Below are 115,343 nucleotides of genomic sequence, written 5' to 3'. Positions count from 1 at the left end.
ACTTTCAAAGCCTTTTTCAACAACGAAAAATCAGGAGGATTACTTCTTTTGTTTGTTACGATCATCTCTTTATACTTAGCAAACTCTTCATTTCAGACAGAATATATCGCTTTTTGGGAAAAAGATTTAGGCGGACATTCGGTTACTCATTGGATCAATGACGGTTTAATGACTATTTTCTTTTTATTGATTGGTTTAGAATTAGAACGCGAAATTTATCACGGTGAATTATCGAACATCAAAAATGCATCTTTACCCATTATGGCTGCTCTTGGCGGAATGTTGGTTCCGGCAGCTATTTTCCTGGCTTTAAATTTTGGTACTGCAACTCAAAACGGAGCAGGAATCCCGATGGCAACTGATATTGCTTTTGCTATTGGAATATTATCTCTTTTAGGAAAAAAAGTTCCGTCATCGTTAAAAGTATTCCTGACTGCCCTGGCCGTTATCGATGATTTAGGCGCCATCATTGTTATTGCCATTTTTTATACTACTTCTATCTCTTTTGTAAATCTTGCAATCGCTTTAGGAATCTGGGGATTCTTATTTATTTTGAACCGAATGAAAATTCAGAACCTCATTCCTTATTTAATTGGAGGCGTGATAATGTGGTACTTTATGCTCAACTCGGGCGTTCACGCTACAATCACGGGAGTCATACTGGCTTTTGTAATTCCGTTTGGAGATGGTGGAGAAAAATCTTCGTCTTATAAATTGCAGCACTTTTTACACAAACCTGTTGCTTTCCTGATTTTACCTCTGTTTGCCATTGCAAATACTTGTATTGCGATTCAATCAGACTGGCACGAAGGCTTAAGTCATACTAACACTATCGGAATTATTCTGGGTCTTGTTGTTGGAAAACCATTGGGAATCGTTCTTTTCTCTTCTATTGGGGTCAGTGCCGGATTATGTTCTTTGCCTAAAAGCCTGAAATGGGCACATATTCTAGGTGCCGGAATGTTGGGCGGAATTGGTTTTACAATGTCTATCTTTATTACAATTTTAGCCTTTAAAGATCCTGAAACGATTGTTTTTTCTAAAATTGCAATTTTAATCGCCTCTATACTTTCCGGTGTTTTTGGATTAATTTATCTAAAATATACTTTGACAAGAAAGAAAACGGCATAATTTTCAACAAATTCAATCTGTAAAAAAGCATCCTAAAGATTATGAAATCAGCTGACAAACATTTCTTTGCCTTTTTTATGATGATATTGCTTTTGGCCTGCAACAATAAACCAAAACCTGTAAGTCAGGAAAAGAATCCTGAAACGATCGCGACTAATTCTACAAACAAAAATGAAGAATCTATTGCAGGTTTTTACGAAACACAACCGGACCCAAACAATACTGGTGAATGTAAAATTTCTGTTGAAATCAAAAAAGAGAAAAACGGTTATACTTATTTCCTAAAAACAAAACTCAGAAAACTAAAAGGCATTGCCACTTTTACCACAAACGAATCCGGTGAAAAATACCTTCTTCTGGAAGGTATAAAATGGGATGATTACGAGGGAGACCTTGGCAATGAAGATGAAAATGATTCAATTACAGAATCAGAATCTCCAGCATTAGAAATCCCTGTTGGAATTGATGCAAGTTATACTAAAGACACACTTACAATTCAGAATTATGGAAATTCGATGAACTCTTATACTAAGATTGCAGAATGTGACAGGAAGTATATACAGCTGATTAAAAAATAAATTCCAAACCCAACAAAATTGGAATTTGGAATTTTAAAATATTGTAATTTAATACGACCTAACCTTTTATTTGTTTCAAAGAGGTCTTAATTCCTTTGATTAATGAAGAACTGAAACCATTGTGCTCCATTTCGTTCAGACCTACAATTGTACAGCCCTGAGGCGTCGTTACACGGTCGATTAATTGTTCCGGATGCACTTTTTCCTCTAGTAACATTTTTGCAGCTCCTTTCACCGTTTGTGCGGCGATTGCCAAAGCAGTTTGTGAATCAAAACCTATTTCGATTCCGGCTTGCATTGAGGCACGAATGTATCTTAGCGCATAAGCTGTTCCGCATGCACCAAGAACTGTGGCAGCATCCATTAGTTTCTCATCGATTACAGGAGCAGTTCCCAGATCCTGAAACAAGTCAACAATTGGCAATGCTTTCTCTCTGTCTTTTTCAGGGAAAGAAATACAAGTTGCCGATTCACCAAACTGAGCCGCGATATTTGGCATGATTCGGATAACCGGATATTCATTATTTGTTTTTTCCTGAAGCATATCCAAAGACAAACCACTCACCGCCGAAGCAATCGTTTTTCCTTTGATTGCAGGCAAAATTTCAGCTAAAACTATATCAACCTGATACGGTTTTATCGTTAGAATTACCACATCGGCTTCCTGAATATTATGTTTATTATCTGATGAAACCGTGATGCCATACTCTGATAAATATTGAATACTGGCTGTATTTCTTCTCGTAACAGTAACCTGATTGTTTTTTGAGAACTTCGCAATTCCCAAGGCAATAGAAACCCCAAGATTTCCTCCTCCTATGATATGTACTTTCATTCTGGTTGGTTTTTTGATTTGTTTTTCCGGTAGGTTAATAGCAGATTTTTCGACGTGTAAATTACGCAGATTTTATAGATTTTAAATCACTGCAATGTATCAATTTGTGGCAAAAATCTAAAAGCCAGGAATCATTCCGGCTAGTACAAAAGCATTAGTTATTGTAATATTAACCGATTCTATTCTTACAGCAACTTTCCTTTCAACAATAAAGAAGCTATCGTAAAATAGATTACCAATCCTGTTACATCTACTAAAGTAGCGACAAACGGTGCTGATGAAGTTGCGGGATCGAGTTTAAGTCTTTTCAGTAAAAAGGGTATCATAGATCCTGAAAGTGTTCCCCACAAAACAATAAATACTAACGATAGCGAAACGGTCATCCCGATGGCTACCCAGTGTTCTCCATATTCATAAAGTCCGGTTTCCTGCCAGATAAAAATCCTTACAAACCCCACAATTCCCAAAATGGCACCTAGTAAAAATCCTGATGCAATTTCTTTTTTCATTACATACCACCAATCTTTTAGCGTAAGCTCTTTCAATGCCATGGCACGAATGATAAGTGTTGCTGCCTGTGAACCGGAATTTCCTCCACTCGAAATAATAAGCGGAACAAATAAGGCCAGAACGACTGCTTTTTCTATTTCACCTTCAAAGAATCCCATTGCCGAAGCCGTAAACATTTCTCCGATAAACAAAACAACAAGCCATGTAGCTCTCTTTTTGACCATCTCGCCCAAACGCGTTTGAACGTATGGCAATTCTAAGGCTTCAAGTCCCCCAAATTTCTGAATGTCTTCAGTATCTCTTTTCTCTATTTCGTCTTTTATGACATCGATAATATCATCAATTGTAATGCGGCCTACCAAACGTCCTAGTTCATCTACAACAGGAATCGCTTCGAGGTCGTATTTATCCATTATTCTGGCGACTTCAACATCAGGAGTTTCAACGTTTACATGATACAGTTTTCGGATATAGATATCAGAAATTTGTGTTTTGGTCGATGTTGTCAATAAATCTTTAAGCGATAATCTGCCTTTAAGCCTGTTTTCATCGTCTACCACATAAATAGAATGCACTCTTGAAACATTTTCAGCCTGAATACGCATTTCTTTTACACAAGTAAGTACGTTCCAGTTTTCGTTGACTTTCACCAACTCTTTGTGCATGATACCTCCGGCAGTATCTTCGCCGTAACGCAATAAATCAACGATTCCTTTAGCGTGTTCGACATCCTGAAGCTCAGAAATTACCTCTGCTTTTCTGTCTTTAGAAAGTTCTCCAATAATATCTGCCGCATCATTGGTTTCCAGCTCATCCAGCTCTTCTGCGATTTCTTTAGGCGAAAGTCGGTTTAAGATCTGTTCACGCAAATCATCTTCTAATTCAAGAAGAATTTCGGCTGTTTTTTCGCTGTCTAGTACTTTAAATATATATGTGGCTTCATCAATGTCAATTTCATCGAGGATTTCAGCGAAATCGGCATGGTGCATGTCATTTAATAAGATCTCGAGCTCTTTGTTGTTTTTAGCTTGAATGAGTTGAGCTATTTCTTTAATTAGCTCTTTGCTGATTTTAAACTCCATCGGCTTCTATTTTTTGAGTCAAAACAATAAATTCCTCCACGCTTAATTGCTCTGGACGCTTATCAAAGATAGTGTCTAATCGCAATTCATCTGATAAATTTAATGTTTTCAAACTGTTACGTAATGTTTTTCGTCTTTGCTGAAAAGCGGTTTTTACCACTGTAAAAAACAACTTTTCACCGCATGGAAGACTATAATCTTCCTTTCGGGTCATTTTCATCACACCCGACTTGACCTTGGGCGGAGGAATAAAAACGTTTTCATCTACCGTAAACAGATACTCAGTATCATAGAAAGCCTGTGCTAATACAGATAAGATTCCGTACGCTTTTGAGCCTTTTTTCTCGCATATCCTTTCAGCCACTTCTTTTTGAAACATCCCCGAAAATTCCGGAATCTGATGTTTGTACTCTAAAGTTCTAAAAACGATCTGCGTAGAAATGTTATAGGGAAAATTCCCAATAATAGCGAATTGTTTATTTTCATAAACCTCGTTTATATTGTATTTCAGGAAATCCTGAGAGATAATTTTATCTTTTAGTTTTGGATAATTTTCACCCAAATACACCACAGATTCCGTATCAATCTCGATCACGTGTGTATTTATTGGTTTGTCAAGCAAATACTTAGTCAACACACCCATCCCCGGTCCTATTTCTAAAACCTCATCGTATCCTTTTAAACTTAAAGTATCTGCAATTGCTTTGGCGATACTTTCGTCTTTCAGGAAATGTTGTCCTAAATGTTTTTTGGCTTTTACTTTTTCCATTTTCTTTTTTTAGATTCTTGGATTGTTAGACTTCTTAGATTGTTAGATTTTCAGTAAGTCTAAAAATCTAAGAAGTCTAATCATCTAAAATGTCTTTTAATGTTCCGAAATCACTTCTAATTCAGTTCTGAAAGAAAGCATCTTATCAGCAAATAAAGACAAAGCTTCCTGATGAAAAGCCGGCTCATCTTCTATATAATACTGATCTAAAGTTGCTTTGCTGTCCGTAACATATTGAACTGAATACGTAATTCCGCCCATTTCTTCTTCAATCATAACCCTTACAATTCGTGCCGAAGAAAACTTTTGTGTCGCCAGAATTTCAGGTATGTGTTTTTCCTGCATCCATTTTAACCATTGGTCATGAACGCTTTCGTGTATATTAGTAGTAACGTTGTAAATAATCATTTTTCTCTAAATTTTAGACTTCTTAGACACTAGTCTACTTAGATTTCAGAAAAGTCTAATAATCTAAGTAGTCTAATAATCTAACGATCTATTTTTATAAATTCTTGTCTCCTCTTAACTCTCTGTATTTTTTTCTCGCATCAACAAAATAAATACTATCCTGATGGTTAAAAATTACTTTTTCATATAAAGGCTTTGCCTTTTCTGTATCGTGCAATTCGTCGTTGTAAATTTCTGCCGAAAAAAACAGCGCTTCATCTACATAAATTCCGTCGCTATGATTGTCAATGATCTGCTGGTATTGGCTTAAAGCCAAATTATACTCTTTTTGACTTTCATAAACTTTACCTAAACGCAACAATGTTACAGCTTCTATTTCTTGTCCTTTAAAGGCTTTTAAAATACCCTGAAACTGAGCAATTGCTTCCGGTTTTTTATTCTGATAAATTAAAAAATCGCCTTTTGCAAATTGTTTCAATGCCGTTTGTGTCGAATCAGCAACCGTATTATCATTAATCAGTAAAAAATATTCAAGAGCGTCATTGGCAATTAACTGTGTGTTTGCCGCTTTCAACTCTTTGAATTGTTTCAGAGCCCATTCAAAATCACCTTTGTAATAACTTGTTTTTGCCGCTTTTAAACTGGCTTCGTGCGCCATGACATCATTCTTTAAATCCAATTGAATCTGGGAATAATAAATCAGTGCCTGATTGAATTTTTCTTCTAAAAGCAAGATGTCCGCCAACTCCATCTTTGCATCTGCTTTTTGATAATCATTCAAATTTAACTCTAAAGCCTTTTTTATAATTGTCTTGGCTTCTTCAGTCTTTTTGAGATTAAAAGCCAGGAAATGTGCCTGAATTATTTGCAAAGATAAGGTAAAAGGAGTTATTTCATAGGTTACAAGCAATTGTTGTAGCTCATTATTGATAATTGGATACTCTTTTTCCTGAGCTTTATCGATTTTAATTTGCATTAAATACGAATTGGTCTGAACCAATAAATCTAAATCTTTGGTATTTAGAAGTATAAAATTCAAAATCTCAGTTGCGGTATCAGTATCATCTTCGTTCAACGCAAACTGGCTTAAATTGACGATACTCGAAAGCGATTCAGGTTCACGCTTGTAAATTGCTTTTTCCTGAATAAAGGCTTTCCCAAATTCCTTTTGCTGCACATAAAACCAGCTTAAATAATGATTCCAGAATACATCCTGATCTTTTTGAGTTCTTAGGATCAAAGATTTGCGCATTGCATCTTTAAAAGCGGTATTATCTGTCTCACCATTCATGAAACGGGATAATTGCGTCTGGATCAAATTGGCATTTTGCGGATTATTGTAGGATTCAGTCAATAAAAGATCAATCATCTGATCGGTCTTTCCTAACTGACCGTACAGCATTCCGATCTGGAAATTAAAATTGTAATTGGGCTGGATCTGCATTGCCGTTTGATAAGCTTTCAAAGCATATTCCAGCAATACTTTTTTCTCGAACGAGTTCCCAATTCCGTAAACATCATTCGGACTTGTTTTTATTCTCTCGATCGCTTGATCGTAGTAATTTTTGGCTTTGGCATCATTTTTCTGCAGTTGAAAATTATATCCCAATTCAACTAAAAAAACACCTTGTTTATATCTGTTGTAACGATCCTGAATGGTTTTTTCGGCCAAATCAAATTGCTGCAATTGCTGATAACAATCGATCGTTTTTAAAAAATACTGCGTGTTGGATGGTGAACCTTTTAAAAGTTCTTCGTAACTGATTTTAGCTTTTTCAAAATCACCTTTATCATAGTAATACTGAGCCAATTGCTCATTTTGCGCTAATGCAAGAGTCGACCATAATAAAACGATATAAATAAAGATATTTTTCATACTTCAGTCTTTTTCAGTTTTCACTCGCATTTTTCCGTTTTTGCTTTCAGTATTTTGTATTCAGTGCAATTCACTGTAAACTGTGACTGCTACTGTAAACTATACTTTCTTCGATTTCCAAATCATCAAAGCTATTCCAATCACAATAAAAGGAATACTCAATATTTGTCCCATATTAATAATCATATCATTTTCGAACGCTTCCTGATTTTCCTTAAAGAATTCAATTATAAATCGGGCTACAAACATTAAAGTTAAGAAACATCCAAAGATAAACCCGTCTGCTTTTTTAAACCTTTCTGATTTATAAAGATAAAGAACAATTACGAAAATCAGCAAATACGCAAATGCTTCGTACAATTGTGTTGGATGCCTTGGGATCCTATCATCTCTCTCAAAAACCACTCCCCAGTTTCCATTCGTAGGTTTTCCGTAGATTTCAGAATTCATAAAATTCCCAAACCTGATAAAAGCTCCCGTAACCGGAACTCCAATGGCCATTTTATCTAAAATCCACAAGAACTTGACTTTATACTTTCGACAATATAAAATCATTGCGATCAAAACGCCTATTGATCCTCCGTGACTGGCTAAACCCTGATAACCAACAAACTTATATACTCCGGCTACCTTCTGAATTGGTAAAAGTATTTCTATTGGGTGCTGAAGAAAATAAGAAGGTTCATAGAAAAAACAATGCCCTAATCTGGCTCCCAAAATGGTGCCTACAATTACATAAACCAATAAACTATCCAGATTATCTAATGAAAGATGTTCTTTTTGGTAAATTCTTCTTACGATATAATAACCCAATAAAAGTCCACAGGCAAAAAGAGCGCCATAATATTTTAATGGAAAACTATCTGTGATCATGAAAATAACAGGATCAACATTCCAATTTAAAATTCCATTCATCTTGCTTTATTTTTGCTTTAGTACTTACTATAAATTAAGAAAACCTAACAGGTTTTAGAAGCCTGTTAGGTTTAATCCTAAGTACTGTAAAATTAATTTATAATATCAAATCCGCAGTAAGGTCGTAAAACTTCTGGAATTACGATTCCTTCCGGAGTTTGGTAATTCTCTAATATTCCGGCCAAAACTCTTGGCAAAGCCAATGAACTTCCGTTTAATGTGTGCGCCAATTGGTTTTTTCCGTCTTTGTCTTTGAAACGCAATTTCAAACGATTGGCCTGAAAAGTTTCGAAGTTAGAAACTGAACTGATCTCTAACCAACGATCCTGCGCTGTAGAGAAAACTTCAAAATCATACGTCAAAGCCGATGTGAAACCCATATCGCCTCCGCATAAGCGTAAAACTCTGTATGGCAATTTCAATTCTTTCAAAATATCTTTTACATGTTCTACCATTCCGTCCAATGCTGCATAAGAATTATCAGGATGTTCAACACGTACAATTTCTACTTTGTCAAATTGGTGCAAACGGTTTAATCCGCGCACGTGTGCTCCGTAAGAACCTGCTTCACGACGGAAACATGGCGTATATGCTGTATATAAAACCGGTAATTCAGTTTCAGCTAAAAGAACATCGCGGAACAAATTCGTAACCGGAACCTCAGCAGTTGGAATCAAATATAAATCATCAATAGTTGAGTGATACATTTGCCCTTCTTTGTCCGGCAATTGCCCGGTTCCGTAACCTGAAGCTTCGTTTACCAAATGCGGAACCTGAACTTCATTATATCCTGCAGCCGTATTTTTATCTAAAAAGTAATTGATTAAAGCACGTTGCAAACGAGCTCCTTTTCCTTTATAAACAGGAAAACCAGCACCGGCAATTTTTACACCCAATTCGAAATCTATGATATCGTATTTCTTTACCAATTCCCAGTGCGGTTGAGCACCTTCGTGTAAAACCGGAATATCGCCTTCTTCAAAAACATTTAAGTTATCGTCCGGAGTTTTTCCTTCAGGAACAATATCAGCAGGAAGGTTTGGTAAAGTGTATAATAAATTAGTTAATTCAGTTGCCAAAGCTTCTGCTTTTTCGCCTAATTCTTTACTTTTTTCTTTTAATGAAACCGTTTTTTCTTTTAAGATTGCCGCTTTAGACTTCTCTCCCGCTTTCATTAATTCTCCAATATCTTTGGACAATTTATTAGATTCAGATAAAGTGTTGTCTAATTCTACTTGTGTTGCGCGACGGTTTTCGTCTAGTTGCACCACTTCTTCAACAACGCTTTTAGCATCGATATTTCGTTTTGCTAAAGCCTTGATTACTTTCTCCTGATTCTCTCTAATAAATGCGATCTGTAACATAGCTTGATTTTTATAACTATTGTATTTTTTTATAACGGAAGCAAATTTAAGGAAATGTTTTATAAGATCACGACAAAGTTGATTCTAAAGTTATTTCGGGGGTTATTACGAAGAGAGGTTCCGCAGAGATGCACGAAGATTTTATTATTTTTTTATGAATGGATTAAAATCCATCCCTACAATATATAACGAGCCGAAGGCTCTCTTGCCGAAGTTCGGGAGAAACGTTTTATTTTGTAGCAACGTCCCGAGCCCGAAACGTCGGGACTGGACTAATCCGTTCAAAACAGTATTTTTTTTTAAAAATATTCCTTCGCGAAACTCTGTGAAAAACTTTGTGAATCTCTGCGAAACTCTCCATCTTCGAAAATAAAAAATAAGTAAATTGCAATTAAAAATTACAATGATGCATATTGACCATTTTATAGAAAATTTCTCTGCAACTTTTAACAATCTTCCTCAATCCGAACCTTGGAATATTACGAATGACCTTAAAACTATAATCGAAAAAATGATTTTGAATCTGGGTGATGATTATACCATTCAGGATAATATTGCCATTCACAAATCAGCCACTATCGAAAATAATGTAACCATAAAAAGCCCTGCAATTATTGGTAAAAACTGCTACATTGGCGCAAACGCTTATTTTAGGGAAGGTGTTTATTTAGACCACTCAGTAAAAATTGGTCCGGGTTGCGAAATCAAAAACAGCATTATTTGCTCTAATACCGCAATTGCCCATTTTAATTATATCGGAAACAGCATCATCGGAAGAAACATCAATTTTGAAGCAGGTTCGATTGCTGCAAATCATTATAACGAAAGAGCCAATAAAAAAATCTCCGTTCTTTATAATTCCGAGATTATCGAAACAAATTCAGATAAATTTGGTTCTTTGGTGGGAGATAATTCCCGAATTGGAGCAAATGCCGTTTTATCCCCAGGAACTATATTAACTAAAAACTCGATCGTAAAAAGATTAGAATTAATTGAGCAAGTGATTCCGGAATAAGGTGATTCCACAAAGATGCACTAAGGTCACACAGAGATACTCAAAGATTTTAATCACAATAATTCTTTATTCTATTCTCTTTACTCTCTAATCACCTTAAACGTTTCTACTGCATCTTCAAGAGTGACTTTCAGGATATAAAATCCGGCATCTAAGGCAATAACGTTTATGGTTCCGTCTGTGGTTTTACCTTTTAAAACGCTTTTGGATTCAAAATCAAAAAACTCAAAATCGAAGTTGCTTGTTTTTAAATTTTCAATAGAGACTACCGTTGTCGCCGGATTTGGGTAAACGAAAGGTTTTTTGTACTCTGTAACTTCGGGCTGAGTATTATTGCAGGCACTTTCTAATAACGATGGCAAATCTGCTTCGTCATACGCCAAGGTATAATGAAGCTCGTCTGCTCTTTGGAACAACTCACAGGCTTTTTTGTATTTATGCTGATCGAGATAAATAATTCCCAGGTTTTTCATCGCATACGAATTGTTTTTATCCATTTCTAAAGCCTCTTTCAAATCAGCAATTCCTTTATCTGATTCGCCCAGCTTGTGATAAATTAAACCCCTTGTCGTTCTTAAATCCCGTCCGCCATAAGCAGCAGTTCGCTCTATAATTGCTTTTTCAGATTTAAAAGCTTCCGTGACGTTTTCCATTGCTTTTTGATACTCGCCTAAATCACTGTATAATCTTGCGAGCGCCCATCTTGCATGTGCATGATTGGGCTTTTTGGCGATGATTTTTTCTAAATAAAAACGTGCCAGATCATTTGATTTTCGCTGTTGCAGTAAAGACGCAAAATTGTATAAAATGCGCAAATCATCCGGAGCATTTTTTATGGCTTTATGGTAATAATTAAAAGCAAAACTTTCCATTTCCAGTGACGCATAAATACTTGCTAACCGGTCGTAGAGTTTGCTCCTGAATTCATTTTTCTTTTTCTCCAGAGAATCAGACAGAACGATATCCTTATTTTTAGGATCTCTGTCAACTGAATATTCTACTTTTTTTAAATCTTCAAGTGCCAAAGTGGTGTTGCCAAGACTAATACGTAAAACACCTCGATTGTATAAATCATTAACTTTAGTTGGATTGTAATTGGTTTTGACATTGATTTCGGTCAATAATTTAAGTGCTTTTTTGACGGTTTCTTCCCTGTCTTTATTAAAAGGCAGTTTATGATCTGTTCTGCTGACTAATTTTCCGTGAGAAAAATTCCAGGTCACCAGTTTCTCTCCTTGTTTGTTGTACTGAAAAGCATTTGAATCCTTAAGGCCTTTATCATCATAATAAAAAATCTCGTTGAGTTTTCCGTTAGAATAATATGTTTTCGTGCTGTCCGGTTTTTTATCCGGTCCATACCAAATCTCTATAGAAACCACATGATCATCATAAAAATAACGGGAGACATTATCAGACGCACTATTACTTTTTACCTGAGCAGATAAAAAGAGAGGCAAAAACAATAAGGCAAACACGATTTTTTTATTCATTATAATGTTCTGTCAAAAGTGTAGGATGAACCAGGAAATCAAATTTCGGCAAAATTACTTATGTTCTACCAATAATTCTTTCAATTCATTGGTTTTTAAATAAGCTGCAAAACGTCCGGAAAGCAACAAGATTTCTCTTTCTTCCGGTGTAATCCTCAGTTTGGTTTCAACATGCGAGGCATATTCATATAACAGCAAAACTTGTCGGGCAGACAAATCTTTAAATTTTTCTTTACTTAAAGTGGCAACGATTATTTCGCCATCTTTATCTTTTTTAAACGAATCTTCTCCAAATTTAGCGATTAAACCTTGCTTAAAAGTAGCAAACAATTTTACCCAACTACTCGATTCGTCATTTGTGTTTTTCAACTCAAAAACTAAATCTTCATAAGCATAATCTTTTTCCATCTTCATCAAATAATCCTTAATAGTGGTAAAACCAATAATCTGATAATTGGTAATAGGTATTTTATAACGCTCAAAAGTATTCTCGACATCTTTATCAAAAGTCATGTAGCGGGTTTGAACGGTGTATAAAGAAGCCGTTTCAAACAACGAAATCAGCCTGATTTTGGCATCATTGATATAAGGTTCTTTTTTTCCTTGTCCGAGACAATCAATAAAAAGTGCTTTTTTATTTTTGTCATTTACCCTTGTATCATTATGAAGCAGTTCGACTAGAGTTTTATATCCCATATTATCAGACGCGCCGCCATCGACAATACACAGAATTTTATCCTGATTTTTGACTCCAAATTTTACTTTTGGCAAAACGCCCGGAAAAGCAGAACTCGCCGTGATCGCATACGTAACGGGAAAATTATAACCATCATTGACTTTATTTTCGTTTAAAGCAATGGCGGCTTTATTGGGCGCAAGAGACGAGTTCAGGTTTAAACCCCGAATAATATGTGGCATAAACGGAATGCGTTCTCCGTTATTAAAAGCAGTTCCGTTCGCCACAAACATGGGTAAAGACGGAATTGACTTGCTGTCTTTGGGAATAAAAAAATCCGACAATAACATTTGGGTTCCAAATTTATTGACATTGTCAGGATTTGTGCCGTCGTATTGTAAAATATCCGAATCGATTCGCTGCGTCATGGATATTTTATCGCCTTTTTCGTTTCGGCTGTTGTTCAGTAAAGACAGAATATTAGCCGATTTATCTACGTAATCTTTATAAGCATCGGCTTTAGAAAAATAAAATTCGTTGAAGGAACAATTGTCATAAAACAATTTGTTCTTGAGAATCGTCAGATAATATCCTGCCGAAAAACAGCCTCCGGAAACGGTAGAAAAGTAGTCGATCTCGTTCAGGAAATTACGTTGAGAATTGCCTTCCTGAATTTCTTCTAATCCCAAAAGTACGCCCATACTAAAAAACTGCGCACGGGAACCTCCGCCCGAAATCCCGATTCCCAAAGCAATATTAGGATTCTGAAATTTTCGATCCCGCTCCTGAACTGATTTATAATCGCTTAACGAAACCGAAGGAATTGAACTGTAATTGATTTCTGAAAAAAGATTGATTTTGTTTTGAGAAAACCCTATTTGAAGAAAAAGAAAAAGCAATATCAGGCTGTATTTACATCTCATTTTTAACTTTTTTAAATCGCTAAATCATTAAAAGCAAATTTACAAGAAACTAAACGAAGTTAAATGTCCAATATTGAAATCTTTAACATTCAAAAAACAAAATTCTCTAATTTACAGTAATACTTCTTGTTGGCGACGATGTACAAGATGCACCTCCTTTTTGAACGGTAATATCTGCTCTTACTGTATAATTACCCGCGGCGCTATAAATATGCGAAATAGAAACTGTAGTTCCCGTTGCCGTAACTGTCTCTGCAGGTGTACCATCACCAAAATTCCATTTTACAGATTGTAAAGTGTTTGTTCCGGAATATTCAACTGCAAAATCGACTTTTTTAGGGTTTGTGGGATCTGTAGTATTCTTTACTTTCTCGAATAAAGACTCTCCAACACAATCTACTCCTTTTTCTATATCAGATTTACTGCAGGAAATACTTAAAAAAAATAATGCGGCAATCATCAAAATTGGGGATTTGCTTTTCATAATAGTACTTTTTTAGTGGTTTGTTTTAGAATGTTATTTCCACAAATATAATCAATATTCGAGATTATTTTTTTGATAATTATCATCAAAAAGCATTATTCTATTAGAATTTAAAGAAATTTTAATAACTCGCGCAAAGACACAAAGTCGCCAAGAAAATAAAACTTTGGGCCTTTGCGTCTTTACGCGAAATTTTATAGCCATTCAAACAAAAATTTTGTGAATCTCTGTGGTAAAAAAACTTACGCCCTCTTAATTTCATGCCCAACAAATTCCTCTAAAGTTGCAAACATATCGTCTACAGAAAGTACTTCGAAATCAGGATGGTTCTTCAGGAAATCAGCATTGAGCGTAATCAGGTTTTCTTCAAGTTCAAAGAAAGTATCGTTATTCAAAGAATCACGAACCGGATTTACACCTTCCAGTTTTCCACTTACGAATTTATTCAGCTTTACGCTGCTCATTAGTTTTACTTTTTTGCTTTGTTGCTGAAATAATTCCAGGTGTTTTTCGGCGCCAATCAATGCCAGACCTTCTTCGATAAGTTCGTTCAGTTCCTTATTCCAACCTGATTTGTAGACAAACTGAGAAAAATTCCCTTCAGCATATTGCGAGTAATAATAATCGAGATAATAACTCATCAAGGCATCTTCGTGAATAAATTCGTCATCGACACCTTCTTCACGCATTAGATTGATTACCGAAATATTTGAGTGAATCACATCCTGAAGATTTTCACTATTCATTGCCGTTTCAGAAACTAATATTCTACCGAATTCCTCCATTTTGATTTTTTTAAAGATTGATTTGCAAATTTCAGTTAAATTAAAACAGAAAAGAAATACAATCTGATTTATATGACATCAGATTCATCAGTATTCTTTTTTTCGTTCATTTTTGCTACCAAAGCTTTCAAGCGTAAAGCATGTGCTTTTTTCTCTTCTTGAATTTTGGCTTTTTTCTTATTGAGTAATTTGGTATGCAAAGCCTTGTTTTTGGTATTTTTTTCGGGTCCTTTTGCCATGGTTTGCTGTTCTTTGGTTTGCGTTTACAAAGATAGGAAATTGAATGAGAATTATTATTTGGGCGTTTCCGCAGCAGCAGACCGGGCTTTCGGCTCAATCTTTTGCATCGCTTCGCTTGCAAAAGGATACCGCCTCTATCCCTAACGCGATTTTGTTTTCAAAAGAAGATTTTGTTTTGTGAGATTATTTTGAAGTAAAAAAGATTATTTTAGCAAAAAGAAGAAAAAATAACATTGCCAACACTATACAAAATCCACCATGTCACAAATCCACCACCTCAACTGTGTAAAAATTGTTTCACCTGTTAACGACAATGTTTGCGGACATTGCTTATTGATTCAGGAAAACGACAAACTCATTTTAGTCGATACCGGAATTGGGCTTTTAGACATTCAAAACCCGGAAGAACGAATCGGTCAACAACTGATTGACATGGTTGGCTATCGTTTTGATGAAAATCAGACCGCCATAAGACAAATCGAAAAACTGGGACTTGATCCCGCAAAAATTACTGATTGTGTTATTTCGCATCTGGATAATGATCATATTGGCGGTTTGGCAGATTTTCCCAACGCAACAGTTCATGTTGGATTGGAAGAATGTGATAACTACATTTCCGGTAATCCAAGGTATTTAAAAACGCCTTTGTCACATCAGCCAACAATAAAAACCTACGAAAAATTAGATTTGAACTGGTTTGGATTCGAAGCCAGAAAAGTCGACATCGATACTGAAACAGAAATTTACCTAATTCCGCTTTTCGGACATACATTAGGACATTGCGGTGTTGCTTTAAAAACAGAAAAAGGATGGATATTTTATGTCGCAGACGCTTATTATATGAGAATTGAACTTACTGACAGCAATCATCCGGTAAACCAATTGGCAAGAATGAGGGCTGAAGACAACGACTTAAGATTAAGTACATTAGATAAAATCAGAAATTTAATCAACGAACATCCTGAAATTGACGTTTTTGGATATCATGATATCGAAGAATTTAATTTTTATCAGAACTAAACAAATTCCGCTTAAAAAAGTACAAATTGAACATAATAACAAATTCAGATTTTGACGAAACTTTTTCTTCCTTAAAAAGAATGGGAGAAAGATTGCTGCGTGCAAAAAATGCTTTCGAATTATTAAAGAAATTAAACAAGGAAACTACAAATCCGGAATCGGATATTTTAATTTCTGAAATCGATAAAATTCAATATCAATCGAATACAAATAGTTATTTTTACTTTTATTTTCCAATCGTGAGTCATGTTTTGTACTACAAACCGCAATACGAAAAAGACATTTTAAAATATTTAATAGGTCCAAACTTCGCCAACGGAACATCTGAAGTTGATGAAATGATTGCGATGATCAAAGGCGCAATGAATTTTAAGCTTCAGGAAAACAAATTGTACCTGACCAAAGAAAGTCAGTTTTGGTTTTTGAATGAACTTCCGAAACTTGAAAAAGAAATTCAACGAGAAATAGACGTTTGTTGGAAAGAACTTGACGAATAAAAAACACATAATTAAACACTATTATGAAAGTAAAAATCATATTTATTTCGTTCGTTTTATTACTCACATCTTGTCATAAAAAAGAAAACTTAAACATAAAGTTCAAATATTTCGATTTTACTTTTAACAATACTTTCGAAACATGTTTTTCTATAAAGTTTACTCCAAACGATAGTGTTTATATTAGAGAACATTGGAACGAAAATGAAGATACTGCAAAGATTCCAAAAAGCAAAACAAACTATATCGCTTTAATAAGTAAAAAAGATAAAGAAATACTATCTGATTTAATCTCTAAAACACAACTAAAAAATTACAAAGAGAGTTATAATGAAGATTATAGCGATGGCAAATATTACACCGTTTATATTGACAAAGATTCAATCAAAAAATTAATTGCAATACACAGCCATAAAGATGATGTTCCAAAAGATCTGGATTCTTTAGCTAAATGGATTTATAGTTGGAAAAAGAAAGTGAAATTAATTGAAACCGATAAAAAATTAACTTTCTTCAGCTCAGAATCTGTTTTACCACCTCCTCCTCCTCCATTAAAACGTGAAAATAAATGAACCTAACCTTCTTCCCAACCCAAGAACAATTCAGAGCATGGCTGGAAAAGCATCACCAAACAGAAACCGAACTTTTAGTGGGTTTCTATAAGGTGAATAGCAAAAAACCAACAATGTCGTGGTCAGAATCCGTAGATCAGGCACTTTGTTTTGGCTGGATCGATGGCGTTCGCAGATCTGTTGACGAAGAAAGTTATTCGATCAGGTTTACACCAAGGAAGAAATCCAGTATTTGGAGCGCGATCAACATCAAAAAAATCGAAGCACTCACAAAAGCCGGATTGATGAAAGAAGCAGGAATAAAAGCCTTCGAATTCAGATCTGAAGAAAGATCTAAAATTTACTCGCACGAAAATGAAGCATATGTTCTCGATCCTGAGTTCGAAAAACAATTTAAAGCCAATGAAGTAGCCTGGGAATATTTCAACAATCAGGCACCATCGTACAAAAAAGTAATAATTCACGTAATTATGAGCGCCAAACAAGAAAAAACAAAACTTGCCAGACTTGAAAAAGCAATACATTTTAGCTTTGAACAAAAACGAATGTTGTAAAAGAAATTCAAATGATTATAACTTAGATCAAATGACAATCAGTAACTTTATTCTATCGAAAAAATATTTAACACATAGAAACATAGGTTAATACTAAATTAAGGAGACAAAAAAGAAACACATTTCTCCAAAATAGTCACCTATATGCATTTTAGTTAAGTGAAACGCCTTTTTTCAAGCAAATAAAAGCTATGTTTCTATGTGTTAAAACAATTACGCCCAACACGATATATGAACTTACATCACTTATATGGTAAAAAAAACAACTATAATAATGAAAGATAGAACCGCATTAGAATACTATGTTTTAGATGTATTCTCTAACAAAAGTTACAAAGGAAATCCGTTGTCTGTTGTTTTTACCAATGGCAATTTAGCATTAGAGACTTATTCTAATATTGCAAAGGAATTTGGCTATTCTGAAACTTCGTTTGTTTATTACTCTACAGCACAAAAAGCCCTGAATGTTCGTTCGTTTACCCCAACAGGTTTTGAGGTCGATGGTGCCGGACATAATTTATTAGGAGCAGTTTGTGCGGCATTATTCAAAAAAATCTCCATTTTTGAGGAGCAAAACGAAACCAATCGTTTTGTCATCATGAAAGACAGTCCAATACGATTAACCACAAGTTTTGATCCCGTTACCGAATATCCCATTGTACAAATGCATCAAAAACCGGCTGTGGCACTAAAAGAAGTTCCGGCTTCGCTAATAGCAAAAGCACTTGGTTTGGCTATTGATGATTTGACCGTTGACGAACTCCTTCCTACGATCGTTCAGACCGAAGTGGCGCATATCATGGTTCCCATCAAAAACAGACGATTCCTGCACGATTGCATTCCTGATAATAAAAGATTAATCGAAATTTCGAAAGAATACGGATTTGAAGGGTTTTATTGTTTCACACTTTCTGACGAAGATCCAAATAATATAGCCGAAGCCAGATTTTTTAATCCGTTAATCGGTATTGATGAAGACGCCGCTACAGGAACGGCCGCCGGACCTTTAATAGGTTTTTTGACTAAAACGAAATACACAAAACCCAATACCGAATATAAAATCCTGCAAGGCGTAAAACTAAATCAGCCTTCGTTGATTGAAGTCATGGCCAGAGAAAATGATATTTTGGTGGGTGGTTCTGCGGTTATTACGATGAAAGGCGAAATTTATATATAAACAAAAAGCTGCATGATGCAGCTTTTTTTATAATACCCAGAAAATAGAATTTCTTAGTTTGTTTTCATTGGCGGTAAATCGAATGCGATAGAATCGTGTTCGAAGTTATTACGGTGTCCTCCGTCGCAGAAAGGTTTGTTTGCAGATAATCCGCAACGGCAAAGTCCTAATGCAGCTCTTCCTTGTAGTCCGTAAACAGTTCCTTCTGAATCCATGATTTCAAAATCACCTTCGATTTTGATAGATCCGTTTTTATTGATGATTAATTTTGTCTTGCTCATAACTTGTTTTTGTTTTTTTTCAGGGCAAAGATTGCAAAATAAATTTTTAAGATTTTAGTTTGGAAGCTAGTTTAAACTGGTTCTATTTTATTGTTATTTCACAGAGTTGCACAGAGATTCACTAAGTTTTTTTTTAAAGAAATGAGAATTAATCTCGTAAAGTCTCGAAGTCGCAAAGTTTTTGTTTCACGCAGATTCCGCAGATTGAGCAGATTTAATTAAAAAACTTTGCGCCTCTGCGCCTTTGCGAGATTAAAAAACTTTCGTGAATCTTTGCGAAAACCTTCGTGAATCTCTGCGAAACTTAGAATTCTCAATTCTATTGCTTATTTTTGCACTCAATAAAATTGAGTTATGATACAAAATCCAAAGAGATATACTATTACGGCGGCATTGCCTTACACCAACGGACCTATACATATTGGGCATTTGGCGGGGGTTTACGTGCCTGCAGATATTTATTCGAGATATTTACGTTTGCAAGGAAAAGACGTTGCGTTTATTTGCGGAAGCGATGAACACGGGGTTGCAATTTCGATGAAAGCAAAAAAAGAAGGAGTTTCGCCACAAGAAATTATTGATAAATACGACGGAATCATCAGAAAATCATTTGCTGATTTCGGAATTTCGTTTGATAATTATTCTCGTACTTCGGCTAAGATTCATCATGATACGGCTCAGGATTTTTTCAGAAAACTGTATGATAAAGGCGATTTTATTGAAGAAACAACAGAACAATTGTACGATGCAAAAGCAGATCAGTTTTTAGCAGATCGTTTTGTAGTGGGAACTTGCCCTAAATGCGGTAACGAGGAAGCTTACGGAGATCAGTGTGAAAAATGCGGATCGACTTTGAATGCGACAGATTTAATAAACCCAAAATCGACCATTACAGGAGAAACTCCAATTTTAAAATCAACAAAACACTGGTTTTTGCCTTTGGACAGATATACTGATTTCCTAACGGAATGGATTCTGGTTGGACATAAAAACGACTGGAAACCGAATGTTTACGGACAAGTAAAATCATGGGTTGATGGCGGACTTGAGCCTCGTGCCGTTACGCGTGACCTTGATTGGGGAATTGATGTTCCGGTTGAAGGTGCCGAAGGAAAAAAATTATACGTTTGGTTTGATGCGCCTATCGGATATATTTCATCAACAAAAGAATGGGCGGCGCGTGAAGGAAAAGACTGGGAACCCTACTGGAAAGATGAAGACACAAAACTGGTACACTTTATTGGGAAAGACAATATCGTTTTTCACTGTATCATTTTCCCGGCGATGCTTAAAGCCGAAGGAAGCTATATTTTGCCGGATAATGTTCCTGCAAATGAGTTTTTGAATCTGGAAGGAAATAAACTTTCGACTTCTAAAAACTGGGCAGTTTGGCTGCACGAATATTTAGAAGAATTTCCGGAGAAACAAGACGTTTTGCGTTATGCATTAACATCAAACGCTCCAGAAACTAAGGATAATGATTTTACATGGAAAGATTTTCAGGCGAGAAATAACAACGAATTGGTTGCCATTTTTGGTAATTTTATTAATCGTGTTGTAGTTCTAACGAACAAATATTACGACGGATTTATCCCAACGCCAAATGAATTATCTGAAGTTGACGAAAATACTTTGGCAGAATTAAAAGCGTATCCGGCTGTGATCTCAAGTTCAGTGGAGCGTTACAGATTCCGTGAAGCTTTGGGAGAATTAATGAATGTGGCCCGTTTAGGAAATAAATATCTTGCCGATGAAGAGCCTTGGAAAGTAATGAAAGACAATCCGGAACGTGTAAAAACTCAAATGTATGTCGCACTTCAAATTGCTGCTGCGTTGAGCATTCTTGCTGAACCGTTCTTGCCTTTTACTGCAGCTAAATTGTCAAGAATCCTTAAAAACGAAGGCAAACTGAAATGGAATGATGTTACGGAAAATTCAGAATTGATTCCGGAAGGTCACCAAATTGGTGAAGCTGAATTATTATTCGCAAAAATTGAAGACGAAGAAATACAAAAACAAATAGACAAATTGGAAGCTACAAAAACCGCTAATCTTGCCGAAAGCAAACAACCGGAACCTCAAAAAGATTTGATTCAGTATGAGGATTTCGCCAAAATGGATTTACGCGTAGGAACAATTATCGAAGCGGAGAAAATGCCAAAAGCAAACAAACTTTTGGTTCTAAAAATTGATACCGGAATCGACGTTCGCACGATAGTTTCGGGAATTGCCGAAAGCTTTTCGCCAGAAGAAATCATTGGTAAACGTGTTACAGTTTTGGCCAACTTAGCGCCAAGAGTTTTACGCGGTGTTGAAAGCCAGGGAATGATCTTAATGACAACAAATGCAGAAGGTAAATTAGTATTCGTAAATCCTGATACTGATGCGCCAAATGGTGAAACGATAAATTAAGGTTTTTAGTTAAATAATAAATAAGAGAAAGTTATCCGCCTAAAACATCTGGCAGATAACTTTCTTTATTTAAATACGTTTATATAAATAATCATACTCAACTTACACAATCTGAGAATAAATCTTTAATTTTGAATATCTAAAGAAACATTATGGACTTGACTGCACAAATAAAAAAGAATTTAATATCCAGAATCAAAGATTCTAAGGATTTGAATTTTCTAAATGCACTTCAAACTATTTTTGATTCATCTGAACATGAACTTTATGAATTGTCTAATGACCAAAAAACGGCAATTGAGAGTAGTCGTACAGAGATCAAAAATGGAAATTTTCATAAAAATGAAGAAGTAATTTCAGAAATGAGAGAATGGCTAAAAAAGAAATAGTTTGGTCTTCTTTGGCCAAACTTCAACTACAAAATGTTCTTGAGTATTATTTTATTAGAAATGAAAGTCCAACTTATAGCTTAAAACTTCTAAACGAGGTCGAAGATTTATTAGAAACACTTTCGAATTCAGAACTGATTGGAAGACTTACTTCCAATAAAATCACTCGTGTTGTTTCTATGAAAGTCTATCTAATATTCTATGAAATAAACGGAAATCAAATTGAAATAGTATCTTTTTGGGACAACCGCCAGGATGTTAAAAACAGAAAAGTAAAATAACCTTTTTTTGTGAAAGGTTAAATGCAAAATGTAAAAAAAATAAGTAATTTCTTGCTTTATTTTTTTTTACCTGAATTTATAATTGTAAGTTTGTTTTGCAAAAATACAGTAAGGAGTAATCCTTGAAACATTAAAGTTAACATAAGCGATTCCCTCGCCACGATGTTCCTGCGGAAACAATGGAAATTCTATCCTTACGGGTATTTTTGCACATCTAAAGCGAGGGTTTCGTGCGTTTAATATTTTTCGAATATGCAAAAAGAAAATGAAAAAACATCAGAAACTGCTGTAATGACAGCAATGGCAAAATTTCTTTCGGACATTTGGTTCGTAGATGAAATTAGAGATCAACCAGAACATTTAGCCAAGATTTTCGACGCTATTCTGGTAACAGAAACGGGAGATCATCAAGATCTCCGCATTAAAATGATAAGCTGCATTAGAACCATCAAAACTTTGGTGAAAGCGCTTGAACCCTTTTCTGATATTGAAATTAAAACTGCCTATCAGAAAATGATGAATGCCTAATACCACACAAAAACAAATTCAATCCTTATATTTTATATTTTTCAAAAAAGCGCGAACCGATTAAGATTTTTAATAGATTCGCGCTTTTTGCTTTCAAAGTATTCACTTTGTAAAGTATCTTTGAAAAATAATACACGAATATATAATGAAACTCACCAAACCAAGATTAGCTTTAATCTGCGGAATACTTTGTATTTCGATATTCCCAATATTGGTTAAACTAAAATTAGCATCGGGATTAATCTCGGCTTTTTACCGCATGGCTATTGCTCTGGCGTTGCTTTTGCCTTATGTACTTATTACTAAAAATTTTAAACTTCCAAAAACAAAAATAATTCTATTGGCAGTACTTTGCGGCATTTTATTTGCCTCAGATGTTGCTGTCTGGAATATTGCCATTCAGGATTCCAGCGCTACTCAGGCTTCTTTACTGACGAATTTATCTCCGGTTTGGGTAGGAATTGGGTCTTTTTTCTTTTTGAAGGTACGTCCTGCAACTAATTTCTGGATTGGAACTCTGGTTTCATTATTCGGAATGATCACTTTGGTGGGTTTTAGCTTTTTTCTGGAATTAAATTTTAATCAGGCTTTTTTGTTTGCTGTTTTATCCGGGATCCTTTATTCCATTTATCTTTTGGTGAGTAAAAAAGTACTTTCAGAAATTGATGTTTTATCATTTATGACAATTAATCTAATCGCTTCAAGTATTTATTTAGGAATCCTTTGTTATGCCTTAAACGAACCTTTTACTGGGTTCTCAGATACGGGCTGGTTTGTATTTGTCCTTCAGGCCGTAATGTGTCAATTGTGCGCCTGGCTTTCGATTAGTTATGCCACGCAGCATATGCGCGCGACCAGAGTTTCGTTAAGTTTATTGAGCCAGGCGGTAATTACATCCATATTAGCTTGGTTGTTTTTAGAAGAACAGATAACTTTACAAATGGTTTTTGGCGGAATTATTTTGCTATGCGGAATCAGAATTACTTTTTATGACAAAACTATTTCATTAAAAAAGCTGTTTTCTAAGAATTAAGATTGAGAAATGGCACGCGGATTTTACTGATTAAAGGGGTTTACGCTGATTGTTTATATAATAATTCGTGAATTGCTTCGCCTGTTCGCTATCGCTCGGGTCGTGGCGAAAAAAACCTGAAACCTGAAACAAATCTGCATCCAGCAGAAAACCTGAAACTAAAAAAACAACATCTTTATGTTACATAGAAACAAAATACCCAACCTAAAAGTAATCGCATTTGATGCTGATGATACTTTATTTGTGAATGAACCTTACTTCGAGGAAACGGAGCATAAATTCTGTGCTTTGATGGAAGATTATCTTTCGCATCAGGGCATTTCGCAGGAATTGTTTAAAATCGAAATTGCTAATTTGCCTTTATACGGATACGGAATCAAAGGATATATTCTTTCGATGATTGAAGCAGCGATGAATATTTCGAACAATACAATTCCGATTGAAGTTGTCGCAAAAATCATTCAATACGGAAAAGAATTACTGGAGAAACCTATTGAACTTCTTGATGGAGTCGAAGAAACATTGCAGGCTTTGCACGGAAAATACAAATTGGTTGTGGCCACAAAAGGCGATCTAAAAGACCAACACAGTAAATTACACCGCTCCGGTCTGGGCCATTATTTTCACCATATCGAAGTAATGTCAGACAAACAAGAAATCGATTATGAAAAACTATTAGGCCGTTTAGACATTCAGGCAAACGAGTTTCTGATGATCGGGAATTCATTAAAATCTGATGTTCTACCCGTTTTAGGACTTGGAGGTTATGCCGTTCATATTCCGTTTCACACCACTTGGGAACACGAAAAAATTAATCACAAAGTCGAACACGAACATTTTAGTTCATTCGAAAAAATTACCGAAGTTCTACAGAACTTATCATAATGAAAACACTTTTAGATTTAGAAAACTGGAATAGAAAAGAGCATTTCGAACATTTCAGCAAAATGGAAGAACCTTTTTTTGGCGCCACCGTAGAAATTGATTGTACAAAAGGATATCAAACTGCAAAAAGCCTTAACGCTTCTTTCTTCATTTATTATCTGCACAAAACATTAGTTGCAGTAAATGCGATCGAGAATTTTAAATACAGAATTGCCGATGGCAAGATCTATATTAATGATCGTATTGACGCATCTGCCACAATAGGACGCGGAGATGGCACTTTCGGATTCTCATTAATCGAATATAATCCCGATTTTAAAATATTCGAACAAAATGCTTTAGCCGAGATAGAACGCATTCAAAACACAACCGGACTTTTTACAAGATCGTTTGATGATGATAATCTGATTCATTTTTCGGCAATTCCGTGGTTGAATTTCACGTCACTTTCACATGCTCGTAGTTACACATTTCCAGACAGTTGTCCTAAAATTTCTTTTGGCAAAATGATCACTTCTCAAACCGGAAAAAGAACTATTGCTATGTCCGTTCATGTTCATCATGCATTAATGGACGGCCTTCATTTAGGAAAATTTGTTGATTACTTTCAGGAATTGATGGATGACACACCCCACATTTAACCCTATTCTGTTATTTTTATGACTTTTATCGGATGACAATTCTTACAAAATATCGTTGGTTTGAGGCAAATTAAAACTCAATAATAATGAAAAAAATTGTAATGACTCTCGCATGTGCATTAGCGTTAGTAAATGTAAATGCACAAACCGAAAAGAAGACGACAAATAGCTTTAATAAATGGTCTATCGAATTAGGAGCAGGATTAACTAAACCTCAAAGACCATTTTCAGCTGGATACTCAACCGATACACCAAGTCCTTGGGTTGGTGAAATAGGAGTTCGTTATATGTTTAACAACAAATTTGGTTTAAAAATTGATTACGGATACAACAGCTTCACCGATGGTGATGATTCTATGAAATTTGATTCAAAATACCAAAGATTAGATTTACAAGGAGTTGCAAACTTAGGTCGTATCATGAATTTCGAAACATGGACTAATACTTTTGGTTTATTAGGACATGCAGGTTTTGGAGTAGGACAATTAAAAAGTGATAATTTTACCGGAAAAGACTGGACAGGTAACTTTATTGCAGGTGTAACCGGACAGATAAGATTGTCTAACAGAATTGCTTTAACCGGGGATTTCTCTACTATTCTAAACGCATCGCAAGATCATACTTTTGATGGTGCTGCTGTAGACAATAGAGGATTTTCAGGTCTTATGTTTAACGGAACAGTTGGATTACAGGTTTATTTAGGTAAAAATGCAAAACATGCTGACTGGGTTGTTGTTTCGAATGAAACTGATCTTTCTGCATTAGAAAACAAATTAGCTGAATTACAAAATACAATAAATAATATTCCTCCAACAAAAGAGGTGATTGTAGAAAAAGCAGTAATCAATCCTCCAGTGACTGATAAAGATATTGTTAGAGATATGATCAATGACAGATACTACAGTGTTTATTTTGACTTTAACAAATCAACCCCTATTGAGAACTCTACTGGTGCCATAGATGTTGTTCTAACTTATCTAAGAAAAAACCCATCGGCTAATATTGATATTATTGGTCATGCTGATCAGGTTGGTAAATCAGAATACAATGAGAAATTATCAAATGCAAGAGCTAATAGTGTTAAAACTATTTTAGAAAAAGCGGGTATTGCATCTTCCAGATTAAATGTTGTCGCTAACGGAGCTGATACATCTATTCAAAAAGATTCCGAAGAAGCAAGAAGATTAGCAAGAAGAGTTACTTTCAAGGTAAAATAATTCAACTTTAAATAAGTCAGGGCCCAAAAAGAAATCTTTTTGGGCTTTTTTTATTTTACCCAATTACCATTTTACTTTTATCCATTAAATTTAATTAAATTTGAACTAATATTTGTGTCTCTAAACTCATGAAAAAACTTCTTCTTTTTTTTCTTTTAGCCTCTCCATCAGTATTGTTAAGTCAGACAATCTTAAATTCTTATCCGTTAAATCTAACAAAAATTGATGAGAACGGCCAGATCTTAAATGCCCAGGATGTAAAAAATCAGGATGTATATGTTTTTGCAGCAGATTCTAAAAACATCAACATTCTAAAATACAGCAAATCTTTTTTCCTGACCAAACAATTTACTGATTCTATACGAGACGCAGAAAACCGTTCTTTATTGGGTAGCAGTATAAGCGACGACGGAAATCCAACGCTTTACTGGAGCTCTAGAGAATCTCAAAATATTAGAATTATAAAATATTATCTGGACAATAATACTTCAAGGACTTTAAATTTTAATATTCCTGAAAACAATGAATATATAATAATGACATTTCAAAAAAATAATAATTTCTATATTCTTGGAAAAGAAAAAGACAGCCAGCATCTTCTTCTTTATGAAATGAAAAATGGAAAATGTGAAATAAAAATGTTTGATTTTTCGGCTGCCCGTTTTCAAAATGAAAGAGGCCAAAATCTTACTTTCAGTTCACTGATCCGCTATTTTCCAATTCAGAAAATGGAATCAGAGGATTTTAATCCTTTAAATAAAACTGTACATATAAATAAACTGTACGTTCTCAATGACCGTATTATTTTGACATTTGATTACAACCAAAAAAAGACACAGGTTTTCGATCTTAATATGGAAACGGCAGAGATGACGGAGAAAAACTTTACTCAGCCGGATTCTAAAACTATATCTAAAACCTCCAATTCTTTTTTTAGCGAAAACAAATTATTTCAGGTCAAAGCCAGCAAAGACGAATTTTTGTTTGCTGTAAAAGATTTTGATTCTGAAAAGACGATTAAAAGTATTTCGGTTTCAAAAAAAGACACTATTCTTTTCAAAAACTCGCATTTATTCCTTCAGATAAACGATAATAAACCCAAAGAACTAAAAACTACCACTAAATTCCTTAGTCAGTTATCAGATTTGAGCGTGGGTCTTTCGGTTTTAAAAAACAATAAAAACAGCTATATCACATTTGGCGGGTATTTAGAATATATTGTTTCTGACTTTAACTACGGCCGAAGCAATTCTTTTGACAGTTTTGAAAATCAGGTACAGTATCGCCAAAGCAAGATGGTGTATTTTGATTCGGTGTTAAATGCTAATTTAGATTTCGTAACAGACGATAAATCAGAACCTTTAGCTATTGATAACATCTTTTATTATCTGGGAACGAATAAAAATGCTGCACTTCAAAATATCCTTAAATTAAAAGATTATTATATTTTAAGTTATTATGACACTGTTTTAAAACAATATACTATTCGCAAATTTACAGATGGTGTTATAAGAGAAGACAGCGGAAATCCGATCAGTAACAAAGCCATTTTTTCGCAATCCTTGCCTCTTAAAAAATCTTAAATTATTGAGAATTAATTCAAATGTCACGTGTTTTTGAATTTCAAAAAACGGTTTGAATTATTTTTTCCTAACTTTACAAAAAAGTCATTATTATGTTATCAAAAAATATTGAGTCAGCTTTAAATAAGCAAATTCGCATAGAGGCAGAATCATCACAAACTTACCTTTCTATGGCTTGTTGGGCTGAAGTACACGGATTAGAAGGAATCGCACAATTTATGTACACACAATCAGACGAAGAGCGTGCACATATGCTTAAGTTAGTTAAGTATGTAAACGAACGTGGAGGTCACGCGCAGATTACTGATCTAAAAGCGCCTAAAACATCATATTCTACTTTTAAAGAAATGTTTGAAACTCTTTATAACCATGAAATTTATGTCTCAGAATCTATTAATGAGTTAGTACACATTACTTTCTCTGAGAAAGATTATGCAACTCATAATTTCTTGCAATGGTATGTAGCAGAACAAATCGAGGAAGAAGCAACAGCTAAATCTATTCTGGATAAAATTAACTTAATTGGTGATGACAAAGGCGGACTATATTTGTTCGACCGTGATATTCAGCAATTAACGGTTACAAGTTCTATTGCAATCAACCCAAAATAAAAAATAGTTAAAGTTTATTTAGAATACTTAAAAATAACTATTTTCTTTTATATTTGCTTCTGTTTTTAAATACGGAGGAAAATTGAGCAAGAAAGAAAAAGATAAGGACAAGAAAAAGGATAAAAAGAAAAAGAAGAAAGCAGCTATCCTTGACAAGATTAAAAAGTTGGAAAACTGTAAATCTTCGTGCTGTGAGAAATACAAGAAAAGCGAAAAGAAACGCTGCTCTCGTTGTCCTATGTTTGATTTATTCAAAAAAACTGCTTAACTACATATACACAAAACCCACCAAAAAATTGGTGGGTTTTTAGTTACATCACAATCGAGCTCCGATTTTAAAAAGATTTTAAATTTTAATTATGGAAAACATTATCATCCCCAAATCCAGTCTTGATTTTTTGACCCAACTCAAAGAAAACAATAACAAACCCTGGTTTGATGCCAATAAACCTGCTTACCTCAAAGAACTAAATCATATTGAAACATTTGCCGGTGCATTGCTTCACGAACTGTCAAAAACCGATGTTTTAGAAACTGCTTCTGGCAAAAAAAGTGTTTACAGAATTTACCGTGATATTCGCTTTTCTAAAGACAAAACACCTTTTAAAACCTTTTGGGGAGGAAGTTTTACCCGCGCAACAAGTCAGAGACGAGGCGGTTATTATTTTCATCTGGAAAAAGGAAACAGTTTTTTTGCCGGCGGTTTCTGGGGCCCAAATGCGGGAGATCTAAAACGCATAAGAAGCGAATTTGCTCACGATTCTGAACCCATGAAAAAGATATTGAATTCAAAATCTTTTGTCAAAACTTTTGGGGCTTTACAAGGCGAGCAGCTCAAAACTTCTCCCAAAGGTTTCGATGTAAATCATGAAGCCATCGATTTACTGCGTTACAAACAATTTTTGATCATTAAACGTTTTACGGATGATGAAGTATTAAGTCCGCTATTTTTAGAACAAGCCCTGGATACATGCAAAAACATGCGACCTTTTTTTGACTATATGAGCGAAATACTTACTACTGACATCAACGGCGCTTCTGTTTTGTAATTACATTCAACACAAAATTAAACCCGACAGGTTTTAAAAACCTGTCGGGTTTACAATCAAACCTGGTAAAACGTTATTTACTAAGCAACAGAATTTCATTGACCACAACTTCGGTGATGTATTTCTTTTCACCGTTTTTATCATCGTAACTTCTGTGAGTCAGTTTTCCTTCAATGGCAACCTCTTTTCCTTTCACAACATATTTCTCGATAATTTCTGCCGTTTTCCCCCAGGCTGTAACACGATGCCATTCTGTTTGTTCGACTTTTTCACCTTTATCATTGGTGTATTTGTCGTTTGTTGCGATCGTTAGATGAGCAAGTTTTTTTCCGTTTTCTAATGTTTTAATTTCCGGGTCGTTTCCTACGTTACCAATTAATTGTACTCTGTTTTTCATTGCATTCATGGCGTATAATATTTAAATGTTCGTATATAATGAATTCGATTATCAAATTCAACATTGCAAAGATGCGTCGAACTGCAAAAGTTATTCGGTTATCAACTACTTACTTTCGGTTGTAATTATTTGTAAACGTTTGTAAATGGATTTTTTTTTTGTATTTTTAACACAAATCATACTACAATGCAAACAAAAATTAATAAAGTTGAATTACGAAATCTAGAAATTGAAGATTACAAACAATTGAAAAACTCAATGATTGAGTCGTATCCGGAAATGGCCAATTCATATTGGAAAGAAAAAGATATCGAAAAATTACTTTCTATATTTCCCGAAGGCCAATTGGTGATTTTAGTAGATGAAAAAGTTGTAGGATCTGCTCTGTCTCTGATAGTAGATGAAAAATTAGTTGACAAAAGACATAATTACAAACAAATTATTGGCGATTATACTTTCTCAACCCACAATCCAAATGGAGAAATATTATACGGTATCGATGTTTTTATTCATCCCAATTATCGCGGTTTACGTTTGGGACGTCGTTTGTATGATGCCCGAAAAGAATTATGCGAACAATTGAACTTAAAAGCTATTGTTTTCGCAGGAAGAATTCCAAATTACAACCAGCATTCTAAAAAGCTCACACCAAAGAATTACATAGATAAAGTAAAACATAAAGAATTACATGATCCTGTACTGTCGTTTCAGCTGAGTAATGATTTTCACGTTTTAAGGATCATCAAAAACTATCTTGAAGGCGATGAGGAATCAAAGGAATTCGCTGTTCTCTTAGAATGGAATAATGTTTATTATGACGAAAGCCCCAAACTTATTAATCTCGAAAAAAGTGTTATTCGCTTGGGATTGGTTCAATGGCAAATGCGTCAGTTAAACAATCTGGAAGAGTTTTTTGAGCAGGCAGAATTTTTTATAGATGTTGTTTCAGGTTATGGAAGTGATTTTGCCTTGTTTCCCGAGCTTTTTATTGCGCCGTTAATGGCAGATTACAATCATTTATCTGAAGCCGAAGCCATTCGTGAGCTTGCCCGATATTCTGATCCTATCAGAAAGCGTTTTCAGGAATTTGCTATTTCATACAACATCAATATTATTACCGGAAGTATGCCGCTTTTAGACAATGGCAATCTGTATAATGTTGGTTTTTTATGCAAAAGAGACGGAACTTCAGAAATGTATACCAAAATTCACGTTACTCCAAACGAAGTACAGCATTGGGGTATGAAAGGCGGATCTCAGTTTAAGACGTTTGATACGGATTGCGGTAAAATTGGGATTTTAATTTGTTATGATGTCGAATTTCCGGAACTCTCCAGAATAATGTCTGACGAAGGAATGAATATTTTGTTTGTACCGTTTCTAACAGATACACAAAATGCTTATACGCGTGTCAAACACTGTTCACAGGCACGCGCCATCGAAAATGAATGTTATGTAGCCATAGCAGGTTGTGTTGGTAATTTGCCAAAAGTGAATAATATGGACATTCAGTATGCACAAGCTTCTGTATTTACGCCTTCAGACTTTGCTTTTCCAAGTAATGGTATAAAAGCGGAGGCAACTCCAAATACCGAAATGACGTTAATCGTTGATGTCGATCTTAATTTACTAAAAGAACTTCACGAGCATGGAAGTGTTCGCATCTTAAAAGACAGACGAAATGATCTCTATGAAATTAAAAAACTGGAACCATGAAAACATGCCTCGAATGCTCCGAAAAAATAGTAGGCAGAGAAGACAAAAAGTTTTGTTCAGACAGCTGTCGAAATGCCTACAATAACAAAATAAACAAGGATAGTACTAATTTCATGCGCAATGTAAACAACAAATTAAGAAAAAATTACCGTATTTTGTCTGAACTTAACATGGATGGAAAATCTAAAGCAACCCGGGAAAAAATGATAAACAAAGGCTTTGATTTCGATTTCTTTACCAATATCTTGCAGACCAAAACAGGAAATACCTACTATTTTCTGTATGATCAAGGATATCGCTCTTTGGACAATGATTATTTTATGCTTGTTAAAAAAGAAATATAGTACGCACAAATCATGAAAAAAAATCCCACCTCAATTCTAGCCGTAGTATGCATTTTAGCAATTCTTGGTATTATTTATGCCTCGATGATGCCCCAATGGATTTCGAAAGATGAAGAAGCGCTTGCAGAATTTTCTACAGAAAGAGCCCTAAATCAAGTCGAAATTATTGCTCAAAAACCGCATTATGTCGGCTCAACCAATCATGAACTTGTAGCCAATTATCTTAAACTGGAACTCAATCGAATTGGATTAGAAACTTCTATTCAGGAAGGTTTTACTCTTAATGACAAAGGACTTTTAGTAAAATCTAAAAATATTCTGGCCCGTATAAAAGGGACCAATAATACAAAAGCGTTATTATTATTGTCGCATTATGATAGTGCGCCGCATTCGTTTTCTAAAGGTGCAAGTGATGACGCCTCAGGAGTAGCGACTATTCTGGAAGGAATTCGCGCTTTTTTATACGCCAAGCAGCCGCATAAAAACGATATTATCATTCTTTTTTCTGATGCCGAAGAATTAGGTCTAAATGGTGCTGCTCTTTTTGTCAACGAGCATCCCTGGGCAAAAGACGTTGGTTTGGTCATTAACTTTGAAGCAAGAGGTTCATCAGGACCAAGTTATATGCTGATGGAAACCAATAAAGGAAACGAAGCGCTTGTAAAAGAATTTGCCAATGCAAAAGCTAAATATCCGGTTTCGAATTCGTTAATGTACAGTATTTACAAAATGCTTCCCAACGATACCGATCTTACAGTTTTTAGAGAACAAGGCAAGATTCAGGGATTTAATTTTGCGTTTATAGACGGGCATTACAATTACCACACCCAGCAAGACGATGTACAGCATTTAAGCAAAACCACACTGGCACATCAGGGAACGTACCTGATGCCTTTATTAAAATACTTTTCGAATGCTGATTTAACTTCAACAGATTCAACTGAAGACCATGTTTATTTCAGTGTTCCGTTTTCCTTCATCAGCTATCCTTTTTCTTGGGTTATACCAATGACTATAGTTGCTTTGGGTTTATTGATTCTTTTTGTTTTTATAGGAAAAGCGAAGCGTGTCATTACGTTCAGGGAAATTTTCAGAGGATTTGTTCCGCTTTTGGGATCACTTGTTGTTTCAGGGTTAGTTACTTTTTTAGGCTGGAAAATCCTGCTGCAAATCTATCCGCAATATTCAGATCTTCTTAATGGCTTTACTTATAATGGTCACGCCTACATTGGCGCCTTTGTAACATTAAGTATTGCAATCTCTTTTGCTTTTTACCACCATTTTTCAGAAGCAAAGATCACAATGAACCATTTTGTAGCTCCATTGCTGCTTTGGATTATCATAAACGCGTTTCTGGCAAATAGCCTGACTGGCGCCGGTTTCCTGATCATTCCGGTTTATTTTGGAGTGCTTCTTTTTGGAATTTTTGTCATCACACAACACTATAGCTTAGGCTTAAACCTTTTATTTTGCATTCCTGCCCTAGCCATTATAGCCCCTTTTATCTTAATGTTCCCTATTGGACTAGGATTAAAAATTCTCTTTGGAAGTGCAATTCTAACCGTTTTACTTTTTGGATTATTACTTCCCGTATTTGGGGATTTCTTCAAAAAAGGAGTCTGGACTATGTTCTTTTTTGCAGTATCTATTGGATTTTTTATTTACGCAGGTTATCATTCGGGATACCAAAAAGGAGAAGCCAAATCAAACAGTTTATTATATGTGTATAACGCCAATACAAATTCTGCCGTCTGGACTACTTATGACGTTAATTTAGACGAGTGGACGAAAAGTTATTTAGGAGAAAAAAATCAAAAAGCTGTTGGCTTAAATGCGCTTCCATTGACGAGTAAATACAATTCAGGCTTTACCTATAGTGCAATTGCACCTGTCGTTGAGCTTGCAAAACCAACTATTGCATTTTTGAAAGACAGTACTGTTGGTAATAACCGATATCTGAAAATTAAAATAACGCCTAACCGAAAGGTAAACCGTTATGATATTTATGCCAATCCTAAAATGACTTTTTTCAATTTTAAAGCTAATGGTGTTTCCACTTCCGATCAAAAAGGAAATCGTCTGGAACGGGATGGCTCAAAAATCCTGTGTTATTATGTCGTTGCCAACGAACCTCTTGTCATGGATTTTTACATCAATAAATCATCTATTTTTGATATGGATCTAATTGAAAGTTCTTTTGACTTAATGACAAATCCCTTACTAAAAATAAAACCAAGAAGCGACTGGATGATGCCAACTCCTTTTGTTTTAAACGATGCTGTATTAATTCAGCAAAAGATAAAAAGATACACGGCACCTGTAGCTGTTCCGGCAGCCGCAACAGTAGTAAAAGACAGCACGCTGATTGCAAAAGACAGTTTAAAACAAGTTGTCAGACCTGAATAATTAACATTTCTTAAATAACCCGATTCTAACCAAACCATTATGAAGAAATTATTCCTGCTTTTTGCCCTTGTAGGCTGTTACAATGCAAATAGTCAAACTTTAGAAGAAAAAATAGCGGCGAAAGCGTGTAGCTGCTTACAGAAAAGTAAAGAAATAAACGAAGAGATATATAGAAACTGTCTGACTAATTCTATGTCAGAAGTGGTATTGAATGATAAAGATGCTAAAGTAAGAGAAGGAATCAGTACTGTAGAAGGAATCAAGAGCCTTCTACAGAAATCGGATGCCACTATTGGTAAAACCTGCCCTGATTTAGTACCAAAAGCCTCTGAAAACAAGTCGGATATTTATTATAGCGACTCTAAAAACAAAGAAGCACAAAACGCGTATCAGACTGCAAAAGGTTTTATGCGCAACAAAAATTACAAATCAGCCATTGAAAATTTTCAAATTGCCTTAAAACAAGATCCGAATTTTGTTTTGGCGCTCGATGACATGGCAGTTTGTTACAGACAATTAGAGGATTATGACAATGCGGTTAAATATTATAAAAAGTCACTGGACATTTATCCTGAAGGCGAATTTGCTTTAATGAACATTGGTGTGGCTTATACTTTAAAATCTGATTTTAACAGCGCTGTATCGTATTATGAAAAACTAATACACTATCAGCCTGATAATGCTGAAGGGTATTTTGGAGCCGGAAAAAGCTATTTTGCCCTAAATAATGATGAAAAAGCGCTAAATGATATTTTTATTGCCCACAGAATCTATACTGCTGACAAATCAGACTATACAAAAGATACCGAAATAATAATGAGCGCTATTTATCAAAAAATGGTAAAAGAAAACAAGGAAGATATCTTTAAAAAAATTGCAGCCGAAAATAATATTGCAATCGAATAAATGGAATCAAAGGGCAAAAGCTATTCTAAAGTTTGCCCTTTTTGTTTAACAGGCACATTCAGTCTTCAAACCTGCTTTTATTCCGTTTGTTCCTTCAGTGGCATAACCGTCGAACTTCCACCACTCGATTCCGCCCATTAATTCTTTTACTTTAAATCCTAATTTTGCCATATTCAATGCTCCTCTTGTCGAAGCATTACAACCAATTCCGTCGCAATACGTTACATACAAAACCGCTGTATCCAGGTGTTTTGTACTGTCAATCGTCATTTCACGATGCGGTATATTAATTGCGGTCGGGATATGCTCAGCTTCAAAACCAAAAGCTTTTCTGGCGTCAATAACGACTATTTTTTCTCCGTTATTCAAAGCATCAAACAAATCAGAAGGATCCATTTCGAATGCCAATTTATTTTCGTAATATTTAATTTGTGCTTCCATTTTATACTTTTTATATTTTTAGTTTTTCAAAAGTAATGCAACAGCCTTTTCTATAAAAACGAAAAGAATTCATCTGTTTGATTACTTTTTTTCATAGAAAAACCATTCTAAAATTTTGTTCCTTTGCATCTAAACTCCCAAGAAATGGAAATACGTCATTTACGATTAATAAAAGCAATTGTCGAAGAAGGAAGTATCACCAAAGCAATTGACAAATTGCATTTGACGCAATCAGCCTTGAGCCACCAGCTCAAAGAAGCCGAATACCAATTGGGAACTGCCATTTTCCTGCGAACAAACAAAAAGCTGGTTTTGACTAAGGCTGGCGAAAAAATATACGAACTCGCAAATGAGATTCTGGATAAACTCTCAGCAACTGAATCTCAAATCAAGCAAATGGTATATGGCGAACATGGCGAAATCAGAATTAGTACTGAATGTTTTTCGAGTTATCACTGGCTTCCCCCGGTTTTAAAACAATTCCACCTTTTGTATCCTAATGTAGACTTAAAAATTGTTACAGAAGCAACCCATATTCCACTGCAAAAACTATTAGAAAATGTAATTGATATTGCGATTATCAGCGATCAGATCAAAGACAACAACATCAAATATATTGAGCTTTTTCAGGACGAAGTTGTGATGGCCGTTTCTGAAAATCATGCCTGGGGGAACAAAAAATACGTTGTTGCCGAAGATTTTATCAACGAACATTTATTGATTCACTCCCTCCCGATGGAAACGGTGACCATTCATCAGTTTATTTTAGCTCCGGCAAAAGTTACTCCAAAAAAAGTCACTCCGTTGCCATTGACCGAAGCTTCTCTCGAAATGGTTAAAGCAGATATGGGCGTAATGTCGATGGCAAAATGGGCATTGTTGCCACATTTAAAAAACAATCCAATTAAGGCCATTAAAATTGGAAAAAACGGATTGAAAAGGAAACACTTTATTGCCATTCGCGAAAATCAGAAATACCCGGATTACTTTTATCACTTTATTACCTTTTTACAAAACGAAATCAATCTGCAATGGAATATTCAATAAGATTTTCTTTTGATATACGAATTAATCTCGCAAAGTCGCGAAGACGCAAAGCTTAAATGAATAGTAAATTTGAATAGTTTCCAGCTAAAGCTGAAGGCAATTCAAAAAACACTTTGAACCTTTGTAACTTTGCGCCTCTGAACCTTTGAACCTCAAAAAAAATGAAAAAAATAAGCATTTTAGGCTGCGGCTGGCTGGGTTTACCTTTAGCGAAAACCCTTATCAAAAAAGGACATTCAGTAAACGGATCTACAACTTCTGAAAACAAACTTTCGATTTTAGAAAATATTGGAATAAATCCTTTTTTGGTAACACTTGAAAGCGAAAGAGCTTCAGAAAGTATAATTGATTTCCTTAATAATAGCGAAATCCTAATCATTGATATTCCGCCAAAATTGCGAGGAAATAATGCTGATTTATCTGATCCTTCACGAAAGATATTTGTGGAGAAGATTCAGAATTTAATTCCATTTATAGAAAAATCAACGATAAAAAAAGTACTTTTTGTAAGTTCAACTTCAGTTTACGGAGATGAAAACGAATTAATTACTGAAGAAACGATTCCGAATCCGGAAACTGAAAGCGGCAAACAATTGCTTTTAGCAGAAGCCGTTTTACAAAACAATCAAAACTTCGAAACCACTATTTTGCGCTTTGGCGGATTAATTGGTGAAGACCGTCATCCTGTAAAATTCCTGGCCGGAAAAGAAAACCTCGAAAACCCGGATGCTCCCGTAAACTTAATTCATCAAAATGATTGTATTTCAATCATCGAAGAAATCATCAATCAATCAAAATGGAATGACGTTTTTAATGCTGTTGCTCCTTTTCATCCCACAAGACAAGAATATTACACGCAAAAAGCAATAGATCATAATTTGAGTTTGCCAAAATTCAACAATGAAGAGTCAAATATCAAGAAGGTTATTTCAAGTAAAAAAATTGAAAACAGTTTAGGTTATCAATTTAGTTTAGAAAATTACTAAAATTCTACAATGTCAGGCTGAGCGAAGTCGAAGCCCATCAAAATTCATAAGCCTTAGACTTCGTTCAGGGTGACAATCAGTCAAAAGAAAAATCTCTGTGATAAAAACCAAAACTTAAATTTACTTATATAACTTACATGGTTTAAAAAACTTTGCGAACTTTACGTAAACCCTTTGCATCTTTGCGGTTAAATTAAAAACTATGGAAACAGTCTATATCAATTCGCCTTTAGGAATCACCAAAATTGTTGGAGATAAAGAGGGTGTTGCTGTAATTTCAGTTTCAGATGTCGGTACAAGTGACGTTTCTACAGAAATTCCGGAAGTCTTAAAAGATGCTGTTTCGCAGCTTCAGGAGTATTTTGATAAAAAGAGAACCCATTTCGATTTTAAACTAAATCCAAAAGGAACTGAATTTCAGCAAAAAGTATGGAAATCACTTCTGGAAATTCCATACGGAAAAACCATAAGTTATATGGACCAGACTAAAAAACTGGGCGATATAAAAGCAATTCGTGCCGTAGCATCGGCAAATGGCAAAAATCCGTTATGGATTGTAGTTCCCTGTCATCGCGTTATTGGTACAAATGGTTCCTTAACAGGTTACGCTGGTGGTTTATCCCGTAAAAAATGGCTAATCGAACACGAAAATCCAACTACACAACAGAGTTTGTTTTAAAAACACAAATTTTACAGATTTGTACCAATTAAAATTATAGCTTTATATTTACAAAAAGTAAGTATGTGTAATTGTTTTATTCAAAGTAATCTGTACCAATTCGTGTAATTCGTGTTAAACCAAACAACTATGATTGAAAAAATAAACCTTAATAACATTCTGTTTCTGGATATAGAAACGGTTCCGGAAGAAGAGAACTTTAATTCGCTTGACGCAGAAATGCAGTCGCTTTGGGATCATAAAACGCAATACCAAAGAAAAGAGGAGTTTACGCCGGAAGAATTTTATGATCGTGCCGGAATTTGGGCTGAATTTGGAAAAATTGTCTGCATTTCGGTTGGATACTTTACTATCAAAGGTGACATCAGGAATTTCAGGGTAACATCGTTTTTTGGCGATGAAAAAAAGATTCTAAAAGACTTTAATAATTTATTAAACAATCACTTCAATCAGCCTCAACATCTTTTGTGTGGTCATAATGCTAAGGAATTTGATATTCCGTTTATTGCGCGACGTATGATTATCAATCAGATTGCGATTCCGGACAAACTGAACTTATTTGGGAAAAAACCCTGGGAAATTGCACATTTAGATACTTTAGAATTATGGAAATTTGGTGATTACAAACATTTTACTTCTTTAAAATTACTGACTAAAATTCTTGGCGTTCCCTCTCCAAAAGGAGATATTGACGGAAGTCAGGTTGGTCATGTTTTTTATGTTGAGAAAGATATTGACCGAATTGTAACTTATTGTGAAAAAGATACTATTGCTGTAGCGCAGATTTTCCTGCGTTTACGCCGTGAAGATCTATTGATTGATGAAGAGATTATTCATGTTTAATTATTAGGTACAAAGCTGCAAAGGAACAAAGCTGCAAAGCTTACATAAAGACTAAAATGTTTTACTAAATGACACATCAGGAAATATCTCATTATCGTCTTGTTTCTCAAAAGTTATACAAAACAAGTAAAAGTTCTCCACAGGAAATTGTGCATCATCTTGGTGCCATGCAGGCTCAGGATTATGCAATGGCAAAATGGGCGATTGGTTCAAGATGTGACGCTACTGAAGCGGCAATCGAAGAAACCATTAATTCTGCGAAAATCATTCGGACGCATATTCTTAGACCCACCTGGCATTTTGTTTCTGCAGATGATATTTACTGGATGTTGGATCTTTCTGCACCACAAGTCAAAAGATTTACTGCTTCTGCCGCTAAAAAATATGGTTATGATGCCAAAAAATTAGATCAGACTAATATGGCTATCGAAAAATTGTTATCAGGAAACAATCATCTCACACGCGATGAAATCATGCAGGAACTCAATATCAAAAAAACGTCGAGTGATGATTTTTTAAGTGCCGCCATAATGATGAATGCAGAATTGGACGGGCTGGTTTGTAATGGAAAAATGAAGGGCAAACAAATTACTTATTCCTTACTTGAGGAAAGAGTTGCTAAACCCAAAAACAAATTAACAAAAGAAGAAGCACTTGCAAAATTAGCCAAACGTTACTTCGAAAGCCACGGCCCTGCTACACTTCCTGACTTTTCGTGGTGGTCCGGTTTTTCTCCAACTACCTGCAAGATAGCCGTTAACGCAATTGAATTGCAATTGAATTCGGTTGAAATTGATAATCAGGTCTATTGGTTTGGAAAAGCGATTTCTGATGTAACCAACTTCCGCGAAAGCGTACACTTTCTTCCCGCTTTTGATGAGATTTTAATTTCATACAAAACCCGCGAAGCTTCTATTTTATCAGAACATCAGGCTAAAGCGTTTACCAATAATGGAATTTTCAAACCCATTATTCTCGAAAATGGAAAAGTTATAGGTACGTGGAAACGAACAATCAAAAAAGATCATGCAAAAATAGAAACACAATTTTTTGATATAACGGAAAACGAAAAAAAGACAGCTCTTTTTGAAGGCATTCAATCTTTTGAAAACTACCTGGGAACAAAAATTATTATTGAATAATTTGGTTTTTCACAAAATCAATGATGTTTCAACTCAATACTTGTGGTTTCATCAATAAAATCTTTGTGCATTTTATCGTTAAATAATTACATTTACAAAAAAAACAGAGTTATGGTATTAAGTCGATTTTGGTTAGTCATTTTTATTTCTTCAATTGTTTTTATTGTGGTCAGTTTATTTACTGCCAACACTTATACTATTGATTCGGTAATAAATGGGAAGAAAGACGATCCTATTTTAGTCTCTGAAAAATACATTCATGAACTTCCTGCTTTTATTAAAGACAGTATTAAAAAAGCACCAAATCAAACCATGATTATCAATCGTGACACGCTTAATGCTGATAGTACTTATGTTTACAAAAATAAAACTGTCAAAATTTTCAGCGGCCTTCAAAAATCCGATGGTTTATTACCAACCTGCAAAAGTACTTTAGTCGATTTGATCTTACCGCTTATTGCCTATCTGGCTTTTTTCTGTGGATTGATGGAACTTTTAATCATTTCAGGTGCATCCGGAAAATTAGCTAAAGTACTGAGTCCGGTATTTGTAAAGGTTTTTCCGAGTATTCCTAAAAATCATCCGTCTATATCCTACATGACATTAAACTTTGCAGCTAATTTTCTGGGATTAGATTCTGCTGCAACTCCATTTGGACTTAAAGCCATGGAGAGTTTACAGGAAATAAATCCTGACAAAGACAAAGCTAGTGATGCCCAAATCATGTTTATGTGTCTTCACGCTTCTGGTCTGACTTTAATTGCAACTTCGATTATTGGCTATCGCGCAGCCGCTAATGCCACCAATCCTGCTGATGTGATGCTTCCGTGTATTATTACCTCTTTCATTGGTACTATTGCAGCATTTTTGATTGTGGGAATTAAACAAAAAATCAATTTCAAAAGCGCTTCTCTTGTCATCGTCTTAATGGGATTAATTGCAGCCATTGTTGGTTTATTGATGTATGTAAATCATCTGGATTTAATTGGTAAAAACTACTTTACTTCTAACCTTTCCGGATTAATCTTAATTGGAATTATTGGTTTTACATTGGTTTTCTCCTTTAAACATGAAAAAAAATTCTCTGATGCCAATACTACTGTTTTTGAGACATTTGTAGTGGGAGCAAACAACGGAGTTAAAACCGGTGTCACTATTTTTCCTTATGTATTAGGAATGTTAGTGGCTATTTCTCTATTCAGAAACAGCGGTTTATTTGAAATTATTAGCGACGCAATTGCATTTGTTTTTTCGAATATGGGTGTAAGTAAAGAAATTACGAATGCATTACCGGTAGCCATGCTTCGCCCTTTTAGTTCTGCAGGATCCCGCGGATTTTTAATTGATTCTATGAATACATTCGGAGCAGATTCTTTAACAGCAAGACTAAGCAGTATTTTTCAGTGTAGCGCCGAAAGTACTTTTTATGTAATCGCCGTTTATTTTGGTTCTGTGAATATCAAAAATACCCGTTATGCTTTAGGCACAATGCTTTTGGTAGATTTAATATGTGTTATTACCGCGATTTTTGTGGCGACTTGGTTTTTTTAAATCATTATGATTTATTCCGGATTTTATCTAAACTGGACTGAAGTCCAGCCCTACAATATAGGGCGAGCCTACGACTCTTTTTTTAGGAGTTCCTGATGAACAATTTAATATTTGTAAGAATATTTTGTAATATTGTTGCGAATTTAAATCGTTACCAACAAATACAAAATGTCAAATACTTATCATCAAGTTTATATTCAGGCTGTTTTTGCAGTAAAATATAGAGAAGCAATTATTACAAGTGACTGCAAATCAAAAATACTAAGTGTCATTGGAAATTTAATAAATGAAACGGGTTGCAAAACCTTAATTGTAAATGGGACTGAAGATCATGTTCACTGTCTTTTAAGCCTTAAGCCAACAATTTCTATTTCGGAATTAATGAAAATTGTAAAAGGGAAATCATCAAAATTTATAAATGATCATCAATTAACAAAACATAAATTCGAATGGCAAGAAGGGTATGGTGCTTTTTCCTACAGCAAATTCCACATTGATGCTGTATATAAATATATTGCTAATCAAGAGGAGCATCATAAAAGAGAAAATTTTAAAGATGAATATATTTCTTTATTAAATAAATTTAATGTCAAATTCGATGAAAAATATATTTTTGAAAAATTACTATAATTTTATTTAAACCGGATCTTTATCTAAACTGGACTGAAGTCCAGCCCTACAATATGGGTCGAGCCTATGGCTCTTTTTTTAAAGTTCCGGAGGAACGATTTATATTGTAGGGCCGGATTTTAATCCGGTTTAAAAATAGGGAATCGCGCTATTTTAATCCGTTTTAAAAATAAAAACCAATTCAATTCGTTGAATTAATAAAATACCACAAATTAATGAAACCACAATACCTTTTTATCGCATGCCTTTTAATTGGTTGTCAAAAACCAAAACCAGCCGATCAGCCAATTGCTGCAACTCCGCAAACTCAAACAGAATCAATTGCAGCTAAAGAAAGTTTCTTAAAAACAGATACTATCTCTATTGCTGATTATGGAGAAACATCAAAAGATAATTATATTTTGGCCTATCTTTTAGATCAGAAAGCAGATAAAGACAGCATTGTAACGTCAAAATACTTACTTGATTTCTATCAGAATAAAACAAAAACTACCTCTTCAAAAATCACCATAAAAGGAACCGACAAAGGATCTGAATGGAGTGCCATTTACGGATTGGGTACAGAAAATGCAAAAAGTTCTCCCTTTGTTCAGGTTAGTTTTGGATATCCGGCTTGCGGTTACAATCAAAACCATTATTTGTATTATTTAAAAAACAGTGATATACAATTGGTTTATGATTGGTATACGATGTCTGATAGCGGTTGGGGAAGTTGGGTCGAATTCGAAAATCCTTCTGCGAAAGCCAATCCTGAATCATTCTACTGCAAAACAGTTTCTTTTGTACCGGATGATAACGATGAAAATATGGGAATGGTTACACATTCAGATTCAATTGTTTTTCGTTTAAACGGAGATCATTATAAAAAACAATTGCTTTCTGCAAAAGACAAAACTTATTTTGAGAAAAAAATGAGTTTTGATGACTTTCACAAACAAGAATAAACACTTTAAAACATCGCTTATTCAAATTCTTTCTTAGGTAAATAATTTCTAACTTTGTAAAAAACAAAGCAATGATTGATTTTATATACCAAGACCCTTATCCTATTTTAAAGGATGAAACACAGTACCGCAAAATTACTTCTGATTTTGTGAAAGTAGAACAATTTGGAGAACGTGAAGTTCTTACTGTTGATCCAAAAGGTTTAGAATTACTGGCTGAAGAAGCCCTGACAGATGTTTCGTTTATGCTAAGAACAACGCATTTACAGAAGCTTCGCAAAATTCTTGACGATCCTGAAGCTACAGATAACGACCGTTTCGTAGCTTATAATTTATTGCAAAATGCTTCTGTTGCTGCCGAAGGTCAATTGCCAAGCTGCCAGGATACAGGAACAGCAATCGTAATGGCAAAAAAAGGAGAAAGCATCTTTACGGGTGTTGATGATGCAGAATGGCTGAGCAGAGGAATTTTCAACACGTACCAAAAACGTAATCTGCGTTACTCGCAAATTGTTCCGATTTCGATGTTTGAAGAAAAAAATTCAGGATCAAATCTTCCGGCACAAATTGATATTTATGCTAAAAAAGGAACTTCGTATGAATTTTTATTCATGGCAAAAGGTGGCGGATCTGCGAATAAGACCTACTTATACCAACAAACAAAATCATTATTGAATGAAAAATCAATGGATGCTTTTGTTCGCGCAAAAATAAAAGACTTAGGAACTTCAGCTTGTCCTCCTTACCATTTAGCTTTAGTAATTGGGGGAACTTCTGCAGAAGCCAACTTAAGCGCTGTTAAAAAAGCATCTGCAGGATACTATGACCATCTGCCTACTTCAGGAAACATGGCCGGTCAGGCTTTCCGTGATATCGAATGGGAGCAAAAAGTGCAGCAAATTTGCCAGGAAAGTGCTATTGGCGCTCAGTTTGGCGGAAAATATTTTACGCATGACGTTCGTGTTATTCGTTTGCCACGTCACGCGGCTTCTTGTCCGGTTGGATTAGGAGTTTCTTGTTCTGCTGATAGAAACATTAAAGGAAAAATAACTAAAGACGGAATTTTCGTTGAACAATTAGAAGTAAATCCAAAACAATTTTTACCGGAAACAGCGCCACATTTAGAAGCTCCGGTTGAAATTGACTTAGATCAGCCAATGGCAGAAATTTTAGCTAAATTATCTCAATATCCAATTAAAACTCGTTTAAAACTAAACGGAACTGTAATTGTTGCCCGTGATATTGCACATGCAAAAATCAAAGAATTACTGGAAGCGGGTAAACCAATGCCGGAATACTTTAAAAATCACCCGGTTTATTATGCGGGACCTGCAAAAACTCCGGAAGGAATGGCTTCTGGAAGTTTTGGGCCAACCACTGCCGGACGTATGGACGTTTATGTGGATGAATTCCAGAAACACGGCGGAAGTATGATTATGCTGGCAAAAGGAAACCGTACCAAACAAGTAACAGATGCGTGTAACAAATACGGCGGATTCTATTTGGGTTCAATTGGTGGTCCAGCGGCTATTTTAGCGCAAGACAATATCCTGAAAGTTGAAGTTGTTGACTTCGAAGAATTAGGAATGGAAGCGGTTCGTAAAATTACCGTTAAAGATTTCCCTGCTTTTATTATTACAGATGATAAAGGAAATGATTTCTTTGAAAACTTATAAATACTATAGCCACAAAGGCACTAAGGCGCAAAGATTATTTTCTTTGCGCCTTTTTTATATAGTAAATATGAGAATAAAAAACTTTGTGTCTTTGTGACTTCGTGGCAAAATCAATATACTTTGCGGTTAAATTTCACGCAACTTCCTTCTCGAAAGCAATAAAGTGAGTCAATTCTCCTTTTAAGTTAAAAACCGGAACGCCATTAATTTTACACTTATAAGTTCGGCCATCTTTTCTGTAATTTTCGATTGTTTTTTCAAAAGGAATTTGCAATTTGATTGCCGCTCTGATTTCTTTCAAAACAACTTTAGAAGTTTCCGGTCCCTGAAACATTTTAGGCGTTTTTCCCAAGACTTCGTCTTCTTTGTATCCTGTCATCCGTTTTATCCGGTTTGAGGCGAAAACAATCTTTAAATCAAGATCTGTCACTACTACAACTTCATCCTTAATTCGTTTTTCTATCTGAAGATTTTTTTCATTCCATGTAAACTGATTCGAAATCTTATTTACTTTTTTCAGATCAGCAAAAATAGCTTTGAGTTCATTTAGATATTCATAATGAAAATCCCATGCTAAAATAGGAACTGAATTACGATGTGAAACATCATCTAGATTCGCTTTTTTCATTTCAAATTATTTAATGATATAAAAATCTTTTGACTCAAAGATAGAACGAAAATTCATCATAAAACAAAAAACATTTCTATTTAACGATTGTTTAATATTGATTAAAAGGCAAATTTTAATTGCACAATAACTGCTTTCTTCTCTTCTGTATTCAGGTTATTCAGAGAAATCCCCAGTAATCGAACCGAATCTTTCATCCGTTCCTGATACAACAATTCTTCTACTGTTTCGAGAATCAGGCTTTTATCCGAAATAAAATAAGGCAATGTTTTACTTCGTGTCTGCTGGGAAAAATCACTATACTTAATTTTAAGCGTAACCGTTTTGCCCGAAATATTATGCTTTTTTAGTCGTTTTTCTAATGAAACTGCAATTTTATCAAGCTGCTCCAGCATAAAAATTTCAGAAGATAAATTGATATCAAAGGTATGTTCTGCCGCAACTGATTTAGTAATACGATGGGATTTTACTTCGCTATTATGAATTCCGCGAACTACATTGTAATAAAAAGCCCCGGATTTTCCAAAATGCTTTTCCAGAAATTCAATCGATTTGCTTTTAAGATCAGTTCCAGTAAAAATTCCCAATTGGTACATTTTTTCAGTCGTGACCTTTCCAACTCCATAAAACTTCCTAATCGGCAATTCTTCTAAAAATGCTTCTACTTCATCCGGATTTACCGTTTTTTGTCCGTTTGGCTTATTGACATCGCTGGCAATTTTAGCCACAAATTTATTGATTGAAATTCCCGCTGAAGCTGAGATTCCAACCTCATTCAAAATTCTTAATCTGATTTCCTCAGCCAATAAACTGGCACTTGGGTTTCCTTTTTTGTTTTGGGTTACGTCCAGATAAGCTTCATCGAGCGAAAGCGGCTCGACCAAATCAGTATAATCATGAAAGATTGCATGAATTTTGCCAGAAATTTCTTTGTACCGATCAAAACGCGGACGCACAAAAATAATTTCAGGACAGTATTTTTTAGCCAAAACACCACTAATCGCACTTCTCACGCCAAATTTCCTGGCTTCGTAACTGGCTGCAGAAACTACTCCTCTATTCTCTGAACCGCCAACAGCAACAGGTTTTCCGCGTAAAGCAGGATTGTCCATTTGCTCTACGGAGGCATAAAAAGCATCCATATCAATATGGATAATTTTTCGATATACAGGCGTTTCAGACATGCTACAAATTTAAACAGGAAAGCATGAATGTGAGATGAAAATAATCATAAATTATCATCGAAATAATTACAATGAGAGACAAAAATATTTTAAAAAAATCGCCACGAATTATACGAATGTCAACAAATTACAATTCCTTAGACTTCCTTATAACCTGTCTATTCTTTAATATACTGGCGAAAGATTCTCAACTTAATGTTCACAAACAAATCATTTTCTTTATTTTTGTCTTTCTACACGAAATAATAAAAAATGCGAACATTTGTTATAGGCGACATACACGGCGGACTACTCGCACTTGAACAAGTGATGAAAAAAGCCCAGGTTACAACTGACGATACTCTTATATTTTTAGGTGATTATGTTGATGGATGGAGCCAGTCTCCGCAAGTAATTGATTATTTGATAGATCTTAAAAGCAAGCAAAATTGCATTTGTATCAGAGGAAATCATGATGATTTATTATTGTCCTGGTTTAAAAATAAAACTGAAGAAATTGATGAAACTTTGTGGTTCAAACACGGTGGAGAAGCGACGGTTTTAGCCTATGAAAAAGTAAGCGAAGAAAAGAAACAAGTTCATATTGCTTTTTTAGAAACTTTAGAAGATTATCACCTGGACAATGAAAACCGACTCTTTGTTCATGCCGGCTTCACCAATTTAAATGGCGTAAAATATGAGTTTTTCTCAAAATTATTTTACTGGGACAGAACACTTTGGGAAATGGCACTTTCATTAGATCCCAATCTCAAAACAGAAGATTTGTTTTACCCAAAACGTTTTACGGTATACAAAGAGATTTTTATAGGTCATACTCCGGTAACGCGAATTGGAAAAACAGTTCCGGTACAAAAGGCCTGTATCTGGAATGTAGATACTGGTGCCGCATTCAAAGGCCCCTTGACAATTATGAACGTCGAGACCAAGGAATTCTGGCAAAGTGATCCGTTGAACGAATTGTATTCTACTGAAAAAGGTAGGAATTAATCCGTAAAAGGTTATTTTTGCACTTTAAAAATTAAAATTTAAGTTTATGAAAAAGGTAATTACACTTTTGTTTTTAGTATCATTTGGATTCACACAAGCTCAAGAAGCTTTTAAAGGAAAAGGAGATGTTAAGGTTAACGTTGGTGCTAACATACAAGATGGTGGTTCGGGAATTCAGGGTTCTGTTGATTTCGGTTTAGGAGAAAACTTCTCTTTTGGTTTTGTTGCCAATTACTTATTGGGTGTAGATGACTACACCTTTTATAATAGTTCAATATCAACAACAAGAACACCCGATTTTGGTGATCGTTTTGATGCGAAAGCAAGAATTAATGCTAATTTAAGCAGTGTTATTGGTGTTAAGGAATTAGACGTTTACCCAGGTTTAAGTTTAGGATTACATAATTTTGGTGGTCATGTTGGCGGTCGTTATTTCTTTACTGACGGATTTGGTGTTTTCACTGAAATTGGTTTCCCTATTGCAAAATACGGCAGTAATAATGGTGTTTTTGATCACTTGAACAACCAGACTACTTTTAGCTTAGGAGCTTCTTTTAATTTGTAAAAAAAGACTTTTGCCACAAAGACACTAAGCCGCAAAGAAATTATAAAAAGTATAAAAAACAAAAACCGCCAAATTAGGCGGTTTTGTTTTTTAAAAACTTTGTGTCTTTGAGTCTTTGTGCCGTAAATACTTTGGTACTAAATAGCCATTTCAGGAATATCTCCTTCAATAATCAAATCAGCTTCTGTCGAAGCGATGATATGTTCTACAGAAACGCCTGGCGCGCGCTCTAAGAGCTTAAAACCCTTTTCTGTTACTTCGAGCACTGCGAGCTCAGTTACAACTTTTTTAACACACCCTACGCCTGTTAGTGGCAAAGTACATTTTTTTAGAATTTTAGATTCCCCTGCTTTGTTCACGTGCATCATGGCTACGATGATATTTTCGGCAGAAGCCACCAAATCCATTGCGCCTCCCATTCCTTTTACCATTTTACCGGGAATCTTCCAGTTGGCAATATCTCCGTTCTCTGAAACTTCCATCGCACCTAAAATCGTCAAGTCTACTTTCTGGCTTCGGATCATTCCGAAACTAAAAGCCGAATCGAAAAAACTGGCTCCGGGAAGTGTTGTAATCGTTTGTTTTCCTGCATTGATAATATCAGCATCTTCCTCTCCCGCAAAAGGAAATGGTCCCATGCCAAGAACTCCGTTTTCACTCTGAAACTCAACCGCAATATCTTCCCTGACATAATTCGCCACCAAAGTCGGAATGCCGATTCCTAAGTTTACAAAATACCTGTCTTTTACTTCTTTCGCAATTCGTTTTGCAATATCTTCTTTTGTTAACATAAACTGAATGTGTCATTTTTTTTTTAATGTGCCAATTAGTCAATTTGATAATTAGATGATGCTATACTTTGCGCAATCTATTAATTATCTCATTATCACATTTTCTAATTATCTAATTACGCTCTTTGTCTTACTGTTCTCTGCTCGATTCTTTTCTCAAACTTCTCTCCCTGAAAGATGCGCTGAACCATAATTCCCGGAATATGGATCTGATTGGGGTCTAATGTTCCCACCGGAACCAATTCTTCTACTTCGGCTATGGTTATTTTTGCAGCTCCTGCCATACACGCATTAAAATTTCTGGCTGTACCTTTAAAAATCAGATTGCCAGCTTCATCACCTCTCCATGCTTTTACAATGGCAAAATCAGCTTTAAAAGCTTGTTCCATAATGTGCATTTTTCCGTTGAATTCACGAACTTCTTTTCCTTCAGCAACTTCAGTTCCGTAACCTGCCGGTGTAAAGAAAGCAGGAATTCCGGCTTGGGCAGCACGGCAGCGTTCGGCCAAAGTTCCTTGTGGAGTAAGTTCTACCTCTAATTCTCCTGAAAGCATCTGACGTTCGAACTCGGCATTTTCGCCAACATAAGACGAAATCATTTTTTTGATTTGTTTTTTCTGTAAAAGCAATCCTAAACCAAAATCATCTACTCCGGCATTGTTCGAAATACAGGTTAAATCTGAAATTGTTGTATTTACTAATGCTGCAATCGTATTTTCAGGAATTCCACATAAACCAAAACCACCAAACATAATGGTCATTCCGCTTTCGATTCCTTCTGTAGCATCCTGAACGTTATTTACTTTTTTTGTAATCATAACAAACTGTCTTTATAACTGTATATTTTTGATAAAAATACCATTTTTAGATCAAATTATAACGATTTCGTAAAAATAAAATCGATGATCTAACCGCAAAGTCCGCAAAGCTATTTTTATAAATAACTTGCGGACTTTGCGTAAACCTTAGTACTCTTTGCGGTAAGATGACTTATTTAAAAAAAAATATCCTTTTGCAGCTTCCAAAAATTCAGAAAGCACAAAAGGATATTTATATTTTTAGAAAAGAATTTATACTACAGTTCGAATTCGTCTGTATTTTGTTCTGTAGCTGTTGTATCCTTTACTTTTGGGGCGCTATAACAATCTACTTTTATCGAAAGATTTTTTGGTCGTTCAAACTCTGATTTCGAAATCTTAAGTCCGGGATCAGCATAACAAAGTTTCATAAAATAACCCCAAATAGGTAATGCTGCTGTCGCACCTTGTCCGTAGGTTAAACTTTTAAAACGTGCTGAACGATCTTCACAACCTACCCAGACTCCTGTTACAAGATTAGGTACCATACCCATGAACCAACCATCAGACTGGTTTTGGGTTGTTCCTGTTTTACCTGCAATCGGATTTCTGAACATGTATGGATATCCTGTCCAACGTTTGTCTCCGCTTCCACCACCCTGCGTACGTAAACGTGCACCAGAGCCGGTTTCAGTAACACCCTCTAACAATTTGATTACTGCAAAGGCGATATCTTTATTCAGAACATCATGAGATTCCGGAATTGGCTCATAAATAACTTCTCCGCTTTTATTCTCGATACGGCTTAAAAATTGTGGTTTCACATATACGCCCTGATTGGCAAATGTGCTGTAAGCAGCTACCATGTCTTCAACCGTGATATCAACCGCACCAAGAGCGATCGAAGGCTGTGCAGGAATTTCGGTTTTAACACCTAATTTATGCGTTAATTCAACCACTGCTTCAGGACCTGTTCTGTCAATTAATTTAGCCGAAACCGTATTAATAGAGTTTGCCAAACCTTGTTTTAGTGTTACCATGCCGCGGTATCTGTTGTCTGAGTTTCTAGGTTCCCAGTCTGCAGTCACGTGGTGACGCCCTTTGTGAATCATAAATGGTCCGTCAAGAATCGAGTCACAAGGAGACATATTCAATTGCTCAATTGCTGTTGCGTAAACAAACGGTTTAAAAGTAGAACCTACTTGTCTTGCTCCCTGCCCAACGTGATCGTATTGAAAGTATTTATAGTTGATTCCGCCAACCCACGCTTTAATATTTCCGGTCTGAGGCTCCATTGCCATTACACCGGATTGCAAAAAGTGTTTGAAATAACGAATAGAATCAAGCGGTGTCATTACAGTATCACGTTCCCCTTTCCAGGTGAATACGCGCATTTTTGTTTTTACTTTGAATGAAGCAATGATATCATCTTCGCTTTTATCCATATCTTTCATGATAGCCCAACGCGTAGAATTTTTCATCGCTTGCATCATCAATCGGTCCGTTTCTGCTTGAGAAATATTGACAAAAGGTGCATTTTTATTGGTTTTCTGTTCAATAAAAAATTGCTGTTGCAGATTTTTCATATGTTCAGAAACTGCTTCTTCAGCATGTGCCTGCATTCTTGAATCGATAGTAGTATAAATTTTCAGACCGTCTTTGTAAATGTCATAATCTGAACCATCTGGTTTTTTGTTTTCTGATACCCATTTCTTCATATAATCACGAAGATATTCTCTAAAATAAGTAGCTGTTCCTTCACGGTGACTTTCTAATTTGAATTTTAATGCAATTGGTAAAGCCTGCAATCTCAATTTTTCTGAAGTTGTAATCATCTTTGCTTTTTCCATTTGAGAAAGCACGACATTACGACGGTTTTTTACACCTTCGGGATTACGAACCGGATTATACAATCCTGAGTTTTTGAACATTCCGACTAAAATAGCCGATTCGTCCATCGTTAAATCTTTTGGATCTTTAGAGAAATACGTTTGTGCAGCAGAACTTACTCCAACAGAATAATTTCCAAAATCGTATACATTGCAATACATTGCAAGGATTTCGTTTTTAGTATATTGTCGTTCCAGACGAATGGCAATAATCCATTCTTTTATTTTTTGTACGATCCTGAATGGAAGAAACTTAGATCCTTCTCCGTGAAACAATTGTTTTGCCAGCTGTTGTGTCAGAGTACTTGCTCCACCATTCGTTCCTAAACTAAAAACGGCTCTCAAAGTTCCGCGTCCGTCAATACCTGAATGGTCATAAAAACGAGCATCTTCGGTAGCAACCAATGCTTCTACCAAACTCTTTGGCAAATCTGAATATTTAAGCTGAGATCTGTTTGTTTTGAAATACTTACCAATTACGACTCCATCAGACGAGATGATTTCTGTAGCCAGATTAGAATCCGGATTTTCTAAATCTTCAAATGAAGGCATCGATCCGAATAATCCCCATGATGCAAATAAAAAGAAAGCTAAAACACCCAATAAGGTATAAGCAAAAAATCTCCAGAATTTCTTTTTATAGTAGTTAATATCCTTATTACTAGGCTGATTGTTTTTCTTGGTGGCCATAACTATTTTTCTAATCTTTTTGTTCTATTCTAAAACCTACGTCTGTAATACCTTCTAAAGCCTGAACACCCGGAATTTTTCCTGATTCTCTCACGGCCTGTTTGATGTGTACTTTATATTTTCCTGTAAACTTTACATCTTCTTTATAATACAGTTTACTCTCTTTTATATCCGTAAAACCGTTTCCTAACAAGGTTCCGTCCGGTTTTGCCATCTCATATTCTAAAGTATCTACTTTGGTGAAACCACTTGGTGTTTCAATAGCCACAATTAAAAACAAATTTTTGAACGGATAATTGTTATTGTCCCTCAAATTTATAAATAAATTGTATTTTTTGGTTGAATCTAAAACCGGCAGGTCAAAAGTTACAATACTGTCTTTGTTCCAGGCACTTCCAACAGATTTATACTCATCAAACACTCTTTTTTTATCACAAGAAAAAAGAAGAATTCCCACCAAAAGAAGAATCGCGCTATTTTTTATTCTCATTTTTAGTAATAATTATAGGTTTTCTAGGTTCAGCCGGTTTATTATCATTAGAATTGTTCGGTTTATTCGGCTTGTTATTATTCGGTTTGTTTCCTTTATTCGGATTTCCTCCTGCAGGTTTATTTTGATTTGCACCTACTGGTTTGTTCTGATTTGAAACTGCCGGTTTGTTCTGATTTGGAGCGGCCTGAGGTTTGTTTGGAGTTGCTACAATCGCTGCTTCTGCATTTGGTTTGCGTTTGCGACTTGGCTTTTTCTTTCTTTTTGGCTGATCAAAACGAGTTAGACTCTCCTGACCCATTGCGTTATTAAAGTCTTTTTCAGGCTCTGAAACTACTTCTATAGCAAAATCTTCTAAAGATGATACTTTGTTTTTTTGTTTGTTTTCGGCAATAATTTCTTTTACCTGATCGATTTTTAAAACATGCCAGTTGGCAAAATTATTGGTGTAAGCAAACCACATCAATCCTTTAAAAATATCTTGTTTCTGGCAGATGGCATCTCCTTTTTCTGTCACTAATTTAGTGTCATAGTCCGGAAAATCTTTCAATGCATCCATGTAGGTATCAAGCTCATAATTCAGGCAACACTTTAGTTTCCCGCATTGTCCGGCTAATTTCTGCGGATTCAATGAAAGCTGTTGGTAGCGTGCTGCTGATGTATTGACACTTCTAAAATCTGTAAGCCATGTCGAACAGCAAAGTTCACGTCCGCAAGAACCAATTCCACCTAAACGCGCTGCTTCCTGACGGAAACCAACTTGTTTCATTTCGACTCTGGTGCTGAATTCTTTAGCAAAATCTTTAATCAAAAGTCTAAAATCGACTCTGTCATTTGCCGTATAGTAAAATGTAGCTTTTGATCCGTCTCCCTGAAATTCAATATCAGAAATTTTCATTTCGAGTTTATGCTGAATCGCTAATTCACGCGCACGAACTTTCATTGGTTCTTCGCGATCACGCGCTACAGACCAGATATCAATATCTTTTTGGGATGCTTTTCTGTAAATTTTTGGAATTTCATTGCTTTCGTGGTTTACACCTTTCTTTTTCATTTGAATTTTTACCAATTCGCCTGTCAAAGTTACAATTCCAATATCATGGCCTGGTGATGCAACAGTTGCTACAATATCACCAATACTTAAAGTTAATTTTTCTGAATTTCTAAAAAATTCCTTACGTCCGTTTTTAAAACGAACCTCAACACAATCAAAAATCGCCTCTCCATTAGATGGGCTCATGTTTGCGAGCCAGTCAAAAACCGTCAATTTATTGCAGCTATCGGTGCCGCAAGTCCCATTATTTTTACAACCCTTTGGTGCACCACCATCTGAGGTTGAACAACTTGTACATGCCATAATTTTATATGTAGTGCCGCAAATGCAGCTTAAGTTCATAAACGTTTGAATCCGTAAAGATAGTATTTTTTTTAGTTTGCTTTTTTATGCATTAAAACTAAAGACTTGTTAAATAAAAAAACGCCCTTTGTTTCACAAAAAACAAGCTTTTTATGAAACATTTTCAAGCTGAATTGCCATGAAATAACTTCAATATTACTTCAACAAAATACCCTATTCTATTAGTTTTATGACTTTCACTGTTCAATTTATTTTATTTTTTTAAACTACATTTATATGTTTTGCGTTTTAATCTTCGCAGCGATTTTTTTATCCGACAAATTCAAATAAGTAATAATTAAGTTTTATCTTTCATTTTCATAATTTTTTTCACATGTCTACACAAAACAAAATAGAAGAGTACATTTTTCAGGGCAATTTTGATGCTGCCAGAGAAGCACTTAAAAACGGAGAATCATTTTCTGAGCAATACCTTAAAAACAATTTTTCTCAAATAACAGCCAAAATTTTTAATGCAAAAGCGATTGATTTAATAGACGCGCTCATAAAAGCCGGATTTATTGAAACTGATATCTATGAACTGGACAATTTTGATAAATCTATTTTCAGTACTGTTGCCAGGGATTTAAAGGACGACGAAGAATCTGTTTCTTTTTTTAAAGCACTAATGTCAAAAATGGATAATATTAATGATGAAGTCAGCGACCAGACTTTATTAGGATATTGCATAGAGAAAGGAGCTGCTGTACTCATCATCAAAAGTCTGATTGAAGATTCCGGCTGTAACACCCAATTCAAAAACAATGCGGGAGAAAATTTAATTTACCGCGTTATCAATATTTATGGTTTAGATTCGGAAAAAGGGATAGCCTACATTAATTTATTACTGGAAAACGGTCTGGATATTAATGAAAAAAATATTGTTGGCACCACACCGTTACTTTGTGCGGTAAAAAAGGTCAAAAAAGAATACATTTCGATATTGCTCGAAAATGGTGCAGATGCAAATGAAACCGACAATCTTGAGAACAATGCTTTTTATTATGCTGTTGCCGAGCAATCTTCTTTTGAGATGTACGATCTGTTAGCAGCTGCTACAACAGCAAATTTCAACATTATCAACAAAGATGGCAGAACGTTATTAACGGAATACATCCGATCGATGTCAGATTCAGAAAGCAGCTTAAAGTTTTTAGAACGATTATTATCAGATGGTGCTGATCTCCATTTTTGTGCTCAATATTACGGAAAACCAAAATCAGCATTGGATTATATCGCAGAAAAAAAAGCGACTATTCTAAAATCTGTTTTGGATACTTCCTCTATTGACCTCAACGAACAGGATAACGAAGGCAACACATTATTGCATAAAGTTTGCGATTACAACGTAAATTATGACGCCGAAGCTGCAAAAGAAACATACAGAAAAGTAAAGTTATTACTAGAGAATGGCGCTAATAAGGACATCACCAATGATAAGGACGAAACGGCATTAATGATTGCTTCAGGAGACAACCTGAAAATAAAAACAGTCGAACTTTTGATGAAATCCTAACAACAAAATTTATATAAAAAATAGCACTATATGTCGATGTCATTTATAATTGCCTGTGAAAACGGCAACAGAAAAATAGCCGAATTACTTCTTCAAAATAAAGAAGTTGATGTAAAATATACTGATGAAAAAGGAAGAACAGCTTTGCATTATGCCGCCCACAGGGGATATCTCGATATTGTAAAACTATTATGTGAAGATGGTGCCGATATCAATTATGAAGATCATCAAGGAGAAACACCTTTGTTCTTCGCCTGCTTGCAAAAGCAAAAACAAACGGCGCTCTATCTTTTAGAGAATGGTGCAAAAATTGAAATCAACGACAAAAATGGCAACAGTCTTCTACATTTGACGGTTCAGACTGCACAAGTCGAAATAGCTTCAAAATTATTAGAAGCCGGAATTGACGTCGATCTTTTGAATAACAATGGCGAGACGCCTCTTTTGATTGCGTCCGGAAAACAAAATCGAGAAATCATACAGTTGCTTTTAGACAAAGGCGCCAATATTAACGCCACTGACAAACAAGGCAATACTCCCTTGATTTTTGCGTGTTATACCAAATCCTTACCAATGGTAACGTTGCTGCTGGACAATGGCGCGGATATTAATCACCTGAATCATGCTGGCGAAAATGCGTTGTTGATTGCCTGTTATGAGACGAACAGAATGCTGGCCAAATTATTAGTCGAAAAAGGCGCTGATGTATTTACATCAAATAATAGCGGTCATTCGCCAATTTGGTATGCCTGCAGCAACAATCAAAAAGAAATTGTGAGTTTGTTTTTAGACCATGGTGTCGATGTCAACTTTAGCAAACCAGTAGCCGAAGATACTTCATCGATGAACGATTACCTGGATTGGATCGTCAGTGCAACGAATATAGCAGTCGATTCTAGTTTTACGCTCAACAGCAGTTACAGTTATGGTGGCGAAAGCCTGTTGCATATTGCCACAAAAAAAGGCAATCTGAGTATGGTAAAATTACTAATTAATGCCGGAGCAAACATCAACATACAAGATGAATCAGGAAATACACCTTTGCATTACAGCGCGGCAAGCGGTAAAAAAGATGTCGTTAAATACCTACTTGAAAACAAAGCCGATGCCACAATAGTAAACGTGAAAGAACAAAAAGCTATTGATTACTCCAATGTAAAAGGATTCAATGAAATTACTGAGCTCATTCTAAAACATGCGCCATCCGGAACTGTTGTTACTCCAATCAAAACAGCTGCAACAGAAGAAAACAACACTACAGTAAATTCTATGGAAAGAAAGAAAAAAGCTTTATTAGATCTGAAAGAACTTTTGGATGCCGGTATTTTAACTTCCGAAGAATTTGAAGCAGAGAAAAGTAAAATCCTAAAAGGATAAAAAACTGAATTTTATATTTAAACGAATGAATAACAAAATTTTACAAATAAACTTTAAAATGAAAAAGAAATTAAACACAGTAATCGTATTAATAGCAATACTTACAGGAAGTATGTTTTTTACTTCGTGCAACAACTACACACCAGAAAAAACTTTTGAAATAGCAGTACTAAATTCCAACCTCTTATCTAGTTTTGGCAGCACGCAAATCAATCGCCAGTTAGAATCTGAACCACAGGTTTATGATGATGCTACTAAAAAAATGGTACCATCTTCTTACTACGACTACTTTCAGTTTCAAATAACCGAGTTAGAAAAACGACAAAAAACTATTGCCGAAATAAAAGAAGACGATGATAACAGGGAATTACTTGCTGCATCAAAAGATCTTTTTAGTTACGCAATAGCCAAACAAAAAGAAGGTTACTTACCCATTGCTAAAATGCAAGATGAAAAAATCCCGGCAGAACAGATACAAAAAGCAATTGCAGATTTTGATGCCACTACTGAAAAGGATATTAATACCAAATTTACTGCTTTAATGAATGTTGCAAAAGCATACATTGAAAAACATAATATTAATGCCAAAGTGGGTAATTAACACATAAAAAAAGAGAATTGTAATAAATGAACCGTTTTTATAAAATGTAAATTCCGCTTAAAAATTCTTAAATAGTTTACTCCATAATGAAACATCTTTTATTGCTTTTATTGGTTGTATTGACCTATTTTAGCTCACACGCACAAAATGATTCTATAAAAAATATTGGATTTAAGCTCCATTTTCCTGTTGATTCGTTAAGCATGACCGGAGTTGATTTTACTAAGGAAAAGCCAGAATGTGAATTTGAGTTAAAAGGAAAAATCCCCCTGAAATATTCTTTTCGTCTCCAAAATGATTCGATAGCATCTCTTTATCAGTTTAGAAACAACAAATTTCAGTTTCAGGAAAACATGGATTACCAGCCTTTTTTATGGCATTTAGACGATGACATTCTGTTTTCCAATTTCAAAATCGCTGACTTTGACAATGATGGCGACGAAGATGTTTTGTGCTGGGTGTTTTCTAATGTAAATGGAAATCAATGGACCATCATTTTTATTAACGACCAGGATCAGCAAAAACTCGTGAGGCTGTACAATACTGCTGACGATACTGATATTTGGAGCAGACCTGAATTTGACAAAGAAACGAACACTATAAATACGGAACTTTACGGCAGCGCTTTCGGAGTTTCTGAAGAAGGCAGTTATCATCTAAAACCCGATCTTACCATTACACCAATTAAAAAGCATTTTCAGGACCGCACCGGAAAACGAATGTACGATTATGAATATGTCGGGAGAAATGGAAAATGGAAATTAAAGTCTAAAACCAAAGTAAAGAATTAAATTTAAAAACCTTACTAAAATCATTATCTCCAATTATATGAATAAATATCTACTTTATTTAGGAACAGCTCTACTGCTATTAATAAACACAAGTTGTCATGATTCAAAAAGCAAAAAAGAGCCTGCGCAAATTCAGGAAACCCTAAATCAGGTAGAAGAAGTTTCAGAAGACAATGTTTCATCAACCGAAAGAAGCAAAAATCCTGCAGATTTCGTTCCAAAAGGTTATGTAATCTTCGATACCATTTATGGCGATTTAAATAAAGATAAAATTGAAGACTGCGTTCTGATTATAAAAGGCACTAACAAAAGTGAGATCATTAAAGACGAATACCGTGGTCAGTTAGACCGCAATCGCAGGGGGATACTTGTTCTGTTAAACAAAGGCGACGGTTACGAACTGGCTGTTAAAAATGACAACTGTTTTTCTTCTGAAAATGAAGATGGTGGAGTTTATTTTGCACCGGACCTAGGCGTTGAAATAATCAAAGGAAAACTTTTTATACATTATGCCCACGGAAGATACGGATATTGGAGATACATGTTTAGGCTTCAAAATTCAGATCTTGAACTCATCGGATACGATGCAAGCAGCAATCACGGACCTACAGTACTTACAGAAACAAGCATCAATTTCTTAACCAGAAGAAAAATAGTAAATGAAAACACAAACCCAAATATCGATGAACCTGAAATATTTGAAAAGAGAGAAATAAAAATCAATAAAACAAAACTATTTAAATTATCTGAAATAGAAGATTTTGATAAACTTGAAGTTTCAGAAGATTAAATATAATCGTTTATACAATATACCAAATATGAAACTAAAGATTTCTTTACTCCTTTTTCTTTGTGCAGTATTTTATAATGCAAATGCACAAAAAGCTTATATCATTAATGATTTTATGAAAGGTTATACTTTGTATTTTGCCCAACAAACAGTAAACTCAGAAATTAAAGAATATTACAAGCTTACAGATAACGAAAGTAAAAAAACAGTACTGGAATATGGTGCAAAAGAATTGTCTTCCTTACCAATCAGTAAAACAGCAAAAACAATAGCATTCAAAAGTATTTCTGATAAAAATATCCGTGTGTTGGGCGATGTTAACTTTGATGGCAGACCGGATATTATCATTTTTGACACAGAAATTTTGGACGAAGGCTGTTATTCACCTCAAGCAACAGCAAGTATTTTTATCAATACGTCGAATGGTTTTATCTCTAGTCCAGGCATAAGTAGTATGTATAATAATGCTAATTGCCTGCGCGGCGGCTCATTTGAGATTGATCCAAAATACAAACGCATCATAACATCAAGTTCCGGCGGGGCTGCTCTTCATGGCGTCGAGCACTACAGCGTTACCGGTACAGAGGTCAAAATGTTATCCAGTTTTGAAGAAGATGGATTTGCTCAAGGCCCTTTTTCAAAAATAACAGGCAAGAGATTAGAGAACAATAAATATGTTTCTTTTACCTCTTTATCGCTCTACGAAACTGGTTTAAAAGAAAATAAATTACTTGCTTTCGACACAAAAAATGGCAAAGGACGTGTGATCGTATTTAAAGCAGATAATATTTTGTATTACGCCTTTCAGCAAAACGACGAATATCAATTTGTTTCTTTTGCACATCCCTCCCATCCAGAAAAAGCAGATAAAGCGATATTCAAATTCAGAAAACAAAATACGGATAACGAATTGGAGTTTAACAGCGGTAATATTAAATATATAATATACGAAACACCAAATTCCATTGGCATTAAAATTAATGTAAACGGGAAAATATCCGACTGGCAGGGTGTGGGTAAAGAAGGAACTTTATCTTCTTTGACAAATGCTAAGTTTATAAATCTTGTTAGAGAATAGAGTTTGAAATAAAGCAAATAATCTAAGTCTCTTTAACTGTAATAATCTTTACGGGACAAGCCTTAGCTGCCAATTCAAAACTTTCGACAATGGCATGATTATTAGATTTTAAAGTATAAAAACCTTTCGCATCTTTGGAATGAATCAAAACTGATTTCCCATCTTTTTTAGACATCTGAAAATGCACCGGATCCATTTCGACGCAATAATTACAGCCAATGCATTTGTCTCTTTGTAAAGTTACAATAACCATTATGCTTCAACGATTTTGTATAATTTATCCGACATTCTGATTCTAAAAGGAAGTTTGAAAGTGCAATCGTCGCCTTTTGTAGCCTTTTCAGAAACCAAATCATTTACCATCATTTCGTCGATAATCATTTCCTGCGCTCCGGTACTTGGGCCAGTAACGAGAATTCGATCACCAATTTTAATGTCATAGGCTTCTATTTTAAATTGTCCCACTTCTGCTTTTGGGAAATAATGCGTTCCTTTCCCTACATAAACCTTTTTCTGCGTTGCTGCAGATCCCGGAATATCACTCCATTCTCCTAATTCCTGCCCCAGATAATATCCAGACCAGAAACCGCGATTGTAAACGGTGTTTAAAGCTTCCATCCAGACAGAAACCTTTTCTTTAGAGAATGTATTATCATAATAAGCATCAATAGCCTCACGATACGTTTTAATAACCGTTGCTACATATTCAGGTGCACGGCCACGACCTTCAATTTTTAAAACCTGAATTCCCGAATTGATTACCTGATCTAAAAAGTCAAGCGTACACAAATCCTTAGGCGACATCATGTATTCGTTATCCAATTCGATTTCAAAACCGGTTTCCTGATCGATCACCGTGTATTTTTTTCGGCAATTTTGTTTGCACGCTCCACGATTTGCCGATGAATTATGCGAATGCAGACTCAAATAACATTTACCGGAAACTGCCATACATAAAGCACCGTGACCGAAAATTTCTATTTCTACTAAATTCCCGTTTGGTCCTTTTATTTGTTCTTTCTCAATTTGATCTGTGATGCTTTTCACCTGTCGCAAACTCAATTCACGGCTTAAAACCATAGTATCTGCAAACAAACTGTAGAATTTAATGGTTTCAATGTTCGTTACGTTCAATTGAGTCGAAATATGAACTTCCATACCAATAGTTCTTGCCATTGCAATTACAGCCTGATCAGATGCAATAACGGCCGTAATATTGGCTTCTTTGGCCTTATTCAGTAACGTTTTTACGACAGATAAATCATGATCGTAAATAATCGTGTTCAGAGTCAGATAGCTTCGTACATTTTTGGCTTCACAACGATTGGCGATTTCCTGCAAATCATCCATAGTAAAATTCACCGTTGAACGCGCACGCATGTTAAGTTGTTCTACTCCAAAATAAACAGAATCTGCACCATTATCGAGCGCAGCCTGAAGTGAATCAAAACTCCCTGCGGGAGCCATAAGTTCGATTGTATTATTCGTTGTCATTTTTATTTGTATTGTATTCCAATGGTCAAACCATTGATTATTTTGTTTTGTTGTATATATACATTGTGTCCCTGCGGTTGAAACCGCGGGCTATGTTTTTCCTTTTTATGTGTGGTATTTCAATATAACCCGAGGTTGAAACTACGGGGAATGTATCGTTGAGTTAAAAAATCATTTCTCTCCCAATCCATGCAATTTTACAAAATCGTCAAATTCATCTTGTCCATTTTTCTTAAGGTGATGATGCTTTTGATTTTTAATGTAATTATAGACAACCTCTAACTGAGACTCACTAACTGAATAAGCCGCAAATCCTGTTTGCCAGGCAAATTTTTCAAGGATAAGTTCTTCTCTATTTATAAAATGGGAAGAACTTCCTTTTATTTGCTTTACAATATCTGAGATCGTTTTTTGTGGATTTTGTAAAAATAAAACATGCACATGATCAGGCATTCCGTTTAGGATTCTAACAGGACAACCGAGATCAATTAACTCTTCATAAATGAAATCATACAAATTTTTCTCAATTAAATCATCAATTAATTCCTGACGATTTTTAGTTGCCCAAATGGCATGAATCCATAGTTTGGTAAAGGATTGTGACATCAATAAATTAGCTTAAAATTTTAGCTAATTTACAATTTTATACAATTTATCTGACAAACGAATACGAAATGGAACCTCAAAAGTAACTCGATCTCCAATTTTAGCAGTAGTGGCTTGTGCTTCGTTGACGATCATTTTTTCTAAAATTAATTCCTGATTCCCTGTAGTAGGCCCTGAAATTAAGATTTTATCACCAGTATTTAATTCGTGGTTTTCGATAGTAAAAAGACCAACTTGCGCTTTTACATAGTAATGTTCTGCTTTTCCAAGAAGTACTTTTTTGACTTTTATTTTTTGACGAATATCTAGTGGCTTTTCGGCTGTAGCCAAAGAAGTATTGGCTAGTTCACCAGAATGTTTAAATTTCAAACTATCTGATTTTCCTTTTCTAAAAACCTTGTTTCCAACTTGTTTTCCGGTTCTTAAACGAACCTGATCAACAAGAGGCATATGTATAATATCAAGACATTCTGTAGAACAACAGTTTTCCATTGCAGCTTTACATTCATCACATTGAATAAACAACAAATGACATCCGTCATTTTCGCAATTGGTGTGATTGTCGCAAGGTTTTCCGCATTGATGGCATTGTGAGATAATATCATCCGTGATTCTTTCGCCAAGGCGATTATCAAACACGAAGTTTTTCCCAATGAATTTGCTTTCTAAACCTTCAGCTTCAATTTGTTTGGCATAATTAATGATTCCGCCTTCTAACTGATAAACATTTTTAAAACCCTGGTGTTTAAAATAAGCACTTGCTTTTTCGCAACGAATTCCACCAGTACAATACATCACAAGGTTTTTATCTTCTTTATGGTTTTGAAGCTGCTCGTTGATAATTGGCAGACTTTCTCTAAAAGTCTCAACATCGGGAGTAATAGCATTTTTAAAATGTCCAACCTCACTTTCGTAGTGATTTCTAAAATCAACAACAATCGTATTGGGATCATCAAGAATATCATTGAATTCCTTGGCTTTCAGGTGAACGCCAATATCAGTAACATCGAAAGTTTCGTCGTTCAAACCGTCGGCAACGATTTTATCACGAACCTTGATAGTTAATTTTAAAAAGGAATGGTCATCATGTTCTACGGCTTCATTCAAACGTATACCTTTCATGAAATCATAAACTTCGAGAGTAGCTCTAAAAGCCTCCAAATTTTCTTCAGGAATACTCATTTGAGCATTTATTCCTTCAGTGGCAACGTAAATTCTGCCTAAAGCATCAAGTGCGTTCCAGGCTAAGAATAAATCATCGCGAAATTTTTTGGGATCTTGAATTTTGGCATACGCATAGAAAGACAACGTTAGTCGTTGTTTACCGGCATCATCGATCATGATGGCTCTTTCTTCTGCGCTTAAAGTGTTGTACAGTTGCATGCTATAAACTAATTTAAGTTGAGAAATTATTTTTTGAAGGTGCAAAAGTACGAAAAAGGTTCAAAGTAACAAAGGTTCAAAGCGACAAAGGTTCTGAGTTGCAGAGGGACTAAGGTTCTAAGATCAAAAAAAGTGATAAAACAACAAAAGCACTATATTTCTATAGTGCTTTTATTAAATCTTTGTACCTCTGTACCTTTGTCACTCTGAACCTAAATCTTAGAACCTCAGCAACTCAGAACCTTAGCAACTTAAAAATTAGCAGAATTCGTTAAACGCATCTTGCAAGTTCTCCGCGATTAATTCAGCTGGACGACCTTCGATGTGGTGACGCTCTAACATGTGAACCAATTCTCCGTTTTTGAACAAAGCCATAGAAGGCGATGATGGAGGAAAAGGGAACATATGTTGTCTTGCAGCATCAACAGCTTCTTTGTCAACACCTGCAAAAACAGTAATTAAGTGATCTGGTTTTTTAGCTCCTTCTAAACTCATTTTTGCTCCCGGACGTGCGTTTCTTGCAGCACAACCACAAACAGAGTTTACAACAACTAAAGTGGTACCTTCAGCTTTGATAGCGTTATCTACAGCGTCAGCACTATGTAAATCTTGAAAACCTGCAGCAGTCAATTCAGCTTGCATTGGTTTTACCATTTCTTCTGGATACATATCTCTTTATTTTTAAATTTTACTTTTGATCTGCAAAGTTACAAAGTTTAGTGGCAACTAGTTAATTTGAAGTATAAAGTTTTGTTATAGTTCGATTGAAAAAATCAAAACCTTACCTGATAAGGATAAGTCTCATATACTGTATTATCTTCATTAATTGAAAAACCTTTTGCAGCATCTGTTTTTGCCGATTCAATAAGTGCTTTAACTTCCTCTCTTTGCTTTCCTTGCTTAAGCCAACAAATTGCTTTATAAAACTTTACATCCGAAAATTCCGGATAGATTTTTAAAGCTTTATCAAAAATGACAATCGCTTCATCCCATTTTTTAAGTTCATATTTAGCAATTCCTTGATAGAAATATGCCGTTGGATGTTCTAATTGCTGTCTGTTTTTATAGATATCATTTACATAATCGTCAAAAAGTTGCTCTGCTTTTGCATAATCGTTCAGCTGCAGATAGCAAAGCCCCATATAAAAACTATAGGTATGATCCATTCTATATCCGTTTCCATAAAGTTTAATGCATTCTTCTAAATCTGTGATAGCGTCTTTGTAATTTTTTGAGAAAATACATTTCATAAAACCTCTATAAGGCAGCCACTCTTTCTTGTCGTATAAAACAGCTTTATCGAGATACTGCATTCCGACTTCGTACTTTTTGCATTTAAAATAAGGCATTGCTTTTTGCTGCCATAAATAAGCAACAGTGCTGTCTTTTTTGAGACCCTGATCCAGACAAGACTGCCACTCGCTCATTTCAATATTATAATTATGCTTCTCTGCACAATTTGTCAAAAACTCTTCGACGATTGCATCATGGGCTTTGTTTGTAGAAACTTGCCCAAAAGATAAAAGAGTAAAAAAGAAGCTAAATCCTAAAGTAATATTTTTCAAAAGTTATTATTTTGAGTTAAATTTATTTGAAAGAAAAATCACTCTAAATAACGCTTTTATAAATGGTATTTTAGGACACTTTAAAATAACTTTAACATCCTCAAAAAAAGTAGTTTCCTCATCCAGAAATTTAAAAATCAAAGCGGGATTTCCTTTTTTAAACATAGATGAGAAAATAGAACTTCCCAATTCGTTATGGCGATGCAGAATATCTAAAAGCAGTAAATCATAAAACCAAAATCTGATTCTTTTATGAAATTTTGACATTTTGAAGGATTCCGAAGTTTCGGGAGAAGAATTTTTATTAACCAGAAACGCGACCAATTCAGATGATTTTTTATCCGAATTTCTAAAGGTATATCCCGTACTTGCTTTTGTCCATCCGCCGGCGGTTCCAATATTCAGCACTCGTTTGGTATTCTTTTTCCAAAAAGGGAAACACGTCATAGGAATACTGCCCTGCTCCTTTTCGACAATTTCATATTGATCAGCTCCCAGATTTCTCAAATAAATTTGAATTTCATTTTCGTATTCTTCTTTTGCGAGAAGATCTTCAGAAAACAAAGTATACTCCACTAAAGCTTCGGTTTTAGAAATAGGTAAAACATACATAAAACGCGTATTGCCTCTTTGTTCCACCGAAAAATCCATAAAAGTTGCTTGTTCCGGATTGAAAATTTCAGTTTTGCTTTTTACCAACCAACCCACAAAATGCTGTTGCAGAACCGGATATTTGGTCTGGCTTAAAGCAAAAGCTTTGGTATAAATACTGTTGAATAAATAATCGCAGGTATATCGATTGTCCTCGGTTCCCACAAAAACATGCGTTTCGAGTTCGTTGATATCGGTTACTTTTTCGTTTAAAAAAGTAATATTTTGATGTTTCGAAAGTTCCTCAAATACAAAATCATAAAAGTCTAATCCGCGAACTTGATTGTATTGATAAGGTTTAAGCGCTAAATCACGCCTAAAATCTTCATTGGCAAACAAAGCCGAAACCCATTTTTTCGAGATAACGGAATTCCATAACGTTTCTTCTTTTGACCAAAAACACCAGGTTCTGTCATTGGTCTTTTTTGCATCTTCGTCTAATAACAAAATAGATTTATCGCTGAATTTTCCAGACAAAACCATTTTATAAACGGTCATCAAAGCAGATAAACCTGTTCCGGTAAAGATATAATTGAAGTGTGGAATTTGTGAAGAAGCCATTTTCAAAAATAAGAAATTTTATTCTTTCAATTTTTCTAAAAGCAGTTTAAAATCCTTTGGGTTAAGATAACTATTGTATTGTAGGATTATCTCTCGTTTTTCATTCAGAACACACAAAATGGGATACACAATTTGATTGTTCATGGTTCCCAATTGCAATGCCAGTTCATGAACGCCAACATTATTTCCGGATGGTTTGTATTTAAAAGTCTGATTATTAAAAGTAATATCTCGTTTTTCCTCGGCATTCAAATCAATAAAATAAAAATCTGAATTCAGTTTATCAATGATTTCCTGATTTCTGAAAGTCGTTTGTTTCATTCTTTGGCAAAACTGGCACCAATCAGTATGAATGAAAACGATAATTTTTCTCTTTTGAATTTGCTGCAAACTATCAATCGCCTCAAAAGATCTGCTTTGCAATTGGCAAAATCCAGGTGAAGTTATTCCGAAGAAGATTATAAGTAAAATTAGCTTTTTCATTTTGTGTTGGTTTTTGCCACAGATTAAAAGGATTATAACAGATTGTCACCCTGAGCGAAGTCGAAGGCTTGTCTGTTGGATCGGGCTTCGACTCCGCTCAGCCTGACAAATGCCTATAAAAAAATCAGTGTAAATCCGTTTGATCAGCGTTATCCGTGTGCCATTTTACCTCAAAGTATATCGCAATCCAAAAAAACCACGAATTGTTTGGTTTTGCCCGTAAACATAAGTCGTATCAAAAGTCAAACCGTAAGGATTATCAGGTGTAACCAAAGCTTTTCCAGCCGAATCATATTGCACGTTTTTATCAAAAGGATCATTGGTTCTTGAAATCAAAAACGGATTATTTCGTTTTGGTGTAAAGTTCAATAGATTTTTTACTCCACCATACAATTCAAAATTCTTCCATCCAAAATACGTAAACTGAATATTCTGAATACTATACCACGGCGAGTTGGGATCTCTCGGATCTAAATCACTCAACAAAGGCAGCTTCATAGGACTGTAAAGATTCCCTGTATAATCCAGTAATACATTCCACGGTTCTATTTTGTATGAAACACTCCAGGTTCCCGTGAATTTTTCGGTTAAGAGAGGTCTTTCAGAAATTCCGTCCTGAACATTTTTATTATCTAAAACCGTCGCTCCCAAAATAAATTTTAATCCGTTGGTGAAATTCAAATCAACATTAGTGCTGATTCCCTGACTTATTGCATAACCATTGATATTGTCGTAAATAATTTTGTTAGGGTCCGTTTCATAATCAGATATAATCTTGTTACTAAAGCGGGTATAAAAAACCGTTGTTTCGATTCCGATAAAAGTTCCATTTGTAAAGTTTATTTTTTGAATGTAATTCAGATTCGCATTTACAGATCGTTCCGGTTTCAAATCACTTTTAATCACTACATCTCTTGAACCCGTAAGCGCTGCGTGATCTTCGGTAAATAAGTTTACAACACGAAATCCGGTTCCGGCATTCAAACGGAAAATTGTATTTTCATTCGTTTTCCATCGATAAGCAACTCTTGGTGTATAAATCGAACCGTGAATCGAGTTGTAATCGTAACGCATTCCTAACAAAACCTGACTTTTCGGCGAAAGCGTAATTTCATCCTGAACAAAAATTCCCGGCAACCAGGTACTTTCGGCTTCTTTTGTGGCAGTTGTATTATCGTCATAATACGAATATCGGGTAGCAATTCCGGCAAGGAAATCATTTCGGCCTATCTTTTTATCCCAGGTCAGTTGCAGGAAACCTATCTTTTGATTCGCGATGTACGATGTTGTTCCGTAGCGACTGTCTTGGTAATGCACGTTTCCGGAAAAGGAAAGCATTAGTTTTTCTTCGAATGGCAATTGGTAACTTCCTATCAATTCTCCTCTTTTGGTATAAATACTTTCTCCGTAAATTTCATCGCCGCCACGGTATTTTTTATCCCAACGCACGTCTCCGCCCCAGCGATCTTCATACATTCCGCGTGCTGCGATACTAAACAAACGATTATTTTCTCTTTGAAAATTCCACTTATTAAAAACCGAAATTCTTTGCGAAAGCGTCACATCTGTAAAACCGTCTTTGTCTTTATCGACAACCTGATTGTAATCGAAGTAATTGATTCCCAAAAGCGTTGTTGCTTTTTTGGTGGGATTAAATTTCATTCCCAAATCGACATTGGTTTCTAAATATGAAGTCGTGAAAACATCTGCCGAAAACAAAGGAGCATTGGTTGGATTTTTAGTAATAATGTTGATTAAACCTCCCACGGCTTCACTTCCGTAAAGAGAAGAAGCCGGACCTTTTACAATTTCAATTCTTTCTACCAGAGAATTAGGAATTCCGGATAATCCATACACCGTCGAAAGACTACTTACGATGGGCATTCCGTCAATCAAAACCAAAGTATACGGACCTTCTAATCCGTTAATATGAATATCACCCGTGTTACAAACACCACAATTAAGCTGTGGCCGAACACCATTGATATTTTGAAGTGCTTCGTAAATACTTGGAGTTGGATTTTTTTTGAAAAAAACTGGCGAATAAACCTCAACCGGAACAGCACTTTCTAATCGTTTCACGGCTTTTAAAGTTCCTGAAACTACAACTTCGTTAAGTTGATTTTCGTTATCGGTTAATTCAAAATCATACGATTGAATCGAATCTTTAATAACTTGTATTTTCTTCTTTATAGTTTGAAAACCTACTTGAGAAACCTGAATAGTATAATTTCCAACCGTAACATTTTCTAATGTATAATACCCTAAACTATCTGTAACTGTTTTATGTTTCGTTCCTGATAACTGAACATTCACCCACTGTAATTTATGGCCTTCGCCAGAGATATATCCTGAAATAGTAGAAGTTTCCTGTGCGAATGAAATTTGCAAACCAAATAAAAGCAATATCAAAAATAGTTTTTTCATTGTTGTAAAATTAAATTTAGACAAAACTAAAAATTATATTTGATAAATAATGTTTCTAGACCAAAAAACTTTTAAATATGCTTTAATTCAGTACTTTGGTTTTGTTTTCAACACATAGAAACATAGGTTTTATAGCGTCTTTTTCTAGAAAATAAAAAGAAAGCTTGCTTTCTAAAACATAGCCAAATTATGTGAATTGATGCAAAAGTGAAACGCCTTTTTTTGCAGTTTCAATAACTATGTTTCTATGTGTTTAAAAAATAAGTCTAAACAAATTCCTCATCAATAATTTCCTTATTGATCATGGCTCCGGCAAAAGATCCTGAAGAAACCGCCATCGCAACTGATCTCGCCTGAATATGGCAATCGCCGCTGGCAAAAACTCCCGGAATTGTTGTTTTCTGAAAAGCATCTACTTTCAACAAACCATTTTCAGTCAGTTCGCAGCCTAAAGATTTTGGTAAGGGACAATGCTGTTCAAAAGGCGCTTTAAAATAAATAGCTTTAACGGCAATTTTAGTTTGATTTTTGAAAATAATCTGCTGAACATTTCCGTTTTGATGTTCTAAAGACTCAATTTCATCCTCAATAATTTCAACTTTATGAGTTTTAAGAATTTGAGTTTGCTCTGCAGTTAGAGTCGATTTTCCGTTGTTAATCAATTTCAAATCTTTGGTCCAGTTTGATATCATTTTAGAAAATTCAAAACCCATATCGCCATTAGCGACGATTGCCGTTTTCTCTTTTTTTACTTCGTAACCGTGACAATACGGACAATGCAAAACCGAAATTCCCCAACATTCAGCAAAACCCGGAATATCCGGCAGTAAATCTTTTATGCCAGTTGCGAACAATAGTTTTTTTGAAGTAAAGATTTTTCCGGACTGAGTTTCGATTTCAAATCCCGATTCTGTTTTAATCGCGCTGATGGCAAGCCCATTATAAAAACTAACAGTTTCATAAAATTCTACCTGAGTTTTGGCTTTCGCCGAAATTACAGCGGGTTTTTCACCATCATGTGTGATAAAATTGTGCGAATGTGGCGTTTGTCTGTTGCAAGGCAAGCCACTATCGATAACCAAAACGTGTCGTAAAGAACGCCCCAAACTCATTGCAGCCGAAAGTCCGCTATAACTGCCACCGATAATGATAATGTCGTATTTATTGTTGTACATCATAGTTTTGTGATTTAATGATTGCTATTTTTATGATTTTTATAATTCAAAAAATGCCCAACGATCATTCCGATTCCTCCAATAAAAATCAGATCGAGATGAATATCCAGAAAAAGTTCAGTCAAAACACTGATCCAGATTAGTGCCATCGAAATAATCAGCACTGTAGAGATTAAAAGACTGGATTTATTTATAATTTTGAAAATGGCAAAAAGTCCCATGGTCGCAAAAAACAAATCGATAAATGGATTGTGACTTAAACCTAAAGGCAAAATCGTTAAAAGCGGAAAAACCAGACAATGAACCAAACAAATGGTTGCACTTGAAATTCCTAAAATATCGTAAAAAGGTGTGGTAGATTTCTTCATTTTCAGTACATTTGCTTAATGCAATTTTGTTGCAAATATATCAATTTATTTTAATCGCAACAATGTTGCGATAATATTTTTAATTTCATAAAAATGAAAACAACAAGAAATACAGCAGCAAAGACGGCCGTTTTAGATATTTTCGAGAAATCTAAAACTGCACTTTCTCATACCGAAATTCAAAAACAAACAGGAGATCTATGTGATCGCGTTACGATTTACAGAATACTAGATCGCTTGGTAAATGATGATATCATACACAAAATTGTAAATCTTGACGGAACGGTAAAATATGCCAAATGCCATCATCATGCCCAAAGAGTACACATACATAATCATGCTCATTTTAGCTGCGAAAAGTGTTTAGAAATTACTTGTCTCGAAAATGTAAAGCCGAGTTATATCATTCCGCACAACTATAAAGTCAATGATATAAACTTTACATTGTCAGGATTATGCCCGAATTGTTTAAATTCTAACAATTAAGATTTAGACTTGTCTAAAAATATTTTTGCGCGAATATAATTTTTCTATATATTTGTTCAAACAACATTTTTACAATGGGTAAATCTTTAGAAGAAGTTCACCAATCGGTCGCGACACAACATAAAAAAACAGGTTTCAGAAAAATATTAGCCTTTTTAGGCCCCGCATATTTAGTAAGTGTAGGATATATGGATCCGGGAAACTGGGCCACAGACATCGCCGGTGGTAGTCAGTTTGGATATTCCTTACTTTGGGTTTTGTTAATGAGTAACTTAATGGCATTGCTTCTTCAAAGTTTAAGTGCCCGACTTGGAATCGTTACACAACGTGACTTAGCACAGGCTTCGAGAGAAACCTATTCGAAATTCATCAACTACATTTTATACTTTCTGGCCGAAATTGCTATTGCAGCCTGTGATCTTGCTGAAGTATTAGGAATGGCAATTGGTATCAACCTCCTTTTTGATATTCCGTTGATCGAAGGTGTTTTGATTACGGTTTTGGATACTTTCTTACTGCTTTTCCTGATTAATAAAGGAATTCGAAAAATGGAGGCTTTTATCATTGTATTGGTCGCAATTATTGGTTTCTCTTTCATTTTTGAAATGATTTTTGCAGAACCGGAACTGGACAAAGTACTTTACGGACTTATTCCCTCAATGCCCAATTCTGCTGCTTTGTATATCGCTATCGGGATTATTGGAGCAACGGTAATGCCTCACAACTTATATCTCCATTCTTCTTTGGTGCAAACCCGTAAATTCGACCGGACTCCGGCAGGAATTAAACAGGCATTGAAGTACAATCTTATCGATTCGACCATCGCTTTGAACCTCGCTTTCTTTGTAAATGCTGCCATTTTAATTTTGGCTGCAGCCACATTTTACAAAAACGGAATGTTTGAAGTTGCCGAAATTCAGGATGCGCATCAATTTCTGGAACCTTTGCTAGGAACCAAATGGGCACCTATTTTATTTGCCGTCGCCTTAATTGCCGCAGGACAAAGTTCGACCGTAACAGGAACTTTGGCCGGACAAATTGTAATGGAAGGTTATTTGAATTTAAGGATTCAGCCTTGGGTTCGCCGCATTATTACCCGTTTGATCGCTATTGTTCCGGCCGTTGTCGTGATTTTAATTTATGGAGATAGCGTAACCGGAAAATTACTGATTCTGAGCCAGGTGATTTTGAGTTTGCAATTGGGGTTTGCCATTATTCCGTTGATTCACTTTGTGAGTGATAAATCTAAAATGAAAGGCTTTCACATTTCAAGAACAACTCAAATCGCTGCCTGGATTATTGCCTTGATTATCGTTTCGCTAAATGCAAAATTGGTTTACGACGAAATTACCTCATGGCTTGAAAATTCAGATCATCCGGTTATTCTGTGGCTTACTGTTGTTCCGCTTGCCTTTGCGTTTCTTGCTTTATTGCTATACATCATTGCAAAACCTTTTATTGCCAAAGCAAAATCGAATATTGAGAATCATTCGCCTCATCATTTAAAGTTAGTTTACACACCTAAAGAAATTTATGGCAAGAAAAACATAGCCATTTCTGTAGACTTTTCTAAAGCCGATGAAGCTGCACTTAACAATGCGTTCGAATTGGGCGGAATCGATGCGCAATATACCTTAATTCATATTGTAGAAACGGTTGGCGCCTTAATGTACGGCGGTCATGTTGATGATCACGAAACGACTATCGACGAAAAATTATTATTAGAATATAAAGAAATGCTTTCGCAGAAAGGCTTCAGAATCGAAACAGAGCTTGGTTTTGGAAAACCTAACACCGTGATTCCGAAGATTATTAATGCTGGCAGTTTTGATATTCTTGTTATGGGAACCCACGGCCACACTGGATTAAAAGATATTTTATTTGGCACAACCGTAGACAAATTGAGACATAAAATTTCAATACCTTTGTTGATTGTTAAAAAATAGTTCTTTTGGAAGGGACAAAGGTTCAGAGGTACAAAGCGACAAAGGTTTTAAACTCTGGACCTTTGTTCCTTTGCAGCTTTGAACCTCAAAAAATAAAAAAATGACTTTCTCAGAAGAAAATTATCTTAAATCGATTTACCACCTTACCGCTTCGTTAGAAACTGAAGTAAGTACAAATGCTATTGCGGAAATGATGGAGACCAAAGCTTCATCGGTTACGGATATGCTTAAAAAGCTTTCTGAAAAGGATTTGGTAAATTATAAAAAGTACCAGGGTGTTTCTTTGACCGAAAATGGTAAACTTGCCGCTAAAATGATTGTTCGAAAACATCGTTTATGGGAAGTTTTTCTGGTTGACAAACTGAATTTTTCCTGGGATGAGGTTCATGATATTGCAGAACAACTGGAACACATCAAGTCTGAACAATTGATTAATCGCCTGGATGATTTTCTGGGGAATCCTACCGAAGACCCTCATGGTGACCCGATTCCGGACGCGAATGGAAGAATCGTTAAGATTGAAAAGTACTTACTTTCTGAATTAACGGAGAACCAAACGGGAGTTTGTGTGGGGGTAAAAGATACCTCATCTGAATTTTTGAAATATCTGGATAAACAGGAAATTGCCTTAGGTTCTCAGATTGAACTTCTGTCTAAAGAATCTTTTGATTTATCTGTGAGGATTAAAATTGATGGCAGAGAATTGTCTATTTCGAATAAAATCGCTTCTAATTTGTTTGTGAAGCTGGTTTAGAGGGTTATTTCGCGGAGATTCGCGGAGAGTTGCACGAAGGTTCACAAAGGTTTTATTGGTTTTTAGCCCCGATAGAAGAGGAAATCCTTTTGTGTCCGCCGCGGCAGACACAAAAGATTAGAACGGATTGCTTCGCCAGTTCACTCTTTCAGGCTCGTGTGCGGGATTAGCTCCTAAAAACCAATCCCCTCATATTAAACAATCCCTTTCTCGATCATTTCTAACATTACCGGCGAAGCATTTTTGAATGTTGGTTCTTGCTCTATAATACTTCCGGCGTTCTTTTTGTTTACTTTAAACGTCACATCATTGTCTGTTGTGAATAAAAGTGCTGTCAAAAACGGATTTTTGATATACGTTCCCAACATCAATAAAGCTTCATCTAAAGTATGTGTACTTTCGATTTCTTCAGTTTTATAACGGGTTGTTAAGGCGATCGAATAGGTATTGTCTTCATTTATCGCCAAACGAAAGTAAATGTTTTTAATCTCGGTATCACCGATGGTTTTTGCAAGGGTTAGTTTGGCAAAAGTTCCGGCTTTGATGCTTTCTTTGACGCGTTCGCAAAAAAGAGCAAATATTGGTTCATACATTTTTTTAAGGTTCTAAGGTTCTGAGATGCTAAGGTTCTAAGTTTTTAAAACCTTTGTCTATATTTAACCGCAAAGTTCGCTAAGATTTATGCAAAGGGCACAAGGAAATTTAAAAAACTTTGCGAGCCTTGCGTAAATCCTTGCAAACTTTGCGGTTAAGAAAATTATTTTCCTGTAAATTCAGCTTTACGTTTTTCTAAAAATGCTGTTGTTCCTTCTTTAAAATCCTGAGTTCCAAAACACTTTCCAAATGATTTTATTTCGGTTTCAAAACCATCTTTACCGTCTTTATAATTGGCATTGATTGCTTTTATCGCTTTGCTGATAGCAAATGGAGCATTTTTAATGATTTTTTGAGCAATTCCTTTAGTAAAATCTAACAACTCGGCTTGTGGCACTACGTGATTTACTAAACCGTATTGTTTGGCTTCTTCGGCAGAAATCATCGCTGCGGTCATGATCATTTCCATTGCACGTCCTTTACCCACTAATTGTGGCAAACGCTGTGTTCCGCCATAACCCGGAATCAATCCTAAAGTTACTTCCGGCAATCCCATTTTGGCATTATCTGAAGCTACTCTGAAATGACATGCCATTGATAATTCTAATCCGCCACCAAGAGCAAATCCGTTAACGGCTGCAATTACAGGCTTCTTTAAATTCTCAATATAATCAAATAAGGTTTCTTGTCCTTCAGCTGCTAATTGCGCTCCTTCGATAATGGTATAATTAGCAAATTCCGAGATATCAGCTCCGGCAACGAATGCTTTTTCGCCACTTCCGGTAATAACAATCACCCGAACATCATCGTTTTTACCTAATAATTTAATGGCTTTACTCAGGTCGCTAATCGTAGCTTTGTTTAAAGCATTTAATTTTGTTGGTCGATTAATGGTTACGGTTGCAATTTTGTCTTCAATCGAGATTAAAAGATTTTCGTAGTTCATGACGCTTAGTTTATGAGTTTGTTATGGGCAAAGAAACTGTAAATGTGGTTCCTTTTCCGTATGTTGATTCAAAGGTAATTGTTCCTTTGTAATTTTCGATAATGTTTTTTATAATTCCAAGACCAAGACCCATTCCGCTGGTTTTCGTGGTAAACTTAGGTTCAAAAATCCGGCTTGTATCTTGTTTCTGAATCCCTATTCCGTTGTCTTTTACAGCAATTTCCACATTATTGTCTCTTCGTTTCACCGTAACTACAATAGATTTATGAAATTGGCTTTCCGGAATGGCCTGCGTTGCATTTTTAACGAGATTGGTAATCACACGGATCAATTGCGTACGATCCATTTTTGAGATAATTTCCTCTTCTTCACTTTCGAAAACAATATAATCTTCGTTGAAAATATCTAATGAAAGCTCTACAACCTCCACCACATTTAAGGTCTCGTTTTGCTGTGCCGGCATCGAAGCAAAATTCGAAAATGCAGAAGCTACCGCCGTCATCGTGTCGATTTGCTGAATTAAAGTTTCGGAATAATCGTTTAGTTTCTGCTTTACATCCGGAGCTGTTGGATCGAACTTGCGTTGAAAGCTCTGCACCGTTAAACGCATTGGCGTAAGCGGATTTTTAATTTCGTGTGCGACTTGTTTTGCCATTTCGCGCCAGGCTTCTTCACGTTCGCTCTGGGCTAATTTTATGGCGCTGGTTTCCAATTTATCTACCATTCCGTTGTAAGCCTTTATCAGGAAGTTAACTTCTTTACTATTAGCTTCTAAAACGATCTTCTCATTTTTCTGATCCAGATTGGTTTCTTCCAGTTTATCTGAAATCGTTTTTAATGATTTTGTAATATAAGTCGAAAGAAAATAGGCCAAGGCAAAAGCCACAACCAGCATAAACGAATAGACCTGACTTAAACGAATCAGGAAAGTATTCAATTCGTTATCATAATAACCGTCGTCTTCCAGATAAGGAAGATTTAAAATTCCGAGCGGTTTAAATTTTTCGTCTTTGATCAAACTAAACGAAGATCTATTTTTGACTCCATCGATGGTTTTAATATCTACAAAACGTTTCTCAATTGAGGAACGTACCAGTTTCAGGATATATTCCGGAATTGGCGGCGCTACTTTATCAACCGCAAAAGATTCTTTGGATGATTTTAGCAGTTTCCCGTCAAGGCTGTAAATATTGATTTCGATTTTGTGAATCTGGGCCAGTTCGTGGATTTTATCTTTAAAAATAAGGTCCAGATTTCCGGTTTTCAAAGGATAAGTTGTCGTAGAAAGTACATAATTGATATGTTCTTTTACTGCATTTTCTTTGCGCTCCAGACGTTCCTGATGGTATTCTTTGGCTTCATTTTTAAATTGAATAATCGAAATAGAAGCTAATAAAAAAGATGCTACAACTATCAATACAATCATCGAAAGGAAAATCCTGACACGCAATGAAAGCATCGACATTTTGAAGTTGTTCAGCATATTTTTTGTTTTGTTTGTTTCAGGTTTAAAGTTTCAGGTTTCGTTGCGGATAACAACTTGAAACTTTAAACTAAAAAACTATTTTCTTTCTCTTATTCTTTTATAAAATCGGAAACCCAGCATAATGATAATCGAGAATAAAAAGATTCCGATAACGCCAAAAATCCAATTAATAGCACTTTTTACAATTATTAAAAAGACCACCGCAAATAAGATGATCGTTGCGCCTTCATTCCATAAACGCATAAAATTGTTGGAATATTTTACCTCATCATTTTGCAATTGCTTAAAAATCTGATGGCATTTTGCATGATATAAATACAATGCAAAAACGAAACCAAATTTAACCTGCATGTAATCCAAATATATTAATCCCGGATTGAGATACAACAAACTAAAAGCAAAGATACTCGCCAAAACTGCTGATGGCCACGTAATAATATACCACAAACGATACGTCATTATTTTGTATTGGGCCTGTAAAATTTCCTTTTCAGGCGAAGGTTTTTCGCTGGCTTCAATTTGATATACAAATAAACGCACAATATAAAACAATCCCGCAAACCAGGTTATTACAAAAATGAGATGCAGCGATTTTATATAGTTATAATACTCCATTATTATTTGTTTCAAGTTTAAAGTTTCAAGTTTTTTAAAAGTAGATTTTCATGCAACAATCTTTCTTCTTTACTCTTTACTCTATTTTCTAATTATTTAGCCCACTCGTTAATCCAATTCCCAACAGTTTCGCACCATTCATCATCGTCATTCAAACACGGGATTGCTAAAAACTCTTTACCTCCATTTGATTCAAAATCTTCTTTGGCGCGCATGGCGATTTCCTCAAGAGTTTCTAAACAATCAGAAACGAAAGCTGGTGTTACAACCGCAAGATTTTTTATTCCTTTTCCGGGCATTTTGTCAATTTCAACATCAGTATAAGGTTCTAGCCATTTGTCTCCCGCTAAACGTGACTGAAATGTCAAACTGTATTTATCTTCAGGAAGCCCTAATAATTTAACGACTTGTTTTGTAGTTTCGTAACATTGGTGACGGTAACAGAAATCGTGTGCCGGTGAAGGCGTGTTACAACAAGAACCATCAATTTTACAGTGCGATTTGGTTACATCGGTTTTACGAATGTGACGTTCCGGGATTCCGTGATATGAAAACAATAAATGATCGTAATCAAAACCAACTAAATGTTTCTGAATCGAATCGGCTAAATTCTTGATGTAATCCGGTTTGTTATAAAACGCAGGAACATCTGTAAAAGTCATTTGTGGAAATTTCTTTTTACGAATTTCTTCTGCTTTTACTAAAATAGTCAAAGTCGAAGCCATTGCGTATTGCGGATATAAAGGGAAAAGCAATACTTCGGTAACGCCTTTATCGTGCAATTCCTGAAGTCCTTTTTCGATTGTCATACTTCCGTAACGCATAGAAAGTGCTACCGGAACATTTACCAGAGGTTGTACTTTTTTCTGCATTCTTTCAGAAAGGACTACCAAAGGAGAACCTTCTTCCCACCAGATTTTTTTATAAGCATGTGCTGATTCTTCCGGTCTTTTTCTTAAAATAATTCCACGAACCAAAAACGCTCTTAACAAATACGGAACATCGATCACGTATTTATCCATTAAAAATTCGTCTAAATACGGTTTTACATCTTTTGGTTCCGGACTTTCTGGAGATCCTAAGTTTACTAATAATACGCCTTTCATTTATTCTTTGCTTTAGGCTTTAAGCTCTAGGCTTTAAGCATTTAATTTGTTTTTAAAAATTTCGTCAAAAGTAGAACTTGCAACTTTTTAGAAATATGATAATTATTATTTTTTATTTATTGTTGAATATCTAAAATTGATTTGCGAGCTATTCGCACACAGATTAAACGGGTTTAACAGATTTTCGCAGATAATTGATTCGTGCTAATTCGTGAAATTAGTGTTTGATAAAACTCTAAACATTCGTATTAATCGACATCAAATACTTCTTTGGAGTTGTGGCAAATTTTTTCTTGAAAGCCGCGATAAAATGACTTCCGGTACTATAGCCAATCTTCAACCCTACTTCGTTCACATTATAAGATCCGCTGTCGAGAAGCTTTCGGGCGAAATCCATTTTGTAATCAAACAGAAAACCATAAACTGTATCGCCGTAAATTTGTTTGAAGCCCATTTTGAGTTTCTTTAAATTCAAACCAATTTCATCTGCCAGTTCTTGCAATCCAGGTGGTTCGGCCATATTGGCGATGATAATTTCCTTGGCTTTTCTAATCTTCAAAACGTTATCTTCATCAATCAAAAACGGACATTGTTCTGCGTTTGGATCTTCGGTTCTGTTAAAATACAAACTCAGTAATTCGTATCCTTTTCCTTTATAATAAAGATTTTTTATCGACGGATGTAAGTTATAATGAAACAGTTGACTCAAAACAATCGCCATCGACGGACTAATATTTCCTTCGTTATAATACTTTTTATCCTTATTGTCCGGACTTAGAAAAGTAATATAGTCTGCTTCTGCAGAAAACAACGCGTGAAATTTCTTAATCGAAACAATTACAGAGATCACCCACGAATTTGGAGCCAACTCTAAATTGAGTGGCAATTCTTTCTGCGGATTATATAAAAGCAGTGATTTTTCTTCTTTCAGATCTAAAGCATAACTACCCTGATTGAATAGAAATTTGGCATTACCTTTTATCCCGAAATGAAACTGTATCAAGCCACTACCCACTTCGTGCTGTCCGAAAAACGGCTCTAAACTGTCATTTTGAAAACGAATAAGCGTAAAGTCGTCTTCAATTTTAATAATTTCCTGAGAACTCATAGCGATGTTTTTTTAGTACAAAAATCAAGACAATCACAATATATTATTTAGAATCACTCTAAACAAAAGAATTCTAACGACTTGATTTTGCTACAAAAATACTTCTTTTTGCATAAAAACAGACGTTTAGAAACAAAAAATCACACAGCGATACAAAAAGTACTTTGAGCGTTACTTTTATAAACACTATAATCATAATTTTGTTGACACTTTTATGAAAGTGAATTTATGGAAAACAATAACGTACCGAAACATCTTTATTTTTACTCAGTTGGCCTGAGTTACAAAAAAGCCGATGCTGAGGTAAGAGGTAAATTTAGTTTGGATGCAATTGCAAAAACGCGTTTGCTGGAACAGGCTAAAGAAGAAGGAATAGAAAGTTTAATTGTGACTTCAACCTGCAACAGAACCGAGATCTATGGTTTTGCAGAACATCCATTCCAATTAATAAAACTAATTTGTGATAACAGCAACGGTTCTGTTGATGCTTTTCAGAAAGTTGGTTTTGTTTACAAAAATCAGGAAGCTATTAGTCATATGTTTCGCGTAGGAACTGGTTTAGACAGTCAGATCCTGGGTGATTTTGAAATTATTTCACAAATAAAAACCAGTTTTGCCCATTCAAAATCTTTAGGGTTGGCTAACGCTTTCTTAGAAAGATTGGTAAATGCGGTGATTCAGGCCAGCAAAAAGATCAAAAACGAGACTGAAATTAGTTCAGGGGCAACATCGGTTTCTTTTGCATCAGTACAATACATTCTTAAAAATGTAGAAGACATTGGCAATAAAAACATTTTACTTTTCGGAACAGGAAAAATCGGAAGAAATACTTGCGAAAATCTTGTAAAACATACCAAAAACGAACATATTACTTTAATCAACCGAACAAAAGACAAAGCTGAGAAATTGGCCGGAAAACTTAATTTGATTGTTAAAGATTATTCGGAGTTACACTTAGAACTTCAAAAAGCAGATGTTGTCGTTGTCGCTACGGGCGCTCAAAACCCAACAGTTGACAAAGCAATTTTGAATCTAAAAAAACCTTTATTGATTTTAGATTTATCGATTCCTAAAAACGTAAACGAAAACGTTGAGGAATTAGAAGGCGTTACCTTAATTCACATGGATTATTTGTCTCAATTGACAGATGAAACTCTTGAAAACAGAAAATTACACATTCCGGCTGCCGAAGCGATTATCGAAGAAGTAAAAGAGGAATTTGTTACCTGGACAAAAGGACGAAAATTTGCTCCAACTATAAATGCTTTAAAAGAAAAACTGAATGCTATTAAAGTTTCGGAATTAGATTTTCAAAGCAGAAAAATTGCAGACTTTAATGAAGCTCAGGCTGAAATCATCAGTAACAGAATCATTCAAAAAATCACTACTCATTTTGCCAATCACTTAAAAGACGACGATACCATGGTGGATGAAAGCATCGAATGGATCGAAAAAGTCTTTAAAATAAAAGCATCTTAAAAACATAAACTCCTTTCACCATATAAGTTATATAAGTTCATTTAATTATAGTTGTTTACGAATTGCTTAAATTTACTTATATAACTTATATGGTGGAAAAACAGTAAAAAATGGCTGAAAAAACAATCAGAATTGGAACTCGCGATAGCGAATTAGCACTTTGGCAAGCTCACACTGTCGAAAAAAAACTAAATGATTTAGGTTATAAAACCGAAATTGTTGCAGTAAAATCTACAGGTGATATTATTCTTGACAAACCTCTCTACGAACTCGGGATCACCGGAATTTTTACGAAAACTTTAGACATTGCTATGATTAATGGCAGTATTGATATTGCAGTTCATTCTATGAAAGATGTTCCAACAGCTTTACCAAAAGGGATTGTTCAGGCGGCAGTTTTAGAAAGAGCGAATGTTTTGGATATTTTAGTTCATAAGGGAAATCCAGATTTTGTGAATCCCAGTACTATTGCTACCGGAAGTTTACGTCGTCAGTCACAATGGTTCAATAAATACCCTAATCATACCGTAGTTGATTTACGTGGAAACGTAAACACTCGTATGCAAAAATTACAAGACAATAACTGGGACGGAGCTGTTTTTGCGGCTGCAGGTTTGGAGCGCATTAACCTAAAACCAGGAAACTTTATAGATCTTGATTGGATGATTCCGGCTCCGGCACAAGGCGCTATGCTTGTTGTGGCAATGGAAAACGACAATTATACGCTGGATGCGCTTTCGCAATTGAATCATATCGAAACGGAGATTTGTACCTATATCGAACGTCAGTTTTTGAGAACGCTGGAAGGCGGTTGTACGGCGCCAATTGGGGCTTTGGTAACTTATAATGAAGACGAAGATACGTTGCATTTTCAAGGTGTTTTACTTTCTGTTGATGGAAAGCAAAAATTAGAAATCGACAAAACGGTTGATATTGCCGAATGGAAAAAACTAGGTTTCTTCGCTGCTCAGGAAATTTTAAACAATGGCGGAGCAGAATTGATGGCATCTATTAAAGAATCTTTAAAAAAATAATGAGTAAATCAATTCAAATATTATCTACAAAAAAGCTGTCGGGCGAACAAAAACAAGCATTGGTAAAAGCCAATATTGAAGTAACCGAATCTGATTTTATTCAAACGCAAAACAAACCTTTCGAGCTTAAAGACCTCAACGAAAATCTGATTTTCACGAGTCAGAATGCGGTTCACAGCGTTTTAGCCGATCCCAAATCCGAACAACTCAAAAGTAAAAATGTATTTTGCGTGGGATTAAAAACCAAGATTCTTTTATCAGAAAATGGTTTTAATGTTGTGGCTTACACCGGTTATGCAGCAGATTTAGCCGAAATCATCACTTTAATTTACCGTAACGAAAGCTTCACCTTTTTTAGCGGAAACTTACGTAGAGAAACATTACCAAAAGCTTTAAAAGATGCTGATGTAAAACTGAACGAAATTCAGGTTTATGATACCTCATTAAAGCCACAGAAAATAAAAACTGCCGTTGACGGCATCTTATTTTTTAGTCCTTCCGGAGTTGAAAGTTATCTAAAAGACAACACGATCAAGAAAGAAAAGTGCTTTTGCATTGGAGAAACCACTGCCGAAGCTTTACATAAAATTACAAAAAACATCATCATTGCAGATCAGCCAACGGTTGAAGACGTAATCGAAGATGTAATTGTTGAATACAGCAATAAGCTTTAAGCCTTAAGCCATAAGCACAAAAATTTATATAGAAATACGCTTTAGGCTTTAAGCCGTAAGCAAATAATAAAACAGAAAACAACGCTTAAAGCCTAAAGCTTAAAGCCTAAAGCAACAAAAAATGTTAAAAAACGACCTATTTTTAAAAGCATTAAAAGGAGAAACAGTTCAGCGTCCGCCGGTATGGATGATGCGTCAAGCCGGAAGATATTTGCCGGAATTTATCGCTTTGCGTGATAAATATGATTTTTTCACAAGATGTCAAACTCCTGAATTAGCAGCAGAAATCACTGTGCAACCGATTCGCAGAATTGCTCCGGATGCAGCAATTTTATTTTCGGATATTCTGGTTGTTCCGCAAGCAATGGGAATCGAAGTTTTGATGAAAGAGAATTTTGGTCCGTTTATTCCAAACCCAATTCGTTCGTTAGCAGATGTTCACAGAGTTTACGTTCCGGACATTCAGGAAAGTTTAGGTTATGTAATGGATGCCATTAAATTGACTAAAGAAATGCTGAACGACGAAGTACCATTAATTGGTTTCGCCGGTTCACCATGGACAATCTTCTGTTATGCAGTTGAAGGAAAAGGTTCTAAAAGTTTTGATACGGCAAAAGGTTTCGCTTTCTCAAACCCTGCAGCGGCACATACTTTATTACAAAAAATTACAGATACAACTATTTTATACTTAAAAGAAAAAGTAAAAGCGGGTGTTGATGCCGTTCAGATTTTTGATTCCTGGGGAGGAATGCTTTCTCCGGTTGATTATCAGGAATTTTCATGGAAATACATTAACCAAATCGTTGAGGCTTTGGCTGATCACGCTCCGGTAATCGTTTTCGGAAAAGGTTGTTGGTTTGCTCTTGGCGAAATGGGTAAAAGTAGAGCTTCGGCACTTGGTGTAGACTGGACTTGTTCGCCTAGAAATGCGCGTTATTTGTCTGGTGGAAACATTACTTTACAAGGAAACTTTGATCCTTCAAGATTACTTTCTCCAATTCCAACCATCAAAAAAATGGTTCACGAAATGATCGACGAGTTCGGAAAAGATAAATATGTTGTAAATTTAGGTCACGGAATTTTACCAAATATCCCTGTAGACCACGCAAAAGCGTTTATTGACGCGGTTAAGGAATACGGGAACTAAACAGAGTATTCAGTTTTCAGTCGCAGTTTTCAGTCTACTTTAAGCTGAAAATTGCAACTGAGACTGAAAACTAAAAAAAACCTTAGATGTTCGCAAATCTAAACTTCAGCAGAAACTCACCATTTTCTTTTGTAGAATATGGATTTCAGGCGTATTATGCGACTGTATTTTTGATGGTTTGGATGCATCCGGAACAACATCCGGTAAGTCTTATAAATGATTTGGCTGTTTTAATGGCTTTTGAATTTATTATGGTTCATTCAGGAGTTTTTATGGCGGTTATGCCTAAAAAATTATCGCTTTTTGTGTTTTTTCCGATGTATGGATTATTTGCCTACGGTTTCAATCACTCTGTCGTTAATACCAATATTTTATATATTTATTTGTTAACGGTTTTGAACCGGATGCGATTTGCTTTTTCGGACGTAAGTCCTGAAGTTCGGGCTTTACAGATGGGAAAATCTGCTTTGAAAGCAATGTTTTATTTCTTTTTGATTTTTGCAGTTAGTTTCGGAAATAGTATAATTCCGAAATTTGGATTAACTGATGATTTTTTAGAAAAATCTCATTATTTTGATACCGTGAAATCAAGTGGACTGTTCATAGAAAAACCTTACGTTCCAATATGTATGGGATTTATATATTATTCAGTACCGGTTTTCTACTTTCTGTACCGAATCATTAAAAAATTGGGCAGAAATAATACTGATTCTTTTCAGGAAGAAAAATTGATCTTTAGCAAAACTACCTATAATCAGAAGTTTAAATCGGATAAAAAACAATAAATTATGCTCAACAAAGGCTTAAGAGATGAAGAAAGTATCAGGATAGAGAATACGCTAAGAACTTTACATGCTTTAATTTTTGTTCCTAAATTTTGGAATGCTGAAGATACCGCACTTATAGATGAGCAACTTAAAAGTCTTGGTTTAAGCTTACAAAGAACAATTGAAATACCGGAAGAAGAATTAATTCTTCTTTTACAGGAATGTCATTTAGACTGGAATCAACAGGAAGAATTTGCAGATATCCTAATGGGATTATCTCAAGAAAAACAATTTGATTTTTTAGGAAAAGCACTTGCTATTTACCAATATATACAAAAAGAAAGCAAAGTTTTTTCTTTTGGCATAAATACAAAAATTGCTTCGGCTAAAAACAAATAAACATGAGTTTTACAGATTGGAGAATAGACCGAATTGAACATGTTTTGCCTAAAGAATTTTACAATTTAGTAGATAAAAACAGCAATCATATTGGGAAAACTTTCCCGGTAACTCTGGTCAATTCAGATTCATTAAAAAAAGCAGAAGATTTTCTGGAAGTCAGTCATAATAAAGAAAAAAATAAGGAAGGTTTTTATTTTTACGCAAGAGATATCCAAACCAACAATTTAATTGGTTATTTGTGTGTAAAAACCATTGATTACCGCATTTCAAAATGTGAATTAGGTTATTTTGTTGATGAAGATTATCAGGGAAAAGGAATTACATCAAAAATGGTTGTGGATGCACTTGAATTTTGTTTCAATGAATTGAAGATGAACAAGGTTTTCATCTGTACTTCAGAAATTAATTTAGCAAGCCAACGAATTGCATTAAAACATAATTTTAAACAAGAAGGAATTTTGAGGGACGAATTTAGAAATGGTGACGGCGAACTACAGGATACTTTTTATTTCGGACTACTTAAATCAGAATATAATAACAATGAAAGATAAATTTTAGCTAAAAATAGAGATGCCTTCTTTTGAAAAAATTTTAACCATAATCTTAGATTTTGATTTCAAAAAACTGAATCCTATATATCAAGGCTTTTTTGTGATGGCCTTTTTTGCAATATCTTTTTGTACTTGCTCTTATTATTCGAACGATGCGAAAATTAGTAAAGACGGGTACAGAGATATGTTTAATGAAAGATTTTCAGGATTAATTGTCAAAAAATATTTAGATAAAGATAACAAAATGTCTCCCTCTTTTAAACTAAAGGACTCCAGTAATGTATATGGTTATTCTGTTCTTTGGGAAAATGCGGAAATAGGAGATTCATTAGCAAAAAAAGCAAATTCAAGATTTGTAAAGATTTTTAAAAAAGATACTTTGATAGTATTTGATATGAATGTTGCATTCAAATATCATGATACTTTCCCGGAAAATAAAGACTAAAAACATGAAAGATAAATTTTACGCCTACATACAAAAGTTACAAGACCAGATTTGTGCCGGATTAGAAGCTGTTGACGGAACTACAAAATTCCGTGAAGATCTTTGGAAACGCCCTGAAGGCGGTGGTGGAAGAACACGCGTTATTGAAAACGGAAATGTTTTTGAAAAAGGCGGCGTCAACATTTCAGCCGTTCACGGAAAATTACCAGAAGCCATGCAAAAAATGTTTGGCGTTGGTGAAGCTGATTTTTTTGCCTGCGGACTAAGTTTGGTTTTACACCCAAAGAATCCAATGACTCCAACCGTTCATGCCAATTGGCGTTATTTTGAAATGTATGACGAACAAGGAAAAGTAATCGAACAATGGTTTGGCGGCGGACAGGATTTAACGCCTTATTATTTGTTTGAAGAAGATGCCAAACACTTTCATCAAACGTGTAAAACAGCTTGCGACAAACACAATCCGGAGTTTTATCCAAAATATAAAAAACAATGCGACACTTATTTCTGGAATGCACATAGAAACGAAGCCCGCGGAATTGGCGGTTTATTCTTTGATTATTGCAAAGCAAATGGGCACCCGAGCGATAGCGAACAGGCGAAGCAAATGTCGATGGAAGACTGGTTCAATTTTGTAACCGAAGTTGGTGATAGTTTCCTAGAAGCTTATGTTCCGATTGTAGAAAGAAGAAAAAATCAGGAGTATACTCCTGAAAACAGAAATTGGCAGGAAATCCGTCGTGGCCGTTATGTCGAATTTAATCTGGTTCACGACAAAGGCACTTTATTCGGTTTAAAAACCAACGGGAGAATCGAAAGTATTTTGATGAGTTTGCCTCCGCACGTGCAATGGGTTTACGATCATCATGCAGAAGCAGGAAGTGACGAAGAAAAATTAGTAAATGTGTTAGAAAATCCTGTTGACTGGATTTAATACAATTAAAACGTATAGGGGTTATCTATTGATAGCGGTTTTGTAAATTTATTTTATTGAAAAATTATTAAATAAATATGTCGCTCCTATGGAGCTCGAATGTAATAACTAATATTTTTCTATAAATATTACGCTTCTCCGAAGCTATTAAAAATCACGATACTAAACTTGTTGAATAAATCCCAGCAAGATAATATAGTTATAAAAACTATAAGTATTCAGTTTCGCTGGAGCTATTAAAAATTACAATAATAACTTTATTGAAAAGTTTCAGCGGGACGATATATTTATAAAAATTATAAGTATTCAGTTTCGTTGGAGCTATAAAATTACAGTAGTAACTTTGTTAAAAAGTCCCAGCGGGACGATATATTTATAGAAACATATAGGTTTATTTTAATGAACCCCAGCGGGGTGACATATAAATCAAAACTTACTATGGCAAACACCTATTCTCAATTATATATTCATATTGTATTTGCGGTAAAAGGCAGGCAAAACTTAATCGCAACAGTTTGGAAAGATGAAATCTATAAATTTATCACCGGAATCATCACAAATAAGCAACAGAAACTAATTGCTATTAACGGAATGCCTGATCATATCCACATCTTAATTGGATTAAAACCTGATAAATCTATATCAGATTTAGTTCGGGACATAAAAGCAAATTCTTCAAAATTTATAAACAATCAAAATTGGATCAATGGTAAATTTGAGTGGCAAACAGGATTTGGAGCTTTCTCATACAGTCATTCTCAATTGACAAATGTTATCAATTACATTCATAATCAAGAAGAACATCATAAAACAAAAACGTTCAAAGAAGAATATCTTGAGTTTTTAAAATTGTTTAATGTAGAATTTAAAAATGAATATTTATTTGATGACGTTTGATTTTCAGGATTGTAAATAATTATATTCCGCTCCTCTGGAGCTCAAATTCTTTGCATCTAATTTTTTCTATAAATATATCGCTCCACTGGAGCTCAAATTCAGCCCCGGCAATGTGGCTAAATATATTACTCCACTGGAGCTTTAAAAAAAGTGAAAACAGCTTTTTTTCTAAAAAAATTGAAATACCATTTGGATGAAATATTTATATAACTTTATGAATGTACATTATTTAACCCGATCGTGGTGATATATTTTAGATCATCAAAATTAAAATCCATAAATTAGCTATAGATATCATTGTCGTAAAAATAAACGAATGAATTTCAAACTGATTTATATAGTATTCTTCGGAAGTGTTTTTGGGTGTTTTGCCCAAAACGATTCGCTGCAAAATCCCTATTTTAAATCTTATACGGATAAAATTACTACCAGTGTTTACTATTTAGATACTTCAAATAATTTCCAGCTTGGTTTTAATTCGCAAGGACAAAAAAAATACATCGATCTCAATCCTAACCGACAAGAACAATTAGGTATCGCTTTAAGTTATCAGTTTGTAGACGTCAGTTTTGGATTTTCTCCTAAATTTTTTGATGTAAACAAAGACAATTCAGATTCTAAACTCTTTAGTTTCAATACTCGATTTTATTATAAAAAGTGGATGCAATCTTTCACTTTTATCAATCAAAAAGGCTTTTATGCCAGTGAAGAAGGATTTACTGTAGAGTTTCCGCGTATGCGAACAACAAAAATTGGAGGTTCAACATCTTATATTTTTAATGATAAATTCTCTTATAAGGCATTAGTCAATCAAAATGAATGGCAGACCAAGAGTTCAGGAAGTTTTATACCTTCTTTTTCATTTTATTATACAAATTTAGACCTCAACGATGTTCCCAATTCATCAAATGGAGACATTTATGTTTTTTCATTGGCTCCCTCCTATTTTTACAATTTTGTAATTAGCGACCGCATTTTGATAGGAACCGGAATTGCATTTGGTGCAGGAATTAATGACATTGACGGAGAAACCTCAGCTTTATATCAATTAGACCTTCATTTAAAACTAGCCTACAATACGGATCGTTTTTTTGGTTATGCGAGCTTAAACACCGTGAATTTTATTCAGAATGATACTTCGGCTGAACGGCTGAATGATAACATCTCAACTTTTAACCTTAGTATTGGATATCGATTCGACCCTCCAAAAAAAGTAAAAGAGGTTTATGATAAAGTAAATCAGAAAATAGGTTTGTAATAGCCATTAAATTTAAAACAAAACATTATGAAAAATAGAGAACGATACATAGCGCAACTCAACCGCATGCATTCCGGAAAAGGATTTATTGCCGCACTGGATCAAAGTGGAGGAAGCACTCCAAAAGCGCTGGCACAATACGGTATAGAAGAAAGCAGTTTTACAAATGACGAAGAAATGTACACACTGGTGCATGAAATGAGAACCCGCATTATAAAAAGTCCTGCCTTTGATCGCGAATATATTCTGGGCGCTATTTTGTTCGAAAATACTATGGATCGTAAAATCGACGAACAATGGACTGCTGACTATTTGTGGGAGAAAAAAAACATAGTTCCGTTTTTAAAAGTGGATAAAGGACTTGCCGACCTTGCCAATGGCGTACAGTTGATGAAGCCTATTGCTAATTTAGATGAATTGCTGACTCGTGCGGTAGAAAAAAATGTTTTTGGAACTAAGATGCGTTCTGTAATTAAAGAAGCCAATGCAGGTGGAATTCGTGAAGTAGTCGAACAACAATTTGCGGTGGGTTTACAAATCTTCGAAAAAGGACTTATCCCGATTATCGAACCTGAAGTTGATATTTACAGCGCTGATAAAGAAAAGTCAGAAAAAATTCTAAAAGAAGAAATCAAAAAACAGCTTAATTTACTGGATAAAGAGGTAAAAGTAATGCTGAAATTGTCTATCCCGACTGTGAATGATTTTTACAAAGAACTAATGTCAGATCCGCATGTGGTCCGTGTTGTCGCATTGTCTGGCGGATACGGTCAGGATGAAGCCAATGCTAAACTTTCGCAAAACCACGGATTGATTGCCAGTTTCTCAAGAGCATTATCCGAAGGTCTTTCGGCGGGTCAGTCTGATGCTGATTTTAATTCTAAACTGGGCAACACTATTAAAGAAATTTATGCCGCTTCGATCACATAATCGAATACTATCTAAAACATAAAAAAATCCCCGAAAGTTTAATTTTCGGGGATTTGCTTTTTATAATTTTACAACTATTTAGAGGTTAATTCCTGAGTTAAATCTAAAGTTTGCAGAATGATATTTTTATCCGTTTTCAACGAGTTTAACTTAAATCCAAAAACCAATTTATTGTTGATTAATTTTTTAGGCGATTCGAATGTGATGTCTGAAAATTGTTCCGAAAATTTGCTGAACTTTCCTAAATCTGCAGGTTTCGCTTCACCTGATTTACCAAATGCATTTATTAGTTCAGCCATATTCAGTTTTCCGAACATATAATTTTTCTTCAAATCCTTTTTGGCTTCACCGGAAAATGTACCGTTTCCGGCACTAAAATAGTCCAGTGTATTAGCCACTACAATAACATCTTTGTCTTTTTTGATGAAGATATCTCCGTATTCTTTGGTTCCGGTAACAACATAATAATTGTCTTTTTGCACCAATACTTTTTTGCGAACGCCTAACTGCATCAATTTGTCAGCAAAAGTAGGATGCGTCGAAGTAAAAATTACAGAAAATAACGGAACTGATTTTTTAGTCTTTTTATCGGTTACTTTCTCTTCATAGTTTTCATTGTATTCGTATGATTTTGTCATCACTTCAATTTCCTTGAAACCATACAAAAATGCGCTTAAATCACCATCAAAAAGGGTTGCAGCAGCTTCTTCATCAACAATGGTCGAAATTAAATCGGTAACAACGGCAATATCTTCTTTTACCAGTTTTGGACTTTGAAATATATCTGCTAGTACAGATGGGAAATTTTCAAGAGCTGCTTTTGTATTTACATGATACGACATATAACCCAAAGGTTTTTGTACAGGGAAATAATTAAAGATATTCTTGTTTATTTTTCTATTCGTGATTTTATTTACCACTTCGGCAAGCTGCGGCGAATATTCAACAACTTCTTCTACACGCGCATTATCGTTGTCAAAATAAAAATCAAGATTAATGCCTTTTATAAAATCCCCAAAGTTTTTCTGCATAGGCAAAAATTTATCATAACCTCCAAAAATGGCCATTGGATAATTGGACATAGAATATAAACTTGTCATTGCAGTGCTATAATTGATCCAGGATGAAATATCAGCATTAGCACTTATTTTTTGGGAACTTGGCGCAGTAAATCCATTTTCGAATAGCGATTTTATAATCTGATGCAGCTTTTCTGTTTGTTCCAGATTAAAAGTAGCTTCCTGAATCGTGTACGGTGCGCTTGCGGTATACTCTTGTTCGCCATTGTACGGAACTGGAGCTTCTTCAACCGCAACCGGAGCATCATTTGCAGGAGTATCGATCGTGATCGAAGGTTCTTCCGTTTTCGTTTCTTCGTATACCTCATCAATAGCAACAGAATCTTGCCAAACGGTTTGGCTTTCGGTGGTATAAAACCTCGAAGGAAGCCTTTGCGTTAGTTCCAGAATAACCAGATAATTATCGTTCCACGCCAAGATTTTGTTTTTACCTTTTGTATTAAAAACAGCATATTTACCTAAATCTTTAATCTCTACATTTCCGGCTAAGCCATTCCCAAATTCTTTTATTATAAATTGCTTAACTGCTTCTCTGCTTTTTACGGGAATTGTAACCTGATAATACGGAATACTGTCAGAGAATTTTCCGTGAATGGTTATTTTTTGATCTAACTGAATAAGCGACGTGTATTTAGTAAAATCTAAATCCGGTTTTTTACTGCTGTATTTGGTTATGATGGGATGATTCAGGATTTCGGCAACGCTTACTTTTTTAGAAAGCTGGTTCCCGTTAAACTGTACAAAATAATCATACTGTTCTTGATTGGTTTGACCAAAAGTCAAATGCATGGCGAATAATAAAAGGAAAGTATAAAACTTCTTCATAAATCAGGGTGTTAATTGGATTGTATTGTTCATTAATACCGATTTTTTAAGCACATTGTACATGCTTTGTTTTAAAAATACGGTCTTTTTGTTTGGTGAAATTTTACTGTTCGCATTTTGCACGGACTGTACATCTTTATCGAAAGTATAAATGGCAATAATATTAGCGGCTTCCAGATCTTGTTTTTTCTTAGGATCTTTTATTAGTTTTTCAGGAATTGGGTACGAAGCAATTCGTTCAAAGTTTTTAGCAGTACTGGCAAAGTGAATCTGATTGCTTTGATTGTTTATCGTATTTACAACCGCATTGAGCGCTTTTATATTGGCATAATTGAGTTTGATAATGAAAACGTAATTTTCAAAATCAGTCCTGGTGGTCACATTTGTGATTCCGTCAATTTTTGAAGCTTTTACTTTAAAATCTTCTAATTTTTTGGAGATTTCCTGTTCGTTCGGGATTTTTACGCCATCGACTTCTTCGAGCCACATTGCCGATTTTGTTTTAAACCACGATTTCGAGAAGTCAACCATCAGCGTGTATTCGCCACTTTGATCGTCGCGGTGTTTGATTCTTTCTGTTATTTCAAAACAACTTGTTAAAAGTAAACAACAGCATAATGCGAGAATTTTCTTCATCAGGCAAATTTAATTGGAAAATTTTAAAAAACCATAACATTATAAAATTCCTGAAATTTATTTATAAAAATGAAAAACATAATGAAGATTAAAAAATTAAAGTCTAAAACTAAAAAATCAGCAAATTTTTAGATAATATTAACGGTTCTGTAATGAGCTAAACGCCTTATTCTGTTCCTTTTTCTTTAACTTTGCTGCGCTTATTAAAAGCAGTATAATCTTCAAAAAAAACAAAAAAACAACTGCAGTTTTAGAAATAAGGAGTAATCAATCTGTATTAGAAAACAGATTACAATTCTGAAATCTAAAATCTAAAATCAATAATTTTATGTTCCCATTACAAAGAAACCGTCGTTTAAGAACCAATGAATCTATTCGTTCTTTAGTTCGTGAAACAAGTTTAAGCCCGCAGGATTTTATGCTTCCTATGTTTGTTGCCGAAGGAAAAGACGTAAAAGTAGCTATTCCATCAATGCCCGGAATCTACCGTCATTCGCTGGACAACACCATCAAAGAAGTAAAAGAAGCCTGGGATTTAGGCATCAAGGCGGTAAATATTTATGTAAAAGTTAGCGACAGTCTAAAAGATAATAAAGGTGTTGAAGCCTGGAACAAAGATGGTTTGATGCAACAAACGATTCGCGCGATCAAAGATGCCGTTCCTGAAATGATTGTGATGCCTGATGTGGCTTTAGATCCTTATTCTATTTACGGTCACGACGGAATTATCGAAAATGGTCAATTGGTAAACGATGCAACTGTTGATGCTTTGACCAGAATGAGTTTGAGCCATGCCGAAGCCGGAGCCGATTTTGTGGCACCAAGCGACATGATGGACGGACGTGTTTTGGCGATCAGAAAAGCATTAGAAGAAAACGGACATCACAATGTGGGAATCATGAGTTATAGTGCCAAATATGCTTCGGCATTTTACGGTCCTTTTCGCGATGCTTTGGATTCTGCTCCGGTAGATTCTCAAAATATCCCTAAAGATAAAAAAACATACCAAATGGATTATGCTAACCGAATTGAAGGAATTCGCGAGGCTTTATTAGATGTTGAAGAAGGTGCTGATATTGTTATGGTAAAACCGGGAATTGCTTATTTAGACATTGTTCGTGAGGTAAAAAATGCCGTTCATGTACCGGTTGCAGTTTACCAGGTATCTGGTGAGTACGCTATGGTAAAGGCTGCAGCAGAAAGAGGATGGTTAGATCATGACAAAATCATGATAGAGCAACTGTATTGCATTAAGCGTGCGGGTGCCAGTATTATCTCGACTTATTTTGCAAAAGAAGCTGCTTTACTATTAAACAAATAATCATGAAAAAAGTATTATTCTTATCCGCCGTTTTAGCATTGGCTTCCTGTAAAAAAGAAACAGCAGAAAATCCTGTTGAAAATGCTACAGAAAATTATTCAGAAGGACATTCGGCAGAAGCCAAAACTCCGGAAGCCTTAGGAAAACAAATCTTTGAAGGACAAGGAAATTGTGCTTCCTGCCATCAGGCGGATCAAAAAGTAATTGGTCCAAGTATTAAGGAAATTGCTAAAATCTATAAAGACAAAAAAGGTGATATCGTAACTTTCCTGAAAGGAAATGCTGAACCAATCGTAGATCCTGAACAATTTGCGGTTATGAAAACTAATTTTCCTATCACGAAAGCCATGTCTGACGAAGAGTTAAAGGCAATAGAGTCTTATATCTACAGTCATTTAAACTAGTTTTGTAATTACTGCTGACATACTGTTGTCATTGCATGATTTTAAATTTGCTGCTTAACTAAAATGAAGTAAAATGAGAATTCAAAAATTCAATGTAATTGGTATTTCGGTAAGAACAACAAACGTAAATGGTCAATCCGGAAAAGACATTCCTGCACTTTGGAATACGTTTATGAGCGAAGCAATTCAAAGTAAAATTCCGGGTAAAATTTCTGAAGAGCTCTTTTGCATTTATACCGATTATGAAAAAGATCATACCAAACCGTACACTACTATTTTAGGCTGTAAGGTTGAAAATTTAGATGTTGTACCTGAAAATATGATTGGTAAAACAATTGAGTCAGCAAATTATGAAGAATTGATTGCCAAAGGAAACTTATCTGAAGGAATTGTTTTTAATAAATGGCTGGAAATCTGGAACTCAGATTTAGATCGAAGTTTTACTGCAGATTTTGAAGTTTATGGCGAGAAAACTCAAAACCCGGAAAATGCAGAAGTTGCTATCTACATCGCGCTTCAATAAAATATAGAAACAAAAACGGCGCTAAAATTAGCGCCGTTTTTTATGGTATGATATTACCAGATTTTAACTCTCTTCTCAGGTTCAACATACATTGCATCCCCTTTTTTGATTCCAAAAGCCTGATAAAAAGCATCTACATTTTGGATAGGCACAACTGCTCTGTACATTCCCGGTGAATGCGGATCAGTTTTAACCTGACTTTTAATAGCCTCATCTCTTGATTTTGTTCTCCAGACGGTAGCCCATGAAATAAAGAAACGTTGTTCCGGTGTAAATCCGTCAATTAAACCCGGATTACCATTTGCTTTCAAATACAGCTGTAGTCCATCGTAAGCAGCGTTTATTCCGCCTAAATCCCCAATGTTTTCACCCAAAGTAAATTTACCATCTACGTGAATTCCAGGTAACGGCTCTAAAGCACTGTATTGATCTGCAAGTTTAGTACCTAATGCGGTAAATTGTTTTAAATCATCAGCAGTCCACCAGTCAACAAGATTTCCATCAGCGTTGTAACGTGCACCAGAATCATCAAATCCGTGAGAAATCTCATGTCCGATTACTGCTCCAATTCCACCATAATTAACCGCTTCATCAGCTTGATAATTGTAGAAAGGAGGTTGCAGGATTGCTGCAGGGAAAACAATTTCGTTATAAGAAGGATTGAAATACGCATTTACAGTTTGTGGCGACATTCCCCATTCTGTTTTATCAACCGGTTTACCCAGTTTCGCTAAGTTTTCTGCATAAGCCCATTTTGCTATATTCTTAGAATTTTCAAAATAAGTTCCGCCTTCGTTAACATTTTTAAGTTCTAGTTTAGAGTAATCTTTCCATTTATCAGGATATCCAATTTTAATGGTCAGTTTCTTCAATTTTTCGATTGCTTTTGTCTTAGTTTCTGCAGACATCCATGGCAATGCATTGATTCTGTTTTCATAAGCCAACATTACATTAGCAATCATATTTTTTGCTTTATCTTTTGCTTCAGCAGGAAATAATTTCTCTACATACAATTTTCCTAAAGCTTCTCCGGTTACACCGTTGATAACCTGCAATGCAACTTCTTCACGCGGACGTTGTTTCAAAGCACCTGTTAATGTTTTTCCGTAGAAATCGAAATTGGCATTTTCAATATCAGTAGATAAAGTCGAAGCTGTTCTGTTTAATAATGTCCATTTAAGGTATTCTTTCCAGGCTTCTACTTTCTTTTCTGTTAAGGTTTTTTCTAACGCAATCATATAACGAGGCTGTGCTACATTTACTGTATCCAGTTTTGCCATACCAATTCCGGTAAAATATTTATCCCATTGAATAGAAGGTGTATTCTTTTTTAAGTCAGCAACAGCAGTTGGATTGTATTGTTTTCTACGGTCTCTGCGCTCAACACGGTCTAATCTTGGAGCAGATAATTCAATTTCTAATGCCAGAATTTGTTTTGCACTTTCTTTTGCTTTTGCCGGAGATTCTCCTAGATACTGCATCATTCTTGCAACGTGTACTTCGTATTTCTCACGTTTTTCTTTCGAATCCTTATCATCTGCGTTGTAGTAATCTTTATCAGATAATCCTAAACCGCCCGGGCTTAAGTTCACCGAGTTTTTATTACTGTTTTTTGCATCAGCACCTACATAAACTCCAAAGAAACCAATTCCTCCCTGAGGCTGCATTTCAATAAAGAAATTTTGTAAATCGGTTACGTTTTTAATCGCATCGATTTTCTTTAAATAAGGCTGAAGTGGTTTTACTCCATTTTTATTACGTCCTACAGTATCCATAATCGTATTGAACAAAGCAATTGCTTTACCCTGATCTGTATTCGATTTGTACTTAGGATCTTTTGACGCTTCTTTTAAGATAGCAAGTGCATCATTATCTGTCTTTTGACGTAGTTCATTAAAACTTCCCCATGAATTTCTATCACTTGGAATTTCAGTCTTTTCTAACCAGGCTCCGTTTACATAACGGAAGAAATCCTGACCAGGACTTACTTTCGTATCCATATTAGAAAGATTAATTCCCGGCTCTTTTGGTTTAGCATTTTGTGCTTCGATTGTAACACAACAAAGCATTGCTGAAAATGCACAAAACATAGATTTGTTAAGCTGTTTTATCATTTTTATTTATAGTATTAGTATATATACAAACATATTGTTATTATTTTGAATTCTATGTTAAAATTCCTCACTAATTGATTGGAGGTCATGAGATAGATTTATGACGTCTATTTTTATTAAAAAACATTTACAAAAGTGGGATTAAGTAAACAAAAAACGGCGCTTTATCAGCGCCGTTTTCTTATTTTTCAGATTACCAGATTTTAACTCTTTTTTCCGGGCTCACATACATTTTATCTCCTTTTTTAATACCGAAAGCATCATAAAAAGCATCAACATTCTGAATTGGTACAACTGCTCTGTACATGCCAGGTGAATGCGGATCTGTTTTTACCTGATTTTTTAAAGCTTCATCTCTGGTTTTTGTTCTCCACACGGTTGCCCATGAGATAAAGAAACGCTGTTCAGGCGTAAATCCGTCAATTAATCCAGGATTTCCATGTGCTTTCAGGTACAATTGCAAACCATCATAAGCGGCATTGATTCCGCCTAAATCCCCGATATTTTCACCTAAAGTAAATTTACCGTCTACGTGAATTCCCGGCAAAGGCTCTAAAGCACTATATTGATCTGCCAAAGCAGTACCAAGTACTGTAAATTGTTTTAAATCTTCCGGAGTCCACCAGTCAACTAAGTTTCCTTCGGCGTTATAACGTGCACCTGAATCATCAAAACCATGCGAGATTTCATGACCAATTACAGCTCCAATTCCACCGTAGTTTACAGCTTCATCTGCCTGATAATTGTAAAATGGAGGCTGCAAAATTGCCGCCGGAAATACAATTTCATTATACGATGGATTGTAATAAGCGTTTACAGTCTGTGGTGACATTCCCCATTCTGTTTTATCAACAGGCTTGTTCAATTTTTCGATTCCTTTTTTAAACTCCCATTTGGCCAGATTGCGGGCATTCCCGAAATAACTTCCTCCCTCAGCTACACTTTTAATTTCAAGTGCCGAATAATCTTTCCATTTATCCGGATATCCTACTTTTATCGTGATTTTATTTAATTTTTCAATCGCTTTAACCTTTGTTTCTGGAGACATCCATGTCAAATTATTAATACGATTTTGGTACGCCAGAATAATATTGTGAATCATATCGACTGCTTTTGCTTTTGCTTCAGCAGGAAATACTTTTTCTACATATAATTTTCCAAGTGCTTCACCAATAGTTGTGTTTACAACCTGCAATGCTTTTTCTTCGCGTGGCAATTGTTTTATGGCTCCTCTTAATGTCTTGCTGTAAAAATCAAAACTAGCTGTTTCTATATCAGTTGATAATTTTGTAGAAACGGTGTTTAACAAATCCCATTTCAGGTATTCTTTCCACTGCGCTACTTTATTTTCAGTAAAAACAGTCTGCAAAGCTTTCATATACTTAGGCTCCATAACCACAACTGTATCTAACTTTGCAAGTCCAATACCTGTAAAATAAGCATCCCACTTAATCGCTGGTGTTAACTTTTGAAGTTGGGCAATAGTCATTGGATTGTATTGCAAACGGCTGTCTCTGCTTTCAACACGATTCAATCTTGGTTGAGACAATTGTGTTTCCAGGGCCAAAATCCCTGCTGCACTTTGCTTGGCTTTCTCCGGAGATTCTCCAATAAGCTGCATCATTTTCGCTACATGAAGCTGGTATTTTGCACGCTTTTCTTTAGAATCTTTATCTTCGGCTACATAATAGTCTTTATCCGGTAATCCCAATCGGCTTACTCCAAGACTTACGGAGTTTTTAGAACTGTTTTTTTCATCAGCTCCAATATAAATTCCAAAAAAGCCAGCACTGCCTTCCTGCTCCACTTCAATCAAATATTTTTGAAGATCAGCAACATTTTTAATCGCATCAATTTTTTTAAAGTAAGGCTGTAAAGGTGTTATTCCAGCTTTATTTCTTCCTACTGTATCTAATATAGTCGAGAATAAGTTAACTGCTTTTCCCTGATCTGTATCTGATTTGTATTTTGGATTTTTAGCTGCTTCTTTCAGGATAGACATGGCGTCTTTGTCTGTTTTCTTGATCAGTTCGTTAAAACTTCCCCATGTTGTACGGTCACTTGGAATTTCAGTCTGACTGAGCCAGGTTCCGTTTACATACTGGAAAAAATCCTGACTTGGACTCATTTTTGTATTCATGTACGATACATTAATACCGGGTTCTTTTGGAGTTGCATTTTGAGCTTTAACAGCTGCAAATGAAATCGTTGCAAAAAAAGCGCAGAACAAAGGTCTGCTAAGATTTTTTTTCATTTAAATTAAGTTTTTGGTCTTACTACAAACGTATTCCTAATATTTGAAATGCTATGTTAAAATTTTTGAAATAATGACATCAAAAACATGTTATTGTAACATTTTAATCATTTCCATCGAATATTTTCATGTATATATAACCGGTTTTTAAATGAATATTAGAATACTTTTCTGAATATTTGTTACAAAGAATTCAAATAAAAGTGAGAGAAAAAATACAGCGTGCTGTTTCAGGAAAAATCAATGCGATCGGATTACCAATATTGGCATTATGCTGGGTAAGTTTCTTTTGGGGAACCACCTGGCTGGCTTCAAAAGAGGGTGTAAAACATATGCCCGCTTTGCAACTGGTCACAATTCGTCAGTTTTTAGGCGGAATTCTGTATGTTGGTTATTTTCTTCTAAAAAAAGAGCCATGGCCAAAAGGCAAACAATGGCGCACGATTTTGGTTTTGGCATTTTTAAATTTTGCCTGCACCAATGGACTGAGTACCTGGGGCGTAAAATATATGAGCAGCGGATTGGGTGCGATCATTAGCGCCATTTTTCCGATCTGGATCATTATGATCAACTTTTTTAATGGTCAGAAAATTGCAAGAATGGCTTTGCTTGGCATCCTGATCAGTTTTGGAGGCATTTGTATTATTTTTATTGATTATCTCTCTGATTTTTTTAAACCTGAATTCCAATTCGGAATTATTCTGATGACTGTCTCTACAATTACCTGGGCTTTTGGAATTTTGCAGACAAAGAAAAAAGCGGCGAGTTTTAATCCGTACTTTAGTTTAGGACTACAAATGTTACTATCGAGTATTTTCATGTATGGCATTACTGAAGCTGCGGAAATCAATATTCCGCTCAACGAAATACCATTGCCTTCCTGGTGGGCGATCCTATATCTCGTGATTATTGGATCTGTCTTAACATTTATTGCTTTTGTTTATACGCTACAGCATCTTCCAACAGAGATCAGCAGCATTTATGTTTATATTAATCCTATTGTAGCAATGGTTTTAGGTGCTTTTATTTTTGGAGAAACACTCACAAAAGCAATTGCAATTGGCGCTCTTGTCACCTTATTAGGTTTGTATCTGGTGAACAAATCTATCCGGAAAATTAAAAAGTAAATGAAATAAGGTTTTCTGTCCCGAATTCAGGAATTAATAATTAAAAAAATAATTCGTGAATTCGTGGCGATTAACTTCTATTAACCTGTTAAAAACAGCACATTATTCGCTTTTTAAAAAGTGCTTTTTGTATTTTTGCGCCAAATTGTTTTTATGAAATCTCTTCTCTATAAATACCGTAAATTTTTTATTGTTCTAATTGTATTTTCAGCTGTAACCATTTCCTTATTTTATTCGGCTTTAAAGCCACAAAAAACATTACCCATTTACAATCCGGCTGATGTAAATCCTGAATTGGTGGATAGTACGGTCCAATACAAAAGTAAATACCATACCATTGCCGATTTTAAATTTGTCAATCAAAACGGAGATACAATAACGCAAAAGAATTATGAAGGTAAAATTTATGTAGCTGACTTTTTCTTCACGACTTGTGGTTCGATTTGTCCAAAAATGACCACTAATCTTGAAGAAGTTCAAAAAGCGATCTTAAACAATCCTAAGGTAATGCTGCTCTCGCACACCGTTTTTCCTGAGGTTGACAGTATTCCGGTTTTAAAAGCTTACGCCATAAAACACAATGTTGCAGACAGCAAATGGAACTTAGTTACGGGAGATAAAAAAGAAATTTATACCATGGCCAGAAAATCGTATCTGGCGGTAAAACTAGGTCGCCCTGACCAATTGTATGATATGGTTCATACAGAGAATTTTGTTTTGGTAGATCAAAAACGACGTGTTCGTGGTTTTTATGACGGAACGAATAAAGAGGAAATTAAACGTCTTTTAGAAGACATCGATTTCTTGTGTAAAGAGTAAAATCCCTTATTTTTAGAAACATTTAGCATTTACAAAAGTGTTAAATGCCTTGCAATAAAGAATAATTGCCTACTTTTGCAATCTAAATTCAATCTAAATAAGCTTTGCAAAATACTATCCACACTCTAAAAAAAGGCGAGAAAGCCATTATCAAAGATTTTGATATCGAACTTATTCCTCTAAAATTATTAGAAATGGGCTGTTTGCCGGGCAACTTAGTCGAATTGCTTCAAATTGCTCCTTTTGGGGATCCATTATATTTAGATATTAATGGTTCACACGTAGCCATTCGTGTTGAAACTGCTCGTGAAATTGAAGTTGAACTTATCAAAAACAATTTGTAATGAGCATTCAAAATATCAATGTTGCCCTTATCGGGAATCCTAATACAGGAAAAACTTCTGTTTTTAATCAGCTTACAGGTCTAAATCAGCAAGTAGGGAATTATCCCGGAATTACGGTTGAGAAAAAAATCGGGTTCTGTAAATTACCTCACAACATCAAAGCCAACATTCTGGATTTACCCGGAACTTATAGCCTGAACGCAAGTTCTATGGACGAAAGTGTGGTAATCGAGCTTTTACTGAACAAAAACGATAAATTATATCCGGATGTAGCGGTAGTGGTCACAGATGTTGAAAATCTGAAACGAAATCTACTGATTTACACTCAAATAAAAGACCTTGAAATTCCGACGATTCTTGTTATTAATATGTCGGATCGTATGGAAAGCAAAGGAATCACTTTGGATATTCCGTATTTAGAGGAAAAACTAAAAACTAAAATTGCGTTGGTCAGTTCCCGTAAAGGTCATGGGATCGAGGAACTAAAGGAATTAATTGTTTCTTATAAAACGATTCCGCATGAACCTTGTATGAATGCTTCGGTTATCGATGAAGAATATTTTCAAAAATTACAACACGCTTTCCCTAACCAATTATTGTATAAATTATGGTTGGTGATTACGCAAGACGTGAACTTTTTGAATTTAGATCGAAATGAAATCAGAAGCACTTTTACCAAATCGCATTCAGAATTAAAGCGTTTACAGCAAAAGGAAACGATAAAACGTTATCAATTCATCAATGATGTTTTGAAAGAAGGTCTAAAAGTGGATGCCTCGATGGCAAAAGACTTTAGAGCTCAGCTTGATCGTGTTTTAACGCACAAAGTTTGGGGTTATGTCATTTTCTTAGCTATTCTTTTTTTAATTTTCCAATCGATTTTCAGCTGGTCAACAATTCCAATGGATTTCATTGACAGCACTTTTGCTTCTTTAAGCAGCTGGGTGGCTCAGGAATTACCAAGTGGTATTCTTACTGATTTACTTTCGCAGGGAATTGTACCGGGAATTGGCGGGGTTATTATATTCATACCGCAAATTGCCTTTTTGTTTCTGTTTATTTCGATTCTCGAAGAAAGCGGTTATATGAGTCGTGTGGTCTTTTTGATGGATAAAATCATGCGCAAGTTTGGGCTTTCGGGAAAAAGTGTGGTGCCTTTGATTTCAGGAACTGCCTGCGCCATTCCGGCAATCATGGCAACGAGAAATATCGAAAACTGGAAAGAACGTCTTATTACAATCTTGGTAACGCCATTCACGACTTGTTCTGCGAGATTACCGGTTTATACCATTATTATTTCATTGGTAATTCCGGACGAACGTCTTTTTGGGTTTCTAAACGTGCAGGGACTGGCTTTAATGCTGTTGTACTTGCTAGGTTTTGGAACTGCTATTCTTTCTGCTTATATCTTAAATAAGATATTAAAAATAAGTGCTAAAACGTATTTCGTTGTCGAAATGCCAAGTTATAAATTGCCTCTTTTCAAGAATGTTGCCATCAATGTTGTGGAGAAAACCAAAGCATTCGTGGTTGGAGCGGGTAAAATTATCTTAGCGATATCTGTTATTTTATGGTTTTTAGCATCCTACGGCCCAGGAAGAGATTTTAATGAAGCGGAAGAGATTGTAAAAGAAAGGTTTGTAAATACGCCGCTTGACGAAACAGAATTTGAAAATGAAGTGGCTTCTCAGAAATTAGAGAACTCTTACATTGGGATTATGGGTAAAGCTATTGAACCTGCTATTTCTCCATTAGGTTACGACTGGAAAATAGGAATCGCTATTATTAGTTCGTTTGCTGCCCGTGAAGTTTTCGTAGGAACATTGGCGACTATTTACAGTGTTGGAGATAGTGATAACGAAGCAACAATTAAAACTAAAATGCAAAACGAAATCAATCCTGAAACAGGTCAGAAGATCTTCAATTTTGCTTCCGGGATTTCATTATTACTCTTTTATGCATTTGCCATGCAATGTGCCAGTACACTTGCGATCACAAAAAAAGAAACCAACTCCTGGAAATGGCCTGCAATGCAGCTATTCCTGATGAGTGGTCTTGCATATTTTGTGGCGCTTTTTGCGTATCAACTTTTAAAATAAACGATCATGGTACAAGAAATTATTGCCTTTGTCATATTATTTATTGCCATTGGCTTTTTGATCAAAAAATTCTTTTGGAAATCTAAGAAGAATAAAGATTGCGGCGACGGGAATTGTGGGTGTTCTTAAAGGAAGATTCTGAGTTGCTGAGGGACTAAGGTTCTAAGGTTTTCTACCACAGAGATTCACGAAGGATTCGCAGAGATTCGCAAATATTTTATATTTTGTTATCATACTGAGGCGAAGTTGAAGCCCGCAAAGCTATATCTGGAAATAGAATTCAAAAATTAAACATAAAAAAATGGCTTCATAATTTGAAGCCATTTTTTATTGCCGGAAACTTTAACTAATACCGCCACCAATTCTACTACTTTAATTATAAAACGGTTTTTTAATTTAACAGTAAAAATATTTATAAAAAAACACTGACAGAATTTAAAAAGTCGCTACTTTCGATTCGTTTAATAAACCGAACCAGAAACTAACAATTAAAACTCGCTCAGATGGCAAAAAACTTTAGATCCAGATTTTTAAAATTAAGTAAATGGTCCGTGGGACTTTTTATTTTATTATTTGCATTCAGACTTCTTTATGGTTATGTCGCAGCAGATTCAACTTCCCGCAATGATTACAGCGATAATTTTTTTGGCAGTATTGACAATCTGCGAAAAAATTATGCATCAGAAAAAATCGCAATGAAAGGCGATAATATTCAGGCTGCATCGAATATGGCATCGAGTCAAAAGTTTGAAAAAACGGCTTCGATTAAAGCAAAAACATCAGAATTTGATAAAGATGAGAACCTCATCAAGGCGAAAACAAAATCATACAATGCCATTATTCAGTATGAACAAAACCTGGGACAGAAAGGCAATAGACAGATTCATCTGCTTATTGGAATAAATCCGGCAAAATTTGATAATTTCTACCTTGAACTTCAAAAAATCGGGGTGCTTAAGGACACTGAAATTACTAAAGTTGACAAGACAAACGAATACCGCCAACTGAATGCTAAAAAAATCTCGATAGAAAAAATGCTTCAGTCGCTAACAGAATTAAAATCTAAAGGCGGACAAATTGCAGATTTTATTTCTCTGAACGACAAAATTTTAGAAGTCGAAGAACAATTACAGGGATTAGGAGTCGAACTTGGAAATTTTAATACCGAAAATGAATTCTGTACCGTACGATTTTCGATGTATGAAGGCGCAACAGAAAAAAGTATCAGCTTTATGCACAGAACAAAAGTAGCTCTTGAATGGACCATAAAATACTTTGCAATCATTGCCATTACCTCGCTTTTCATTCTAATAGCCATCTTTGTTTTACTTTCGATAATTGATAAACTAAAAATTATAACTACAGTAAACAATAAACTAAACGAATAATAAATAAAAATGGCTTCCACTATGAAGCCATTTTTTATTATTGAAAACTGAGACTTAAAAACTATTTAACCCCTTCCCATTCTGCATAAAACTGAGCGAGAAACAGCTCCATAAAACGATGTCTTTCGGCAGCGATTTGTTTTCCGGTATCGGTATTCATTTTATCTTTTAAGAGTAACAGCTTTTCATAAAAATGATTTATTGTTGGCGCATTATTCTTTTTGTACTCTTCTTTTGTCATATTGGTTATCGGAGCAATTTCAGGATCATGAAGGGTTCTGTTTTTAAAACCTCCATAATTAAACGCTCTTGCTACTCCAATCGCCCCTATTGCGTCTAATCGATCCGCATCCTGAACGATATCTAATTCTATAGATGTGAACTTCTTTTCGAAATTTCCACCTTTATACGAGATGTTTTCGATGATATTGACTACATGCTGAATAGTTACTTCAGAAACACTTTCAGATTCCAGAAACAAACGGGCTGTTTTGGGTCCAATGGTTTCATCTCCGTTATGAAATTTACTGTCGGCAATATCATGAAGTAAAGCCCCTAACTGTACAACCGTAAGATCGCAATCAGTATCTTTTGCTATTAAAATTGCATTTTTATACACGCGCTCGATATGAAACCAATCGTGTCCTCCCTCGGCATCGTTTAGTTTTTCTTTTACGAAAGCGATTGTTTTGTTTATCAGGTCAGAATTATTCATAATGTTTCTGGTATTTTCTTGTGTTGAGGATGGCACGCAGATGACGCGGATTTAAGCGGATTAGCGCCGATTTTTTTAATTGTATTCTTTTAAATAAAAAAGTTGATTGTTAAAGTTATTAAACTTCAACAATCAACAATGCTCTCAATATCAATTTCAATCTGAAATTTAGGATTTACAATCTCGCAGGTTCAACCCATTTAAAGATATGTGATTCTTGCGGAATTACTAATCTCTCAGAGATTCTCGCCATACGACCTGGTAATTTCATCAAATAATCACGTGCTTTTTCGGCTTCATCTGTTAAACCTGTCATTTTATCAATTTCCCATTTATCCATTAATTTCTGCATAATATCTACATAATCGTTTGCAGTGTAAACACCAATACGTTGTGCAGAATCAGAAAATTGTTCGAAAGCCGAGCTGATCTTTTGCCCTGATTCTCTTAAAAAGTGTGCTGGCATAACGATTTTTTGTTTCATCATGTATTGAAACGCCAACATCATTTCGCTAGGATCTACTGCAAAAATTCTTGTAACAAATTCGCTATACGCATGGTGATGACGCATTTCGTCACCCGCAATCATTTTACACATTTTAGACAACTTGTTATCACCAAATTTCTTCGCCATTTGGGCTACTCTGTTGTGGGAAACATACGTTGCTAATTCCTGGAAACTCGTATATACAAAGTTTTTGTACGGGTCAGATCCAGTTCCAATATCAAAACCGTCGTTGATTAAGTGCTGTGTTGTCATTTCGATTTCACGCATGTTTACACGACCAGACAAATACAAGTATTTATTCAGCAGATCACCGTGGCGGTTTTCTTCTCCGGTCCATTGTCTGATCCATTTCGACCAGCCGTTTCCACCATTTTCTATCTGATTTATACCTTCTACATCCATTAACCATGATTCGTATGTTGGCAAAGCCTCTTCGGTGATCGTATCACCTACAAGCGTAACCCAGAAATCATATGGTAATTCTTTGGCAATTTCACGTAACTCTTTTACCTCCTCAAAGAAATTATCTCCTTCAGAATTAGGCAAAAAGTCTGACGGCTGCCAAATTTTTTCCACTGGAATTAAATACTGTTCGACGAAGCTATCCACGTTTTTTTCCAAAAACTGCATTACTTCTAATCTAATGTTTTTTATAGACATTACTTATTTTAGATTGGGATTTCTGTTTCAGTTTAAATTTCTGAAATCAAAAATCTATTTATACTCGTTTACTCCTTCTACAACTGCCTTCTCTGTCATCGCCATTAAATCAGCAAAGTTATAGTCTTTTACAGCCAAAGCCTTATGCACGGTAAAGGTAAGACGATTTCCTAAACCTACAGGAAAAAGGCCAAATTTTACCATTTTCCATGAATTATTGATACTTACTGGTACTACATACGCAGAAGGTGCATATTTACATAGAATTTTCACACCATTTTGAGCGAATTCTTTTGGCTTTCCTGTTTTACTGCGTGTTCCTTCAGGAAAAATAACGGCAGATCTTTTGTATTTCTCAATATATTCAGACAAACCTTTAATTGCCGGAATCGCTTGTTTTGGGTCTTTACGGTCGATTAGCACTGATCCTCCGTGACGTAAATTATAGGACACACTCGGAATTCCGCTACCTAACTCTTTCTTGCTTACAAATTTACAATGAAAACGTCTAAAATACCAAATCATTGCGATGATATCGTACATACTTTGATGATTAGAAACAAAAATAATGGGAACTCCTGTTGGAATTGTTTCTCTATTTTCGATCTTATAGGTTGTTCCCACCAGATTGGTACATCTTAAAAGGCAGAAATTTAAATAATCAACACTTTTTTTATGAGCCTGATAGCCAAAAACATTTAGGCAAATCCATTGTATTGGATGAAATACAAGCAAACACGAACTAAAAATTAGATAGTAGATTACAGATATTGGATAGGAAATTATTTTTTGCATGCTTAAAAAATTAATGCCCAAAAGTAATAAATATATTTTTAGCCGTATAAAAATTGAAAACAATAACCGTTTTATTGTTTAATTGTACCTTTGCACTATAAAATTGCAAATTTTTTCTGAATTAAATGAACTTTACCTATCCAAAAAATGAACGCTTAAAGAGCAAAACGACAATTGATTTACTGTTTTCTGATGGAAAATCAGTTTCTAAATATCCGTTGCGTTTGGTTTACCGTCAGGCAGAAGTTGATGCAGCAGAAAAAATCAAAATGGGCGTTTCCGTTTCAAAGAAATACTTTAAAAAAGCCGTTGACCGTAATTATTTCAAACGGGTTTTAAGAGAGACCTACCGATTAAACAAACATTTGCTTTTAGACAATATTCAGCAACCTTATGCTATCATGTTTTTTTACCAGACGAAAGACAAGTTATCTTACGAAGAAATCAATACCAAAACGATTCAGTTGTTTGAAAAATTCTTACTTCAGGTAAACAAAACCAATGATTCTGAAGACAAAACTGATTTGTAATCCTTCGACGACAACATTATTGGTCAAATTAGACTAAGAATTATAAAAAAATTGTAGTTTTAGATTTAATTTGAAACAGATATGAGATATATTTTCTTTTTATTCTTTGTCCTTTTGACTTTTTCAGGTTGCAGTAAACACGAGGAACAAGCTAATATGATGGTTAGTGCCGTTAAACTGCCTCCAAAAAATGAATCTGCTGCCAGTTCAGATCTACAAGATGACATGGCCGACCCTGCTTCTCCTGAAATTCCACAAAAAATTATTAAAGAAGCTTCAATTCGATTTGAAACCGATAATTTAGAAGATACTTTCAATCGAATTCAAACTGCAATTGCAGCGAATAAGGCCAGCATACAAAATGATTCTGAAGGAAAAGATTACAACAATGTTTATAGAAATTTAACTGTTCGGGTTCCCAGTCAAAATTTTGATTCCTTTATAAGTGCGATTTCAAAAGGGGTTTCTTATTTTGAAAGAAAAGATATTACTTCGCAAAATGTTACCGAAGAATATATTGACTTAACGACAAGACTAAAAACCAAGCGTAAACTTGAGGAACGTTATCTTCAAATTCTTCAAAAAGCAACCAAAATCAGTGAGATTTTAGAAATCGAAAAACAGATTTCGGCTATTAGAGAAGAAATTGAAGCTAAAGAGGGGCAATTGAAATATTTAGAAAACCGCGTTTCTGAAAGTACTGTCACCATTGAATTCTACAAAACTATTGCTCAAAAAGAAGGTGTTAAAACTTCGTACGGATCAAAAATCTGGACGGCGATTCAATCCGGATTTTTTAGCCTTTCAGAATTTTTAATATCTATTATTAGCCTTTGGCCGTTTATTATATTATTTTGCATATTCGCCTATTTTATTAGAAAAAGATTTAAAAGAAAAAAAACATAATCATGTATCCTTATTTCAAAAAGAAATTCATCATACCCACTGTTGCGGCAGGGTTTTTATTTATTGGAACCAGTTTCAAAGACGACTTTTTTGAGATTGCCAAACAAATCGAAATCTTTACGACATTGTTCAAAGCGGTTAATACCAATTATGTCGATGAGACCAATCCGGGTGATTTAATGGACAAAGCCATTAAAAGCATGTTGGGTAGTTTAGATCCTTATACTGTTTATTTTAATGAGCAGGATGTTGTCAACTTCAAAATAAACAATACGGGGGAATATACCGGAATTGGCGCTTTGATATCCCGAAAAAAAGATCGCTTGGTGGTTCGCGAGCCTTATAAAAATTATCCTGCTGATAAAGCCGGACTAAAAGCGGGTGATGAAATTATTCAGATTGGTGATGTGATGATTGCTGATTTTAAGGATGATGCTTCACAATTATTGAAAGGAACTAAAAACACCAAAATTCAGATCAAATACCTTCGTCAGGGAAAACCTTTTACAACGGAGTTGGTTTTGGATGAAGTTGATATTAAATCAGTTCCGTTTTACGGGAAAATAGATGATAAAACGGGTTACATTGTTTTGGCCCATTTTAGCCGAAAAGCTTCAAGTGAAGTAAAGGATGCACTTGAAAAATTAAAAGCAGACGGAGCCAAACAAATCGTGCTTGATTTAAGAGGAAACCCTGGCGGTTTACTAAATGAAGCCATTGATATTTGTAACTTATTTGTTCCGAAAAATGAAGTGATTGTAACTACAAAATCAAGAATCGAGAAACATAACAATACTTATAAAACGACAAAAGAACCTGTAGATACTGAAATTCCACTGGCGATTTTGGTCAACGGAAGAAGTGCTTCTGCCTCTGAAATTGTTTCGGGAGCTTTGCAGGATTTAGATCGTGCAGTGATTTTAGGAAGTCGCAGTTTCGGAAAAGGTTTGGTACAGCGTTCTGTAGATCTGACATACGGAACACAGCTTAAAGTAACTATTTCCCGTTACTATACCCCTTCCGGCCGTTGTATTCAGGCACTGGATTATGCACATAAAGATAAAAATGGCGTTGCTCAAAAAACAGACGCTAAAAATTTCAATGCTTTTAAAACAAGAAAAGGAAGAACGGTTTATGATGGCGGGGGTGTTTTGCCGGACATTGAACTAGATGAAGCGAAGACAAGCCCAATTACGACTGCGTTATTAAAAAATGACGGAATCTTTGATTATGCTACAACCTACTATTACAAGAACCAGAATCTGGGAGATAAAATCCCAACGATTTCTGATGCTGATTATAACACTTTCAAACAATACTTAAAAACCAATAAAATCAGTTTTGATACGGAAACGGAAGTGGCTTTGAAAAATACTTTGGCTGCAGCCAAAAATGAAAAAATAGATGAAACTATCGCTCCGGAATATCAGCAATTACTGGCCGCTCTTGAAAAAAGCGAAACGACTTTGTTAGATAAAAACCAAAAAGAAATCAGAAACCTGATTCAGGAAGAATTAATAAAAAGATACCAATATCAGGAAGGTTTATATCAGTATTATATTAAAAACAATTCTGAGATCAAGAAAGCGGTAAATGTTTTAAACAATCAAACGGAGTATAAAACGATTTTGAAGATGTAAAAATGAAAGTTTTTAACACTTTTATCTGTTTATAATTAACAATTTATGAGTGAACAAAAGAGCCTTTAAATCAGCTCTTGGCTGAGCCAGGATACAATGTCATTTATTGCTTTTTCAACTTGATTGAATAGGCTATGCTCTGAATTTTTAAACAATATAAATTTTGATTTATAGCCATTTCTTTTGGTCTTCTTATAAAGTTCTTTACTATTAAAAAGGGCCACGTTCTCATCCTGATCGCCATGCATAAATAAAAAACTTTCTTTTTTGTTTAAAACGGAATCGATCTGAAATATAGGAGATATTTTATTCGAGTAATAAACGGAATCCAATGCATAATTTCTGACTCTGTTTTGGTAAACAACGAACATTTCTTTTCGCTTGGTTTTTAGTATATCACTTGGTCCTGCAATATTAATTGTGGTTCTAATTTTTTTTGTTCTTTTTAATAACTGAGAATTTGTAATACCGCCTCTACTCCAACCTATCTGGGCAATTTTTGAAGTATCAGCAATTTTAATCGTATTAATAATTTTAAATAGCGACATCACATCATCGATGTCTTTACCTCCAAATTCATCTGTACCTTCACTTCCTTCAGAACCTCGTAATTGTGATCCAATTATAACAAAACCTTTACTGGCGATTTTAGATAAAAAAGTTACGATATATTGGTCATTTACCATTCCGTAGCTGCCGTTTCCACCACGATTATAGATGATTACGGAATACTTCTTTCCTTCTTCATTTGGTAATAACAAAAAACCTTTAACCTTTGTGTTGTCAAAAGAATTATAGGTTATATCATAGATGTTTATTTTTTCGAGTTGCTTTTGGATTTTTTTCATTTTACTGTACTTCTCCAAAGGAAACCTGTCACTCATGATGTAACTTTTGTCTTGCCCCACTGACTGAGCATTTGTGCTGACTGAGAAAAATAAAACCAAAATAACTAAGCAATGTTTCATCTTATGAGTTCTTTTATTTTGTCTTTTGAGTATTTTACCGCAAAATCTTTATACCATAATAACAGCGTTTCTTTACCAAGCAAGTCGAAAATAATAGAATATTGATTCTCTAAACTATCCAAATAAGATTTGGTGTTTTTTTCAATGTCTTTTCCCCATTCTTCAGATTCACTCTTTGTGGTTGGCAGATGATGAATAAAAAGGCCAAATTTATCTAAGCAATATCTTTCGTAATCTTTTGTAAACAAAATAAAATTATGCCACATTTCATCAATAATCAAAATTGAATCATCAATAAACACAGGTGTTTTTATTCCCGAATCTACAGCTTTATAACAGAGCCAAAGCCATTTTTTTGTTTCTTCAAAAAGTAAAATTGATTGCTCCTCTGATACATTAAATACTTTTACAAATCTAAAAATGACATTTTCATTTTGGTAATCTAATGCATCTTCCAGCGTACATTTCTTTTTCATTTTTATATCTTTTAAAAAAGCTGTTTAAATAAATTTAAACAGCTTTTTTATTAATTAATTTTATCTTGAAATTGAGCCATACAATGACTTAAACAATTTGCAGGACAATCGCCCACACAATATCCGGGGCCACATCCAATCCATTTTCCAGAACAACCTATTCCACCGGAAATTTTTAATAGTTCTTCTTTTCTTAGTTCTACTAATTCACTAATAAGCTTTTCTTTAAAATTATCTAAACTTAATTCCATAATTAAAATTTTATTGTTAAACATTCTTCTCAACATCTTACAATATTATCTAGAAGTAACTATGTCGACCTAGCTTAATTAAACAAAAAATAAGATATCTTTTACAAACATACATTCTAAACAACGAAAGTATTATGCATTTTTATGCGAATTTACACATGTGTTAATATTAAAATAATTAACAATGTCTTACAAATATTAAAATATATTTGTTAAACTAAATCGAAATGTTCAAAAATTAACGATGCGCTACTGAACGAATTCATTTTAATATTATAAGAAATAAAATATGAGCAAGACTAAACTTATACAAGCAAGACTATCCAAAGGATTTTCACAAGAGGAATTGGCAGATTTAATTGGTATGTCACAGTCTAATTATAGCCGCAGAGAAAGCGGACGTACAAACATAACAGAGGTTGAATGGCAAAAGATTGCCAAAGAATTAGATGTAGACAAAGAAACTATCTACGAACCTGAAGAGCCAAACAAAGAAAAAAGGGATGAAATAAACATGATTTATTTTAACATCCCTGATTTTGTTATGGAGCATATTGAGCTCCTGAAAAAAGAAAATAAAAAATTAAAAGAGCAATTAAAAAAATTAAAAAATCCTTAATTATTCCCTAACCATCTCAATATGCGGAATATCATCTTCAAGATACATTTCGCTAGATTGAACAAATCCGTGGCTTTCGTAGAATTTCTTTAAATACAATTGAGCGCCAATGGTAATTTTATCTTTATTGAAATTTGATTTTATGGCGGCAATGGCTTCACGCATTAAATCATGTCCCCATTTTCTATCGCGATAATTGGCATCGACTACGACTCTGCCTATTGATGCATTATCAAAACTGATTCCGGCATCAAATAAACGTACATAAGCAACAGTTTTACCGTCATATTCACCAATCAGGTGTAATGCTTTCTTATCTTTTCCATCAAGATCTAAATAGACGCAATTTTGCTCTAATACAAAGATCTCACTTCTTAGTTTGAGCAAATCATATAACTCATGAACCGTTAATGCCTCAAACGGCTTTATTTTCCATTTTAATTCCATTCTGTTTTTACTCCTTATTGCTATTGATTATTTTTATTTCGAAACGTGATTTAATCTTTTAGAATTTTATCGTTTATCAATTTTAACTGATTTAATAATGGCTTCTAAATCGAACATTAAGTCTCTTTCCTGATTGGAGGGCGAATAACAAAATCCTTCGATAACTAAAATTCGATTGTATCTTTTGTCTACTATGGCATAATTGATAAAGGGTCCGGACATAAAATCATTTTTCAATTCCCAGTTTCCTCTGGTCTCGTATGCTTGCTTATCATCTAAAGTAATGGTCGAAAAATAGGGTGCATATGCTTCACCGGTAATCATTTTGGTATTCGGCTCACGCCCTTTGATATAACTTCCTACAGAATCCCGCATTCTGATAATGTTACTAACAACATTTGAATTCTTTTTGAAATTACGCAAAGGGATCTGGTAAATAAGCAAACTTGTATTGCCGCTTATTATATCTTTTTTTAACCAGATGAAGTTCTTCTTATGCAACATGTATTCGTAACCTGTTGGAATCTGGATGTC

General features: G+C 35.0%; 120 protein-coding genes (2 of these 120 cut by a window edge). 69 read left to right on the top strand and 51 right to left on the bottom strand.

Going from position 1 to position 115,343, the window contains the following annotated elements; genetic code table 11:
• Nucleotides 1–1,131: the 3' portion of a Na+/H+ antiporter NhaA gene (nhaA, locus tag B0A67_RS07955; protein ID WP_072957161.1), read on the top strand. The gene continues 15 nt to the left of window position 1, outside the view; only the last 1,131 of its 1,146 coding nucleotides appear in the window; its start codon lies beyond the left edge, outside the window; the stop codon is at nt 1,129–1,131.
• A gap of 41 nt (nt 1,132–1,172) precedes the next feature.
• Entirely contained in the window at nt 1,173–1,709 is a 537-nt protein-coding gene (locus B0A67_RS07950; RefSeq protein WP_072957163.1) for a hypothetical protein, read from the top strand.
• A gap of 58 nt (nt 1,710–1,767) precedes the next feature.
• Here B0A67_RS07950 and proC read toward each other — a convergent pair whose 3' ends face one another.
• The 7 genes from proC to serS all read right to left on the bottom strand — a co-directional run bounded on the left by proC (nt 1,768) and on the right by serS (nt 9,468).
• Complete coding sequence (gene proC / locus B0A67_RS07945; protein WP_072957165.1) at nt 1,768–2,544, bottom strand: pyrroline-5-carboxylate reductase; 777 nt, start codon at nt 2,542–2,544, stop codon at nt 1,768–1,770.
• Nucleotides 2,545–2,729: 185 nt separating this feature from the next.
• A complete protein-coding gene (gene mgtE / locus B0A67_RS07940; protein WP_072957168.1) occupies nt 2,730–4,136 on the bottom strand; it encodes a magnesium transporter in 1,407 nt (468 codons plus the stop codon).
• Nucleotides 4,126–4,905: a 16S rRNA (adenine(1518)-N(6)/adenine(1519)-N(6))-dimethyltransferase RsmA gene (rsmA, locus tag B0A67_RS07935; protein ID WP_072957171.1), complete on the bottom strand. Its 780-nt coding sequence runs from the start codon at nt 4,903–4,905 to the stop codon at nt 4,126–4,128. The genes mgtE and rsmA overlap by 11 nt, the downstream gene beginning before the upstream one ends.
• Before the next feature lie 96 nt (nt 4,906–5,001).
• Entirely contained in the window at nt 5,002–5,313 is a 312-nt protein-coding gene (locus B0A67_RS07930; protein ID WP_072957175.1) for a DUF4286 family protein, read from the bottom strand.
• 94 nt (nt 5,314–5,407) lie between these two features.
• Nucleotides 5,408–7,189 carry a tetratricopeptide repeat protein gene (locus B0A67_RS07925; protein ID WP_072957178.1) on the bottom strand — a complete coding sequence of 594 codons (1,782 nt, stop codon included), beginning with the start codon at nt 7,187–7,189 and terminating at the stop codon, nt 5,408–5,410.
• 99 nt (nt 7,190–7,288) lie between these two features.
• On the bottom strand, nt 7,289–8,104 hold the full coding sequence (gene lgt, locus B0A67_RS07920) for a prolipoprotein diacylglyceryl transferase (RefSeq protein WP_072957181.1): 816 nt from the start codon (nt 8,102–8,104) through the stop codon (nt 7,289–7,291).
• Nucleotides 8,105–8,196: 92 nt separating this feature from the next.
• Nucleotides 8,197–9,468, bottom strand: coding sequence for a serine--tRNA ligase (serS, locus tag B0A67_RS07915; protein WP_072957186.1), 1,272 nt, complete (start codon nt 9,466–9,468; stop codon nt 8,197–8,199).
• A 403-nt stretch (nt 9,469–9,871) separates the two neighbouring features.
• Here serS and B0A67_RS07910 point away from each other — a divergent pair, with 403 nt between their 5' ends.
• Nucleotides 9,872–10,483, top strand: a complete 612-nt coding sequence (locus B0A67_RS07910) for a DapH/DapD/GlmU-related protein (protein WP_072957190.1) — start codon at nt 9,872–9,874, stop codon at nt 10,481–10,483.
• Between the two features lie 80 nt (nt 10,484–10,563).
• Here the strand turns inward: B0A67_RS07910 and B0A67_RS07905 are convergent, their stop codons facing one another.
• The 5 genes from B0A67_RS07905 to B0A67_RS24950 form a co-directional block, all read right to left on the bottom strand.
• Nucleotides 10,564–11,973: a T9SS type A sorting domain-containing protein gene (locus tag B0A67_RS07905; RefSeq protein WP_072957193.1), complete on the bottom strand. Its 1,410-nt coding sequence runs from the start codon at nt 11,971–11,973 to the stop codon at nt 10,564–10,566.
• A 54-nt stretch (nt 11,974–12,027) separates the two neighbouring features.
• Nucleotides 12,028–13,572 (bottom strand): patatin-like phospholipase family protein, encoded by a 1,545-nt coding sequence (locus tag B0A67_RS07900; RefSeq protein ID WP_072957196.1) that lies wholly within the window; start codon nt 13,570–13,572, stop codon nt 12,028–12,030.
• A 106-nt stretch (nt 13,573–13,678) separates the two neighbouring features.
• Complete coding sequence (locus tag B0A67_RS07895) at nt 13,679–14,056, bottom strand: PKD domain-containing protein (RefSeq protein ID WP_072957199.1); 378 nt, start codon at nt 14,054–14,056, stop codon at nt 13,679–13,681.
• A 242-nt stretch (nt 14,057–14,298) separates the two neighbouring features.
• On the bottom strand, nt 14,299–14,841 hold the full coding sequence (locus tag B0A67_RS07890) for a DMP19 family protein (RefSeq protein WP_072957201.1): 543 nt from the start codon (nt 14,839–14,841) through the stop codon (nt 14,299–14,301).
• Nucleotides 14,842–14,909: 68 nt separating this feature from the next.
• On the bottom strand, nt 14,910–15,080 hold the full coding sequence (locus B0A67_RS24950; protein WP_207557316.1) for a hypothetical protein: 171 nt from the start codon (nt 15,078–15,080) through the stop codon (nt 14,910–14,912).
• A gap of 259 nt (nt 15,081–15,339) precedes the next feature.
• On the opposite strand from B0A67_RS24950, the gene B0A67_RS07885 reads away from it, so the two are divergent.
• The 5 genes from B0A67_RS07885 to B0A67_RS07865 all read left to right on the top strand — a co-directional run bounded on the left by B0A67_RS07885 (nt 15,340) and on the right by B0A67_RS07865 (nt 18,901).
• The gene (locus tag B0A67_RS07885; RefSeq protein ID WP_072957204.1) at nt 15,340–16,101 is read left to right on the top strand and encodes an MBL fold metallo-hydrolase; all 762 of its coding nucleotides are present in this window, start codon (nt 15,340–15,342) and stop codon (nt 16,099–16,101) included.
• A gap of 26 nt (nt 16,102–16,127) precedes the next feature.
• Nucleotides 16,128–16,598, top strand: a complete 471-nt coding sequence (locus B0A67_RS07880; RefSeq protein ID WP_072957207.1) for a hypothetical protein — start codon at nt 16,128–16,130, stop codon at nt 16,596–16,598.
• Nucleotides 16,599–16,621: 23 nt separating this feature from the next.
• Nucleotides 16,622–17,170, top strand: coding sequence for a hypothetical protein (locus B0A67_RS07875; RefSeq protein WP_072957210.1), 549 nt, complete (start codon nt 16,622–16,624; stop codon nt 17,168–17,170).
• Complete coding sequence (locus B0A67_RS07870; protein WP_072957213.1) at nt 17,167–17,724, top strand: YdeI/OmpD-associated family protein; 558 nt, start codon at nt 17,167–17,169, stop codon at nt 17,722–17,724. The genes B0A67_RS07875 and B0A67_RS07870 overlap by 4 nt, the downstream gene beginning before the upstream one ends.
• Nucleotides 17,725–17,998: 274 nt before the next feature.
• Nucleotides 17,999–18,901: a PhzF family phenazine biosynthesis protein gene (locus tag B0A67_RS07865; RefSeq protein ID WP_072957934.1), complete on the top strand. Its 903-nt coding sequence runs from the start codon at nt 17,999–18,001 to the stop codon at nt 18,899–18,901.
• A gap of 53 nt (nt 18,902–18,954) precedes the next feature.
• On the opposite strand, the gene B0A67_RS07860 is transcribed toward B0A67_RS07865, so the two are convergent.
• On the bottom strand, nt 18,955–19,182 hold the full coding sequence (locus B0A67_RS07860; RefSeq protein WP_056248078.1) for a CDGSH iron-sulfur domain-containing protein: 228 nt from the start codon (nt 19,180–19,182) through the stop codon (nt 18,955–18,957).
• Between the two features lie 354 nt (nt 19,183–19,536).
• On the opposite strand from B0A67_RS07860, the gene metG reads away from it, so the two are divergent.
• The 12 genes from metG to B0A67_RS07800 all read left to right on the top strand — a co-directional run bounded on the left by metG (nt 19,537) and on the right by B0A67_RS07800 (nt 29,811).
• On the top strand, nt 19,537–21,594 hold the full coding sequence (metG, locus tag B0A67_RS07855; protein ID WP_072957216.1) for a methionine--tRNA ligase: 2,058 nt from the start codon (nt 19,537–19,539) through the stop codon (nt 21,592–21,594).
• A gap of 152 nt (nt 21,595–21,746) precedes the next feature.
• The gene (locus tag B0A67_RS07850) at nt 21,747–21,983 is read left to right on the top strand and encodes a hypothetical protein (protein ID WP_072957219.1); all 237 of its coding nucleotides are present in this window, start codon (nt 21,747–21,749) and stop codon (nt 21,981–21,983) included.
• Entirely contained in the window at nt 21,965–22,264 is a 300-nt protein-coding gene (locus tag B0A67_RS07845) for a type II toxin-antitoxin system RelE/ParE family toxin (RefSeq protein WP_072957223.1), read from the top strand. Before B0A67_RS07850 ends, B0A67_RS07845 begins: the two co-directional genes overlap by 19 nt.
• A gap of 252 nt (nt 22,265–22,516) precedes the next feature.
• A complete protein-coding gene (locus B0A67_RS07840) occupies nt 22,517–22,792 on the top strand; it encodes a hypothetical protein (protein WP_072957226.1) in 276 nt (91 codons plus the stop codon).
• Nucleotides 22,793–22,937: 145 nt separating this feature from the next.
• Complete coding sequence (locus B0A67_RS07835; protein WP_072957231.1) at nt 22,938–23,825, top strand: DMT family transporter; 888 nt, start codon at nt 22,938–22,940, stop codon at nt 23,823–23,825.
• Between the two features lie 177 nt (nt 23,826–24,002).
• Nucleotides 24,003–24,710, top strand: coding sequence for an HAD family hydrolase (locus B0A67_RS07830; protein WP_072957234.1), 708 nt, complete (start codon nt 24,003–24,005; stop codon nt 24,708–24,710).
• Nucleotides 24,710–25,351: a chloramphenicol acetyltransferase gene (locus tag B0A67_RS07825; protein ID WP_072957237.1), complete on the top strand. Its 642-nt coding sequence runs from the start codon at nt 24,710–24,712 to the stop codon at nt 25,349–25,351. Before B0A67_RS07830 ends, B0A67_RS07825 begins: the two co-directional genes overlap by 1 nt.
• Before the next feature lie 86 nt (nt 25,352–25,437).
• Nucleotides 25,438–26,568: an OmpA family protein gene (locus B0A67_RS07820; RefSeq protein WP_072957239.1), complete on the top strand. Its 1,131-nt coding sequence runs from the start codon at nt 25,438–25,440 to the stop codon at nt 26,566–26,568.
• Nucleotides 26,569–26,696: 128 nt separating this feature from the next.
• The gene (locus tag B0A67_RS07815; RefSeq protein ID WP_072957242.1) at nt 26,697–28,151 is read left to right on the top strand and encodes a hypothetical protein; all 1,455 of its coding nucleotides are present in this window, start codon (nt 26,697–26,699) and stop codon (nt 28,149–28,151) included.
• 92 nt (nt 28,152–28,243) lie between these two features.
• Nucleotides 28,244–28,762, top strand: a complete 519-nt coding sequence (locus B0A67_RS07810) for a ferritin (RefSeq protein WP_072957245.1) — start codon at nt 28,244–28,246, stop codon at nt 28,760–28,762.
• An 82-nt stretch (nt 28,763–28,844) separates the two neighbouring features.
• Complete coding sequence (locus B0A67_RS07805; RefSeq protein ID WP_072957249.1) at nt 28,845–29,030, top strand: hypothetical protein; 186 nt, start codon at nt 28,845–28,847, stop codon at nt 29,028–29,030.
• 91 nt (nt 29,031–29,121) lie between these two features.
• Nucleotides 29,122–29,811: a DUF2461 domain-containing protein gene (locus tag B0A67_RS07800; protein ID WP_072957253.1), complete on the top strand. Its 690-nt coding sequence runs from the start codon at nt 29,122–29,124 to the stop codon at nt 29,809–29,811.
• A gap of 73 nt (nt 29,812–29,884) precedes the next feature.
• On the opposite strand, the gene B0A67_RS07795 is transcribed toward B0A67_RS07800, so the two are convergent.
• On the bottom strand, nt 29,885–30,217 hold the full coding sequence (locus tag B0A67_RS07795; protein WP_072957256.1) for a single-stranded DNA-binding protein: 333 nt from the start codon (nt 30,215–30,217) through the stop codon (nt 29,885–29,887).
• Nucleotides 30,218–30,394: 177 nt separating this feature from the next.
• On the opposite strand from B0A67_RS07795, the gene B0A67_RS07790 reads away from it, so the two are divergent.
• Genes B0A67_RS07790 through B0A67_RS07775 form a run of 4 tightly spaced genes read left to right on the top strand, consistent with a single transcriptional unit; the run spans nt 30,395 to nt 35,580 of the window.
• Nucleotides 30,395–31,924, top strand: coding sequence for a carbon-nitrogen hydrolase family protein (locus B0A67_RS07790; protein WP_072957259.1), 1,530 nt, complete (start codon nt 30,395–30,397; stop codon nt 31,922–31,924).
• The gene (locus B0A67_RS07785; protein ID WP_072957263.1) at nt 31,921–32,268 is read left to right on the top strand and encodes a hypothetical protein; all 348 of its coding nucleotides are present in this window, start codon (nt 31,921–31,923) and stop codon (nt 32,266–32,268) included. Before B0A67_RS07790 ends, B0A67_RS07785 begins: the two co-directional genes overlap by 4 nt.
• A 12-nt stretch (nt 32,269–32,280) precedes the next feature.
• The gene (locus B0A67_RS07780; protein WP_084074491.1) at nt 32,281–34,674 is read left to right on the top strand and encodes a M28 family peptidase; all 2,394 of its coding nucleotides are present in this window, start codon (nt 32,281–32,283) and stop codon (nt 34,672–34,674) included.
• Between the two features lie 39 nt (nt 34,675–34,713).
• Entirely contained in the window at nt 34,714–35,580 is an 867-nt protein-coding gene (locus tag B0A67_RS07775; protein ID WP_072957266.1) for a tetratricopeptide repeat protein, read from the top strand.
• 45 nt (nt 35,581–35,625) lie between these two features.
• Here the strand turns inward: B0A67_RS07775 and B0A67_RS07770 are convergent, their stop codons facing one another.
• The gene (locus tag B0A67_RS07770; protein WP_072957269.1) at nt 35,626–36,021 is read right to left on the bottom strand and encodes a rhodanese-like domain-containing protein; all 396 of its coding nucleotides are present in this window, start codon (nt 36,019–36,021) and stop codon (nt 35,626–35,628) included.
• A 144-nt stretch (nt 36,022–36,165) separates the two neighbouring features.
• On the opposite strand from B0A67_RS07770, the gene B0A67_RS07765 reads away from it, so the two are divergent.
• The 9 genes from B0A67_RS07765 (at nt 36,166) to B0A67_RS07725 (ending at nt 45,519) form a co-directional block, all read left to right on the top strand.
• Nucleotides 36,166–37,068, top strand: coding sequence for a LysR family transcriptional regulator (locus tag B0A67_RS07765; RefSeq protein WP_072957272.1), 903 nt, complete (start codon nt 36,166–36,168; stop codon nt 37,066–37,068).
• 161 nt (nt 37,069–37,229) lie between these two features.
• Nucleotides 37,230–38,054 carry an SDR family oxidoreductase gene (locus B0A67_RS07760; RefSeq protein WP_072957275.1) on the top strand — a complete coding sequence of 275 codons (825 nt, stop codon included), beginning with the start codon at nt 37,230–37,232 and terminating at the stop codon, nt 38,052–38,054.
• A 202-nt stretch (nt 38,055–38,256) separates the two neighbouring features.
• Nucleotides 38,257–38,733: a methylated-DNA--[protein]-cysteine S-methyltransferase gene (locus B0A67_RS07755; RefSeq protein WP_072957278.1), complete on the top strand. Its 477-nt coding sequence runs from the start codon at nt 38,257–38,259 to the stop codon at nt 38,731–38,733.
• A gap of 129 nt (nt 38,734–38,862) precedes the next feature.
• Nucleotides 38,863–39,576 carry a 3'-5' exonuclease gene (locus tag B0A67_RS07750; protein ID WP_072957281.1) on the top strand — a complete coding sequence of 238 codons (714 nt, stop codon included), beginning with the start codon at nt 38,863–38,865 and terminating at the stop codon, nt 39,574–39,576.
• 68 nt (nt 39,577–39,644) lie between these two features.
• A complete protein-coding gene (locus tag B0A67_RS07745) occupies nt 39,645–40,718 on the top strand; it encodes a winged helix DNA-binding domain-containing protein (protein ID WP_072957284.1) in 1,074 nt (357 codons plus the stop codon).
• A gap of 111 nt (nt 40,719–40,829) precedes the next feature.
• Complete coding sequence (locus tag B0A67_RS07740; protein WP_072957286.1) at nt 40,830–42,269, top strand: nucleoside recognition domain-containing protein; 1,440 nt, start codon at nt 40,830–40,832, stop codon at nt 42,267–42,269.
• Nucleotides 42,270–42,437: 168 nt separating this feature from the next.
• Nucleotides 42,438–42,899: an IS200/IS605 family transposase gene (tnpA, locus tag B0A67_RS07735; RefSeq protein ID WP_072957289.1), complete on the top strand. Its 462-nt coding sequence runs from the start codon at nt 42,438–42,440 to the stop codon at nt 42,897–42,899.
• A 215-nt stretch (nt 42,900–43,114) separates the two neighbouring features.
• On the top strand, nt 43,115–43,843 hold the full coding sequence (locus B0A67_RS07730) for a hypothetical protein (RefSeq protein ID WP_072957293.1): 729 nt from the start codon (nt 43,115–43,117) through the stop codon (nt 43,841–43,843).
• A 71-nt stretch (nt 43,844–43,914) separates the two neighbouring features.
• Nucleotides 43,915–45,519, top strand: a complete 1,605-nt coding sequence (locus tag B0A67_RS07725; RefSeq protein WP_072957296.1) for a fumarate hydratase — start codon at nt 43,915–43,917, stop codon at nt 45,517–45,519.
• Between the two features lie 133 nt (nt 45,520–45,652).
• On the opposite strand, the gene B0A67_RS07720 is transcribed toward B0A67_RS07725, so the two are convergent.
• Together B0A67_RS07720 and dinB are read right to left on the bottom strand one after the other, a co-directional pair.
• Nucleotides 45,653–46,147 (bottom strand): PAS domain-containing protein, encoded by a 495-nt coding sequence (locus B0A67_RS07720; protein WP_072957300.1) that lies wholly within the window; start codon nt 46,145–46,147, stop codon nt 45,653–45,655.
• 101 nt (nt 46,148–46,248) lie between these two features.
• The gene (gene dinB, locus B0A67_RS07715) at nt 46,249–47,331 is read right to left on the bottom strand and encodes a DNA polymerase IV (protein ID WP_072957303.1); all 1,083 of its coding nucleotides are present in this window, start codon (nt 47,329–47,331) and stop codon (nt 46,249–46,251) included.
• 252 nt (nt 47,332–47,583) lie between these two features.
• On the opposite strand from dinB, the gene B0A67_RS07710 reads away from it, so the two are divergent.
• Complete coding sequence (locus tag B0A67_RS07710; protein ID WP_072957305.1) at nt 47,584–48,318, top strand: metallophosphoesterase family protein; 735 nt, start codon at nt 47,584–47,586, stop codon at nt 48,316–48,318.
• A gap of 46 nt (nt 48,319–48,364) precedes the next feature.
• Entirely contained in the window at nt 48,365–48,883 is a 519-nt protein-coding gene (locus tag B0A67_RS07705) for a DUF6646 family protein (protein WP_072957309.1), read from the top strand.
• 137 nt (nt 48,884–49,020) lie between these two features.
• On the opposite strand, the gene B0A67_RS07700 is transcribed toward B0A67_RS07705, so the two are convergent.
• The 5 genes from B0A67_RS07700 to B0A67_RS07680 form a co-directional block, all read right to left on the bottom strand.
• Nucleotides 49,021–49,674 carry a CoA transferase subunit B gene (locus B0A67_RS07700; RefSeq protein ID WP_072957312.1) on the bottom strand — a complete coding sequence of 218 codons (654 nt, stop codon included), beginning with the start codon at nt 49,672–49,674 and terminating at the stop codon, nt 49,021–49,023.
• A gap of 116 nt (nt 49,675–49,790) precedes the next feature.
• Nucleotides 49,791–50,492 (bottom strand): CoA transferase subunit A, encoded by a 702-nt coding sequence (locus tag B0A67_RS07695; protein WP_072957316.1) that lies wholly within the window; start codon nt 50,490–50,492, stop codon nt 49,791–49,793.
• Between the two features lie 257 nt (nt 50,493–50,749).
• The gene (locus tag B0A67_RS07690) at nt 50,750–53,050 is read right to left on the bottom strand and encodes a penicillin-binding protein 1A (protein ID WP_072957320.1); all 2,301 of its coding nucleotides are present in this window, start codon (nt 53,048–53,050) and stop codon (nt 50,750–50,752) included.
• Between the two features lie 10 nt (nt 53,051–53,060).
• Nucleotides 53,061–53,540 carry a gliding motility lipoprotein GldH gene (locus tag B0A67_RS07685; RefSeq protein ID WP_072957323.1) on the bottom strand — a complete coding sequence of 160 codons (480 nt, stop codon included), beginning with the start codon at nt 53,538–53,540 and terminating at the stop codon, nt 53,061–53,063.
• A complete protein-coding gene (locus tag B0A67_RS07680) occupies nt 53,524–54,897 on the bottom strand; it encodes a PSP1 domain-containing protein (RefSeq protein ID WP_072957327.1) in 1,374 nt (457 codons plus the stop codon). The genes B0A67_RS07685 and B0A67_RS07680 overlap by 17 nt, the downstream gene beginning before the upstream one ends.
• Before the next feature lie 373 nt (nt 54,898–55,270).
• Here B0A67_RS07680 and B0A67_RS07675 point away from each other — a divergent pair, with 373 nt between their 5' ends.
• The 6 genes from B0A67_RS07675 (at nt 55,271) to B0A67_RS07650 (ending at nt 61,089) form a co-directional block, all read left to right on the top strand.
• Nucleotides 55,271–56,452 carry an ankyrin repeat domain-containing protein gene (locus B0A67_RS07675; protein ID WP_072957330.1) on the top strand — a complete coding sequence of 394 codons (1,182 nt, stop codon included), beginning with the start codon at nt 55,271–55,273 and terminating at the stop codon, nt 56,450–56,452.
• Nucleotides 56,453–56,482: 30 nt separating this feature from the next.
• The gene (locus tag B0A67_RS07670) at nt 56,483–57,829 is read left to right on the top strand and encodes an ankyrin repeat domain-containing protein (protein ID WP_072957333.1); all 1,347 of its coding nucleotides are present in this window, start codon (nt 56,483–56,485) and stop codon (nt 57,827–57,829) included.
• 58 nt (nt 57,830–57,887) lie between these two features.
• Nucleotides 57,888–58,430 carry a hypothetical protein gene (locus B0A67_RS07665; RefSeq protein WP_123887364.1) on the top strand — a complete coding sequence of 181 codons (543 nt, stop codon included), beginning with the start codon at nt 57,888–57,890 and terminating at the stop codon, nt 58,428–58,430.
• Nucleotides 58,431–58,516: 86 nt separating this feature from the next.
• Nucleotides 58,517–59,221: a hypothetical protein gene (locus B0A67_RS07660; protein WP_072957340.1), complete on the top strand. Its 705-nt coding sequence runs from the start codon at nt 58,517–58,519 to the stop codon at nt 59,219–59,221.
• A 37-nt stretch (nt 59,222–59,258) separates the two neighbouring features.
• Nucleotides 59,259–60,011 (top strand): hypothetical protein, encoded by a 753-nt coding sequence (locus tag B0A67_RS07655; protein WP_242670941.1) that lies wholly within the window; start codon nt 59,259–59,261, stop codon nt 60,009–60,011.
• A 28-nt stretch (nt 60,012–60,039) separates the two neighbouring features.
• Nucleotides 60,040–61,089, top strand: a complete 1,050-nt coding sequence (locus B0A67_RS07650) for an XAC2610-related protein (protein ID WP_072957343.1) — start codon at nt 60,040–60,042, stop codon at nt 61,087–61,089.
• 22 nt (nt 61,090–61,111) lie between these two features.
• Here the strand turns inward: B0A67_RS07650 and B0A67_RS07645 are convergent, their stop codons facing one another.
• The 11 genes from B0A67_RS07645 to B0A67_RS07595 form a co-directional block, all read right to left on the bottom strand.
• Complete coding sequence (locus tag B0A67_RS07645) at nt 61,112–61,342, bottom strand: ferredoxin (RefSeq protein WP_072957345.1); 231 nt, start codon at nt 61,340–61,342, stop codon at nt 61,112–61,114.
• Nucleotides 61,342–62,583 carry a peptidase U32 family protein gene (locus B0A67_RS07640; RefSeq protein WP_072957348.1) on the bottom strand — a complete coding sequence of 414 codons (1,242 nt, stop codon included), beginning with the start codon at nt 62,581–62,583 and terminating at the stop codon, nt 61,342–61,344. The genes B0A67_RS07645 and B0A67_RS07640 overlap by 1 nt, the downstream gene beginning before the upstream one ends.
• Nucleotides 62,584–62,754: 171 nt before the next feature.
• Nucleotides 62,755–63,189 carry an IS200/IS605 family transposase gene (gene tnpA, locus B0A67_RS07635; RefSeq protein ID WP_072957352.1) on the bottom strand — a complete coding sequence of 145 codons (435 nt, stop codon included), beginning with the start codon at nt 63,187–63,189 and terminating at the stop codon, nt 62,755–62,757.
• A 24-nt stretch (nt 63,190–63,213) separates the two neighbouring features.
• Nucleotides 63,214–64,572, bottom strand: a complete 1,359-nt coding sequence (gene trhO / locus B0A67_RS07630) for an oxygen-dependent tRNA uridine(34) hydroxylase TrhO (protein ID WP_072957355.1) — start codon at nt 64,570–64,572, stop codon at nt 63,214–63,216.
• A gap of 258 nt (nt 64,573–64,830) precedes the next feature.
• Nucleotides 64,831–65,241, bottom strand: coding sequence for a BrxA/BrxB family bacilliredoxin (locus tag B0A67_RS07625; RefSeq protein WP_026982321.1), 411 nt, complete (start codon nt 65,239–65,241; stop codon nt 64,831–64,833).
• Between the two features lie 104 nt (nt 65,242–65,345).
• Nucleotides 65,346–66,137 (bottom strand): tetratricopeptide repeat protein, encoded by a 792-nt coding sequence (locus B0A67_RS07620; protein ID WP_072957359.1) that lies wholly within the window; start codon nt 66,135–66,137, stop codon nt 65,346–65,348.
• Between the two features lie 6 nt (nt 66,138–66,143).
• Nucleotides 66,144–67,349: a lycopene cyclase family protein gene (locus B0A67_RS07615; RefSeq protein WP_072957362.1), complete on the bottom strand. Its 1,206-nt coding sequence runs from the start codon at nt 67,347–67,349 to the stop codon at nt 66,144–66,146.
• 18 nt (nt 67,350–67,367) lie between these two features.
• A complete protein-coding gene (locus tag B0A67_RS07610) occupies nt 67,368–67,832 on the bottom strand; it encodes a thioredoxin family protein (protein WP_072957365.1) in 465 nt (154 codons plus the stop codon).
• A gap of 165 nt (nt 67,833–67,997) precedes the next feature.
• Entirely contained in the window at nt 67,998–70,259 is a 2,262-nt protein-coding gene (locus B0A67_RS07605) for a TonB-dependent receptor (RefSeq protein WP_072957369.1), read from the bottom strand.
• 266 nt (nt 70,260–70,525) lie between these two features.
• Complete coding sequence (locus B0A67_RS07600; RefSeq protein WP_072957373.1) at nt 70,526–71,437, bottom strand: NAD(P)/FAD-dependent oxidoreductase; 912 nt, start codon at nt 71,435–71,437, stop codon at nt 70,526–70,528.
• An 11-nt stretch (nt 71,438–71,448) separates the two neighbouring features.
• Nucleotides 71,449–71,802, bottom strand: coding sequence for a MerC domain-containing protein (locus B0A67_RS07595; protein ID WP_072957376.1), 354 nt, complete (start codon nt 71,800–71,802; stop codon nt 71,449–71,451).
• Nucleotides 71,803–71,895: 93 nt separating this feature from the next.
• Here B0A67_RS07595 and B0A67_RS07590 point away from each other — a divergent pair, with 93 nt between their 5' ends.
• From B0A67_RS07590 to B0A67_RS07580, 3 genes are all read left to right on the top strand, one after another.
• Nucleotides 71,896–72,288: a Fur family transcriptional regulator gene (locus B0A67_RS07590; protein ID WP_072957379.1), complete on the top strand. Its 393-nt coding sequence runs from the start codon at nt 71,896–71,898 to the stop codon at nt 72,286–72,288.
• A 74-nt stretch (nt 72,289–72,362) separates the two neighbouring features.
• Entirely contained in the window at nt 72,363–74,234 is a 1,872-nt protein-coding gene (locus B0A67_RS07585; RefSeq protein ID WP_072957382.1) for an Nramp family divalent metal transporter, read from the top strand.
• Between the two features lie 100 nt (nt 74,235–74,334).
• The gene (locus B0A67_RS07580) at nt 74,335–74,988 is read left to right on the top strand and encodes a metal-dependent transcriptional regulator (RefSeq protein WP_072957386.1); all 654 of its coding nucleotides are present in this window, start codon (nt 74,335–74,337) and stop codon (nt 74,986–74,988) included.
• A 194-nt stretch (nt 74,989–75,182) separates the two neighbouring features.
• On the opposite strand, the gene B0A67_RS07575 is transcribed toward B0A67_RS07580, so the two are convergent.
• From B0A67_RS07575 to B0A67_RS07550, 6 genes are all read right to left on the bottom strand, one after another.
• Nucleotides 75,183–75,581, bottom strand: coding sequence for a hypothetical protein (locus B0A67_RS07575; protein WP_072957389.1), 399 nt, complete (start codon nt 75,579–75,581; stop codon nt 75,183–75,185).
• A 164-nt stretch (nt 75,582–75,745) separates the two neighbouring features.
• Nucleotides 75,746–76,528: an enoyl-CoA hydratase/isomerase family protein gene (locus B0A67_RS07570; RefSeq protein WP_072957392.1), complete on the bottom strand. Its 783-nt coding sequence runs from the start codon at nt 76,526–76,528 to the stop codon at nt 75,746–75,748.
• A gap of 10 nt (nt 76,529–76,538) precedes the next feature.
• On the bottom strand, nt 76,539–77,954 hold the full coding sequence (locus tag B0A67_RS07565; RefSeq protein ID WP_084074493.1) for an ATP-binding protein: 1,416 nt from the start codon (nt 77,952–77,954) through the stop codon (nt 76,539–76,541).
• A gap of 135 nt (nt 77,955–78,089) precedes the next feature.
• Nucleotides 78,090–78,629, bottom strand: a complete 540-nt coding sequence (locus B0A67_RS07560) for a CopD family protein (RefSeq protein ID WP_072957398.1) — start codon at nt 78,627–78,629, stop codon at nt 78,090–78,092.
• A gap of 92 nt (nt 78,630–78,721) precedes the next feature.
• On the bottom strand, nt 78,722–79,735 hold the full coding sequence (gene hemH, locus B0A67_RS07555; protein WP_072957401.1) for a ferrochelatase: 1,014 nt from the start codon (nt 79,733–79,735) through the stop codon (nt 78,722–78,724).
• Nucleotides 79,736–79,970: 235 nt separating this feature from the next.
• Complete coding sequence (locus B0A67_RS07550; protein WP_026982335.1) at nt 79,971–80,843, bottom strand: helix-turn-helix domain-containing protein; 873 nt, start codon at nt 80,841–80,843, stop codon at nt 79,971–79,973.
• 228 nt (nt 80,844–81,071) lie between these two features.
• Here B0A67_RS07550 and hemA point away from each other — a divergent pair, with 228 nt between their 5' ends.
• The 12 genes from hemA (at nt 81,072) to B0A67_RS07490 (ending at nt 91,361) form a co-directional block, all read left to right on the top strand.
• Nucleotides 81,072–82,322: a glutamyl-tRNA reductase gene (hemA, locus tag B0A67_RS07545; protein WP_072957403.1), complete on the top strand. Its 1,251-nt coding sequence runs from the start codon at nt 81,072–81,074 to the stop codon at nt 82,320–82,322.
• 110 nt (nt 82,323–82,432) lie between these two features.
• On the top strand, nt 82,433–83,356 hold the full coding sequence (hemC, locus tag B0A67_RS07540) for a hydroxymethylbilane synthase (protein ID WP_072957406.1): 924 nt from the start codon (nt 82,433–82,435) through the stop codon (nt 83,354–83,356).
• Nucleotides 83,356–84,030 (top strand): uroporphyrinogen-III synthase, encoded by a 675-nt coding sequence (locus B0A67_RS07535; protein ID WP_072957409.1) that lies wholly within the window; start codon nt 83,356–83,358, stop codon nt 84,028–84,030. The genes hemC and B0A67_RS07535 overlap by 1 nt, the downstream gene beginning before the upstream one ends.
• Before the next feature lie 121 nt (nt 84,031–84,151).
• Nucleotides 84,152–85,177 (top strand): uroporphyrinogen decarboxylase, encoded by a 1,026-nt coding sequence (gene hemE / locus B0A67_RS07530; RefSeq protein WP_072957412.1) that lies wholly within the window; start codon nt 84,152–84,154, stop codon nt 85,175–85,177.
• Nucleotides 85,178–85,263: 86 nt separating this feature from the next.
• Nucleotides 85,264–85,962, top strand: a complete 699-nt coding sequence (locus tag B0A67_RS07525; protein ID WP_072957416.1) for a hypothetical protein — start codon at nt 85,264–85,266, stop codon at nt 85,960–85,962.
• Nucleotides 85,963–85,965: 3 nt separating this feature from the next.
• A complete protein-coding gene (locus tag B0A67_RS07520; protein WP_072957419.1) occupies nt 85,966–86,343 on the top strand; it encodes a hypothetical protein in 378 nt (125 codons plus the stop codon).
• Between the two features lie 2 nt (nt 86,344–86,345).
• On the top strand, nt 86,346–86,897 hold the full coding sequence (locus tag B0A67_RS07515; RefSeq protein ID WP_072957423.1) for a GNAT family N-acetyltransferase: 552 nt from the start codon (nt 86,346–86,348) through the stop codon (nt 86,895–86,897).
• 19 nt (nt 86,898–86,916) lie between these two features.
• Nucleotides 86,917–87,342: a hypothetical protein gene (locus B0A67_RS07510; protein WP_072957426.1), complete on the top strand. Its 426-nt coding sequence runs from the start codon at nt 86,917–86,919 to the stop codon at nt 87,340–87,342.
• Nucleotides 87,343–87,346: 4 nt separating this feature from the next.
• Nucleotides 87,347–88,276: an oxygen-dependent coproporphyrinogen oxidase gene (gene hemF / locus B0A67_RS07505; RefSeq protein WP_072957429.1), complete on the top strand. Its 930-nt coding sequence runs from the start codon at nt 87,347–87,349 to the stop codon at nt 88,274–88,276.
• Between the two features lie 438 nt (nt 88,277–88,714).
• Nucleotides 88,715–89,173, top strand: a complete 459-nt coding sequence (gene tnpA / locus B0A67_RS07500; protein WP_072957944.1) for an IS200/IS605 family transposase — start codon at nt 88,715–88,717, stop codon at nt 89,171–89,173.
• 316 nt (nt 89,174–89,489) lie between these two features.
• Entirely contained in the window at nt 89,490–90,431 is a 942-nt protein-coding gene (locus B0A67_RS07495; RefSeq protein WP_072957432.1) for a DUF4421 family protein, read from the top strand.
• A 27-nt stretch (nt 90,432–90,458) separates the two neighbouring features.
• A complete protein-coding gene (locus B0A67_RS07490) occupies nt 90,459–91,361 on the top strand; it encodes a fructose bisphosphate aldolase (protein WP_072957435.1) in 903 nt (300 codons plus the stop codon).
• A 74-nt stretch (nt 91,362–91,435) separates the two neighbouring features.
• Here B0A67_RS07490 and B0A67_RS07485 read toward each other — a convergent pair whose 3' ends face one another.
• On the bottom strand, nt 91,436–93,265 hold the full coding sequence (locus B0A67_RS07485; RefSeq protein WP_072957438.1) for a hypothetical protein: 1,830 nt from the start codon (nt 93,263–93,265) through the stop codon (nt 91,436–91,438).
• Nucleotides 93,266–93,268: 3 nt separating this feature from the next.
• Nucleotides 93,269–93,901 carry a hypothetical protein gene (locus B0A67_RS07480; protein ID WP_072957442.1) on the bottom strand — a complete coding sequence of 211 codons (633 nt, stop codon included), beginning with the start codon at nt 93,899–93,901 and terminating at the stop codon, nt 93,269–93,271.
• Nucleotides 93,902–94,229: 328 nt separating this feature from the next.
• On the opposite strand from B0A67_RS07480, the gene hemB reads away from it, so the two are divergent.
• The 3 genes from hemB to B0A67_RS07465 all read left to right on the top strand — a co-directional run bounded on the left by hemB (nt 94,230) and on the right by B0A67_RS07465 (nt 96,149).
• On the top strand, nt 94,230–95,222 hold the full coding sequence (hemB, locus tag B0A67_RS07475; RefSeq protein ID WP_072957445.1) for a porphobilinogen synthase: 993 nt from the start codon (nt 94,230–94,232) through the stop codon (nt 95,220–95,222).
• Between the two features lie 2 nt (nt 95,223–95,224).
• Complete coding sequence (locus B0A67_RS07470) at nt 95,225–95,626, top strand: c-type cytochrome (RefSeq protein ID WP_072957448.1); 402 nt, start codon at nt 95,225–95,227, stop codon at nt 95,624–95,626.
• A gap of 73 nt (nt 95,627–95,699) precedes the next feature.
• Nucleotides 95,700–96,149 (top strand): GyrI-like domain-containing protein, encoded by a 450-nt coding sequence (locus tag B0A67_RS07465; RefSeq protein ID WP_072957451.1) that lies wholly within the window; start codon nt 95,700–95,702, stop codon nt 96,147–96,149.
• A 53-nt stretch (nt 96,150–96,202) separates the two neighbouring features.
• Here B0A67_RS07465 and B0A67_RS07460 read toward each other — a convergent pair whose 3' ends face one another.
• Nucleotides 96,203–98,263 (bottom strand): M13 family metallopeptidase, encoded by a 2,061-nt coding sequence (locus B0A67_RS07460; protein WP_072957454.1) that lies wholly within the window; start codon nt 98,261–98,263, stop codon nt 96,203–96,205.
• Between the two features lie 193 nt (nt 98,264–98,456).
• Nucleotides 98,457–100,517 (bottom strand): M13 family metallopeptidase, encoded by a 2,061-nt coding sequence (locus B0A67_RS07455; RefSeq protein ID WP_072957457.1) that lies wholly within the window; start codon nt 100,515–100,517, stop codon nt 98,457–98,459.
• Between the two features lie 203 nt (nt 100,518–100,720).
• Here B0A67_RS07455 and B0A67_RS07450 point away from each other — a divergent pair, with 203 nt between their 5' ends.
• From B0A67_RS07450 to B0A67_RS07425, 6 genes are all read left to right on the top strand, one after another.
• On the top strand, nt 100,721–101,644 hold the full coding sequence (locus B0A67_RS07450) for a DMT family transporter (RefSeq protein ID WP_072957947.1): 924 nt from the start codon (nt 100,721–100,723) through the stop codon (nt 101,642–101,644).
• A gap of 153 nt (nt 101,645–101,797) precedes the next feature.
• The gene (locus tag B0A67_RS07445) at nt 101,798–102,463 is read left to right on the top strand and encodes an SCO family protein (protein ID WP_072957460.1); all 666 of its coding nucleotides are present in this window, start codon (nt 101,798–101,800) and stop codon (nt 102,461–102,463) included.
• 104 nt (nt 102,464–102,567) lie between these two features.
• Nucleotides 102,568–102,807 (top strand): FeoA family protein, encoded by a 240-nt coding sequence (locus tag B0A67_RS07440; RefSeq protein WP_072957463.1) that lies wholly within the window; start codon nt 102,568–102,570, stop codon nt 102,805–102,807.
• Nucleotides 102,807–104,906, top strand: a complete 2,100-nt coding sequence (gene feoB, locus B0A67_RS07435; RefSeq protein ID WP_072957468.1) for a ferrous iron transport protein B — start codon at nt 102,807–102,809, stop codon at nt 104,904–104,906. The genes B0A67_RS07440 and feoB overlap by 1 nt, the downstream gene beginning before the upstream one ends.
• Before the next feature lie 6 nt (nt 104,907–104,912).
• Nucleotides 104,913–105,035 carry a FeoB-associated Cys-rich membrane protein gene (locus tag B0A67_RS07430; protein ID WP_072957471.1) on the top strand — a complete coding sequence of 41 codons (123 nt, stop codon included), beginning with the start codon at nt 104,913–104,915 and terminating at the stop codon, nt 105,033–105,035.
• A gap of 374 nt (nt 105,036–105,409) precedes the next feature.
• Nucleotides 105,410–106,294, top strand: a complete 885-nt coding sequence (locus tag B0A67_RS07425; protein ID WP_072957474.1) for a DUF4349 domain-containing protein — start codon at nt 105,410–105,412, stop codon at nt 106,292–106,294.
• Between the two features lie 61 nt (nt 106,295–106,355).
• Here B0A67_RS07425 and B0A67_RS07420 read toward each other — a convergent pair whose 3' ends face one another.
• From B0A67_RS07420 to B0A67_RS07410, 3 genes are all read right to left on the bottom strand, one after another.
• The gene (locus B0A67_RS07420; RefSeq protein ID WP_072957476.1) at nt 106,356–107,009 is read right to left on the bottom strand and encodes an HD domain-containing protein; all 654 of its coding nucleotides are present in this window, start codon (nt 107,007–107,009) and stop codon (nt 106,356–106,358) included.
• A 175-nt stretch (nt 107,010–107,184) separates the two neighbouring features.
• Nucleotides 107,185–108,177, bottom strand: a complete 993-nt coding sequence (locus B0A67_RS07415; protein ID WP_072957479.1) for an acyl-ACP desaturase — start codon at nt 108,175–108,177, stop codon at nt 107,185–107,187.
• A gap of 54 nt (nt 108,178–108,231) precedes the next feature.
• Nucleotides 108,232–108,972 carry a lysophospholipid acyltransferase family protein gene (locus tag B0A67_RS07410; protein ID WP_072957482.1) on the bottom strand — a complete coding sequence of 247 codons (741 nt, stop codon included), beginning with the start codon at nt 108,970–108,972 and terminating at the stop codon, nt 108,232–108,234.
• A gap of 125 nt (nt 108,973–109,097) precedes the next feature.
• Between B0A67_RS07410 and rnpA the strand changes: the two genes are divergently transcribed.
• From rnpA to B0A67_RS07395, 3 genes are all read left to right on the top strand, one after another.
• A complete protein-coding gene (gene rnpA / locus B0A67_RS07405) occupies nt 109,098–109,502 on the top strand; it encodes a ribonuclease P protein component (RefSeq protein WP_072957486.1) in 405 nt (134 codons plus the stop codon).
• Between the two features lie 81 nt (nt 109,503–109,583).
• A complete protein-coding gene (locus B0A67_RS07400) occupies nt 109,584–110,408 on the top strand; it encodes a DUF4349 domain-containing protein (RefSeq protein WP_072957490.1) in 825 nt (274 codons plus the stop codon).
• A gap of 2 nt (nt 110,409–110,410) precedes the next feature.
• Entirely contained in the window at nt 110,411–112,048 is a 1,638-nt protein-coding gene (locus B0A67_RS07395; protein WP_072957493.1) for a S41 family peptidase, read from the top strand.
• A gap of 65 nt (nt 112,049–112,113) precedes the next feature.
• Here the strand turns inward: B0A67_RS07395 and B0A67_RS07390 are convergent, their stop codons facing one another.
• From B0A67_RS07390 to B0A67_RS07380, 3 genes are read right to left on the bottom strand one after another with little or no spacing between them, the layout of a single operon-like run.
• Nucleotides 112,114–113,016: an alpha/beta hydrolase family protein gene (locus B0A67_RS07390; protein ID WP_084074494.1), complete on the bottom strand. Its 903-nt coding sequence runs from the start codon at nt 113,014–113,016 to the stop codon at nt 112,114–112,116.
• Nucleotides 113,013–113,492, bottom strand: coding sequence for a glycine-rich domain-containing protein (locus B0A67_RS07385; protein WP_072957499.1), 480 nt, complete (start codon nt 113,490–113,492; stop codon nt 113,013–113,015). Before B0A67_RS07385 ends, B0A67_RS07390 begins: the two co-directional genes overlap by 4 nt.
• A 50-nt stretch (nt 113,493–113,542) precedes the next feature.
• Nucleotides 113,543–113,743, bottom strand: a complete 201-nt coding sequence (locus B0A67_RS07380) for a hypothetical protein (RefSeq protein WP_123887362.1) — start codon at nt 113,741–113,743, stop codon at nt 113,543–113,545.
• Between the two features lie 289 nt (nt 113,744–114,032).
• On the opposite strand from B0A67_RS07380, the gene B0A67_RS07375 reads away from it, so the two are divergent.
• On the top strand, nt 114,033–114,362 hold the full coding sequence (locus B0A67_RS07375) for a helix-turn-helix transcriptional regulator (protein ID WP_072957507.1): 330 nt from the start codon (nt 114,033–114,035) through the stop codon (nt 114,360–114,362).
• Here B0A67_RS07375 and B0A67_RS07370 read toward each other — a convergent pair whose 3' ends face one another.
• Nucleotides 114,363–114,809 (bottom strand): GNAT family N-acetyltransferase, encoded by a 447-nt coding sequence (locus tag B0A67_RS07370; protein ID WP_072957510.1) that lies wholly within the window; start codon nt 114,807–114,809, stop codon nt 114,363–114,365.
• A 66-nt stretch (nt 114,810–114,875) separates the two neighbouring features.
• Nucleotides 114,876–115,343, bottom strand: partial view of a DUF4837 family protein gene (locus B0A67_RS07365; RefSeq protein ID WP_072957513.1) — the 3' portion only. The gene runs 501 nt beyond the window's last position; the window shows 468 of its 969 coding nt (coding positions 502–969); its start codon lies beyond the right edge, outside the window; the stop codon is at nt 114,876–114,878.

Origin of the sequence: Flavobacterium aquidurense (assembly GCF_002217195.1) — a bacterium.
Taxonomy (GTDB): Bacteria; Bacteroidota; Bacteroidia; order Flavobacteriales; family Flavobacteriaceae; genus Flavobacterium; species Flavobacterium frigidimaris.
Note: the sequence above shows the minus strand (reverse complement) of the source record. Positions and strands in the feature narration are given on the sequence as shown.

Excerpts from the sequence above, each read along its gene's own strand:
- B0A67_RS07950 (WP_072957163.1), top strand. The coding sequence starts at position 1,173 with ATGAAATCAGCTGACAAACATTTCTTTGCCTTTTTTATGATGATATTG.
- proC (WP_072957165.1), bottom strand. The coding sequence starts at position 2,544 with ATGAAAGTACATATCATAGGAGGAGGAAATCTTGGGGTTTCTATTGCC.
- mgtE (WP_072957168.1), bottom strand. The coding sequence starts at position 4,136 with ATGGAGTTTAAAATCAGCAAAGAGCTAATTAAAGAAATAGCTCAACTC.
- rsmA (WP_072957171.1), bottom strand. The coding sequence starts at position 4,905 with ATGGAAAAAGTAAAAGCCAAAAAACATTTAGGACAACATTTCCTGAAA.
- B0A67_RS07930 (WP_072957175.1), bottom strand. The coding sequence starts at position 5,313 with ATGATTATTTACAACGTTACTACTAATATACACGAAAGCGTTCATGAC.
- B0A67_RS07925 (WP_072957178.1), bottom strand. The coding sequence starts at position 7,189 with ATGAAAAATATCTTTATTTATATCGTTTTATTATGGTCGACTCTTGCA.
- lgt (WP_072957181.1), bottom strand. The coding sequence starts at position 8,104 with ATGAATGGAATTTTAAATTGGAATGTTGATCCTGTTATTTTCATGATC.
- serS (WP_072957186.1), bottom strand. The coding sequence starts at position 9,468 with ATGTTACAGATCGCATTTATTAGAGAGAATCAGGAGAAAGTAATCAAG.
- B0A67_RS07910 (WP_072957190.1), top strand. The coding sequence starts at position 9,872 with ATGATGCATATTGACCATTTTATAGAAAATTTCTCTGCAACTTTTAAC.
- B0A67_RS07905 (WP_072957193.1), bottom strand. The coding sequence starts at position 11,973 with ATGAATAAAAAAATCGTGTTTGCCTTATTGTTTTTGCCTCTCTTTTTA.
- B0A67_RS07900 (WP_072957196.1), bottom strand. The coding sequence starts at position 13,572 with ATGAGATGTAAATACAGCCTGATATTGCTTTTTCTTTTTCTTCAAATA.
- B0A67_RS07895 (WP_072957199.1), bottom strand. The coding sequence starts at position 14,056 with ATGAAAAGCAAATCCCCAATTTTGATGATTGCCGCATTATTTTTTTTA.
- B0A67_RS07890 (WP_072957201.1), bottom strand. The coding sequence starts at position 14,841 with ATGGAGGAATTCGGTAGAATATTAGTTTCTGAAACGGCAATGAATAGT.
- B0A67_RS24950 (WP_207557316.1), bottom strand. The coding sequence starts at position 15,080 with ATGGCAAAAGGACCCGAAAAAAATACCAAAAACAAGGCTTTGCATACC.
- B0A67_RS07885 (WP_072957204.1), top strand. The coding sequence starts at position 15,340 with ATGTCACAAATCCACCACCTCAACTGTGTAAAAATTGTTTCACCTGTT.
- B0A67_RS07875 (WP_072957210.1), top strand. The coding sequence starts at position 16,622 with ATGAAAGTAAAAATCATATTTATTTCGTTCGTTTTATTACTCACATCT.
- B0A67_RS07870 (WP_072957213.1), top strand. The coding sequence starts at position 17,167 with ATGAACCTAACCTTCTTCCCAACCCAAGAACAATTCAGAGCATGGCTG.
- B0A67_RS07865 (WP_072957934.1), top strand. The coding sequence starts at position 17,999 with ATGAAAGATAGAACCGCATTAGAATACTATGTTTTAGATGTATTCTCT.
- B0A67_RS07860 (WP_056248078.1), bottom strand. The coding sequence starts at position 19,182 with ATGAGCAAGACAAAATTAATCATCAATAAAAACGGATCTATCAAAATC.
- metG (WP_072957216.1), top strand. The coding sequence starts at position 19,537 with ATGATACAAAATCCAAAGAGATATACTATTACGGCGGCATTGCCTTAC.
- B0A67_RS07850 (WP_072957219.1), top strand. The coding sequence starts at position 21,747 with ATGGACTTGACTGCACAAATAAAAAAGAATTTAATATCCAGAATCAAA.
- B0A67_RS07845 (WP_072957223.1), top strand. The coding sequence starts at position 21,965 with ATGGCTAAAAAAGAAATAGTTTGGTCTTCTTTGGCCAAACTTCAACTA.
- B0A67_RS07840 (WP_072957226.1), top strand. The coding sequence starts at position 22,517 with ATGCAAAAAGAAAATGAAAAAACATCAGAAACTGCTGTAATGACAGCA.
- B0A67_RS07835 (WP_072957231.1), top strand. The coding sequence starts at position 22,938 with ATGAAACTCACCAAACCAAGATTAGCTTTAATCTGCGGAATACTTTGT.
- B0A67_RS07830 (WP_072957234.1), top strand. The coding sequence starts at position 24,003 with ATGTTACATAGAAACAAAATACCCAACCTAAAAGTAATCGCATTTGAT.
- B0A67_RS07825 (WP_072957237.1), top strand. The coding sequence starts at position 24,710 with ATGAAAACACTTTTAGATTTAGAAAACTGGAATAGAAAAGAGCATTTC.
- B0A67_RS07820 (WP_072957239.1), top strand. The coding sequence starts at position 25,438 with ATGAAAAAAATTGTAATGACTCTCGCATGTGCATTAGCGTTAGTAAAT.
- B0A67_RS07815 (WP_072957242.1), top strand. The coding sequence starts at position 26,697 with ATGAAAAAACTTCTTCTTTTTTTTCTTTTAGCCTCTCCATCAGTATTG.
- B0A67_RS07810 (WP_072957245.1), top strand. The coding sequence starts at position 28,244 with ATGTTATCAAAAAATATTGAGTCAGCTTTAAATAAGCAAATTCGCATA.
- B0A67_RS07800 (WP_072957253.1), top strand. The coding sequence starts at position 29,122 with ATGGAAAACATTATCATCCCCAAATCCAGTCTTGATTTTTTGACCCAA.
- B0A67_RS07795 (WP_072957256.1), bottom strand. The coding sequence starts at position 30,217 with ATGAATGCAATGAAAAACAGAGTACAATTAATTGGTAACGTAGGAAAC.
- B0A67_RS07790 (WP_072957259.1), top strand. The coding sequence starts at position 30,395 with ATGCAAACAAAAATTAATAAAGTTGAATTACGAAATCTAGAAATTGAA.
- B0A67_RS07785 (WP_072957263.1), top strand. The coding sequence starts at position 31,921 with ATGAAAACATGCCTCGAATGCTCCGAAAAAATAGTAGGCAGAGAAGAC.
- B0A67_RS07780 (WP_084074491.1), top strand. The coding sequence starts at position 32,281 with ATGAAAAAAAATCCCACCTCAATTCTAGCCGTAGTATGCATTTTAGCA.
- B0A67_RS07775 (WP_072957266.1), top strand. The coding sequence starts at position 34,714 with ATGAAGAAATTATTCCTGCTTTTTGCCCTTGTAGGCTGTTACAATGCA.
- B0A67_RS07770 (WP_072957269.1), bottom strand. The coding sequence starts at position 36,021 with ATGGAAGCACAAATTAAATATTACGAAAATAAATTGGCATTCGAAATG.
- B0A67_RS07765 (WP_072957272.1), top strand. The coding sequence starts at position 36,166 with ATGGAAATACGTCATTTACGATTAATAAAAGCAATTGTCGAAGAAGGA.
- B0A67_RS07760 (WP_072957275.1), top strand. The coding sequence starts at position 37,230 with ATGAAAAAAATAAGCATTTTAGGCTGCGGCTGGCTGGGTTTACCTTTA.
- B0A67_RS07755 (WP_072957278.1), top strand. The coding sequence starts at position 38,257 with ATGGAAACAGTCTATATCAATTCGCCTTTAGGAATCACCAAAATTGTT.
- B0A67_RS07750 (WP_072957281.1), top strand. The coding sequence starts at position 38,863 with ATGATTGAAAAAATAAACCTTAATAACATTCTGTTTCTGGATATAGAA.
- B0A67_RS07745 (WP_072957284.1), top strand. The coding sequence starts at position 39,645 with ATGACACATCAGGAAATATCTCATTATCGTCTTGTTTCTCAAAAGTTA.
- B0A67_RS07740 (WP_072957286.1), top strand. The coding sequence starts at position 40,830 with ATGGTATTAAGTCGATTTTGGTTAGTCATTTTTATTTCTTCAATTGTT.
- tnpA (WP_072957289.1), top strand. The coding sequence starts at position 42,438 with ATGTCAAATACTTATCATCAAGTTTATATTCAGGCTGTTTTTGCAGTA.
- B0A67_RS07730 (WP_072957293.1), top strand. The coding sequence starts at position 43,115 with ATGAAACCACAATACCTTTTTATCGCATGCCTTTTAATTGGTTGTCAA.
- B0A67_RS07725 (WP_072957296.1), top strand. The coding sequence starts at position 43,915 with ATGATTGATTTTATATACCAAGACCCTTATCCTATTTTAAAGGATGAA.
- B0A67_RS07720 (WP_072957300.1), bottom strand. The coding sequence starts at position 46,147 with ATGAAAAAAGCGAATCTAGATGATGTTTCACATCGTAATTCAGTTCCT.
- dinB (WP_072957303.1), bottom strand. The coding sequence starts at position 47,331 with ATGTCTGAAACGCCTGTATATCGAAAAATTATCCATATTGATATGGAT.
- B0A67_RS07710 (WP_072957305.1), top strand. The coding sequence starts at position 47,584 with ATGCGAACATTTGTTATAGGCGACATACACGGCGGACTACTCGCACTT.
- B0A67_RS07705 (WP_072957309.1), top strand. The coding sequence starts at position 48,365 with ATGAAAAAGGTAATTACACTTTTGTTTTTAGTATCATTTGGATTCACA.
- B0A67_RS07700 (WP_072957312.1), bottom strand. The coding sequence starts at position 49,674 with ATGTTAACAAAAGAAGATATTGCAAAACGAATTGCGAAAGAAGTAAAA.
- B0A67_RS07695 (WP_072957316.1), bottom strand. The coding sequence starts at position 50,492 with ATGATTACAAAAAAAGTAAATAACGTTCAGGATGCTACAGAAGGAATC.
- B0A67_RS07690 (WP_072957320.1), bottom strand. The coding sequence starts at position 53,050 with ATGGCCACCAAGAAAAACAATCAGCCTAGTAATAAGGATATTAACTAC.
- B0A67_RS07685 (WP_072957323.1), bottom strand. The coding sequence starts at position 53,540 with ATGAGAATAAAAAATAGCGCGATTCTTCTTTTGGTGGGAATTCTTCTT.
- B0A67_RS07680 (WP_072957327.1), bottom strand. The coding sequence starts at position 54,897 with ATGGCATGTACAAGTTGTTCAACCTCAGATGGTGGTGCACCAAAGGGT.
- B0A67_RS07675 (WP_072957330.1), top strand. The coding sequence starts at position 55,271 with ATGTCTACACAAAACAAAATAGAAGAGTACATTTTTCAGGGCAATTTT.
- B0A67_RS07670 (WP_072957333.1), top strand. The coding sequence starts at position 56,483 with ATGTCGATGTCATTTATAATTGCCTGTGAAAACGGCAACAGAAAAATA.
- B0A67_RS07665 (WP_123887364.1), top strand. The coding sequence starts at position 57,888 with ATGAAAAAGAAATTAAACACAGTAATCGTATTAATAGCAATACTTACA.
- B0A67_RS07660 (WP_072957340.1), top strand. The coding sequence starts at position 58,517 with ATGAAACATCTTTTATTGCTTTTATTGGTTGTATTGACCTATTTTAGC.
- B0A67_RS07655 (WP_242670941.1), top strand. The coding sequence starts at position 59,259 with ATGAATAAATATCTACTTTATTTAGGAACAGCTCTACTGCTATTAATA.
- B0A67_RS07650 (WP_072957343.1), top strand. The coding sequence starts at position 60,040 with ATGAAACTAAAGATTTCTTTACTCCTTTTTCTTTGTGCAGTATTTTAT.
- B0A67_RS07645 (WP_072957345.1), bottom strand. The coding sequence starts at position 61,342 with ATGGTTATTGTAACTTTACAAAGAGACAAATGCATTGGCTGTAATTAT.
- B0A67_RS07640 (WP_072957348.1), bottom strand. The coding sequence starts at position 62,583 with ATGACAACGAATAATACAATCGAACTTATGGCTCCCGCAGGGAGTTTT.
- tnpA (WP_072957352.1), bottom strand. The coding sequence starts at position 63,189 with ATGTCACAATCCTTTACCAAACTATGGATTCATGCCATTTGGGCAACT.
- trhO (WP_072957355.1), bottom strand. The coding sequence starts at position 64,572 with ATGCAACTGTACAACACTTTAAGCGCAGAAGAAAGAGCCATCATGATC.
- B0A67_RS07625 (WP_026982321.1), bottom strand. The coding sequence starts at position 65,241 with ATGTATCCAGAAGAAATGGTAAAACCAATGCAAGCTGAATTGACTGCT.
- B0A67_RS07615 (WP_072957362.1), bottom strand. The coding sequence starts at position 67,349 with ATGGCTTCTTCACAAATTCCACACTTCAATTATATCTTTACCGGAACA.
- B0A67_RS07610 (WP_072957365.1), bottom strand. The coding sequence starts at position 67,832 with ATGAAAAAGCTAATTTTACTTATAATCTTCTTCGGAATAACTTCACCT.
- B0A67_RS07605 (WP_072957369.1), bottom strand. The coding sequence starts at position 70,259 with ATGAAAAAACTATTTTTGATATTGCTTTTATTTGGTTTGCAAATTTCA.
- B0A67_RS07600 (WP_072957373.1), bottom strand. The coding sequence starts at position 71,437 with ATGATGTACAACAATAAATACGACATTATCATTATCGGTGGCAGTTAT.
- B0A67_RS07595 (WP_072957376.1), bottom strand. The coding sequence starts at position 71,802 with ATGAAGAAATCTACCACACCTTTTTACGATATTTTAGGAATTTCAAGT.
- B0A67_RS07590 (WP_072957379.1), top strand. The coding sequence starts at position 71,896 with ATGAAAACAACAAGAAATACAGCAGCAAAGACGGCCGTTTTAGATATT.
- B0A67_RS07585 (WP_072957382.1), top strand. The coding sequence starts at position 72,363 with ATGGGTAAATCTTTAGAAGAAGTTCACCAATCGGTCGCGACACAACAT.
- B0A67_RS07580 (WP_072957386.1), top strand. The coding sequence starts at position 74,335 with ATGACTTTCTCAGAAGAAAATTATCTTAAATCGATTTACCACCTTACC.
- B0A67_RS07575 (WP_072957389.1), bottom strand. The coding sequence starts at position 75,581 with ATGTATGAACCAATATTTGCTCTTTTTTGCGAACGCGTCAAAGAAAGC.
- B0A67_RS07570 (WP_072957392.1), bottom strand. The coding sequence starts at position 76,528 with ATGAACTACGAAAATCTTTTAATCTCGATTGAAGACAAAATTGCAACC.
- B0A67_RS07565 (WP_084074493.1), bottom strand. The coding sequence starts at position 77,954 with ATGATTGTATTGATAGTTGTAGCATCTTTTTTATTAGCTTCTATTTCG.
- B0A67_RS07560 (WP_072957398.1), bottom strand. The coding sequence starts at position 78,629 with ATGGAGTATTATAACTATATAAAATCGCTGCATCTCATTTTTGTAATA.
- hemH (WP_072957401.1), bottom strand. The coding sequence starts at position 79,735 with ATGAAAGGCGTATTATTAGTAAACTTAGGATCTCCAGAAAGTCCGGAA.
- B0A67_RS07550 (WP_026982335.1), bottom strand. The coding sequence starts at position 80,843 with ATGAGTTCTCAGGAAATTATTAAAATTGAAGACGACTTTACGCTTATT.
- hemA (WP_072957403.1), top strand. The coding sequence starts at position 81,072 with ATGGAAAACAATAACGTACCGAAACATCTTTATTTTTACTCAGTTGGC.
- hemC (WP_072957406.1), top strand. The coding sequence starts at position 82,433 with ATGGCTGAAAAAACAATCAGAATTGGAACTCGCGATAGCGAATTAGCA.
- B0A67_RS07535 (WP_072957409.1), top strand. The coding sequence starts at position 83,356 with ATGAGTAAATCAATTCAAATATTATCTACAAAAAAGCTGTCGGGCGAA.
- hemE (WP_072957412.1), top strand. The coding sequence starts at position 84,152 with ATGTTAAAAAACGACCTATTTTTAAAAGCATTAAAAGGAGAAACAGTT.
- B0A67_RS07525 (WP_072957416.1), top strand. The coding sequence starts at position 85,264 with ATGTTCGCAAATCTAAACTTCAGCAGAAACTCACCATTTTCTTTTGTA.
- B0A67_RS07520 (WP_072957419.1), top strand. The coding sequence starts at position 85,966 with ATGCTCAACAAAGGCTTAAGAGATGAAGAAAGTATCAGGATAGAGAAT.
- B0A67_RS07515 (WP_072957423.1), top strand. The coding sequence starts at position 86,346 with ATGAGTTTTACAGATTGGAGAATAGACCGAATTGAACATGTTTTGCCT.
- B0A67_RS07510 (WP_072957426.1), top strand. The coding sequence starts at position 86,917 with ATGCCTTCTTTTGAAAAAATTTTAACCATAATCTTAGATTTTGATTTC.
- hemF (WP_072957429.1), top strand. The coding sequence starts at position 87,347 with ATGAAAGATAAATTTTACGCCTACATACAAAAGTTACAAGACCAGATT.
- tnpA (WP_072957944.1), top strand. The coding sequence starts at position 88,715 with ATGGCAAACACCTATTCTCAATTATATATTCATATTGTATTTGCGGTA.
- B0A67_RS07495 (WP_072957432.1), top strand. The coding sequence starts at position 89,490 with ATGAATTTCAAACTGATTTATATAGTATTCTTCGGAAGTGTTTTTGGG.
- B0A67_RS07490 (WP_072957435.1), top strand. The coding sequence starts at position 90,459 with ATGAAAAATAGAGAACGATACATAGCGCAACTCAACCGCATGCATTCC.
- B0A67_RS07485 (WP_072957438.1), bottom strand. The coding sequence starts at position 93,265 with ATGAAGAAGTTTTATACTTTCCTTTTATTATTCGCCATGCATTTGACT.
- B0A67_RS07480 (WP_072957442.1), bottom strand. The coding sequence starts at position 93,901 with ATGAAGAAAATTCTCGCATTATGCTGTTGTTTACTTTTAACAAGTTGT.
- hemB (WP_072957445.1), top strand. The coding sequence starts at position 94,230 with ATGTTCCCATTACAAAGAAACCGTCGTTTAAGAACCAATGAATCTATT.
- B0A67_RS07470 (WP_072957448.1), top strand. The coding sequence starts at position 95,225 with ATGAAAAAAGTATTATTCTTATCCGCCGTTTTAGCATTGGCTTCCTGT.
- B0A67_RS07465 (WP_072957451.1), top strand. The coding sequence starts at position 95,700 with ATGAGAATTCAAAAATTCAATGTAATTGGTATTTCGGTAAGAACAACA.
- B0A67_RS07460 (WP_072957454.1), bottom strand. The coding sequence starts at position 98,263 with ATGATAAAACAGCTTAACAAATCTATGTTTTGTGCATTTTCAGCAATG.
- B0A67_RS07455 (WP_072957457.1), bottom strand. The coding sequence starts at position 100,517 with ATGAAAAAAAATCTTAGCAGACCTTTGTTCTGCGCTTTTTTTGCAACG.
- B0A67_RS07445 (WP_072957460.1), top strand. The coding sequence starts at position 101,798 with ATGAAATCTCTTCTCTATAAATACCGTAAATTTTTTATTGTTCTAATT.
- feoB (WP_072957468.1), top strand. The coding sequence starts at position 102,807 with ATGAGCATTCAAAATATCAATGTTGCCCTTATCGGGAATCCTAATACA.
- B0A67_RS07430 (WP_072957471.1), top strand. The coding sequence starts at position 104,913 with ATGGTACAAGAAATTATTGCCTTTGTCATATTATTTATTGCCATTGGC.
- B0A67_RS07425 (WP_072957474.1), top strand. The coding sequence starts at position 105,410 with ATGGCAAAAAACTTTAGATCCAGATTTTTAAAATTAAGTAAATGGTCC.
- B0A67_RS07420 (WP_072957476.1), bottom strand. The coding sequence starts at position 107,009 with ATGAATAATTCTGACCTGATAAACAAAACAATCGCTTTCGTAAAAGAA.
- B0A67_RS07415 (WP_072957479.1), bottom strand. The coding sequence starts at position 108,177 with ATGTCTATAAAAAACATTAGATTAGAAGTAATGCAGTTTTTGGAAAAA.
- B0A67_RS07410 (WP_072957482.1), bottom strand. The coding sequence starts at position 108,972 with ATGCAAAAAATAATTTCCTATCCAATATCTGTAATCTACTATCTAATT.
- rnpA (WP_072957486.1), top strand. The coding sequence starts at position 109,098 with ATGAACTTTACCTATCCAAAAAATGAACGCTTAAAGAGCAAAACGACA.
- B0A67_RS07400 (WP_072957490.1), top strand. The coding sequence starts at position 109,584 with ATGAGATATATTTTCTTTTTATTCTTTGTCCTTTTGACTTTTTCAGGT.
- B0A67_RS07395 (WP_072957493.1), top strand. The coding sequence starts at position 110,411 with ATGTATCCTTATTTCAAAAAGAAATTCATCATACCCACTGTTGCGGCA.
- B0A67_RS07390 (WP_084074494.1), bottom strand. The coding sequence starts at position 113,016 with ATGAAACATTGCTTAGTTATTTTGGTTTTATTTTTCTCAGTCAGCACA.
- B0A67_RS07385 (WP_072957499.1), bottom strand. The coding sequence starts at position 113,492 with ATGAAAAAGAAATGTACGCTGGAAGATGCATTAGATTACCAAAATGAA.
- B0A67_RS07380 (WP_123887362.1), bottom strand. The coding sequence starts at position 113,743 with ATGGAATTAAGTTTAGATAATTTTAAAGAAAAGCTTATTAGTGAATTA.
- B0A67_RS07375 (WP_072957507.1), top strand. The coding sequence starts at position 114,033 with ATGAGCAAGACTAAACTTATACAAGCAAGACTATCCAAAGGATTTTCA.
- B0A67_RS07370 (WP_072957510.1), bottom strand. The coding sequence starts at position 114,809 with ATGGAATTAAAATGGAAAATAAAGCCGTTTGAGGCATTAACGGTTCAT.